We start from the raw sequence: 115343 nt of genomic DNA on the forward strand, positions 1-115343 counted from the left end.
TCATCATCTCCGCTAAAGTAATTTCCTGTCCGCCGTATGGATGGTTTCTCGGGACGATGAACCAGAGCTCATCCTCCAGAAGTTCTTCCCATTCAATGCCCGGTTGCTCCTCCCAACCGCCTCCGTATACGGCTACCTCAGCATCGTACTGTAGCAGCCCCTCCACCGCTTCCCGAGAATTTGCAGTATTCAAGACCACCTCTACTGAAGGATGCTCTTGCTTGTAGAGGGCCAGCCATTCCGGCAGCAGCAGATTAGCGGGCAGATAGGTTGCTACAATCCGCAAGATGCCGCTGAACCCGGCCTTGTATTCACGCACTGCCTCATCCAGCTCACGCTCCAATGCAAACAATCGTTTGGCATGGCTGGCCAGCATCTGACCCGCATCGGTCACTAAGATACCACGCCCCTTGGGGGCTAACAGCTGTATGCCTAATTCCTTTTCCAGATTACGGACCTGAGCCGTAACCGCAGGCTGACTGATCCGCAATTCCTCCGCAGCGCGGGTGACTCCGCCTTTTTCAGAAATGGTGTGAAATATTTTAAGGGCATGAAGATTCATAAGATGACCTGCCTCCTACATCAAAATTGATGAAGAACGAAATTATATATATTTTTCTGATGAATCGTTATGCTTTATTGTAAGGATAAGGGAAAATTTTCACAAGGTTAAATAATTTATCAATGAAGGAGAGAATTCCATGAGTAAAACTAAAATCGTCTGTACCATCGGGCCCTCCAGCGAAAGCCCCGAAATGCTCCGGAAGCTGATCCAAGCCGGTATGAATATCGCCCGCCTGAACTTAGCTCACGGTGAGCTGGAGGAGCACGCAGAGCGCATCCGCCACATCCGGGAAGCAGCCAAGGAACTAAACCAATATGTGGCCGTCCTGCTCGACATCAAAGGTCCGGAAATTCGTATCGGAAAAATGGCTTCGGACTATGCTGAATTGGTACCAGGTGAAGCCGTGGTTCTGACCACAGAGGAAGTGCTCGGAACGAAGGATCGCATCCAAGTCACCTACAAGCAGTTGCCCCAAGATGTGCAGCCCGGTAGCAGTATCCTGATCGATGACGGTCTAGTTCGTTTGGAGGTCGTAAAGTCTGAAGGCACCGAGATCACCTGCCTCGTCAAGAACGGCGGCAAGCTAAAGCCGCGAAAGGGTGTCAACGTTCCCGGCATCAAAACCAGTCTTCCAGGCGTAACTGAGAAGGACATCCTGCACATTAAGTTCGGCGTTGAGCAGAATATCGACATCATCGCTCAATCCTTCGTCCGCAAAGCTGAAGATATTCTCGAGATTAAACATATTCTGAGTCAACACAAGGCCGACCATATCCAAATCATCGCCAAAATTGAAAATGACGAGGGCTTGGAGAACCTGGACGCCATCCTGAGCGTAGCCGACGGACTAATGGTTGCGCGCGGCGATCTGGGCGTGGACTTGCCAGTAGAAGATGTGCCGCTGGTTCAAAAAGACATGATCAAGAAGTGTAATCTGGCCGGAAAACCGGTTATCACCGCCACTCACATGCTGGAGTCCATGCAGATGAACCCGCGTCCGACCCGTGCAGAAGCAAGTGACGTCGCCAACGCTATCTTCGATGGCACCGATTCCGTTATGCTGTCTGGTGAATCTGCCGCAGGTAAGTACCCGCTGGAGTCCGTCGAGACCATGGCCCGCATCGCCGCCCGCGCTGAGTCCGTCCTGGGGAGCTACGGCCGTTCCAACTGCAAGAGTAACGAGACTGGCACCAACGTGACCAGCGCCATTGGCGAATCCGTTGTCCGCACTGCCCTCGCGCTCTCCGCCAAGGCTATTCTCGCCCTGACCGAAAGCGGCTTTACCGCCCGGATGATCGCCAAGCACAAGCCCGCTGCACCGATAATCGCCGTATCCACTAAGGAGAGCGTGCTGCATGCCCTCTCCTTGACTTGGGGTGTAATTCCTATGCTCCGCGACGAGTCTGCTTCCAGCACTGATGCAGCCATAGCAACCGCTGTTGAACTGGCGAGGTCTGCCGGATACGTGCAAAATGGCGACTTGGTGCTCATCACCGCCGGAGTCCCTGTAGGCTGTACAGGAACCACTAACCTGCTGCGGGTTCACCGAGTTGGGGAAGGGATTTAAATAAAAACGGAGTTCGCATTTTACTCCAGCCTATTAGAAACGCAGATTGCCCCCGATCAAATCTTTGGTCATTGGATCAAAAAACATTGTAATCGGTCCCAGTTGGCCGTTCATTTCCGTATCAAATTGAACGGATACAACAACATCTAACTTTCTGTCATCCATCCAATAGCCAACGTTTTTTCCAGACTCTAGGATCACTATGGCTTTCTCTTTCGGCGTGGTTAAAGTGCTTCTTTCCTTTTCTGAGATTTGGGCCCAAGCTAGATTCCGAAATTCATCTTCATTTTTAAGTTTGTCATAGTGAAAGACATAATAGTACCAGCCGTCGCCCAGATTCTTATAGTCATTCACATAGCTGAATTTCGAAGGATCCCCTTTGGCCATCTCTGGTAGGCTGAGGTAGGTTATGCCTTGTTGATACAAGTTGTCTTCGGCATCAAACAAAAAGTCAATACTTTTACTAGGGGCATCATTTAAGGAGGATATCCTCTTTACAATACCTTCTTGAAACAATGTTTGAGCGATTTGTTGAATTTCAGGGTCCTGGATGTTCTCGATGGAATAATCTTGTTGAAGTATGACAGGCCGAGTCTGGAACACTTTTTCATTCTCTAACAGATAACGGCCTAGAATTTCAAAATCTTCACGACGGTTTTGAAAATATTTAATAACCCCAGTCTCTGGACGCTTCAACACTTCGCTAACGTTCAAGGGAATAATGAAATCACTTGCCGTAACATGCTCCGTGCCCTTGCTTTTCAAGCCAGCACATCCGCATACCGTCAATGCAAAACAGATTAGAACTGAAATGAATTTTATCGGCCTAAGATTCATATTGCGGACCCCCATTAAGACAAGAGTTGTGAATTCATGTCACGAAATGGCTTCTCGGTATTGTTGTAACATTGATGCTCACCTTAGGTATGACGGTTGCAGGGAGCGGGTTTCCTGTATATGCAGGCAACGGAACTTCCGGGCTGGCTTCTGCCAGCGGCCTCACTGGCTCCAGTTCTGTGTTGGGGAATGATGTTTTTGACGGTTTTCCCGATCTCCGAGAAGGAGCGGAAGCAGTTCCCGGATAAATCGATCTGAAGCTTACGCTGTATGCATTAGTGCCGATGTGGCATTAGGTATGTTGTACAGGCAGCTTATACATTGATCCTGAAGTTTTTCTTAAAATTATTTCAATAATTTCTTCAGTTTCTCTATGGTCAGTATCTATGTGTTCTTGAAATCTACTCTCATTAAATGTAGTTATACCTGCTTTTGTATGCTGCTGGTACCAAGCATCATAAGTGTTCCCGCGTTTTTCAATACGTTTTTTAATTGTGTTTTCGGATGCTAAGAGACAAAAATGAAAAACTTCTCGATCCATACTTTTAAATCCGTTGTAAATGTACTCGAAATTCACAGCTTTGTATATTGTCATAGGAACAATAAGATGTTTCTTGTACTTCTTCAATAATTCTTGAGCTGTCTTTACAGCAAGTATTCTCCATAATTCTATATCCTGAAAATCATCAGTTAGTTCCTCTTCAAAGTAGACGTCTTCTGTAATGATTTTTCTTAACATATATCCAACTTCCTCAGGATCATAAATCATGCTATTTGGAATTAAGGGTTGAAGCATTTGAGCAGTCGTGGTCTTACCAGAGCCAAACGATCCGTTAATCATAATAATCAAGTGATCACTCCTGGATTCATAAATAAGTTGATTATTTACTCCTCAACCTCAAATATCGAATCAATAATGATGGGAAGATTGTCTCTAACCGAAACAGCTCCAAAGACTGAACGAGCATGGATACCTTTTTCTCCGAAAACATCCAGCATCAGATCAGAACAACCATTAAGCACTTTATGATGTTCTTCAAAACTGGTGACCGCATTAACAAAGCCCTGAATTTTAACCACGCGTTTTACTTTATCCAGTGTATCTAAAGCTGTTTGTAGTACAGCCAAAATTTCAATCCCCGTTTGTCGTGCAAACTGATATCCTTCTGCGGTTGTATACTCCTGACCTAACTTACCTTTAGGCGTACCAGCAGGTCCTTTGCCTGAAACGAACAACACCCCGTTCACTTTTACGTAATTTGCGTATTTGGCTGCCGGTTCGCTTGCATGGGGGAGAACGATTCCTAATGTTGCTAATCTACTAGCCACTGTTTGATCAGTCATTTTTCAATCTCCTCACTCATTAGATATGTAAGAATTATAGCAAGGTATCAAGGTATGGCCTACTTCTCTGTAAACTCTTTGATTAATTCATCCCTTTTATCTTTTCCAACTAAAGAATAAGCTCGGAAATATGTCTCGGTTTGCCCAGACGAATGGTGGTTTGGGAGTTGTTTTTGTATGCTGAAATATCATAAAACTCCCAGGAGGTGTGACGATTCTCTTCAGGTGGAGTGACTGCGAAAATGAGCGTGATTTTTGTGGTTTTATCTTCCTTGGGCGAAATATTTAACGTGAGGCGGGAACCGCCCACATGCCAGTATACAAAAGGCCGGTCTTGGACGGTTAGCTGTCTGATCTGAGTTTTTACCGTAGGACAATCCCCCTCATTATATCATTGTTGTATCTTAACATATTAAGGAATCACCGTCGTCCCAATCCCATTAGTAAATAGGGTATCTATCAGCTTGACCAACTCTTCCGACGATAGATCTTTGTCATTCCGTATCCATAGGCGAAACATCGACATTAGTGTGGATATGTAAAACTCAATGATATAGGGTGCTAAAGCTTCATTTGCCGGAAGGTCGACAATTAATCGCTCAAAAGGAATTTCTCTTTTCAGATGTTCGATAAAATGAACAGAACCATAGTCGCCCAAGAGGGCTTTCAGGATTGAAATTTCCTCTGCATTCTCCAGGCATTGAAGTGCATCTTGGAAGGTATGTGTGGAGAACTCTCTGCTTGCCATTTCCTCTTTAATGGATCTAAAAACACGCTCTTCCACGTAATCCAACAACTCATAGATATCCGTAAAATATTGATAAAAGGTACTGCGGTTATATCCTGATCGCTTAGCGATCTCTTGGATGGTTATTTTTTCAATGGGTTTCTGGCTATATAAATCGCAGAATACATTGATGAAGGTTTGTCTTGTTTTATCCGTAATTTCAGGTTGCTTATTCATTATTGGCCTCCAGGTTCTGTACACCGATTACACGACAGATTTTAAAAATCTGATGGTTGATGCCCGTATAGCGGACCTATACAATGACATTATACAACACGCTGTCGGATTATCAACCAGGATTAATATATAGGCTCAGGAGGCTAATATGCGAATTTTATTTTTCGGCAGAGGTGTCATATCAACCCAATATGCTTGGGCTTTTGAACAGGCAGGACATACAGTGGAGTTCTACGTTAGACAAGGGAGAAAAGAAACCTTCGGCAGCAGCATCGGGCTTGAAATGTGGGACGCACGAAAAGGGAAACAGCTCATAAAAGAACACTGGAACGTCAAACTGCATGAGGAGATTCGACCTGATTATGACCTCATTATTGTAAGTGTCAACACGGAGCAGCTTCCGGCAGCAGCACAACTATTATCGACTACTGCTGGGAACACGCCTGTCCTCATCTTTAATAACCTTTGGCAGGATTTGAAATCATCGATCTCACCCTTGTCTATGAACAATGTGGTCTTTGGATTCCCGGGAGGCGGCGGTGGCATTGAGGACAACAGGCTTAGAGGCGGCTTTTTAAAAATGCTGTTTCTGGAACAGCCACGGGTAGGCACTGAAACTATTAATAACAAGGTCAAAGAGCTATTGGAAAGTGCCCATTTTAAAATTCGTTGGATCAAGGATATGCAAAACTGGCTATGGAATCACTTTGCCATGAATGCGGCGATGGAGACCGAGGTGTTGAGACGGGGAAGTTTTCCGGCAATCTTGGATCATAGCGACTCCTTCGCAAATGTTGGCAGGAATATGAGGGAGATTATCCCGGTAATAAAAGCCAGAGGCGGAAAAGCTGATGCGACTTCTCTGCTGCTGACTAAGATCCCGCCGGTACTGCTCGGCACGCTGTTTAACAAGCTGGTTTTTGCAAAGGGCAGCTTGCCGCGCCTTTTCATGGAATACAACAATAGCAAAGCAGGCTTTGCGATACATGAAGTTGTGCGGGAAGCGAAAAAATTAGGTATAGCTTTGCCTCGGCTTGCTGCGGCTTTGGAAAACAGTGGACAACACAAAGTAGAGGTATCAGGATAGGAGTGGTTTAAGCTATGTATTGAAACAGAGTAATTCTGAGTTCAATCCACGCACTCTACACACGTAGAGTGCGACTGCATCCAAATTAACAAATACATAAACACAAAACACTGCAAATAAGCCGGACCGCATACTTATGAATGCAGGCCGGCTATCTCTGTTACTTTAACTTCACTAGGGCCTCGGTATGGTGCTCTCTCTCACTCTCCCAAGTGGACTCAGAGGGCCTTATTTCGCGAAAAATCCAACTTTCCCAGCATTCGCGGACTACAGGGCTGTTATTGATGGATATGCCGCCTGAAAACGCCTCACAGGGAGACAATAAGCGCACCACAGTCCGCAAACCGGTAAAGAAGTAACCATTCTTTGAAAATAACGTTCCTCAGGTCCGCGAAGGAGCATGGAGCAGCAGAGTTGGGTAACCAGACGGGTTCGCTCCCTCAACAAGCGTATTTCTCAGGAGCCTTACGCCGCCGCCCCTCCAATCCCCCACGAAGCGCCTCATCCCGCCCCCGCTCCCCCATCAAGCATTCATCAACACCTGAATGCGCTCCACATCCTGGCTGAATTTCTTCGCCAGGCGGGCTTTGCCGAGGTTGGACTTCACGATCTTCTGCATCCGCTTGTCATCAGTTACTGCGAACTTGGCGAGCATGCGGAAGCCTTGCTCGGGGGCGCGTTCCACAAAAACGCTGAGTGCGTACTCCAGACCTTTGGAGAGGACACGGAATTCTTCAGCGCCGTAGCGGGTCTGTCCGGCGGCAATCTGGTCCAGGATCTGCTCAGACAGCTCCAGCGCATACAGGACATTGGCCTGTTCCTTCAACATCGGCGGGTGGGCCAGGGCAGCGACGAAGGCCCGCTGCTCCAGCGCGTTAGCCGTGCCTTTCATGCCATCGAACAAGGCGCGGAGCACGCCGAAGTCCTGCTCCCCGATGCGCTGCAGCGCCATCGCTGCCGACTCGCGCATCCGCCAGCGGGCGTCATTCATCGCCGCCCGGCAGCGCTCCAGAATAGTCTCCTGGCGGGCAGGCTCCGCATAACGGTAATAGCTGCCCATCGCCTGGAGCGCGCAGAACGGCAGGAACTCGCGGGGATCGTCCGTCGGCGCTTCCGCCTCCGTCTTGCCGGTCCACTCCACAAGCAGCTCCCAGGCTTCGCTGGCCACCCAATCCGACGCGAAAGCATCCGCGAAGGTGGAAGCCGCCCCCAGATTCGCCCGCGGCCCCGGCAGATTCGACTCGCCGAGCAGACGCTGCTCCAGCTCCGCATACTTTCCGGCCTCCTGAAGATCCTCATAGAAGACGTTTTTGGTTACTTTACTATTCATCTCAGTACCCCTCCATCATTTTGGAAAAGCCATCTTGATCTGCTCCTCGCAGAACTCCTTACATACATTGTTGCCCCAGAACAACCCGTGGAAACGCGTGAGCGCAATCGTGTCCTCGCGGATCTCCACCAGCCCTTCCTTCACGAACTTGTCGAACAGCTCGGGGAAATGCTCCTCCGGGTAAACGCCGAATTTGCGGCGGAACTGCTGGCGGTCAACCGCTGTACGGCGTAGGCCCATCGCCAGGAACTGGTTAGGCAGATCCTCTGCCTTCACTTCGTAGCCTAAAGCAATAGGGAGGTCGCCGGATGTAATCTTTTTCACATATTCAGGGAGTAATTTCACATTTTGGTATGCGTACCCCCCCACATCACCGAACGCCCCCAGTCCCACAGAGAGCAAGTCCAGGTAATCGTCAAAATGCTTGCGGCTATACACATGATGGCCTCCCGGCCGGACGAAATCATACGTGGATTCCACCGAATAGCCCTGCGACTCCAGATAACGGCAAGCCTCTATATACATCTGCTGCTCCAGCTCAAGTCCGCCGCAGGCCGGAAGCTCGCCGCTGGCAATGCGCTTCGCCAGACCGAAGCCGGGAATGATCTTAAGCGGAAACAGCGTGACATGACCGATATCCAGCTCCACTACCTTCGCCAGATCCTCAAGCCATTCCTGCATCGTCTGGCCCGGCAGATTGTACATCAGATCCAGGCTGACGTTCGCGATGCCCGCCTCTCTGGAATCCTGAATCGCCCGCAGGGAATCCTCACCGGTCTGAAGCAGCCCGAGGCGTCTGCCCAGCTCATCGTTGAACGTCTGCACCCCGAGACTGATCCGGTTCACCCCAAGCGCCTGAAGCAACTTTAGCTTGGCAGCCGTGAACGAGGCGGGATTGCCCTCGAATGTGATCTCTTCAATATTATGCATAGGAAGTGTAGCCTGTAGCTGCTCGAATAACGCTGTGATCTCTTCCTCGTCCAGCACGCTTGGCGTCCCGCCGCCGATATATAGCGCCTCCACTGAGCAATTGCGGATCTGCGGCGTCATCCCGTACATCTCCAGCTCGCGGAACAGCGCAGCCAGATAATCCTTGCGGGCTCCCTGCTCGTTGAACGCCTTGGGGTACGGGCAGAACGGGCAGATCGAGTCACAGAAGGGAATATGTACATAGACCAGCTTGGAGCTTGCCGCGGCTTGATTCAAGTTCATCAGAGACGGCAGCCGTTTGCTGTCCTCTGGCGACACCGGAGCGTTCCCCATGGGATAGTGCCCTATCCCGATCTCCCGGAACGGGTACACAGGCTTGTTCATTCTATCAAGTCCTTCCTCCAATTGAATTCATAAGCATATCCTTATAGATGTGGCGTGATGCAGACAGAGCATCGGTGAGCAAGTCAGCGCTGTAGTCCTTAGACTGGTAATAGGCCGGAAAAAGCAAGTTATCCTCAGCCTGGATCACCTGCTCCTGTAGAGCGATATTGTAGAGTGCGGTGTGAGGGTAGACACGGATGCCTTGGCTGGCCAGAATATAGACCGGATTCATCTGATTGACCAGCTGCACCGTCTCCTGCACCGTCTCCGCATTCTCTCCCGGCCCGCCGAACAGCAGCGATACTGAATAGGGAAGCTGATAGTGCTCCAGCAGGTGTCCCAGCTCAACAAGCTGCTCCGGGGTGAATTGCTTGCCCATCCGCCGGAGCATCTGCCGTGAACCCGAGTCGGCCCCGATGTCCACGAAGCGGCAGCCGTTCTCCTTCAGCGAGCGGATCAATTCCTCCGTAACTTGAGCCGGGGTCAAGGCGCAGCTCCATTCCAGCGAGGGGCTTGTGCAGCCGATCAGCTTACAGAACTCCACCGTCTCCTCCACCTCATGATTGAACACACCATCTACAAAAGTAATATTATGCACCTGATAGTCATTCTCCAGGATCTTCATGTCTTCGCTGAATTGCTCCGCAGGAATCCGGCAGGCGCCGGCATTCATATAGCCCTCCGAGCAATAGATGCAGTGCCGGCTGCAGCCTCTGGAGGCCTGGTAGCCCATCGAGGCTTTTTTGATGCGGGGGTTCGGGATAAAATACTGCGGAGCGAACAGCGGCTTCGGCGGAATACGGCTGTACACTGGATGATAAGCGGGATCTGCATTACGAACCGTACCTGTCTCCGGGGCCTGCCCCCGCTCGATCTCACGGGCCAGCCGCACCGCTTCCGCTTCGCCCCCGCTCCCCTTGATGCCGTAATCCGCCCCCAGCTCCTTCACCAGTTCGCCCGGCATTACCAGCATTGCAGCCCCGCCAAGCAGTACCTTAGCTGAACTGCAGGTACGGCATACCTGCATGACTTGCTGTAAGAAAGAGAGATAGCTCTCCGGCTGCTGGATCACCTGATTATCGATGTTGCGCACCGAAAGGCAGATCAGATCCGCTCCGGTGACCCGCAGCTCCTCGCGGAGCGCCTCCAGCGGCTCAGCCACAAAAGCCAGATCCAGAAAGCGTGCCTTAAATCCGGCAGCCGTGAGGGCCGAGTAGACCATCCCCGCCCCGACAGGCAGGACCGGCAGCGGCTTCAGCAGCGTATTCGTAGACACCACCAGTATTCTCATGCTTCACTCCACCCGCTCTTCCTCATTCAAATGAACATCCAGTCCGGGTTGCGCTCCCGGTACGGCGCACAGATACTGTTCGCCTGCTCCAGGCTCAGCTGCGGGGACATGAAGAATTTCGGATGAAGCAGCTCATCCGGCTCCGGCGAACCTGCATAGCTGTACATATCGGTGGACGGCAGAATACGGATGCCGAACAAGCCGAAGATGCGCTGCACCGATAGCTCCTCCATCAGATCCAGCGTCTCGTGCAGGGTCTCCGGCGTCTCCTCCGGTCCCCCGATCAGCAGGCAGAAGCTGAAGTCCAGCTCCTGGTCGCGGCAGAGTTGGACCACTGTCCGGATCTCGGCCTGCCGGAAGTTCTTCTTGAACGACCTGAGGCAGATATCGCTGCCTGAATCAATGCCGAACTCCACCTCTGTACACCCGGCCTGCTTAAGCAGACCGGCGAACTCTGCCGTGAAGAACCTCGGATTCAGGAAGCAGCCCCAGGACAACGGAAGCGTCCGCCCGATCAGCTCCCGGCAGATCTCTTCGGCATGCTCCAGCGGATAGTTGAACACACTGTCCACGAAATCAAAAGAGCCGATATCATACTGAACCACCATCTGCTCAATTTCATCAGCCACCCCCTTAGGCGACCGCAGGCGGACGGCCCGGCCCTCCAGTGACGGGTAAGCACAATAGGTACAGCTTAGCGCACAGCCCCTTTTGGTCAATACATTATGACGGACCCTACGATCCACATCATAGCTGTGCAGAAACCCGCTGCGGCTGGGAAAATACTCCTGATCCAGCTGCTCAGGCGCATACGGCGACCAGTAATTCCATTCCCCGGCCCTTGTCCTGAACATGAGCCCGCTTACTGCGGATGGCACCTGCCCCGCTTCCAGCTGGCTAAGCAGCTCCACGATACTGTCACAGCCGTCACCGACAATGCCGTAATCGGCTCCCGTCTCCTGCAGCCACTGCCGGGGCAGGAGCGAGAAGCCCGCCCCGCCCAGAATGATTCCGGCCCTGCTATTCCATTCCCGTACCCAATCCACCATCAAGCAGACCTGATCCACGAAGCTCCGGGGATACTGCATGCAGCAATTATCCAGGTTACGGATCGACAAGCCGATGTAATCGGGCGCATAGGCGTTAAGGTAATTCGTAACGGCCTCCCGGGTGTACTCCAGCTGAGTCATGTCCAGCATGCCTGCCTCCCAGCCGGAAGCGACAAGACTGGCGTGAATATAGCTAAGACCCAGCGGGAATACAGGGGGCCGCTTCTCCGTATTCGCCGAGATCAGCAGCACTCTGCCCATACTCACTCCCCCTTAAGAAAAGTGAGTGCGGCAGCAGCTACGTCCTCGCCCGCCTCAAGAAACATAAAGTGTCCAGCGCCTGGAACCGAATGCATCCGGGAGTCCGGCAAATACCGGTTCAGCTCCAGGGCCTTGTGCAGCGGCGTAATCCGGTCCGCCTCCCCGGTAATAATCAGCGATCTCTGCCGGATGCCCTGAAGGATCGGCCGGAGATCGGGATGCTTGATCTGAATCATCAGACGGTGGGTCGCGGCAGGCAACCGGGACCAGCCCTCCAGAATCTGATGCTGAACCTCCTCATGGCCCTCGGTGAAAAAATACGGAACCGCCGCCGCATTCGTCTGCCGCACAGCCTCCGGCGTAATCTCTTCCCCGTGCTCCGGCCGCTTGAACGGAACCGCGAAGGTGGCGGCGGCCCCCATCAGCACCAGCTTCTTCACCCGGTCCGGCTCACGGGCGGATAGCAGCAGTGCAAGCGTGCTGCCCAGGGAATGCCCGATGATCGAGACCTGCTTCAGTCCCTGCTCATCTAGCAGCCTGAGAATATCATCAACCATGTCCTCCAGGGTGAAGGCCGGACCGGCGTATTCCGATTGGCCGTGTCCGCGCAGGTCCGCGCGGAGCACCTGGTAATGAGGCTCCAGTGCCCGGGCCAGGTCCCCGAAGACGAGCGAAGAGTCCCGGTTGCCGTGCAGACACAGCACGGCCTCCCCGGCGCCCTGCCGGCTATAAAATAAAGGTATCCCCTTAGTCTTCAGCATATAGTGTGTATCCTCCCTTGAACTTCCCGGCCGGGCCGCTCATACGACAGCTTCCTCCAAATAGTCCACGACCCGGTCTATATCCCGGCCGTCTGCTTCATCGACTGCAAACAACCGCCACTCCCCGGGGCTTCTGCCTACCAGGATAGCCGGCTGTCCAGGCGCCAGGGTGCAGCGTGAGGCCAGCTTATCCTCCCAGTCATAGTAGAGCGTGAAACCGGGAACGGTCTGGCTTGTCTTCTCCTTCACGAATTCATGCGTGATGAAGTGGGGCAGCTGCCCCACTCTTGCAATCAGCGCACAGTCTGCGCTCCCGCCGAACTGCTGCTCCAGCTGTTCCAGCAGCGGCCCGCAGCGGAGGCTGGCCTGCTGATCGCCGATAACGAAGATGCGCGGCTGAATCGAAGCCAGTTCACCGAGCGTAACCTCCTCATCCCGGACGTCCTGCACAGTGAAGGCAGACCAGACTTCAGCCTGCACCCCGCGTTCCTGGCTCGGCTCCATAGGGTCCTGGCTCGGCTCCATAGCATCCTGCCCCCCGCTTCCCTGCCCTTGCCCTGCCCCCGACTGCCCGGGAAGGTCGAAGTAAGAGAAGCCCAAGGAGGAGGCCACCCGCATCCCGACCGCCCGGGCCATCATCTTCGCCTCTTCTGCTTCTTCAATCGGCTTGCTCCAGGAGCGCTTGCGGATGCCCGGCTGGCCGTCATATTCAATCAGGCTGATGCCCGCGCTGGCAATCATCGACAGCTTGATCGCCGTGAAGCAGGGCATCAGCGAGGCCAGCGCCCATTCATGCCCCGGTCCCGCTGCGACAACAATCTGTCCGGCGACCTTGCCCTTGAACGCTTTGCCCTTCACTCCGGCTACCCGGTCATAATTGTAGTACTCGAAGTCCAGATCCTCGTCGCTGCACGGCTCGCAGCGGTCGATCCAGTTCTTCCAGACGGCCGGAAGCGAAAGCGCATAGACCGGGGAGGCGAAGACGAACCCGTCCGCCTCCTTCAGCTTGTCGTACAGCTCTGTCAATTGATCCTCCGGGTCCTTCAGCAGGTGGCAGTGCTTGCCGTTCATGCAGTTGCCGCAGCCGTCACAGGGCAGAATGTTGTAATCATTCAGCCGCAGCAGCTCCGTCTGCACCCCCTGCTCCGCTGCGGCTTCAAGCGCAACGGAGAGCAGATATTCGCTGGAGCTGTGATGCTTCTTCATGGACCCGGCAAGCCCGATGATCTTCTTCATCCGGCTGCCTCCTCTAAGTCCAGCTCAGCCGTATCGAAGCCCAGCGCCCGCAGATCGCTAAGCGCGAACATCCGGAAGTCTGCCGGGGTGCACAGTACATTGGCCTTGGCGACATCCTGCCGTAAGACCTGGGCACTTCCCCGGGCAGCCGCCAGCTCCTCGGCCTTCTTCCGGATCTCAGGCCCGGCCATATCGCGGATGAACTCAGGCTTACGCCCAATGACCGCACCCAGAAGACTCTCGCCCTCCGCGCTCCAGACCGCCTTCGCCCCGGCCGCTGACTCGAAGAAGCTTCCCGATGCGAGCGCCGTGAACAACTGCTCGAATTCCTTCAGTGCCTCATCCCCGGGTTTTGCCATGGACACGGTCCGGCTGGCCCATTCAGCACAGTAGCCGCACTTGTCACAGTCCATCCGGTCGCAGCGCTTCGAGCGGAAGCCCTCCAGGAAGCCTTCCATACTCTTGTTGTCGATACTGGCCTGGAAGCTGAACAGCAGGCGGTAGACCTGTCTCATTTTGTCGGACGGTGCGAAATCCTCCTTGATGTTCTTCGAGAAGTTCGGCATTTCGAAATCGGCCTCGGCCATCCGCGAATTAAGCAGGCTAAGCAGGTTCCCCTCATACTTCCGCTCGGAGTAGGACTGCGCAGTCGCGGCAATCTTCTCCGTGGTCTTCATCCGCTCGGTCAGCTTGAACTTGTGGTAGCCCAGCTCTTCATAGATATACATGTCCTCCGGGCGAATCCACTGCGACTTCAGCAGCTCCTCCGGGTGCTGGAGCTTACGCTCCGTACAGCGCAGCATATAGTAATCCAGCGCGAAGCCGTCCGTCACATGGTTACACTGCGAGGCATGGCTCTGAAAGTTCGCATGATTCTGGCGCATCGGGCAATCCAGCATACAGTCATTAGTCGCAATGAGCTGATAGTCGAGGCGGGTATTCTTGCTCAGGCTCTCCAGGAAAGCGAAGTCACGGTTCCGGCTCTCGGGCAGGGTAATCTCACTGACGCCCTTTTCCTCGAAATACCGGGCCTGTCTGAGCGTATTCACATTGGCAAAGGTAGACAGGCTGATCTTCACATCCGGCAGCGCGGTACGCACCATATCAATCAGCATCGGGAGCGATACCGTCACATATTCCGGCTGCAGCGTGCCGATCCATTCCAGCAGCTCGCGCAGGCGGTAATGGAAATCCTTCGTGGTCTCCAGGTTATCCAGGCAGGTAGCGTTCAGCAGATAATTGAACTTGAACCCGTAGGCATGCAGCAGCTTCACATGCTCCTCCACCCTCGCCCGGTCTATGGTTGGCAGTGCAAAGGTTGGTCTTCCGCCGCCCACCAGATCAGAGGACAGCTTGCCATAGAAAACATCCACATGCGAATCCTTCAGCAGGATGGGCAACCGGTCATCAAAGTTCGTGCCGACAGACAGCTTCATCCCTTCAGCTCCTCTCCGGCAGCCTCAGCCGGCTTTTGTCCGCGTGCCAGCTTCACACGGCTCTCGAAGGTCTGCTGGTTCGCTTCCGAGAAGAATTCCTTGCAGACGTTGTTGCCCCAGACAATACCTCTCGCGGACAGGCGGATCTCATGCTCATCCGTTTCCAGCAGGCCTTTGGCTACCAGCTCATCGATCGTCGTACCGAAGACCTCCTCCGGCTGGAATCCGAACATGCCGGTGAAATCCTTCCGCTTCACGGACAGCATCCGCAGGCCCTTGGCCATCATCCCGTGCATCGCTTCCAGATCATCCGCCTGGCTGGCGATGAAGACGGACAGGAGCTGCTGCTGGAGCCGGTCGCTGTACTCCTGAATATCCCCCTGGTTGATATACATCAGCTTGTTGACATAACCGAAGGCGGCCGGGCCGTGCGCGAACAGATCCTTCTGCTGGGTATAGTACAAGAGGACATGCCGGTCCTCGAAGCCCGGCTTGGCGAAATCCCACACGCTGTACTGGACATAACCCTCTTCCTGCAGCAGCCGCTTGGCTTCCAGGTACATATCCACTTCCAGCTCGACACTGCCGGTTGGCGGAATCTTGCCTTCCTTGATCATTTTGAACAGTGCCGTGAAGGGTACTACACACAGAGAGAAGACCGTGATATGGTCGATGCCGAGCCGCACCGCTGTTCGCACATCCTCCAGCCACTCCTCCATGGTCTGCTCAGGCAGGTTATACATCAGATCAATTCCGATGTTCTCGAAGCCCGCCTCCTTCGCTTCCTCCAGCACCTCGAAGGCCCGCCGGGAATCATGGCTCATCCGCAGATGATGCCCCATCTTGTCATTGAAGGTCTGGATGCCGATGCTGATCCGGTTCGCCCCCTGGGCGCGGATGGCCTGCATTTTCTCCAGCGTCAAGGTTGCCGGACTGCCCTCGAATGAGATCTGCGCATCCGGTGTCACCCGGTAATTCGCCTGGACACTCTTCAGCATCTCCACCATCCGTTCAGCCGACAGAGCCGAAGGCGTCCCTCCCCCGAACGTCACCGCGCTGATCGTGGACTGCGAACCGTACGGGGAAGAGGCATAGATGCCGATTTCGGCTTTGACGGCCTCCATGTACTGCTCCACCTGCTTTTCCTGATAGGCCATCTTGTTGAAGGGGCAGAAGATGCAGACCGAGGCGCAGAAGGGAACATGGACATAGACTGCGCCGACATTATGCGCCGGTGGCTGGTCACCAAGGCCCATTGTTCCGTAAATATCAGCCGGGGTAACCTCGGTCACAGGATTGGGATAGTGGGACACACAGATTGGATCTCTATGGGGATAGACGTTGTAGAAGGATTCGTTGGTTGTGGTCTTAACTGGCATGATGAACACCCCGCTTGGCTTCCACAGCCGACAATGCCGCAGCGAGACCGGAGGAGACAGCCTCAATCCCTGCCACCGGCAGACAATTCATCACGGTCTCTGTCACTTCCTCCGCGCTCGCACCCAGCTCATAAGCCTTCAGCGCATGCAGCCGGATGCCGTAGGTAGAACGGTCTGTAACTACGCAAGCCAGCCGGATCAATTCCCGCACCTTAGGCTCAAGCGTCCCCGTATCCTCAATCGACTTGCACATGCTATCAAAAGCGTTCCCCACCTGCGGATTAACTCTCATCAACATATCGCTCATCAGCTATACCCTCCTTATGATTGAACCGATTGTACCGATTGCACCGGGCGTCCCTTAGCCAGCTTCATCCGGTGCTGCAGCCCGTAATCCGCATATTTCGCGGAGAAAAATTGCTTGCTCACATTGTTGCCCCATATAATGCCGTCCTCAGTCAGCCGAATCCCTTCCGCATCCTGAATCAGCAGCCCATCCTGCACCAGACGTTCGATCGTCTCCGGGAACAGCTCCTCCGGCTCTTGCCCGAACATCTTCACGAACCCGGCACGGTTCACGGACAGCATCCGCAGCCCCTTGGCCATGGCCCCGTGCGCCAGTTCCCGCTCGTCGGCCTTCTCCCCGCAATTGACCGGCAGCAGCCCATCCTGCACGCGGGTCATATATTCATTCAGATTGCCGCTGTTGATATACATGTAGCCGTTAATGATGCCAAAAGCAGCTGCGCCGATCCCGATCATATGCGCCTGCTCCGAGAAGTACAGGGTGGCGTGCCGGTCCGTCTTGCCCGGCTTGGCGAAATCAATGACGCTGTACTGCTCATACCCGGCTTCCAGCAGCATCTCCTTAGCGATGGTATACAGCTCGATCTCCCGGTAGACATCCCCGATCCCCGGAATCTTCCCTTCCGCTATACGCGAAGCAATCTGCGTATGCGGCACCACACAGAAGGAAATCACACAGATATGGTCAATCTCCTGCTCGATGGAGGTGAGAATATCCGCCCGCCATTGATCTAGCGTCTGACCCGGCAGATTGTACATCAGATCAATGCCGACATTCTCAATACCGCTGTTACGCGCATTCTTCACTAATGCGAACGAATCCTCGACACTGTGATACAGTCCCAGTACCTCGGCAAGCTCCTCCTGGAAGGTCTGCACGCCCACGCTGATCCGGTTCAATCCCTGCAAAGCCAAGGTCTCCAGCTTGTCTGCCGTGAAATTCCGGGGGTTGCCTTCGATGAAGATCATGGCCTCCTCTTCCACGCGGAAGGACTGCTTCATGTATTGCAGGAGTCCGGTCAGCTCCTCTGAGGACAGGCAGGAGGGTGTCCCGCCGCCCAGATTAATGGAGGAGACCGTAATACTGCTGCCAAACGGCGTAGCCGCATAGCTGTCCATCTCCTGCCGGACAGCGGCCAGGTAGCGGTCCACCTGATCCTGCCGCTTCAGATAGCGGTTGAACGGGCAGAACGAGCAGGTCGCATCGCAAAAGGGAATATGCAGATACAGCGCTACCGGCGTATCCTTGGTATTCACCTGATCCAGCTCCATCAGCGACCGGACCTCAGGCTCTGTGTGCTGTGAGACAGGCACCGGATAATGCGAGACGCAGATCGAATCTCTCTCCTTGAACATTTCAACGTATAGCTTCGCATTATTCATATGGAGCGGTCTCCCTTCATTTGGATTGCAGCATCCGGCCTGCATATGGAGAATCTCCGGACGGCTCCACCGGGATGCGGCGGATTTCCATAGTCATCTGGTTGCGCATATCCGGGCAAGCCGAGTGTACAATATTGCCCTCAGGGTCCCACGGCAGCTTGGCATCCATGTTCAGCGCCAGCAGCATCGGGAAGACCGCATGAAAGGCCGTTCCGCAGAGATTGCCTGCGTTCAGCGGGGAGACCTTCATGACATCCCCTTCCTTATGCCCTGCCCGGCAATGCCCTTTAACGCCTGTTACCTTGAGTTCAAATTCATAATTCATCCCTAATTCCTCCTCATCTAATATGTGATTCGTTTCACTTGCACTGAAATGCGCTACTCGATAATCGCTACTGCCCGTACCCAGGCCGCACCGGCCTGCCTGATCTTGATCGGAAAGCAAGCCACCTTGAACCCGTACGGTACCGGAATCTGCTCCAGATTCGCCAGGCGCTCCATGTGGCAATACGTCTGTTCTCTGCCCCAGAAGTGAGCGGGGAACAGATAGGCGTTATCCCCGGTCCGCTTATAATCGCTGATCATATGCTTGAACGGACGGTCGAACCCGTAGCTGTCGATGCCCATCAGTCTGATACCTTGGCCGGTCAGGAACGCCGTAGCCTCCTTGCTCATGCCCGGGTAATCCGTAAGATACCGGGGGGTTCCCCAGTGCCGGTCCGCACCTGTCCGGATCAGTACAATATCCAGCGGCTTCAGCTGGTAACCGATCCGCTCAAGCGCCTGCTCAATATCCCGCTTCTCAATAGCCTCACCCGCCTGGATATGGGTGAAATCCAGTACCACCCCGTCGCCGAAGCACCACTCCAGCGGCACCTCGTCAATGGATGCTGCCGGCTCTCCCTCACTCCTGGAGCCGAAGTGCAGGGGGGCATCGAAATGGGTTCCGGTATGGGTGGACGCGGTGATCATCTCCATGTTCAGGAACTCTTCGCCCGGAAAGTCCTTCCGGCTCCCGTCGAATTGGCGGGCGAAGCGGTCCGCCCCCTCCTGATGGCCGGTCTGCTCGAACCCGTACGGGGCCAGCTCGCCCGGATTCTGCTCCATCGGCACGCTTAAATCAATGAACTGAACTGCCAAAGTTCTCACCTACTTCATAATTCTGAGTGCGTTGCGTCCCAGGATGTTCTGGACATCCTCCCGCTTGATCTCCTTCACCCCCATCATCAGCTTCATGGGCAGCGGGATCACTACCTTTTGCATGTAATTCAGCACCTCGGCGATGTTCGGGGTAACCGTCCAGTCCGAGCCCCAGAGGATCTTGTGGCTGCCGCAGACCGAGATCATCTTGGCCAGCTCCATCCGGAATACCTTCGGGTTATTGTGAATCAGAATATTGGCTACCGCCGTGATCGTCACATACATATTGTCGTGTCGGCCGACCATGTAATAGCACAGGTCATTCCAGGGATGGCCCATATGCTCAACAATCAGGGTCAGGTCGGGAAAATCCACAGCCACATCATCGAGCAGAATCGGGTAATTATGCTTCATCCGAAAAATACTGCCCGGCGTAATCCCGGTATGCACGCTGACCGGAACGCCCAGCTCGCTGCACCGCTCATACAGCGGATACAGCAAATCCCGGTCATTCAGGACGAAGCCGCCGTAATCATTGGGGTTCAGCTTGAAGCCCTGCATGCCCAGCGTCTTAATGGCATAATCCAGCTCCGCCAGCGCTTCCTTCCCCTTATAGGGATTGACGCTGGCGAAGCCGCGCAGCTTGTCGGGGTGGGCGCGGACCGCCTCGGCGATTTTCTCATTGGACAGCACCTCATAGCCGTAGACATCTTCGAAGCTCAGCTGATGGACCCAGCTCATGGCAATCTGGTTCTCGTCCATACAGGCGAGGTAATCCTCCAGCATATTGTTCTCGTCCACGAAGCCGTTTCCGTCAGCGCCCACCATTTTCTTCAAATATTGCAGGTCATCGAAGCCCTTCTGCTTCTTGTAATCCGGGATGGTCCCGGCCGCGGCCAGACTAAGCTCCCGGCTCTTATTCTCCTTGACGGCGAAATGGGCATGGGTATCTACAATCACAAGCTCACTCTTCACGTTTGTCTTCTCACCACTTTGCTTAGAATTGGTATTGCCTAGAAGGGAGGTCAGACCTCTCTGTGCCCAATCTCTGGCCTCGGGGCCAGCGGCGCTGTAGCGAAGACCAGCTCCAGCTCGCCCGGACCCTCATTGACTACCCGGTGCCGCTCACCCCTCCGCGCAATGAACAGGCTATTCTCCCGGATGGCATGCGGAATATCCTCGATGAACGCCGTTCCCCGTCCCCGGACGACATAGACATTCTCTTCGCCGTAATCATGGAGATGCTCCTTAATCTCTTCTCCCGGCTGGAGCAGGACATGGCCCATGATCAGCTGGGTGGACCCGACTGTCGCCGGACTCGCCAGCACGCGCATCTGTCCTCCTCTGGAATGAACCACCGGCACTTCATCCATATGGACCACTGTTTTCGTGTAGACCTGGTTCATACTGCACCCCTTATCCCGCAGATTTATATTCGGTGACGCCAGCTTTTTCCTTCTTGCCAAGGCTCAGTGAGATCAGCAGCGTCAGCACCATCAGCCCGGCGGCCACCAGATAGCTGGGATGCGTTCCGATCCGGCTGTAGAAGAATCCGCCAAGCGTGGACCCCAGCGCAATCCCGACTCCCTGAAGGGTCCGGAAGGTTCCTAAAGCCGCGCCCATCTCCATCGGATTAATCTTGATCACCTTATCCGTAATAATCGTGTTAACCAGGGTAATAATTGGCCCTTCCGTAAGTCCAATCAGGGCATATCCGAAGGTTAGCAGCCAAGGATTGAAGTCAAGTGCATACAGCAGCACAAGCGCTCCTACACAGATCGACTGGGCCCAGATCAGCGGTGCATGTCTGCCTACCTTGTCTGAGATCCAGCCAACGAAGACTGCTCCGAACGAGGCTACTGCTTCATACGGAATGAAGAGCAGACTGAGTAGCACCAGTGAGATATCCTGTTCCTTAGCCGCGAACGGCACCAGGAAGGTGGTGAAGACCCCCACCATGAAGCACAGGGTTCCGACAATGCCCGCCAGCAGGATTTCGCGGACGCCCAGCCATTTGAAGGAGCTTTTGAAGGCTTGCCCAATGCTCCGGCTTGTATTCTTGACTCCGGTCTCCCGCAGCAGCAGTGTGGTAACCAGCGTGGACAGCAGCAGCAGAGAAGCCAGCACCGCGAAGGAAGTATGCCAGCCGAAATAATTGCTCAGCAGCCCGCTCACCACATACCCCAGCACCGACCCGGCGCCAATCGCCCCGGACACAATACCCATCGCTCTGCCCCGTTCCTCGGGCTTGCACACATCCATCACCACCGCGAAGATCGGCGTAGACACGAACCCTCTGGCGAAGCCGAACAGCAGCCATCCAGCCGTGAACAGCAGCACTCCGTGGGATGCAGCCACCATAAATACAGCCACTGCCGATAATGCCATGGAGGCGATAATAATCTTCTTCCGCCCGTACCGGTCTGCGAACACGCCGGACGGAATGGACAGAAAGGTCATCACCAGCGAGGCAATGCCCGCTATGGTTCCAATCTCACCGGAGGTCATGCCGAGATCACTGCTGATCAGGGGTGCGATCGGGAAGATGCTGACCATAATTGAAAATACGAGTAGAATGTTGATGGCCAAAAGTGTGAATATTTTGTTGTTGCTCATGTGATTCGTCCTCCTCACAGTCATTGACTGCTCTCAATAATGATGAATGCAGCAGCATAATCACCGTGATGACTAATGCTTACGTGGATGCTCTCCTGCTGCTGTATATAAGACTCCAGTCTTCGGCTGCGGACCAGATAGGGCTGGCCGCTGGGATGGTTAAGGAACTCCAGCTCATTCCAGTCCAGCTCACAGTTCATTCCGGTGCCGATGGCCTTCAGCAGCGCTTCTTTGGCGGCGAATCTGCCGGCAAGGAAGTGTTCGGCATGTCTTTTTTTACAAGCGAACAGCTCCCTCTCTTCCATTGAATAGTACTGCTGGATGAAGAGTTCACCGCACTTGGCCAGCATCAGCTCCACGAAGCTGATACTGACCAGATCCATGCCGATCCCTCTGATCATGCCTTCAAGGCAACGGCTTCGATCACTTGGGCTACAGAATAAGTCTTAAGCACCCTACTCTCAATGAAGATGCCAAACGCCTTCGCAAGTGCTGTAGAGACCAGCGCCAGCTCTGTTGAATCCAGGGCCAAATCGTCATAGAGCCGCGATGATTCGATAATCTCATCCTCAATGCCAATATCCTCAATGATTGCTTTTACCTTCTCGAATACCATTAGATACACCCTTCCTTTAGAGTTAATGGGCCTTACGCATCTTGCTTTACAATTCACGGTTCACAGCTCTTCCTTGTTCACAACCAGTGCCGAAGAGACACCCCCCCTCCCTCTGGACAGAATCAGCGAAGACTCCACAGCAGTCCGGCGGCTGATCCCCGGCACGAAGTTCAAGCCATTGTCCTGAACCGATTCTGCCAGATACGGAAGGCCGGGCAGCTCCCCGTGATTCATAGCCAGCACGCTCAGTGCGACATCGAACGCCCCTGCCGCTCCAATCGTGTTGCCGAAGACGGTCTTGGGGCAGCCCGCCCACTTGGCTTCTGTACTACTGCCGAACACCTCCTGAATGGCCGAGCATTCAATTCCGTCTTCGCGGGCGGAGGCGGCCCCATCCAGCGACAGATAGCCGATCCGCTCCGGCTGCGTCTCCGAATGCCCGATCGCCAGCCGGATCGCCCTGGCACACTGCGCTATACTCTCCTCAGGCGGAGCGGCAGCCTGGCCGTCATTCGTGAAGCCGAAGCCCTGGATGCTCGCCCGCACCCGGCGGGACGCCTCGCGCTTCTGAAGGCTGCGCTCTGATTCCAGGCAGAGGAACGCGGCTCCTTCAGCCAGGGCCAGCCCGCTGCGTCCCTCCACGAACGGCCGGTATGCCGTCTGCGGGCGGTCCGCACTCAGATTCAGCAGCCCCTCCGTGTTATAGAAGGACAGCGCCCACGGATCGAGCGGCGTCTCGGCTCCGCCCACAATCGCCGCATCGATGATCCCGCTGCGGATGGCTCTGGCCGCATACGCAATGGCGAGCAGCCCGCTGCTCCGGTCGGCGATCACCGTCTTGCTGTAGCCCTTGATGTCGAAGGCCAGGGACATATGCCCTTGTGCCGCCGCCGGGAACCAGTTGCTCGCCAGATTCGGGTCAATGAAGGGCGCCCCTTCGGTATGCAGGACACGCAGACCGTTCCGCGCACTCTCCCAGCCCCCCGAGTTGTTGCCGACGAAGATCCCGATCCGCTCGCGGCTCATCTGATCAAGCTCCCAGTGCGCATCATCCATGGCATCCTTCGCAGCCAGGATCGACATGACAGAGAAGCGGGAGCATTTCTTGAGCAGACGCTTCGAGATGACTTGCTCCGGCTCCATCCCGCTGACTTGTCCAGCGAAGGGGGGCGCGGTACCAGTCGTACCCTCAAGCTGGAGCGGAGTCATATAATTACGGCCGCTCAGGAGGCCCTCCCAGAAGGCCCCGGCACTATTCCCGCACGGCCCCACCATCCCTACTCCGGTTACGAATACTGTATTCTTCATAGGCTGCACATCCATTGTTCAGTCTGAAGCTTGCCTGCCCGATTGCTGTATTCGTTCGCGGCCAGAATCATCGCGGAGTGAATCCCGGAGAATCCGCTGGCATTGGTCAGAATATGGTACAGGTCGCGCTGGATCGCCTCTTTCGGCACATAATTCAAATCACAGGCCGGGTCCGGCTCGTCCAGGTTGGCGGTTGGCGGGATATAGCCCTCGTTCAAGGCCAGCAGGCAATGCACAATTTCAATGGCGCTCGCTGCCGAGAGCGGATGGCCTACCATGGATTTCGTGGAGCTGATCGGGATGGAGTAGGCGAGCTCTCCGAACGTTCTTTTATAAGCGGCGGTCTCAAAAGCATCATTCTGCGGAGTCGAGCTTCCATGTGCGTTGATATATTGAATGTCCTCCGCTGTCAGGCCTGCGTTGCCCAGCGCCTCGTTCATCGTCAGACTGAGCGCATCCCCATCCTGTGGCAGATCGGTCATATGAAAAGCGTTATTCGTACTGGCGAATCCGCTCACCTCGCCATAGATCGGCGCCAGCCGCCGGAGCGCATGCTCCAGCTCCTCCAGCACCACAACAGCACAGCCCTCGCTGAGAACGAAGCCGCTGCGGTTCTTCTCAAAAGGTCTCGAAGCCCGCTGCGGATCATCGTTGAACCTGGAGGTCAACGCACCGATGGCATCGAAGGAGGATATGGTCATGGAGCTGACCGGTGCTTCCGCTGCGCCGCAGATCATGACGTCATGTTCCCCGGCTGTAATCGACTCATAGCCATATCCGACAGCATCAATGCCGCCCGTGCAGCCTGTGGACATGACCAGTGCCTCTCCCTGAAGCCCGAACTCATGCGCCACTTCGAAGGCAATATAAGAGAACATGCCTTTGCGGTACAAATCCTCCTGACAGAGTCCATGACCAATCGGCCCCTGCCCGCCCTCCGTCATCCGCAGGAAGGTCTGCTCCGAGAACGGGGTGTCGGCAATCGCATTGGCGATGCAGACCCCGGAACGCTCCCGCAGCTCCTTCGTGAACGCAAGCCCCGCATCGGCAACCGCCCTTATCGCGGCGTTGACCGCCAGAATACCCGGCCGCCCCATACCTGCCCGCTGCCCTTCATCGGCCGTCCGGCCCAAATGCTCGAACTGCGGTATTGTGCCGGTAACGCGGCTTTTCAACGCCATATGCTCATAGCCCTGCAAGCGGTCATATCCCACCTTGCCCTGCAGGCTGTTCCTCCAGAACTGCTCCAGCGTATTCCCCAGCGGGGTAAGCAGCCCCATGCCAGTGATCACGACTCTTTTTTTTGTCACATTCTCCATATAAGCCCTCAGCTCCGAACCGTTTGCTTCTCGATATTGTGCTTGATCGCCGTCATCTGCTCCTTGGTCGTGCGGTTCAGATGCGCTTCCACCTGCTCCCCGGTCAGCCCGCTTGCCGGATCTACCTCGAATTCCTGAATCCAGGTCATATACGTCCCTTCGTCCTGCTCCTCATAGAGCCATTCGAGATTCATATGCTTGAACGGCAGCAGCGGCGCCAGACGTCTGGCCGTAATCCGGAAGTTCGGCCGGTCCAACCAGCGTTCAGATTCCCACGTGCGCGAAGGCCGGTTCCCCTCGGGATGTGTCGTCAGCTCAAACCGGATGTAGGCGTCCCCCTGCTCCAGCACCCGCGTCTCCTTGTATTCCGTGAATAAATCTGTCCAGTGCGCAATATCATTCGTCCGCTCAAATACGGTGATCCGGTCTGCGTGAATCCAGATACTGTTCTGAATCGTTGCCACTCCATCTGCCTCCCCATTCGTATTAATGACATCGTAACGCCTACGCCCGAAAGGGGACATAACCCGGCTGTTAAACTTGCGTTAATTTACAGTTATTGTTGATTTATGGGAGTTTACGGAAGAGTAGAATCTATGTGTTTCCCGGGCACAAAAAAAAGACCTGACAGAACTCTGTCAGATCAATGGATTCACCGAATATCCGATTCCCCGGCGAAACAGGATAATGTCGCTTCTTCCGGAGATGATCTCGATTTTGTGCCTCAGCTTGTATACGTACTGCCTTACAATCTCAGGGGAAGTATACCTGTCCCATAACTGGTGCAGAATCTGCTCGGTAGGGATGTACTGGCCTTGGCATTCCAGCAGCAGCTCCAGGAGTTCGAACTCTTTACAGGTAAGCTCAATGACGAATTCTCCGACCTTCAGGGATTTGGAGTGCAGATGAAGGGCGATATCCTTGATTTGTCTGGTGTGGTGTGTGTGAGGGGCCAGTCCTTCGTCGAACCAGCAGCGCAACCGGCTGAACAATTCCTCCTGGAAGCCGTTGCGCTCGAAGCCGCTGATGTACATATGATTGGAAGGAAAAGGGACAGGGGTACCCTGCGCGCTGATCTCCTCTACAATGAAGAATATTCTCAGCGTAAGCATCTGTTGCAGGTACTGCATCGTGTGAATGAAGCCCGGGTTGAAGTCAGGGGTGCTGATCACAACACCATCCAGCTGTAGGCCTTCCTTCACAATATCGACCAGCGCCTCAAGCTCCTTGAAATGCAATACCTTACAACCGTACTCCTGTGCAAAAAAAGAATGAACAATTTTAAACCTGCAATCCTCACAAGGCTCTGTGGAATCTGCACAACACACCAGCGCAACACGCATGAACTTCTCTCCAATCCCATTCTTCTCAAACAAGCTTGGTTTCCCAAGATTACATTTTCTATAATATAGTATTTTTTGGGATATAAAAGGAAAAATATCATAGCTTCTTGCTTGAAAAATGAACAAAAAAGGGCCGCGCATTTTCGCTACGGTCCTCTGTTTTACGGACAACCCTCTACCTGCATTACTTCCCCGCTGTTTCTACCCCCTCTGCCTGCTTAGATACAGGGTAGTCGAAGCGTAGACGAAGCGCTACCAAGGCCGCCAGCATCAAAATCAAACCGGATAGCATATAGACAAAGATAAGCGAGCTTTGCGCCACCAGCATACCAGAAAGTCCTGTCCCGATCAGCGTGCACCCGGTAAAAATTGGAGTGATGAGGCCATTAATCCGTCCGATATATTCAGCTCGAACCAAAGTCAGCATATACGTGCCAATTACAGTCTGCGTCAAAGCCAGGAACAGACCGGTAATCAGCCGCATCCCGCCTGTTAGAATGGGCCAGACCGACCATACTTCAATCATCGTCCCCGCCCCGAGCAAAATCAAACCGGCGAAGACCACCCCTTTGCCCTTAAGGCGACCGGACAGGCTGGCGGCGATTATTGCCCCGATCAGGAGGCCCAAGCCGGACAAGGCGGTAAACCACTGCAAGTCTGCTTCTGCCAATCCCAGCCGCTCCGTAACCAGAAAGATGTCAAGCGGAGCGGTCAGACCGGCTCCCAGAGCAAGGACGCCAAACATCACCATCAACACCTTCAAGTTGGCATGTTCCAACAGGTAGAGCAGTCCTCCGCGTAAATCGTTGACCACAGCCTGCACTGACAACCTTTCCATGGAGCGCGGTGAATCCGGCAGGAAGAGCAAAAAACAAGCGGAAAGCGCAAAGATTACCAGCAGGCTGCTCAAGGAAACCATAACTCCGAAGGTGTAGTAAACAAAGGTGCCGAGGATGGGGCCCAGAATGATAAACAGCGAGCTGACCATCTGGGTCATCGCCATGGCAGCCGTCAACTCTTGTTCAGGAACATGGGTTTTAAGCAATTTGGCCGAGGATGGCTGGGAGAACTGCGACACAATCGCGGAGATCATCGTCACAATAAAAACCGCCTGCCAGTATCCCCATGCCACCACAAATAAAATTGGCACAATGGAGAGAAAGCTTAGAACATCGCCCCAGATCATGGTGCGCTTGGGGCGCCAGCGGTCAGCCAGCACACCGCCCACCAGGGAAAATAAGAAAATCGGCGCGTATTCCACCACCGTAAGCAAGGACACTGCCACCGGGTCACCCTGCGTCTGCTGCACCACATAATAGAGCAAAGCCATATTTCGCACCCAAATCCCCACCTGCTGCAGCACATCCGAGGCCATCACCAGCAGAAATACCCGATTTCGCAACAATTCTTTCATCGTATTACCTCCTTTTTCGATAAAACTGACCGTTCGGTTTAATAATTATCAAATGAAGTGTGCCTGCCCGAGAAGTGCGGTTCAACGACTCGAACAGGCTGCGCTCCATTCATTTCTTCTTAATTCCCTCCAATAACACAGCCACCGCTTCTTGCGTATGCTGGTGCATCCCGTCTTTGGGGAACACTTGGGGATACAGCGTCAAGCCGCTTAACATACTGGTGAATAACACAGCCAGCCGGCTCGAGTCCGCCTTAGTAAAAACCTGCTGCTCCATCCCCTCCCGGAAGATCTCGGTAAATACTTCAATCTGCACCATTGAGATCTCAATCAGCCGCTGATGTATCTCCTGGTAACCATCCTGCATATTCATCGAGAACTCTTCAGCCACCTTCGTCAGAGGACTCTGGAAGCTGTTCACAAAATGCAAGCTTGCTCCCATTAGTCTGCTTCCGACCTCCGGAAATTGGCGGCGAATCTCCGACCACTCCTCCACCCATTCGCGGTTGATTTTTTCGACCATACTCACAAACAAATCATCTTTGCTGGAAAAATGGTAATAAATGCTGCCCTTGCTGACCCCGGTGTGCTTGACGATATCCTCCATCGAGGTGGCGGCATATCCCTTCTGCACAAAAAGCTCCAACGCCTGGTCTAGGATCATACTCCGCTTTACCGAACCTTTTGGTGTACTCATTTCACTCCTCCTAAAAAACCGACTGTTCGGTTTAATTATATGGGTTCATATTTGTGAATGCAAGCATGATTATTATACGGAGTGCGACAGCGGAGAAAAGAGCATAACCCATGCTATCTCCGGATTATTTTTTTGCTTTTCTCATAAAAATCCTACGAAGTGCATCCGTCTCGATTTTCTTTCCCAATGATGATTAGTTGCCTTCTTATGCTATAATCGTTGACCAAGAGGGCTGGTTATACGAACTCAAAAGGAAAGGAAGATGCGAAATGGAACATTTCATTTTGAATAACGGAGTCCAGATGCCGAAGGTGGGTCTGGGTGTGTATAACATCAAAGACAATAATGAAGACGCTCTAGTATGGGCGCTTCAAAACGGGTACCGGCATCTGGATACGGCGGCAGCTTACCGCAACGAGGAATTGATAGCCAGGGCTATTCAGAAATCGGGTGTCCCTCGAAGCGAGCTCTTTATTACGACCAAAGTATGGAGTACGGACCTGGGGCGAAAGACCCGTAAAGCTTTTGAAGCCAGCCTTCAGAAACTCCAAACGGATTATGTTGACCTCTACCTGATCCACTGGCCGGCCAAGCACTATCTGGGAAGCTGGCACATCCTGGAGTCTTTATACAAGGAGGGCAAGATCCGGGCGATTGGGGTATCTAATTTTGAGCCGGAGCATCTGGACAAGGTCATGAAGCAGGGGACCATTGTTCCCGCAGTGAATCAAATTCAGACGAACCCGCTGCTCCAGCAAGGGGCGCTTCATGATTATATGAGCAAGCACGGTATCCAGCATGTCGCGTGGAGCCCTTTTGGACACGGTAACCAGGAGATGCTTGCCCACCCTGTACTCACCGAAATGGCAGCCAAATATGATAAAACTGCGGCGCAAGTCATCCTGAGATGGAACCTTGAGCGGGGTATCGCTGTGATTCCGAAGTCCGTTACTCCTGCAAGGCTGAAACAGAACCTGGAGCTGTTTGATTTCTCCCTGTCCGATGAAGAGATGAAGAGAATCGCAGCCCTGGATCAGAATAAAAGAGGATTTACCGATCCGCAAAATAAATTGTACCTGTGGTCCACCCGGTTTATCCCGTTATCCTAAGTTTTTTCGTATTATTTTCCGGACAACTGCAACTTTTCGCGGTAAAGAACCATCTGAGTATATAGAGGTGATGCACAATGAAACCAACTAATCTAACGAAGCACGCAAAAAAAATGAGCATCGCGTGCGGAATCCTGGCTGCCAGCTTATCGTTCGGAGCGTCCGCATTTGCCTTTTCGGACCTCAAGGGAAATTCAGCCGAAACCAAGATTAATACACTGCATAGCGCCGGTGTAATTAACGGAATTACGAGTGACCTGTTTGCCCCCAATGCCAAAGTGACGAATGCGCAAGCCGTACAGTTTCTTGTAAAAGGATTGGCGCTTGCACCGAAAGCCGGTTCCGACAGCAGTACTAAGGCCAGCCAGCTTTTTGACAATGTAAAAGATAATGCCTGGTACGCCTCCTCTTTCGCCCTTGCGAAGCAGAGCGGCCTGACACTGGCAAAGGATATCAACCCGAATGCACCGATGACCCGTGCAGAATTCGCCCATCTATTGACCCAAGCCTTGCAGAGCAAGGGCAATTTCCCGGTAACCAAGATGTTCTTCATGATTGAGGATGGCGATAAACTTACTCCAGAGGTTAATTACAGCCTGCAGGTGCTGCTGAACACGAAGGTACTCACGCTGGATAACGGCAAATTCCGCCCGTCCGATGCGATTACCCGCGCTGAAGCCGCTGTTATGATCCATGATGCCGCTGAATTCGCCGACCGGGTGATTACGCCGAACAATCCGGGCAATGAGCCTTCTGAGCCGGAGCCGGTTCCGGCTAACAATTACGTCTCTGATGTAGTCCTGGACAAAGTCGCTGAAGGCGTCAACAAAGCCACCATCACCGTGGATAACCTGCCGAACCCCGGCTACGGTCTCGCGGTAGAGCGCATAGAGTTCACCAGCGCCACCAAAGCCGTAATCTACTTCAAGGTAACCCTGCCTGACCCGGATAAAATGTATCCGCAAGTGATCACCAAAGGCTCGGTATCCACTTACCTGCCCGCAGGCTACACTGCAACGGCTGAGCCTGTAATGGGTTCGCGCTGGCTTGATCCATCCGCTCCAGCGAAGTAAGCTTCTATATCTATTCTCTATCTGTAGGTAGATAAATTTCTCAAGAACTTTAAACGTTACAAAAGCAGCGATTCTTCCGTTATTGGAGAATCGCTGCTTTCTGCTTTTGAAAGAGAATTTATCTGACATTCTCTTAGGGTTGGGTACTTCGTATACCGCTTAAACAGCGGAGCGGACGGAACGATTGTGTAAAAGCGTCAGCGGTCGCCTTGCTCTCCGGATTTTCACCGATAAGGGGAAGGAAAAAAATCTGGAGAGCACAGCGATTGGAACAACGGTCCGTTTGCGGAGCGTCCACGTAAGTACTCACGTTGATCCTACTCCGCAATAAAGAGCTGTCCCAAGCAGCCTTTTCATGGCTTTTGGCACAGCTTCTTCTTGCTTTGCGCCTATTTACTCTGCCGCAGCCTGTTCCGGTAATCCATCGGGCGGCAGCCGTAGGTTTTCTTGAACATCTCCGTGAACCGGTTCACATTGCTGAAGCCGGTCATGCCGGAGATCTCCATGATCTTCTTATCCGTGGTCTCCAGCAGGCTAACCGCCTCCGAGATCCGGTATTCGTTCAGGAAGTCCATCGGGGACAGATCGAACTGCTTCTTCATGAACCGGCAAAAGTACGACGGGCTCATGTTGACCTGCTGCGCCATATCCGAGAGCGTGATCCGCTTATTGTAGTTCTGCTGGACGTAGGCCAGCGTTTTTTTGGCCAGCATCGAGCTGTTGCCGCCCCGGGACTGCCCGGTCAGTCCTGCCTGCGGATGCTCAGCCGCACACTTTTCCAGCCGGTACAGCACCTCGAACAGCCTGGCCTTAATCAGCATCTCATAGCCGTGCGTCTCTTGCTGATAGAGATCCCGCACCTCCTCCAGCAGTGGAATCAGCCGCAGCTTCTCCTCCAGCTCCCGCCCGATCAGCAGCGGATAACGCCGGTTGTCGAGAAAGAGCGGGAAGACATACTGCTGCTGAATCTGGTCATTCTCCAGGCTCGAGAGGAAATTGAAATGCACCAGCACCGCGCAGAAAATAATCTCCTCCTGATCCACCCGGATCGCCGAATGCAGCATATTGGGCTGAATGAAGACCGCCTCTCCGCTCTGGACGACCAGCTTCTCCTGCCCCACATGGAATTTGGCCGTGCCCTTGATCATGAACAGCAGCTCCAGCTCTTCATGCCAGTGGGAATACAGCACCAGATTATTGAGCGAGGATAGCTTGGTTACATGCACACTCATGCGGAATTGTCTGCTGCCATGAATAAGCTTTTCCTTCATATCTTGAGATACAGGTTCGCCGATGGAATCGAGCAGTTCAAGACTTTTTTTCACTGAGGTTCCCTCCTCCCGGCCCACCGGATGCTGCACGCAGCGTCAGCTATACGCTCAGCCCTTCACCGCACCGATCATTACGCCCTTCTCGAAGTACTTCTGGATAAACGGATAGATAATCAGCACCGGCACCGTCGATACGATAATGACCGCATATTTGATCTGATCCGCGAACTGCTGGGCATAGCTGCCCGCACCGGCCCCGGCACCTGATCCGGCTCCGCCCGCGAACGCCTGATTGGATAACAGAATATTGCGCAGGACGATCTGCAGCGGCTGTAAGCTATCCGTATTGATATAGAGCAAGGCGTTGAAGAAGTCGTTCCAGTGACCCACCACATAATAGAGCGTGATGACGGAGATCACTGCCTTGGACAGCGGAACCACCACCGAAATGAAATAACGGAAGTGCGAGCAGCCATCCAAGGTAGCCGCTTCGTGCAGCTCCTCCGGGATAGCGGTCTCGAAGAAGGTTCTTGTAATAATCAGATTGTATACACTAATGGCACCGTTCACAATCATTACCCAGGGCGTATTCAACAGATTCAGGTCACGGATAAGCAGATAGGTAGGAATCATCCCCCCGCCAAAATACATCGTGATCACAAACAGCGGCATAATGAACCTGCGTGCCCGGAATTTCCGCTGGGACAAGGCATACGCCGCAGGGAGCGTGACCAGCAGATTGAGCAGCGTGCCCAGCACCGTGTAGATAATCGTATTTTTATACCCCTGCCAGATTCGGGAGTCCTTGAATATCTGCTCATAGCCGTACAGGTTAATGTCCTTAGGCCATAGAATAACCTGTCCCTGGTTCACCATGGTGGAGTTGCTGACGGAAGCTATGATGATGAAATACAGCGGGTACGCGACCATGATGAACGCGGCGATGCTTATAACCGCAACCACCAGCGTATACAGCCTGTCTGCGATACCGCCCGAATGCTGTATCTTTTGCGAATGAGCGGCGTGACTGTTTGACATCCCATTTCCTCCCTACATCAGACTGATTTTTGAAGTTTTTTTGGCCAGGGCATTCGCCAGCATCAGGAACGTGAAGTTGATCAGGGTATTGAATAGACCGACCGCTGAACCGAAGCTGAACTGGTTGGATTTCACGCCCACATTGAAGACATACGTGGAGATGACCTCCGAGACGGGCTTGTTAAGACTATTTTGCATAAGAAAAGTCTTCTCGAAGCCTACACTGAGTATGCTGCCCATATTCATAATCAATAAAATAATAATCGTCGGCAGGATGGCCGGAAGCTCCACGTGCCAGACGGTCTGCCAGCGGTTAGCCCCGTCAATCCGGGCGGCGTCATACTGCTGCGCATCCACCGAGGACAGGGCGGCGATGAAGATAATGCTGTTCCAGCCGCAGGCCTGCCAGATGGCAGAGATGACATACACCGGAACGAAGGCGCCAGGGTCACCTATGAGATTCGTATCCGCAGGGATCAGGTGCAAGGCCTTCAGGAAGCCGTCGATCAGTCCGGTGGTAGGAGACAGCATAATCTGCAGCAACGCAACCAGAACAACGGTAGAAATGAAGTAAGGCATATACACCGTAGTCTGCAGGATACGCTTGCGTCGGTTGCTGCGGATCGAGTTAACCACCAGCGCCAGCAGAATCGGCATCGGGAAGCCCAGCAGGATGGAGAAAAACGCAATGATAAACGTATTTCGCAGCGTAGGCCAGAACATCGGGCTGTTGAAATACTGCTCGAAATATTTGAACCCGGCCCATTCCCCGCCCGTCAGTCCTTTACTGAAATCAAATTCACGAAAAGCAAGCTGGATGCCATACATCGGACCATAACAGAAAATAGCGATATATATGACCGCAGGAAGCACCATCAGCCATAGCTGGTAATGCCCGGCCTGCTTACGAAGCCATCCGTTCCCGCGCAGCGTCTGATGCGGCACCGTGGTCTGTGCTGGTTTCATTTGGGAGCGCCCCTTCCATTCAAGTCCACTATTTCAAGGTCGAGAGGTATTCGTCATAAGCCTTTTGGCGGATTTGCAGATTCTGCTCCAGGCCGGAGCTATTGACGGAGGCGACATACGCAGCCCACTCCTTCTCAATATCAACCTTGGTGGTCAGCCAGTTGGCCCACTTTTGATCCGTGATATTATTGACGTTCGCCTGATTCATTGCCAGGGTGTTGGTGTCCTCTGTACTGTACTTCATGAAGTTCTGCGGATAGACATTGCTCTTCTCGTCCGCCTTGTTCAGCAGCTCATCATAGACGGCCTTCTCCTTCAGCACATTCTGCATATCCGAGCCAAGCGTCACCTTGTCCTTCAGCGCATCGGCAATGTACATCGGACCGTTATCCGCGAACGAATTCGTCCATTTCCACGAGCCCGGGTCGAGGGATGCATCCGCCGGAGGAAGAATCGTATACGTGCCGTCCCCGTTATCCTTGATTCCCTTATCTGTGTCATTCATCCCGCCGAACAGGACCTGCAGACTCACCACCGGCTCATAAAAAGCATCGATGAACCGCATCGCGGCTTCCTTGTTCTTAGAGCGGGCACTGACCGACACCGCATTGGAGCCGTAATTCTGGTAGTAGTAGTCATTGCTCCAGTACAGCTCATTCGTAGAATCTGCATGCTGCTTCAGCTGCGGCAGGGTCACATATTGATCCTTCAGCTCATTGCCGAAGCGGTCTCCTGTCTCCCAGCCCCAGGTGAATCCGACCTTGGCTGTAGTTCCATTCCCGCGGGCAACGGACTGGTATTTGGAGTAATCCTGCGTGACCACTTCCTTGCTGATCAGGTTCTGGCTGTACAGCTTCTGCAGGAATTGCATGAGTGTCTTGAACCGCTCATCTACATAGAAATTCTTAACCTGGGCCCCTTCGGTGAAGTAGCCGTCGCTCGCCCCGTTGGACAGAGGCAGCCCAAGACTGCCCAGCAGCAGCTTCGGTGTGAAATCCCAGCCGATCGGGTTGAAGTCCATCGGAATCTCATCCGTCTTGTCCCCGTTCTGATTCGGGTCTCCCTCGCGGAAGGCAAGCAGCACAGTCTCTAGCTCATCCCAAGTCGTAGGCACCTGAAGGCCGAGATTGTCGAGCCAGGTTTTGTTAATGAACATTGAGGCGGTGGAGCCGGGCCAGATCCCCTTATAACGCGGAGTACCGTAGAGCTTCCCGTCAATTTGAGTAGCAAGCGTTTTCAATTCCGGGTGCTCGCTGAACATCTTTTGAATATTAGGAGCGTCCTTCTCAATCAGCGGGCCCAGATCCTCGAACAACCCGTTGAATTGTACAAAATCGGAGTTTGCGGTCGCATTGAACAGCAAATCCGGAATTTCACCGCTGGCAAACAGGGCACTTTTCTTCTGATCCCAGTCCGCAGAGATTTGCTGCCATTCAATTTCGACATTCGCCTTCTCTTCTATTTCAGCGAGCCATTTCATTTGCGTGACATCTTTGGTCAGTGAATGCTTCACGATAATCGCCTTCAGCTTCGTCTTCCCCTCCGGCGTGTTGCTGCCGTCGTTCCCCGCATCCGGGCTGTTTCCCTTACTGCTGCAGCCTGTGAGTGATAGTCCTGCCAAAGCGCCTGCCAGCATCAAGGCAAGAATACTCTTTTTTCTCATTTGACTTACCCCCCTCTTTTTCACGAAAGCGTTATCATTATTATAATTTTTCTTCCGCACCCTGTCTCACCGTATATTACCTTTTAATCATCGTATATTGACCTTTTCGGCTGCAAAAGTAGCTGAATTCAGGCGAAGATTCGACTTTCGGTAGGTGAAAATTGACACATGATGAATTGTTTGGACCTCCGGCGAATCACCGCTGCGGGGTTAGAGAATAATAATTCCATCTATGGAGTGATGGGCTGCAACCTTTTGCTCCTGAAACCCATCTAAGAGGATACGAGGTGATGTACAATGAAGAATACATTAACCCGGATGCGCACGGCCAAAATCTCGCTGGCCTGTAGCATTCTGGCGGCAACCTTAGCGATCGGGGCACCGGCTTCCGCTTTCTCAGATCTGAAGGGCCACGCGGCGGAAGCCAAAATCAATGCACTTCATCAGGAGGGCATCCTTAACGGAGTGACCAGCGACAAGTTCGCGCCGAAGTCCAGCCTTACGTATGCGCAAGGCGTGCAGTTCATGGTGAGCGGCCTGAAGCTTGCTCCGCAGCAACCCTCTGGCAAGAAGGCCAGCGATTATTTTGACAACGTAAAAAATACCGCCTGGTATGCCTCCGCATTCCTGAAGGCCAAAGAAAGCGGCTTAATGCTGGAGCGGTCTATTGACCCTAATGCTGTGATGACACGTGTCCAGTTCGCACACTTGCTGCTTCAGGCGCTACAGAACAAAGGAGATTTCGCGTATACGGAGATGTATGCCAACATTACGGACGGCGGCAAGCTGTCCGCCTCAGAGATGAACAGCCTGCAGATTCTGATTAACACCGGACTGGTCACGCTGGAGAAGAACAACACCTTCCGTCCGGACGAGGCGGTTACCCGTGCAGAAGCTGCCGTCCTGGTCTACGATGCGGCCAAATTCGTGAAGGAAGTGATTATGATGGATGAGAACATTGCGGCTCCGTCCGACACATACGATGCCGCTGTTACACTGGATAAAGCCGCCGCCGGTGTCAACAAAGCTACGGTGACCGTATCCAATCTGCCGAACCCGGGATATGGCCTGGTCATTGAACGGATTGAGTTCGGCGCTGACAAAACCGCAGTGATCTACTTCAAGGTAACCTCACCGAAGCCCGGGTCCATGAACCCGCAGGTCATCTCGGCAGGCACCGCCGTCACCTATCTGCCGGAAGGCTATACGGCAGTAGCCCAAGCTACACCAGGCTCGGCGGCTTCAGCTTCTTCCGGAGTCATAAAGTAACAGCCTCCACCTAACTAGATCACCACAAAGAGCGCACCGCCGGATATTTGGCTGGTGCGCTATTCGTAATGCTTGATTTCACAATATCCATGAACCAGTAAGTCCACCCGTTGCGGACTGAAGATCTCACACTCTGGATCGGCTGGTTAGCGCGGCCTGCGGCTGACTGGTTAGCGCTTAGTCCAGCTCCTTATAGTACCGGATCTCCTGACGCCCGGTCTGGAACCCAGCTGACCGGTACAGAGACAGCGCGGAATCATTCGTGGTCAGTGCGACCAGCTGCGCCTGCTCCAGACCCTTCTCTTGAAGATACATTAACGCACGACTCAGCAGCGCCTTGGCAATGCCTCTTCTTCTCCAGGGCTTACAGACAAATACATCCTCGATGATGCCAAGCTCCTCTTCCTGCCAGACCATCAGACTGCCCGCCACCCGGCCTGCATCCCGCACAACCATCGATGTCCAGAGCGGATGCTCCTGATATTCCAGCAGACGCTCCATTCCGAGCGGGGTCTCCGGCCAGATCTTCGCCTCCAGCTCCAGATAAGCCGCCCGCTGCTCCGGTGAATCCATAGGCGAACTAGTTAATTCAAGACCTTCCTCCAGCTCCACCGCATGGACGGGTTCACGAAGGTCGCGCTGGAGCGTATACAAGCAGCTATCCGGCAGGTAACCAAGATGCTTTGCGAAATAAGCACGGCAGCTCTCCTCCGCCGCATAATTGCCTGTGCACAGGAGGGTTCCATATTCCGGGGGCAGCGTACGCTTCATCACCTGGGCCCGTTCCAGCAGAAGGGCGTAGACGCTGTCACGCAGCTCCAGATCCTTTTCCCGTCCGGGCAATGTCTTCAGATTCACGAAAATCTTGTGTTTACTCTCCGCTGCGCGTCCCGGTGGCACCACGTTAAATATCTGCAGCTGGCCCTTGGCCACCATCTGCTCCCCTTCAAAAGCGCAGAAGACATTCTCCCAGTTGCTCTCATCCCCGACCCACCAGAACAGCACATCCTCCTGCGCCGACACCTGCTCGTACATCACGCCAAGCGCCGCCATATCGTCCTGCGTAAACTGCCGGATGATTCTGTTATTCAATCAACGTTCGCCACCTTCTGTTTTTGTCTATCATAACACTGCCTGGCAGGGGGCTTCCGTTCCTGAATAACTATAGTTGTTTTATACTGGTGAGCTGGTGGCGCCTAGCGTCCTCGTTACAAAAACACAGCTGCGGATTTCACAAGGGTAACTACACCGAATACAAACAGTACTCCCCCGGACATTTTGTTAAATAGGGAGAGCTTAAAGGGTCCCTCCAGTACCTTATTCCGAAGCAGCGCAGCCGCTCCTGAGAGGAGGACCCACCATAGTGCCGAGCCCAGGAACACGCCTGTAACCAGAAACACCATATCTGTGAGCTTATGCGACAGTAGAACACCAGAAGCTCCGAATACGCCCAGAAAAAACATAATCGTCATCGGGTTAGACAGCGTCAGCAGAAATGTCATCGCATAAGAGCCCAGTAGACCTGGGCTGGCAGGGGACTGCGGTTCTTCCCTGGATGGAACCCGCAGTAACGATCTTATGCCAAAGCAGCAAATAAACAATCCGCCAAGCACCTGCAATATAATGTTGTAATTCATTAGAGCTGCGGTCAAAGCTGTCAATCCCAATCCTGCCAGTATGCCGTAGACGGCATCTGCGGTTGCCGCACCCAGCCCGCTGTACAGCCCTGTTCTGAATCCTCTGGTAATTGTCGTTCGGATGCACAAAATACTGATAGGCCCTACGGGAGCCGCGATGGACAGGCCCAGCAGCATACCCTTCGATATCCATTCCCATGGCATAGATAACCGCTCCTTCGCTTCTATTCCTCTTTCAGGGCAGATAGACTGAAAATGGTGTTCGACCGGACAATGCTGTAACGGGCTTTAAGCGTATGCGTAATGAAGGTCTCAACACCGGATAGATCTGCTAATGCCACTTTCAGAAGATAATCATATTCACCAGAAATATGATGACACTCCAGTACTTCATCGGATTGGATGATGCCCTCACGGAAGCCTTGAGTTTCCACCGAGTTGCTAAGCTGCAGGAAAATATAGACTACACAGTTCTTGCCCATAGCCTTACGGTCCAGCTTAACCGTGAACTGCGCTATGACCCCGTTTCGTTCCAGCTTCCGGATTCGCTCCGCAATGGATGGAACCGACAGATGAATCAGTTTAGAGATATCGGAGCTGGTCATCCGGCTATTCCTCTTTAGCAGCTCCAGGATTTGCAGGTCAATATCATCCATTTGCATCCCCTCCATTTTAAGTAAATTATACAATATGTATTAAATAAGAAAATACTCCCTGCCAAATACGTAATTTTTTTAATCTAATTTGATTTCGTATTAAAAAGTTTAATAATTTCCAGATTCCAACGCAGGCAAACTTAAATAGTTAAAGTCTCCCATTACAGAACAAATCATCTTAGCGGATGAATAAGATTATCTTCGCGCGAACACATTATATGCTGTTTTCCACATACATTCGGGCCATGCGCCTGTGTGCAAACACATTACTGTTTTTCATATACATTTTGGTCCATATGCCGCTGTACCAGCCAATTGTATACGGGTTCAAGCAATTTACACTCACCTTTTCCATAGCAGCAGGATACTATAGTTTCCTATACAATAAAAAAACTGTGCAATCCTGTTGAAGGAAAGCACAGCTTATTTGCATTCTCCGGTTGTTTGCGGACCAGGAGGCCGTTATTTGCAATAAAATGCCTCTTTCGTCACCCTAAACGGACTCAGAAGACGCTAATGAGGCTGTCAGGCCTAATTACAGGCTCCGAAGCCTGTATTAACGGCTCCTGAGTCCGCAAACGATCCACAAAACGCCGATTTCAGCAAAATAAGGTCCTCTGAGTCCGTAACGTCCTCTACTTCTACTCCCCGCTGCTCCCCGCCTCGCGCGGCTGGCGCATCGTCAGGCTGACGCGGCCCTTCTTCACATCCACGCCGAGTACCCATACGGTGACATTGTCGCCGACGGAGACCACGTCCATCGGGTGCTTCACATAGCTGCCGCTAAGCTGGGAGATATGGACCAGCCCGTCGTTCTTGATCCCGATGTCGACGAAGGCGCCGAAGTCGATCACGTTGCGCACCGTGCCCTGCATTTCCATACCGGGCAGCAGGTCTTCCATCTTCAGCACATCCTTGCGGAAGATGGGCAGCGGCAGCTCCTCGCGCGGGTCGCGCCCCGGGCGCTGAAGACTCTCCAGGATATCGCGCAGCGTAGGCACGCCCACCGCAAGCTTCACCGCCAGCTCCTCCGCATCCTGAGCGCTTAGCTGCTCTGCAACCTCCTTGCTGCCGAGCTGCTTCACATCCAGCCCCAGCTCGCGGAACAACTTGTCGACCACCGCGTAGGATTCCGGGTGGATCGGCGTGCGGTCCAGCGTATTGTCGCCTCCGGGGATACGCAGGAACCCGATGCACTGCTCGTAGGATTTCGCGCCCAGGCGCGGTACCTTCTGCAGTGCCTTGCGCGTAGTGAACTTGCCGTTCTCCTCGCGGAACTTCACAATATTCTTGGCAATCGTCGTATTCACTCCTGCCACATAGGAGAGCAGCGAGGCCGAAGCGGTATTCACGTCTACGCCGACATGGTTAACCGCCGACTCCACGACGCCCCTCAGGCTCTCTTCCAGATGCTTCTGCGACACATCATGCTGATACTGCCCGACACCGATGGCCTTCGGGTCGATCTTGACCAGCTCCGCGAGCGGGTCCTGCACGCGGCGGGCGATGGAGGCGGCGCTGCGCTCCGCCACATCCAGATCCGGGAACTCCTCCTGCGCCAGCTTGGAGGCCGAATACACACTGGCCCCTGCCTCGTTAACGATCAGGTAGGCCAGCTCAGGATCGCCGACCTCGGCAATGACCTCGGCCGTGAACTGCTCCGTCTCCCGCGAGCCGGTGCCGTTGCCGATCACGATGAGCTGGATGCCATATTTGGCGATCAGCTCCTTGAACTTGGCCGCCGCTTCCCGCTTCTTATTGTTCGGCGGCGTCGGATACGTGACCGCTACCTCCAGCAGCTTGCCGGTATCGTCCACGACGGCCAGCTTGCAGCCGGTGCGGTAGGCCGGGTCGACGCCCAGAACATGCCGTCCCTTCACCGGCGGCTGCAGCAGCAGGCTGCGCAGATTGCCCGAGAAGATGGAGATCGCCTGCGTCTCCCCCTTCTCTGTCATCTCTCCGCGCACCTCGCGCTCAACAGAAGGGGCAATCAGCCGCTTGTAGGCATCCTCGGTCACCGCTTCCAGCAGCTCCTTGACCGGAGAAGGCCCCTTCACCAGCTTGCGGATGATGAACGCATGGATCTTGTCCGGCACCACCTCGATGCCGACCTTGAGGATATTCTCCCGCTCCCCGCGGTTGATCGCGAGAATACGATGCGGCGGGATCCGGTGCACAGGCTCCCGGTACGCATAATAATTCTCGTATACACTTTCCTGCTGGGCATCCTTGGCTTCGGAGACCAGAATCCCCTGACTCGCTGTATACTGGCGTACCCAGGAACGGATGGCCGGGTCATCGGCAATATTCTCGGCAATGATATCCATCGCCCCTTGCAGCGCCAGCTCGGCACTCTCCACACCCCGGTCCGCATCGACATACTTCGCAGCCTCTTCCAACGGAACTCCTTGGCGTCTCTGCTCCATCACCCAATCCGCCAGCGGTTCAAGTCCCCGTTCCTTGGCTACACTGGCCCGTGTCTTGCGCTTCTGCTTGAACGGACGGTACAGATCCTCCACTTCCTGCAGCTTCACCGCCTTCATGATGCTCGCCTGCAGCTCAGGAGTAAGCTTGCCCTGCTCCTCGATGCTGCGGATCACATCCTTCTTGCGGTCACCGAGGTTACGCAGATATCCGAGCCGTTCTTCGACATCGCGGAGGACATTCTCGTCCAGCTCCCCGGTCATTTCCTTGCGGTATCTGGCGATGAACGGAATGGTGTTGCCCTCATCTAGCAGTCCCACCGTTGTTCTTACCTGCTTCAGACTGATGCCCAGCTCCTTCGCGATAGCTGCAAGTATCAGTTCCTGCTCCTGACGGTCAGCGGCATCTTCCGCCGCCTTCGCCGCCTGATTCGTATCAACGCTCAAGTAGATCCCTCTTTCTATACACAGTCTGAGTTCATAACTCTCTACTGAAATACTATCACAGTTTGCCGCAGGACCAAAGTTTGTCCCTTACACAAGAAGAAGCGGCTGCACCGTCCCCACCGGGATAGCGCAGCCGCAATCATAAGTCCGTTATTCTATTCATGCCCCGGATACTAGCGCACCGCAGTAACCTGCTTGCTTCTTCTCCGCCGGGCATAGCCAACCGACAACATGAAGCTGATGAACAAGACCAGCGCAGCCACCGCATAAGGGAAATTGATATCCAGATCGAACAGAACCCCCGCCACAATCGGGCCGGCAATGTTGCCAAGGCTCGTATACGCGGAATTCATTCCCATTACCAGGCCCTGCTGCGAATCATCTGCCATCTTGGAGAGCTGGGTGCCGACCGCCGGGCGAAGAATATCCATAGCCAGAAAAACAACAAAGGTCACAGAAACAATCGCTACGAAGCCATGCACGAACAGGGTCAGGAGAATCGACAGGCCCGCGATCAGCAGACAGGCGGAAATGACCCGGCTCTCCCCGAATTTGTTCAGAATCCAGCTGAAGGCGGTAATCTGCACCACCGCCCCGGCAATGGAGCCGAAGGTCAGAACAAACGCAATATCCTTAGGGGTGAACGCGAATTTATGATCTACGAACAGTCCGAATACCGTCTCATAATTGGCCAGTCCGAAGGACAGCACGAATACAATAATTAATCCGAAAAAATAAGGCTCACGATACGAGCGCATGAGCTGCATGATTAGACTATCCTTATTGCCTTCCATCGTTCTTGATTCTTCGCGCAGCTCCGCTGAACGCGATTCCGGCAGGACTAACAGGGTGATAACCGCAACAATGGCGGCTGCCCCAGCAGCGACGAAGAAGGGGACGCGAATGCCCAGCTCCGCAAGATAGCCGCCGATTCCCGGCCCGATGATGAAGCCGGTGGTAATGGCTGCGTTGATAAAGCCCATGCCCTTGGCCCGCTCCTCCGAGGTAGTGGTGTCTGCCACATAAGCCATAACCGCAGGCATAATCATCGCGGCACCGATACCGCCAAGCATTCTGGATACGAACAGCACCCAGGAGGCATTGGCCAGACCGAACAGAAGCTCCGAGAAGGCGAATACAGCCAGCCCGCCGACAATGATTTTTTTGCGGCCCATCTTATCCGACAGTCTTCCGGCGAAGGGCGAGACCAGCAGCTGCGTCAGCGAAAAGGCTGCCACCAGCAGTCCGACCACACTCCCGCCAATGCCCAGCTCGTTCATATAGGTAGGCATAATAGGGACAACTAGACCAATCCCCGTGAACGCCAAAAAGATATTCAACATCAGGAGCAGCATCGCTCCCCGGTTTTTTAACAGTAATGACATGGTGTTTCCCTCCGTATATCCCAGAGCCTTACTATATGCTCTAGTTGCAATTCATCAGTTATCTCTATTCATTGCTCCATCTTCCCGGACCCAATCCCCTGAAGCAGGATCTGAATTCCCGCACGGTAGTATGCCCTGATCGTCTCCGGGGTATCGGTCTTACCTGTGATCTCATGGACCCGGCTGATTCCCTCCAGCATAGCGCTAAGCGTGATCACATAGTTATCCAGGTCACCACGGATCAAGTAACCGGAATCCATCCCCTCCTGCAGCAGCACACGGCAGGCCTCTGTTACCGATTCGAAAATATGTGAAAGGCGCTCGCTGATCTCCTTCGACAGTGTATGGGATCTGCCGTATTCCTCCAGGGCATGAATCAGCGGATTCTGGATATCCTTTGCATAGTGATCCCCCAGCGCGTATAGACGGGCCTCCGTTCCGCTAATCCCGCTCCGCAGCTCCTCCCACTCATTCAGCCAATTCTGGGTATCCACCTCCACCACGTACAGGAACAATTCATCCTTGCCCGGAAAATGGTGATACAGACTGCCCTTGCTGACCTTCGCGGCTGTGCATACCTCGTTCATGCTTACAGCGCCGTAGCCCTTTTGCGCAAATAAACTGGAGGCATGCTCCAGAATCCGGCTCTTCGTTTCTTCTCCATCTGAACGTCCCTTAATGGTTATCCCTCCTCTAGACCGACCGATCGGTACAATTATATCACCCGGTCGTGCCCATGCACAACCCTCGCCGCCACTACTCATCTATCCTCGGGTATATCAATAAGTATATATGGACGAACGCCAAAAAAGGCAGCACCGGAATCAATCCAGCCTGCCTTTTATTACGATGGTTGATGTTATATCCCCGTAGGGTTCAGAAATCAATCAGCCCCAGGCTGATTTGCAGCGAATCATCCACCAGCTTCATGGTCTCATCGTCCAAGTGGGTGATTTTATCCGTTAAGCGTTGCTTGTCAATGGTACGAACCTGCTCCAGCAGAATCACGGAATCCCGGTCAAAGCCATGTGCAGCCGCATCAATCTCCACGTGAGTCGGCAGCTTGGCCTTCTGGATCTGGGCAGTGATAGCTGCCACAATCACAGTCGGGCTGAAACGATTGCCAATATCGTTCTGAATAATCAGTACCGGCCTTACTCCACCTTGCTCAGAACCCACAACCGGTGAAAGGTCGGCAAAAAAAACATCGCCGCGTTTAACAATCAATAGTTACACCCCGCTTACTAAGCGGCCAAGAGTACTGTCTGCATCTTCCTCAGCGAGAAAGGCCTCGCATGCCATGGTCAAATTAATCTTAGCCATTTCCATATAGCCCCGCTGCATGGACTCGCGGATGGTGCGTTTCCTCCGATCGCTCAAGTACAGCTTCATGGCCTGCCTGATCAATTCACTACGGTTAGAGTTCTCCAGTTGAACGATCCCATCTACTTCCTGCAAGAGATGATCGGGCAAGCTGATCATGATTCTTTTGGTGTTCTGCAAATTGGCCACCTTCTCTTCCACCCCCACAAACCTTCTGCCCTTGTGTTCCAGTGTTACAATATACAAGGAATTTTATACAAGGAATATATGCCGCCAGTATATCAAGTATGCTGCATCCCATTATAAACTAGAAATGGCGGTTCGTATAGACTATAAGTCACAAGCTCTATACGGTACGTTCCTTATATTCAGTTCCTGTACTAGGTATCTGGTCAGGGTATTAGGCTTGCAGCAAGGGATTAACGAGGTTGGGTAGCATACCATGGCGTACATACACGCGCGGTACCCGGTGAGCCAGCATACAGATTACTTCGTAGTGGATCGTCCCTAAATGGAGCGCCAGTTCATCTGCCGTGATCGACTCGGTGCCCTGGCGGCCGATGAGTACAACCTCTTCGCCTGCTTTGATTTGTTCCGCTTCTAGAGCGAAAGATTTCAGTGATACCATACACTGGTCCATGCAGATCGTTCCGACGACAGGAACGCGGCGTCCGCGTATTAGCACCTCCGCTTTGCCTGTTAGCATGCGGGAATATCCGTCAGCGTACCCCACGGGGAGCGTAGCGATAACCTCATCGCCTGCCGTGAAGTACCGGGTGCCGTAGCTGATGCCTGAGTCAGGCGGCAGGGTTTTGACATATACAGCCTGCGTCTTCAGCGTCATTACCGGGTGCAAGGCCACCAGCTCACGGTTCACCTCAGCCGAGGGGTAGAATCCGTACAAGCTTATGCCTACACGCACCATGTTAATGGATAGTAGAGGTGTATCAATGGCCGTAGCGCTATTGCCCGTATGTATGATCGGGATGGTAATGTTCATGTCCCGAAGCGCTTCCGCCACGCTCATGAAACGTCGGTGCTGCATTAGTGTATAGCTTTTGTTGTGTTCGTCTGCTCTGGCAAAATGGGTGAACATGCCCTCCAGCTCCGCCTGTTCCACCGCATGCACCTCAGCGATGAATGCGGGCGCATCCTCCGGCAATAATCCCAGTCTGCCCATTCCGCTGTCAATCTTGATGTGTACCTTCAGCCGGTGCTCCTTCTCTATAGGAAGGGCGCTAACCGCTTCCAGTACCTCCGGTGTGAACAGTGTAACGGTAATATTGTTCTCCCAGGCTACGGCAATGCCTTCCGGTGAAGTATAGCCCAGCACCAGGATAGGAAGTAGTATTCCCGCCTGACGCAGCTCCAATGCCTCATCGAGAAAAGCAACACTGACGTAGTCCGCTCCAAGCCGCTCCAGCTCCCGCGTCACTTCCACTGCTCCATGTCCATACGCATTTCCTTTGACGCATCCCATGAACTTGGTCTCCTGCGGCAATACGCCGCGAAAAGCTTCGTAGTTGGCACGCAAATCATCCAGGTTAATCTCGGCTGCTGTCGGCCGATAGCTTGCCTTCACTTCAGGTCACCTTCTTACATTGTAGTAAAACATCTCTGCCTTATTCGCACAGATCAGAAGTCTTACTGCCAATGGTAATGCTCGTGAAGGCCGCTGTCAATGTGAGCAGATGTAGACAAAAAACGGATACCGCGGGTAGAGGAATGATTCCCACCTTGCGCAGTATCCGCCCACTGTTTTTTATTTACCCGATTGTTCCTCCATAGAAGCGGCTATTTGCATCATTTCCGTAACTGGCAGATTTGCGCTTGTAATCCGGTACTCTACACCCTCGCTCATCCAGGTCAGCGTCTGCTGCTCATCCCCGCTAAGCAGGCCTGCCGTGAAGCCCAGATCGACCAATGTTCCGGGAGCCAGCGACACCGCACGGTCCAGCGGACGGGCTTCCATAATCGTATACTGGTAGACACCGTCATAGCGGATCAGCACCGCATGGTCCTTGCTGCCTTCAATTTTGTTCGTGTCCTTCAGCTTCACACCGGCCGGAATGTAAGCCGGCTCAATGATTCCGAAGTCGCCCAGCTCGGCCGTAACCGGCTCACCGGCCTGTTCACCATCTTCAGAGACCACCGGATTACCTTCTTGGTCCACTTCCGCCATCGTGTTCTCGGAAGGGCTGCCGGCCGCCATATTCTTCTGCATATCGAAGGAATCTGCTGTGAATTCCGGATCGAACTTGAAGCTGTCGAAGGTCACATTCACCACAACCTTGGCTTCGGAATCCGATACCTGCACCTGCTTCGGCTCATAGGTCTTTTTGTTCAGCCAGATCTTCTGGCGGACCAGCGCACTGCTCTGATAGTTCGCAGCGACCTCGAACACATAATTATCCCCGTCCTCCACGAACTGCCGGTTGTTGTCGGAGACAATTCCCTTCAGCAGCGTCTGGTACAGATACACCTGACCCTGGCTGTCCGGCCAGTCGCTCTGGAAGCGGAAGCTTTTGCCCAGGCTTGGGGTAAGGACGAATACGCCCTCATCATTGCGCAGCACAATCTGCTTCACATCCTTCTGGACGTTCGACAGGCTGATCCGGTAATACGAAGGATTCTTATACCATACCTCCACCTTGTAATCCTGCGGCTGCTCCCCGGTGTACAAGGTCATCGTGCCTGAGCCCTGATAAGCTCCCTGCTTGCTCTCCAGCTTGTCAGACACTTGATTCAGATCCTTGACCACAGAGGCGGCATCCTTCTTCCCGCACCCCGCCAATACTAAGGCCACGCTCATAATGATCGCGAGTACCCATGTTATCCGGCGCATGACATCATCCCCTTAACCTGTTTTGAATGCATTGATTAGTACATGTCTATGAAGGACTTGGCCTCAATATGCAGACGGGCATGACAAGCATGAAGAGAAGTGTTATTCCAGCCGCGAATCCGCTCCCTCCACCCGGGAATCTAACAATCTATGTATGGTTCCTCTTATTTCCTTCTATATAGTAGAAACACTATTGCAAAAAGCACCAGCCCGCGATCCCGGCCACGCTCCGGGGTTGCAGTCTGGTGCTCTGATTCATCCCATGCCTCGTACCTGTTCTCTTATCCGCTCCTCAGCGGCTTACCAGTTAATCGACTCTGCGATCTTCAGAACCTCAGCCCGGTCAAGGCCGCGGGTGCTGAGGCCGTACATCACGCCGTTCGCTTCCCAGTCCAGGCTTCTGTCACTGACCAGAACCGCATCCGTCCCCTTAAGCTTCACCTGCTCCACCTTGTCGTCAGTTGCCATTGAAAAGGCATTCTCCTCATTGGCCAAGCGCAGCTGCATCCAGATTCGCTTATCCTTATCTTTGCTAGCGAAGAACAATTCAACAATCTGCCCGCTTACACCCGCCTCGTCCTTATAGAACTCCCCGTGGTCAAAGGCAAAGCCCTCTGGCAGGTATTCCGGCAGCTTCACCTTGAAGAGAGCGTATTGATCCAGCTTAACTGCCTCCTTGACGGTAAACTTCTGCTCTGAAGCTTCCTTGTCAAGCTGCTCCTGCTCGCTCAGGGTAATCAGCTTATCCCCGTCGAAATTGACGATGGCCTCCCCGGCAGCATTGAAGATGGCTTCCGGCATGGGGTTAAACGAGGTGACGGGATTCCCCTCCTGGTCAAATATCTTGCCCTTCCAGGCATCCGGGAACTCCTTAGGGTGACTCCCGTCCATCTGAGCGACCTCAATATGTCCCAGATGGACTGAATTCAGCACACGCTCCAGCATTTCCTGTGCGAACGAGGGTCTGACGAAAGACACGCTCACCACGGCTGCCACCAGCAGAGAAGCTGCAATCATCACCGGACGTCTGATTCGTTGTTTGTTCTTCATTCTATCATCCTCCTGTTGTTTCTGAATGGAGCGGCTCCTCACCTGGCGGAGAACCTCCGCCGGATCGGATTCCCGTGAGAAGTCCTGGCGGGCCAGATAGTCCCCCAGCTCCTGAAGCTCAAGCTCATCTGCCTGTGCAGCGCTCTTCTTGTTATTCATAGCTCTTCCACACTCCCTATTTCAGATTTCAGTTTTCGCATGCTGCGATAGAGAATGACTCCGACATTGCTCTCCGAGATTCCGGTAATCCGGGCAATCTCCGTATTCTTCAGATCCGCCCCGAATTTCAGAGCGATGAGGTTACGTTCCTTCGGGCTGAGCGTGTCCAGCGCATCCTGTAGCCTATCGCTGCGCTCTCTGCCGAGGATGAGCGTCTCCGGCTCTTTTTTGCCCGACACCAGCTCCCGGATACTGTCCAGGGAGAAGAAGCGCTGCCGCGCGCGGCTCCGGTAATAATCATTCACTACGTTGCGGGCAATGGCGAACAGCCATACTTCCAGCGGCGCTTTCTCCGGGGAGTAGGCGGGCAGCTTGGATAGCGTCTTCTCGAACACCTGGCTGGCCAGATCCTCAGCGGTGTAACGGCAGCTCACCCGGTAGGCGATATAGTTGAATATCCGTTTATAATAGACTTCGAAAACGGCTGAAAACTCCAGCTCTGTCTCTATATGGGATGAAACCCTGTCATGTATCAAAGGCAGCAATGCGCGCTCTTGCATTCCTTAAGCCCTCCCTTCCAGGCTGAATTTACTTGGCCAAGTAATTTACATGAGCTAATACGCTCTATCTATCAAATCCATTACATATGCAGGCAAGTGGAAACGGCTTTGCCGTCCTTTTATAGGACGGTACCGTTTCGGCGAGAAATAGAAGGATAATGTATAGCGTGAAACCTATACATTCTTATATTTCGAAAAAAAGACAGAGGCTCTAAGCTCCCCTGCCTACTGTAGTTTTTTTAGGAATTACTGGCTATGCGGATTATTGCTGAACGCCATGTCTGCTTTTCTTAAGCGTGCTCCTTCTTCTCGGTCAAAAAGTAGATCAGCGCCAGCACTGGCAGTGCCAGCCCGATCAGGGTGGTCAGACTCCAGCCGCCGTAAGCATACGCCCAGCCCCCGAGTGATGATCCCACGGCGCCTCCAATGAAGAAAATCGCCATGAACAAGCCGTTCAGCCGCCCCCGGGTCTCATTGCCCAGTGAATAGATCGCCCGCTGCCCCAGCACCAGATTACCGGACACGCTCATATCGAGCAGAATGGCCGTCAGCACCAGCAGGCCTAGTGTAAGATTGGAGGTATCCCGCAGCAGATAGGCCAGGATAAAGGAGAGAACGGCCAGTGAAATGCCTAAACCGGTCAATAACCGGGTCCAGCCTTTGTCAGCCAATCTGCCCGCAATCGGCGCGGCTACGGCTCCGCCCACACCAGCCAGGGCAAACAGGGCGATTCCTTGCTGGGACAGGTGATACTCGCTGGACAGATACAAGGGAACTGTCGTCCAGAACAGACTGAAGGCACCGAACAGGCTGGCCTGGTATAAGGCGCGGCGCCGCAGCACCGGCGTATGCATGAGCAATGTGCCCAGAGAGCGGAGCAATTGTCCGTATCTCAAGCCGGGAGCGGGCTTCCGGGCGGGCAGGACACGGGCTAGCAGCAGCGTCAGCAGCGCAGTTACGACAGCCGAGACGATGAAGATGGACTGCCAGCCCCAGAGTCCGGCCATGAAGCTGGCAACCGGGCGGGCGAACATAATGCCCAGCAAGAGGCCGCTCATCACATTGCCGACGACGCGGCCTCGATCTTCCTCTGTGGCCAGATAGGAGGCATACGGCACCAGGACCTGCGCTGCTACCGAGCCCAGCCCGATCAGCAAGGAGGCAGCCAGGAACAGAGGTGCATTCGGTGCCAGGACGGATAGCGCCAGGGCGGCCACAACCAGAATCAGAGACATCACAGTCAGCCGGCGGTTCTCGATAATATCACTGAGCGGGACAATGAACAGCAGTCCGGCTACGTAACCGATCTGCGTAAGGGTAACGATTAGCCCTGTCGCTCCAGCGGACAGATGAATGGCCTGCCCGATGGGCCCAACCAGCGTCTGGGTATAATAGAGATTCGCCACGATCAGTCCGCAGGATACGGCGAGCAGAAATGTGATCCAGCCGGGAACAGCCTTTTGAGTAACAGGGGATACTGATTGTTGTTGCGCAGGAATTCCAGCTTTCATTTGAAGCGCCACCTTCCAGTTTTTAAATACTGAACGCTAAGTACACTAATTAGTTATGAGCAAATAATATACTAAACGTTCAGTATTGTAAATAGGCAATTTTATGCTATACTCCAAATATAGTTGAATCAGCACAGTCAGGAGGAATCACCATGGAGAAAAAAAGAGGCCGCCCGCGCAATACCGAGGCCAAGAACGCTATTCTGAACGCTTCATATGAATTATTGCTGGAGACCGGCTTCGGCGCAGTTACCGTGGAGAAGATTGCGGAGCAGGCCCAGGTCAGTAAGGCAACGATCTATAAATGGTGGCCGAATAAAGCGGCGGTGGTGATGGACGGATATCTGTACGCTGCTAACGCCAGACTGCCGATCCCGGATACCGGTTCCGCCAAGGAGGACATTCTGATTCATGCGGGGACGCTCGCGCAGTTTCTCACCAGCCGGGAAGGTAAAGTCATCACCGAGCTGATCGGTGAAGGGCAATCCGATGCCGGGCTGGCGGAGGCGTACCGGAGCAGATATTTCGGCCCGCGCCGCGAGGAAGCCCGGAAGCTGTTTGAACGGGGGATTGCCCAGGGGGAACTGAAGCAGGGACTCGATATCGGGAGTTGTACTGATCTCGTCTATGGCCCCATCTTCTACCGTCTGCTGCTGACCGGGGGAGAGCTGAGCGAAGACTCTGTCAGAGCCCTTGTGTTACTTGCCCTTCAGGCGCTGGAGGCTTGAGGTTTCTGCAAGTCTTCTATTAGGATATGGCAAATTGCATTTGTCCAAGCACAATGCAGTATGGGCAGTATAAGCTAGGGCTGTAACAGGCTTGTCTTATCTTTGTTAACAGAACGTGACCCGCAGGCGGAGTTTTTCATTTATAATACAAGAGATTGGAATTTCCAGACTCCGGAGGTTATCTTATGAAAAAAATTCTCGCTGCTACTGCCCTTGCCCTGCTCCTCGCTGGCGCTGCTGCGGCATCACCTATAGATACAGCCCTTTCTGCTCCTGCACCGCTATCTCTTATTGTAGATGGACAAGCCGTCCTGCCCTATGCTGCGCCCTTCCATTCCGGCGGCATCTTGTATGTTCCGGCCCGCACGCTGCTGGAGTTCTATCCGATGCAGCTGCAATGGAACAACACCCTCAAGCAGCTTACTCTGTCCACAAGCTGGGACAAGACGATTCTTACGCCCGGCAGCGCTTCCATGCAAGTAACCTATACGCAAACGGATGGAGGATATCAAGATGATCTGGACGCCCCTGTGCTGCTGAAGGCAGGCCGTGTATACATCGCGGCAGCTACTTTGGACTCCCTTACGGGAGCTGTTACAGAGCTGAATCCGGGAGGAAGCCGGGTTAACATTACCCCGGGCAGTCTTAGCACAACCGTCAGAGTACCTGCAGCCCCACTAGCCATTGCAGAGAATAATCCCAAGGTGAAGCTGTACGCTGCGCTCAAGGACGGCAATACCTACAAGGGATTCATTCTTGAAGTGAACGGGAAAAAGCAGCACTTCAACTGGACCGTATCCAGAGACTACTCGCATCCGCCTCAGCTCTTCTATGCCGATGTAGATTCGGACGGCAAACCGGAGGCGATAGTAGTATTTACACTCGGTACCGGAACCTCGCTGGTCGCGCAGGAGGTTCATGTGGTTAAACCGGAACAGTGGAAGGAAGTTTCGGTGCCTGCTGCGGACAAAGCGGCTGCTGCTGTAGTATCCTCCAGTATTTCGCTGGATAAGGACGATGTCCTGCTGAAGCTTGAGCTTACAGGATCCGCGCCCTCCAAACTGACGCTGAGACTCCCGGACCGTGCTGAGGACGGCCTGAAGTATTTCGGCAGCAAAGCGGCTATTGGCGCAGTGACCTACTACTCAGTAGAGAATAACAAACTGCTCGCAGATACCAGCTTAATGGTAGGCATGACCGAGAGTGTCGGTACCCTGAAGCTGGAATATAAGGCAGGTAAGTCGGGGATGGAGCTTGGCTCTATTGCCTTTGAGCCGCATGAACGCAGTGAAGCCATTGTGGAGAAATAAGGTTGCCGGGGAAGGAGCTTAGCCATGATTGATGCCCATATTCATCTAGATCAATATGAGGATCACATAGTGTCCTCGCTGCTGGAGGGACTGCCAGAGCAGCGCATTGAGGCCCTGATCGCGGTCTCCATGAACCTCGCCTCCAGCAAGCGTACCCGGGAGCTCGCAGCCGGATATCCCGGCCTGGTGAAGCCGGCTTACGGCTTCCATCCCGAGCAGCCGCTGCCTGCGGAGGAAGAGCTGAATACGCTGCTGAAATGGATTACAGACCATGCGGACAATATGGCCGCTATTGGTGAAATCGGCCTTCCCTACTACTCCCGGGCCGAGGCTGTGGAGCGTGGCGAAGCTTGGGATATGGCACCCTATATTCAGCTTCTGGACAGACTTCTTGGACTGGCTGCACGTTTGGGAAAGCCTGTAGTACTACATGCCGTCTATGAGGATGCGTGGACCGTATGCAATCTGCTGGAGCAGCATGGCCTTACGCAGGCCCATTTCCACTGGTTCAAGGGTCCCGCCGCTACCGTTGACCGGATGATTAGCCGCGGTTACTACATTTCCTTCACTCCCGACATCCTCTACGAACCGGAGATTCAGGAGCTGGCACGCCGCTATCCGCCGGAGCTGGTCATGGCAGAGACGGACGGCCCGTGGCCGTTTGAAGGACCGTTCGCCGGGCGCACCACCCATCCGGCTATGGTCCATGACGTTGCTGCCGCCTGGGGAGCACTGCATGGATATTCCGTTCCAGAGGCCCAGGCCCTGCTGACGGCCAACACAAAACGATTCTATGGGCTATAGGGCTAGCCACTCTACTTAAGTACAGCATCAGACCTAAATCTGTTAAGGTACAAACTAAGCTATATACTTAAGTGCATTCCGTACAACTAAAACGTTTGATTCACTGCCAAATATAAGTTTAGTTGTATTTCATACATATAAAATGTCTCATTATCCGGGATCTCGCCCACTCGGACAAATTTAGTTGTACAAACTACAGCTAGAAGAGCAAATCCTTCCTTTTGACTGTTTTTAAATGTACATAATACAACTAGCCCTGAATGTCCGCCTCTAACCCGGTCTTTAAAGAGGCAGCCGGTCACATTGGTCGGCTGCCTCTTGGATTTATTGAGTTATTGTTGCCTTTTAGCGTACTGACTATCACTTTTTAGTAGTAACTATTCTCAAAAATCTCCAAGTAAAGTAAACCATTATTCCAAGTAGCATTAAACCAGAGCATTCAATTACTCTCCCTAATGGACTATATTCATACCCGAATGTGATTTTGTGTTGCAAATAATCCACCGTCGTATACCTACCTGCAATGTCTGGAACATAGTTCTTTGTTAGATACATCCCACGGATAATCTGAATGGCATAATAAACACATGCAAATATTAGTCCAACAATTAAGCTTCGAAATAATGGATTTTTCATACTAACCTCCTTGTACTCCTCACCTCATTTTACCATTTTATTGTAATAGCGATAACTATTCTACCCCTTAGTTTAAAAAGGCATTCGCCGGACCAGTACCTCATCTTCTTCGAACTCCATGACATAGATATCCGGCTTGGTCGTCTGTAGTAAGAAGTCCAGACCGTATCCCGGGGCAAAATAGCCCATCATCAAGGACATCACCATGCCGTGGGTTCCGATGGCCACTCTTTTCCCTTCATGGGTCCGCAGAATATTCTGCAGCGCCTTCACTGCCCGTGCCTGGCACTCCCGGTTCGATTCCCCGCCCGACAGGGCATAATCGGGATCGGTGTACATCTTCTGGAGTTCATCGTATAAGCCTTCGTCGGATAGCTGCTGGTTGCCCTCCATCCAGACCTTTTCTCTAAGATCATCGATCAGAATGATTTCCTGCTCCAGTTGATCCGCCAAATCCGCAATCGTATCGACCGCCCGGATATACGGGCTGCTGTACAACACATCTATCCCTTCATCCTTCAGGCATTCCGTGACCTGCAGGGCATCCTCCTCCCCCTTGGGCGAAAGGCCGCGTGTCCATTCATCCACCCCGGTACGGAGCGAGTCTCCGTGCCTTACCATGTAGATATAAGTTGTCATAAGCTCCTCCTAATCGTCCATACAGAAATTAGTGATCCGTTAACCTTCTTAGCTACTCTCTACCGCTGGCTGAGCGGCTTCCGCTGTAGACCTCGCCACCGGCCAGAGCTGCCGTCTGAACGTCACACCCATCAGACCCAGGAGCAGCTGCAGTAAGCCAATGTTAACAAAAATGCGGGCCGGACCTGCATATTGCACAAGCACGCCGCCCAGCAAAGGTGCCACAATGAGTACCGTGCTGAGGACGGTGTTCTGAATGCCGAAGATGCGGCCGGTCATGTGCGGCGGGGTTTCTTTTTGCAGACAGTAATTGAAAGTAATCATGAATACCCCGTTGCCGATCCCCAGTACAAACCCGATCAGCAGCACCCAAATCAGAGATGCTCCTGGTTGAAGCAGACCCAGCGCCGCAATTGATCCGCCGATCAGGACATACCCAGAACCCAGCTTCCAGCCATAACCGGCTGCTAGTTTCAGCTTGTTCAGGATTAGGATGATTAACACAGCTCCCGCTCCGGTAGCGGCTACCATCCAGCCAAGCAGTGATTCCCGGTCTGGTGCGAACACCCGGAACAGGCTGGTGAATTGAAAGTCGACGACCTGAATGACCAGCGACCCGGCAAGTCCGAACAGCATCGTATTCAGCAGCAGCCGGCTGCGGAGCATGAAGCTCCAGCCTTCCCGCCACATGGTACGGAGCGAAATTTTGTTGTCCGGCGCTTCCGGCTGTTTGCTGTCTTCTTCCTCCGTATGGATGTTTTTTACGGACAGCAGCAGCAGATAAGAACAGCCGCGCAGTAAGGCATTGAGCAGGATGCACCACTGCGGCGTAAGGAAGGCGAGCGCCAGACCGCCGAGTAAGGGGCCGGCGATCTTGGAGCCCTGGTTGACCAGACCGTTGAGCGATGAGGCTTGCAGCAGCTGATCCTCCCTGACCAGACTGCGGGTCAATGACTGCTGGGCCGGCATATTCAGCGTGGACAGCGCGGAGCGCAGGGCCAGCAGCGGCAGCAGCCAGACCATGCTCGGTGCGAACAGCACCAGCAGGGTCAAGAGCGCTGTCAGCAGGTCGCAGGTACGCATCAGCTTCAGCTTGTTCATCCGGTCGGCGGCTACCCCGGCAATCGAGCCGAGCAGAATACTCGGCAGCGCCAGCGCTACCGGAATGAGGGCCAGCATCAGCGGCCCGGCCTGCCAGCGGTAACCGACCAGCACCTGAATCGCCAGTGCATCGAACCAGTCGCCGAAGCTCGCTGTGGCAAAAGCGCTGTACACCCGCATATACGTTTTGTTATGAAGCAGACTGTTTCCCTGCTTGGTTGATCGTTCCATCTGACACTCCTCCAGGTTACCTAAGATCGTAGATGAAGCTCCATCTATGATTCTAAAGTAACGGAGAATTGTCAGAGAATTATCATGGGGTCTCCAGCAGCGGCAGCAGGATGCGCTCCAGAGTGTGTTCTAGTCTGTCCAGGCCACAAGCTTCAAGCTCGGCCGCAAACAGGCTACTATACTTTCGGTCCAAGGTACTTCCGGTCAGGAACATCCGGCAAAAATGATGAATCTTGTACAGTGCATAGAAGCGCAGCGGCACGAATCCCGACATATCCAGCACCTGCAATCCCTCATTGATGAGCCGCTCCCCCTCTGCCCACTGTTCACGGCGCAGCTTCCAGAGTCCCTTCACTACCTTGTAGTTGCCAATCTCCCGCAAAAAGGGTTTGTCCTGCAAAATCCGGCTGACGGCTTCATCCATCCGTTCCAGCTCTTCATCTCCAGCTCCCGCTGAGAGATGGATGAACAGCTCTGTAATTACCGTGACCGGGATGAAATTCTCGAAGCCGGGTCCGGCGATCACCTGGTAGGAACGCTTCAGACGTTCCAGTGCTTTTTCCGGCTGACCTGCAAGGGTGTACATGTCCAGCATCGTCAGAATCTCAAGCTCGGTTTGTTCTGGCGGGTTCAGCAGATTCCGCGCAATCAGGCGCTCGGCGTACGCCACCTTTTCCCTGGGATCACCAATGAAGAAGTAGAACAGATTGAGGTAAAAGAGCCGGTCCTTCAGCGGAATCTCGTCCGTGTGGACCAACCAATCCAAATCTCCCTGCACAAAATGAACAACCATAGAATAATGCGGGTCCAGCTCGTAGCCGAGGATGTCCTGCTGGCGGGCAAGAGTGAGCATGGAGTTCCCCTGACCATAGACATGGAACTTCATGAACACCTCACGCATCGTGTCGCGCAGCTCCGGGTCATTCGTTGCCGGATTTACCGCTACGCCCGCAAGGCCGCCCGGAATTGCCAGACTGTACCCGAACCCGCGAATCGTCTTAATGTCAATCCCGCCCAGTAACCGCAGCTTCTTGCGCAGCCGGTAGATATGATCGTCAACGGTCCGTTCCACCGGATATTCCATCGGCCACACTTTATCCAGCAGCTGCTCCCGGCTGAAGGTCCGCCCGCGGTTACGGTACAGAAACTGTAGCAGCGCAAACTCCTTGGGCAGCAGCTCTACCGTTAATCCTCCGGCGGATACCTTATATTCATTTCCGTTCAACTCCAGATGCATGGCGGTGCCTCTTTTCTTCTTCTGCTAATGAATCCACAAGTCGATTATATCAGCTTGCACTTGCTTGCACGATATCCCACTCACCCTCTCACTGGCCTATTGTATTCGATTCACAAAAAATCCCCTTGCAGTTGCCGCTGTAAGGGGACTTTCTCATTACAATATTGATGTGACTACGGTCGCTCTATTCTGGCCACCTGTTGACCCAATTCTAGCCTGCCATATTATTAATAGAATCCTGCTCCGAAAACACGGAGATATGATCTACCGTTCCTGTTGATTCCGGGATGATGAATTTGAGCTGATACTGCTTGTTGACCTGATAAATATAGATGTTATGCTCGCCATTCACAGTAGTATCATCCGGCTTGCCGAGTACTTCTTCAATCTGCTCCAGTGTCAGGTTACGCAGGTCCGGGGCGCTGGAGCGCACATCGAAAATCTTGCTGCCCTTATTGAAGCCGATTACCACCTGCTTGCCTGAATATGTGGAATAGATCCCTTTGCCTGCCGATTCCTTGAGGTCCGGCTCTCCCCACGCGGCTTCCACCTCATCAATAAGTCCGGTATGTGCAGCATATTCGACGCCGGGCACCTTGCCCTGCTTAGCAAGCTCAAGCAGCTCCTTCAGCTGCTTGCTCCGTTCCTGCGGGGTGGCGGGAGCTACGGTATCTGCTTCAGCCCCTGCGGCTTCAGTGACCGTAGACTCTGATGCGGCTCCGGCAGCGGCTTCAGGGTCAGCAGTTACAGGCTCTGCACCCGCAGCAGCGCCGTCATCTTTACTAGATCCGCTTACCTGCGCACCTTCTGCTGCAGATGAAGCATTATCCCCTGTCTGCACAGTTGCTGTAGCCGCAGCCGTATTGCTTGACGATGTATTCGTTTTGCCGGAATTACAGGCTGTAAGACTTAGCATCGCACCAATGATAAGAATACCTGTGATTGTTCTAATTGATGTAGTCATGCTGCCATCTCCTTCGTTGTTGGAAACATCCTCTTGTGTCTAAACTGTACCCTATGACGCAGGGGCTGTAACAAAGGTTGCAGGTGCAGGCCTCCTGATCCAGGTATTATACACATTGCCTTATGCTATGAATTTTCCTGTCTGATCACGGTCCAGCGCTGTTTTGTTCACCACATAAGTTCGGGCCATCAGATCATGCAGCGCCCGTTTGCGCTGGGTGAATGCGACGAACAGGCAATCCACGATCACTACCCAGCCAAAAAACACATTTATATCGGCCGCAAGCGGACTCCAGTTCACCAGACTGCTTGGTATGGCGGATAACGCCTCGGTATTCAGACTCACAACCACTGCCAGGAAGCTGTTAACAATAATAAAACTATCCCTGATCAAAGCCTGCTTGAGCACAGGATATCTTCCATTCTCATCAACGATTCTTGCCCCCAGAAGCAGCCTGCCCGGCGTGCCTCCGTATTGGACGACCATAAATATATTGAACGCCATAAGCAGTACAAACTGTATAAAAAGCGGAAAAGCTGACCCTGCAGACTCTGCCGCCGGCACTGAAATCCTGGTCAGTAAATAGGTCGGTAGGATAAGAATAAGTGAGTCAATGATATTAATCAGCACTCTTTTCCAAAAGCCTACAAAATCGTATAAATTAAGTTCTTCCTCGACCCACGGCTCCATACTTTCACCCCTCACGCAGAAGTAGTCTCATCATTCATGTCCATGTCCATAACCCCGGCAGCACAATCAGCAGCAGCGCAACGGCAATGAGACTCGGGCCTCCCATATAATCGAATTAATCACTCGTTTCCCGCACACTCTTCCCCTGCACGTACCTGCCCACATACTGCAAAATCTCACGATTCTCCTGCACGATGATCCGCTTAGCCTGATACTGTTCGGTTAATGCCATTATCGCAGGAATACTCTCCCTCCTGAAGCCGCGGTTCCATTCCAGCAGCATCACCCGGAGATACTTGAACGACTGCTTATAATTCCCTTGCTCCAGCCCTAGCCTAGTCTTCATGAACCTGCGGATGACCCGGGCATCCTGTACATAAGCCTTAGGCTGAATCAGAAAAATCAGATCGGCTTGCCGGAAGCTTTCGGTTCCCCATTGGTAATGTACGCCCTCTATGATCCACGACTCGGCATCCATAGCTTCCGCGAGCTTGGCATCCCGTACCTCCGGGGAGTTCTTGGTATTGTCCCTGCGATCCCAGACAAAATTATCCGTTTCATAGCACGGGATTCCGTAACTTTGAGCTAATTTCCGGGCGATATACGTCTTCCCGCTCCCGCAGCCGCCTATAATACGTACTCTAATCTTCAGTCCCTCCCCTGGAAAATCAAGAATATAACAAATCTCTCTCATATTACTATTCTCTATGTATCCTGTCACCCTACTCCACCTGGTGAAACAGTGAAGCCAGCCCATCAATAATTGACCGGCTGGCTTCTGGGGCCGCAGTGTATGGCGGCATGTTGGTTGGATAATCTGGCCTTACGCAGAGCCCTGCTACTTTACAGCTTCACTACTCCATCTTTAGCATTCCAGGTGAACGGCAGGCCGAACAGCGGCGTTAAGCTGCCCAGCGGAATGTACAGGCGGCCGTCTATACTTTTGGAGGCTAGCATCTCCACTGTTTTCCCGTTCACTTTTGCCTTCGTGCTAAGCGGTTTGTGAACTGCTGTATTCTTGCCTACTGTGATGATGAGCGCTCCGGTTCCCGCCTCCTGCATCAGGCTTCCGCCCAGCAGCTTCACGGATTCACTCAGTGGAATGTATACCCGCGAATCCTCCAGCAGGAAGGAATTCTTCACCGGCAGCTTCTCCCCGCCCTTGACAAAAGCTCCCGCAATCATCGTAGATCCCAGACGGTAGCCGTTCTTCTCGGCAATGCCCGCCATCTCAAGCCCGGAGGTTGTAATGATGACCCGGGTATTCTTCTTAATCTTCGGATACAGCCAGTGAATATCGTCATTGTGCATGCGGATGCATCCGGCGCTGACATATTTACCGATGGAGGATTCATTGTTGTTGCCGTGAATGGCATAGGTGGTGCCGTAAGTGTCATTGACCTCCAGCCCCAGCCAGCGGTCCCCCAGCGGATTGGCCGGATCGCCTCCGGGAATCTTATCCTTGTAGTAGGGTCTGTTTTTGATTTTGACCACCATCTTGAAGCTGCCTTCAGGCGTCAGGCTTTTCGTTTTGCCGGTAGCGACTGGAAAAATCTTCACCAGCTTGCCATCGCTGTAATACGCCAGTTTGTTCGTTTTTTTGTTCACAATGATCAGATCTGAGGAAGACGATGCCGCAGCAGCCGACCCTGTGAAGCATGCGGTCAAAAGCATTACAAATACCAGTATTAGTGCGATGCTTTTGGGAAAATACGTTTGAATCCGGCTTACCTGTTCACGCTGACTCATAGTTGCCCCACCTCCGGGTAATGGATGATCCTGGATTGTCTTTTCTACATAGACGTTCATTTGCCGCAATAGTTGCAGAGCAGCCTGTACCTATTCTTATCAACTCGTCCTGCCCGGAGTGACGCAACGTTTGCAATATTGTAACCGTTCTGGGCGGAAGCGCCTCCCTTGCACGCCGAAGCATGAATATTCGCCAGCGCCATCAGAGATAATAAGCCCGCATGACCATAACACCCATCTCAAGGAGGTCAACTATTTTGAATACCAACTCATCTGCACAGATCCGGGAATGCGAGCAAATCGTTCAGCAGCTGATGGCACAGACCCAGCAGGGAACGCAGAATTACCAGCAGCTTCTCCAGCAGGAGCAGCAGGATGCCGCCAAGCTCCAGGAGCTTAGCCAGCATAACAGCAAGGCCATTCAGATGATCCAGCAGGCGCTGCAGGGCCATCAGACCGCGATGCAGCAGCTACAGCAGATCTCGCAGTCGGTCAGATCGATGGAGCAGTTCCCGCAGACTTCCGGCTTCAATACCCATACAAGCATTCCAAGCTTTAATTCCGGGAACCAGATTGGACTAATGCATTCTATGGGACAGAACCAGCCAATGGGCCAGAGCCACAATACAGGAATGGGAGGGTATAACTCCTCCTTCAGCCCATCCTTCACTTCAAACAGCCAGCCGGTGAACTCACTGCATAGCCCGATCAACGCGGGGATTAACCACCAACCGATGCATACGCCAATGCAGGCACCGATGTCCGCAGGCTCCTCCTATAACGCTCCAATGAACCAGGGACGAAGCTTCCAGTAGGAAGAGCGGGGAGCATAGGCAGCTTCGCTTGAACAGCTGTTTTGTATGCTAAAAAAGGGTTCTCTCAGACCGCAGCAGCGGAAGCTGAGAGAACCCTTTTGGCGTACCCGCCCCGCCATGAACGGCCCGCGCCTCGTCTAGACTACCAGCCTGCCGGTCTTCTCCGCGAGCCCAACCGTCGCTTCCACCCCGGAGTTGAACTCCAGATAATCGCTCTCCACTCCATCGCTGAAGATCACGCCATCCTCTGGCATCTGCGACGTAATGCGCAGCGGCAGACTGCTGCTAATTCTCCCGAATACCAGCTCTGCTGAAGTTGTCCGGCTTGGAAAAGGCTCCCGCACAGTGAAATACAGCTCCGGATGATTCCAGGCCAGCCCGCTGCCCGCACTGACTGCGGCAACCTCCGCAGACACCCGGGCTGTCCGTTCAGCAGCTGCATCCTGCATTTGTGCGGCACGGCTGACGATACCTGCGGCTCCGGCGAGCACACTCTTGAGCCAGCCCGTGGAGCCCAGGCCGGTCGAGACAATGATGCCGCTGGAGGACTGCTGCTCCAGCTGGCCGTTCAGCTCCAGCTGATACCGGGCCGAGACATGGGTCCGGCGGCCGATGAACAGGTCGTTCACCCCGTACAGACTCTGCCCGTCATTCAGCTCCACCTTGGCAAGGGTAACCTCACGGACCTGGCGCTGGGCGCGCAGCACCTCACTCACCACTTGCCGCACCTCCTTGACTCTGAAGGGCAGCAGCACGCCATCCCAGCGCAGCGGGTCAGGATTCACTCCGATCAGCGGCTGCTCCTGAAGGTATTTCAGCGTATTGGCAACCAGACCGTCCTGGCCCAGGACCACTACGGTATCCTCAGCCCCGAAGATGAAATTCGGCACATGCTGCCGCTCCAGCACCTGGAGCCGGCCGATGGCGCTGAGCTCGGTCACTGCGGTCTCCACCGCCTTGCGGTATTGGAAATCCTCGCTTAAGTAGTCGCTGAAATCGGCTCCCAGCCGTTCAATATAGAACTGGGCCTGCTGGATTGTGTTGTAGCGGACCACCAGCTCCTCCAGGCGTGTCTTGCGCTTGATCAGTATGATTTTGTTCTCCGAACCCCGGCTGCTCATCGTCCGTTACCTCCTCTTTCTCCTCCGGCTCCACCTCCTGCCGAGCCGGCCATGATTCCTTGCAGCAGATCCGGTGTAATGTTAAGCTGGCCGATCTTCCCGGCATTCACCGCCAGCTCCTGGAAGGCGATGGCGATCAGCTTATCCGGGTTCATGCCGACATTCGTCAGCGCCTGCAGGACGTTAGGCGATACATTTTGCAGCGAATTCATTACCGCCGTCAGCTCGTAAGCCTTGGCATCCGCTTCGGCTCTCTTATTCGCTATGGCCAGCTCAATCAGCGCCTGCTTCTTCTCCTCCAGCTCCGTATCAAAAATCAGCTGCTCTTCCTTCATCTCATTCTGCTTCTGCTTCGCTGACCGGTCAGAATCAAGCAGCGCCTCACGCATCTGTCTCTTCTTCGTCTGAACGGCGATCTCCGTATTCAGCTCATTCTCCTTCACCCGCCGCTCCTGCTCAATCGAAGCATTGCGCCGCTCATATAGCGCGTTATCCGCATTACGGAGCATCTCCTCTCTGGCCTGCGCTTCCAGGGCCCGTAGCGTCTCCTTATTCGGTACAATCGCCAGAATGGACAGGCCCATCAGCTCAATACCCAGCTTCTCAATCTCAGCACTCTGGCCGATTTCATGGGTAATCATCTTGGCAAGACGTTCACTCGACTGGATTGCCTCCTTCAGCGGGAGCTGCCCGAGCTGCTTCTTGGTCAGGACCTTGGCGATATTAATCACCCGCTGGGCCAGCTTGTGCGGATCGTCGGAGAGATAGGTGTTCTTTTTGAGATTATAGGTGTAGTTGAGGATCTGGGTGGTCTTGCGGTAATCGACAATCCGGTAGGTCAGCTGCCCCTGGACGGTTACCGTCTGATAGTCCGCCGTAATTTCCTCGAACATGAATGGAACATCGATTGAGGAGACAGGCACGACAACCACCGAAGTTGTCGGCGCATAATAATGAAAAGAAAGCCCGACCCCTTCACGCACTACCTTGCCATTCTTCACCTTGAGCACATAATCACTAGGCTGAAATTTCACGAACCGGAATCCAAACATGATCATTACCTCCTAGGGGGTGTATTCTGAGTCATCTGTTGAGCAAAGGTGAACTCAGTTATTAATTAATTGTTATTATTAATTTGTTATTAACAACATCATAGCAGACCTCATTGATATTATCAATATGTTATTAACAAAACAGGTAAAAAAATATTGTACATATTCAAATCCTGCCTCGTGTTTTGTCCATTGAGTAACAACTGGCTATAATTTATGATGGTCTAAACGATAATGATTATCATTATTGGTAATCACAATACCTTTGGGAGGCATACATACAATGTACAAGACTCGACAACCCTTCGCTATCCTGGGCATGCTCTTCCTGATGGGCACTTTACTGCTCGCCTGCAGCAGCAATAAGAATAATCAGGGGAGTAGTGCAGCAACCACCGCACCTGACGCGCAAGCCACTGCTGAAGCTGCAGCTACCACCCGTTCACACACGGATTACAAAGGCCATACGGCGGAGATTCCAGTGAATCCGCAGCGGATTATCTATTCCGGAGAAACGTATGGCGATCTGCTGGCACTTGGTGTACAAGCCATCGGCTATCCGCTCTCCATGGGGGAGGGCCAGGTCTTCGAGGACAAGCTGACCGGAATTGCAGATGTCGGGTTCCCGATCAATCTGGAGAAGACGCTGGAGCTTCAGCCCGATCTGATTATCTACGCCGGTATTGATGAAGCTGATTACGACGCTCTCTCCAAAATCGCTCCAACGATTATCTTCGATACCTTCGCCCCCCTGAAGGAGCGGATGCTGGATATTGGAGATATTTTAGGCAAGAAGCAGGAAGCGGAGACTTGGCTGGCCCAGTATCAGGCGAAGGAGGATGCGATGTGGGCCCAGCTTAAGGCTTCGGGGATGAAGGACGGTGAGACCGCTTCGGTCTTCACTTATTATCCGGGGGACCGGCTGTTCGTAATGGCAACGACGGGCCTCTCGCAGGTACTGTACGGAGAGCAAGGCTTCAAGCCTACCCCGGCTATTCAAAAGGTGCTGGATGCCGATATGGGCTTCCAGGAAATCTCACTGGAAGTGCTCCGGGAATACGCCGGAGATCGTATCTTCCTGCTGACTCCGGTAGCAGACGAAGCCAAGCAATCGACCGGCAATCTGCCGAAGAGCGCGGTGTGGAACAGCCTGCCTGCCGTTAAGAACGGCTACGTCTACACGCAGGACATCACGAAGACCTCCAGTGATGCTACCACCAGAGAGTGGCTGCTCGGCGAGATTCCTACCATGCTGGGCAAGCAATAATTCCGGGGCAGACAGACTGAAAAGCAGCTTATCAACGCCTGTTGATAAGTTGCTTTATTTTATATACAATATTGTTTATTGATAATCGTTCTCAATATAATTCAATTCTAAGCTGCCTGAAAGGAGTGCCTGCCTTGCGCGAGCCTGACCACGACCACCTGTCTGCACTCCCGTCCGCCCCTCTCCGTTCCCTGCTGTTTCAATTCAGAAGCATTGAACTGGTGATGCAGAGCGCTGACACTATATCGGGTGTGCAGACAGCGGAGCAGCATACGCTCCTGCTGTTTACGGGCGGGCGCGGTGAACTCGGAATCACTGAGCAGACCTCACTCTCTGTGCATGCGGACAAGTGCTGTCTGCTGCCTCCCGGAACCTCATACAGTCTGGATAACCAGGAGCTGACGCTTTATTTTTATGTGTTGACTTTCGCCGCTTTGACTACAGGGGATTCCCCTGCGTTCTACGTAGATGAACTGCTCCCGGGGCAAAAAGAGCTGATTGTCCACCCCTTCACCAGAGTGATCCGGCTGGCGGAAGAGCTGCTTGCGCATCATAACGGCAGGGATGAGCTCCAGCATGTCAGACAACAGCTCCAATTCCAAGAGCTGCTGCTCCTGCTGCTTGAACAGAACTACTCCACCCGCCAGCTGCCAAGTCCGGCGCAATCGGTGGAGAGTACGATACACTTCATGCAGCAGCATTATAGGGAGAGTATCACGGTGAAGCAGCTCGCGGAGATGGCTGGTGTCTCCCCCTGGCAATACACTCCGATCTTCCAGAAACTGACCGGCCAGCGCCCGCTCGATTATCTGACCGATGTGCGCATTGGGCACTCGAAGACTTATCTGCTTGAAGCCGCCGAGCCGCTGCGCGAGATTGCCCTGCGGGTAGGCTTCTCCGACGAATACTACTTCAGCCGCCGCTTCCGGCAGAAGACGGGAATGACTCCCGGGCAATATGCCCGGTCACAGCAGCGCCGGATTACGGTCACGGACTGGACCGGACATTCGGTGGACATCCCGGAGCGTCCGAAGCGTGTTGTCTACCACGGGGAGACACTGGGCGATATGCTGGCGCTGGGGGTGAAGCCTGTCGGCGGTGACGAAGCGTTCGCCCGGGGCAGCGTCTATAGCCACCGGATCAAGCGTTTAGCTAATGTCGGATTTCCGCTGGACCCGCAGCTGACCCGGTCCATCCGGCCTGACCTGATTATCCTCGCAAGCCCGGATGAACAGATCTACCGGGGTGTATCCGGCATCGCCCCAACACTCACCTTCGACTCCTTCGCACCGCTGGAGCAGCGGCTGCGGATTCTTGGAGAGTGGCTCGGGAAGCAGCGCGAAGCTGAGGTCTGGCTGCAGGCCTATCATGCCAAGAACGCAGCCATGTGGCAGCATCTGTACGCCGGGGGACTCTTGAAGGGTGAAACAGCTTCGGCGCTGTTCTATGACCATGGCAACCATCTATACGCCATGGGAATGACCGGCTTGTCCACGGCCTTGTATGCCCCTGGCGGCCTGCAGCCGACAGCGGAGATCAAGGACATTCTGGACAAGGATCTGGGGTTCCGCGAAGTGGACCCGGCGATGCTGCACAGCTACGCAGGGGACCGTGTGTTCATGCTGATTCCAGAGCGGGAGGACTCCCGGGAGGCCATGGAGCAGCTGCTCCAGACGGAGCTCTGGAGCAGTCTGCCTGCCGTGGAGCAGGGCCATGCCTATATGCTGGATGGAGCCAAATGGAATTCCGGCGATGCGCTGACCCGGGAGCGGCTGCTGACGTTGCTGCCCAGACTGCTGGGCCTCTAATAGGGCTTGAGAAGCGCACGGATGGCTTCAAGCCGCTCCGGGTCAATGGGCTTCAGCGGATCGCCCTCCTCCCTGACCGCCGATCCGAAGTGTACCCGGCGGACTCCGGTCCTTGTAACGAAATCCTTCAGATCTGCGGCGTTCAGACCGCTGCCTGCCAGGATGGAGAGCGAAGAATCGGCAGACAGCCGTTCCAATACGGCGAGCCTTACCATACCGCCGGGTGTATTGGCCGCAGCAGTCCCGCCGGAGGTCAGGATATCGGTAATCTGCGGATACCGCTTCAAGACCTCAAGGGCTTCAAGCTGGTCCTGCACCTCGTCGAACGCACGGTGGAAGGTAACCTCCATCCCCCCTGCCCGCTCCAGCAGCCGATTCAGCAGTTCTTCATCTATTGTCCGGTCCTGGCGGAGCATGCCCATAACCAAAGACAGCCCGCCTACCCCGGCTATATGGCGGATATCGCGCAGCATGGTCTCCACATCGGATGCGTCATACACGAAGGAGCGTGCATGCGGCCTGACCATCACTCTCACAGGAATACTGACCTTCTCCCGGACCGCTTCGATCAGTCCCAGACTGGGCGTTAATCCGCCCTCCCGGATACCCGTGACCAGTTCAATCCGGTCAGCACCATAACGCTCCGCTATGACCGCATCATTTACTGTAGTTGCTATAACCTCTAACAGCATAAATTGCTGCACTCCCCTTCTTAGTCGTAATCCTTATAAACCGCTCTACCCTTAGTATAAAGATAAACATTGTAAATAGCAGGAAGATTCTTGGCTATGTCAGTACTAGACCTGCGACCAGGATTTTTCCCGCCTTTTGGAGAGTGTGTTCTCTGGATGAAGCCTCTATACTGAAGAAGTTGAAAATTGGAAATCCGGAATGGAGCGCCCTGAATGATAAGACAAAGTATACACGCGTGGAAAATGCTGATCCTCTCTCTGCCCAAAGGAATCATCGCCTTCGTAATTGCTGTTACAGGTCTATGTGCAAGCCTGCCCTTGATTATTGTATGGGTGGGGCTGCCGCTGCTGGCCCTGACCTTGGCCTGGTGCCGCAGCATGATGTCCAGTGAACACAAAACAGTTGAAGCCTGGTCCAGCGGCAACAGCCGACGTGGAACAGGGCTGCCTGCTGCCGCAGATCATGCTCCCGCCTTCCGCTGGGAGGGGCTGCGGACATTAGGACACCAGCTCCGCGAAAGAGAGTCATACCGGGGAATCCTGTACAGTCTCCTCCAGCTGCCCGCAGGTATTCTGGGGTTCACACTAGCACTGGTTCTGCCTGCGGTGGCCTTCAGTGCTCTTATGTCACCTGTGGCCCAGCGAATCAGTTCATCGGTATTCTCCTATGATCTGAATATGCTGGACCCGGAGTTCTTCTTCTTCCTGTCCGGCACAACCTCAGATGAACGCTCGTGGATTCTATGCGGAACCGGATTTGTACTGCTGCTGATTCTGCCGCTGCTGCTTGTGGGTCTTGGACGTCTGTACGCGGCCTGGATCAACGCAGTTTCAGGAACACCTGTGAATTCCACCAGTACCCCGCTTGAAGTCATACATACCTGATCTCTTCCCGCATATCTATTAATAGTTCACTTGCCAAAGCTTACGAAGCGGGTTGTGCCCAAAGTGATTGCAGGAAGGGCAGCCCGCACAACCTTGTGAGGAGGCGGTTCAGTGCTCATGATCCTGGTGTATCTGTTTGCTGTGCTTGGCGTGTCTCTCCTGCTGTTGGCTGCGGTTCTTCAGTACAGACTCTCCCGTCCCAGGGCTGCGGGCCATAGCGGGGCTACCCATGCCCTGTCCGCCTTCAGCCTGAAATTCCCCCAGCGGTTCATAACTCCAGACGAATCCCATCTGATTGCCCTGGACGAAGAAGGCCAGGCGCTCGCCATCGGGCTGCTGCATCCGGGGAAGCCGGAGCCGGCGACAGCCACCCTGTATACGTTCGATGCCATCCTTGGAGCAGAGATTGTCGAGAATGCTCTTACTCTCAGCAAGGTAAGCAAGACCAGCCGGATTACCACCAGTGCACCGAGAATACGGGCAGGTGCCGCCGCAAGCTATGAATTCACAGAGCCTGTCCAGGGCGGCAGTCCTGCCGAAGAGATCCGCGAGCTGACGCTCAGAATCTATTTTAGCAGCGCAGATACGCCTGTGGTATCCATTCCTTTTCTCCCGGCGCGCCTGCCGGCCCGCAAAACAGATCTTCAATATTCCGCAGCCTTCCTGGAGGCGCAGCAGGTACATGAGAGAATCCGCGACATCGTCTCTGCATAAGGGTAGCCTTAGCCTTCAGAATTCCCAATTACCGGACAACCGCTGTAAAATCCTCCAGAGCCCTCCCCTGTCTCAGCTTATCAATAATTGTAAGCAGGAAGCTCTCCGCGAGGCTGCCTGGTAATATGGCGTCCGCAGCTTCATCCAGTGTGAACCAGGCTGCGTGGTCCAGCTCGTCGCTCATGGCACTCAGGTCCTCCGTGTCAGCCACACTAATGTAATTGAGCATTAATGTATTAGACGGGGCGAAATACTGGCTGCGCATATATTCATAAGCAATCACCTCAAGCCCCGCTTCTTCCTTCACTTCACGGATCAGGGCCGCTTCGGCGTTCTCTCCCTTATTCACATACCCGGCGAGCAGAATGTAATCCTTGCGCTTATACTGCTGGATGAGCAGGATTCTATCGAGTCCCCGGTTCAGTACGGCTGTACTCATCGCTGTGCTGAACACAGGGAATCTGAAGACGGCGCATGAATCACAGTAGGGTACCTCACCTTCTCCATTGCATTCCTTCATTACCAAGCGGCTTCCGCATTCCAGACAAAACTTCAAGCTTTATCGCTTCTTTCTGTAGGTAGTATAGTTGTTGTCTATTCTAAGCGATTGCTTCCGAACGTACCACGGTAAAATTCAAGAAACCCGTCCTTTATAGAACAGGGGACAGGGTTTCTTGACGTGATGTGGAATATACTATAAGAGGCCTGGACACTACGGGCTGCATTACATCTAGAGATGGAGGGAACTACTCGACATGAACATCATTAATTTCGCGCATCGCGGCGCATCCGCAGCCGCACCGGAGAACACAATGGCGGCCTTCCGCAAGGGTCTGGAGCTTGGTGCAACCGGCATTGAGACCGACGTACAAATGACCAGTGACGGAGCAGTAGTAGTGATCCATGATGAGAGTCTTAACCGCACCACTTCAGGCAGCGGTTATGTGAAGGATAAGACGCTTCGTGAGGTGCTGGAGGTGGACGCAGGCTCCTGGTTCAGCCCTGAGTTCGCAGGAGAACGGATTCCGACACTGGACGAGCTGCTGGATCTGCTGCAGGGCCGGGAGACGATTCTGAATATAGAGCTGAAGAACGGGACCTTCCTCTATCCCGGCATGGAAGAGAAGGTCATCGCCGCTGTCCGGGAGCAGGGTATGAGTGAGCGGGTGGTAATCTCCAGCTTCAATCATTATTCCCTGGCCTACTGCAAGTCACTGGCACCGGAGATCCGTACGGGTATTCTCTACGGCGAGGGGCTGTACCGTCCTTGGAATTACGCGGCTACCCTGCAGGCGGATGCCCTGCATGCCCATCATTCCTCGGTACTGCCGGAGTTCGTGAATGCCGCAGCGGAGAAAGGCATTGTCTATCATCCGTGGACGGTTAATGATCCCGAGCGGATGCAGGCTCTAATCGATGCTGAGGTGGCGGGGATCATTACCGATCATCCGGATGTTCTGGCCGGGCTGCTGGCTGCCAGAAGCGTCTGACTGATATAACGCGGCTGCGCTGTCCATAGGATGGCGCAGCCCAGCGGATGAACGAAGTGGAATTTGTACATCTAATTTGGCGTCACAGGAGCTAAACGTAAAAACAGTTGGAAAAACAACACTTAACCGGCCCGATTCCCTCAAAATCCGGCGAATTTGGCAGATTAAGTGTACATCCTCCAACTGCTTACTTATTAACACTTTCGTTGCGGCACAATAAGTGCCTTTTATCCAACCAAACCTTATTGTGCCCTTGAGCTGCTGACCAGCTTCACGGAAGGAATACGGCTCTCCTGCTTGTATACGGCATAACGCCCGCTTCCCAGCTGCTTGGCACTGTACATAGCCGAATCCGCCTCCTGAAGCAGCTGCTTCGGGTCAATCCGGCCCTGGCTAATCGTCACGCCTACACTGGCGGACACGAATAATTCATGGCTCTCCAGCTTATAGGTACGGGTGATGCGCTCCAGAACCTTAAGGGCAAGCTGCTCTGACTCCTTACGGCTGCAGCGTTTGGCGATAATGACGAATTCATCTCCGCCCACCCGGAAAATATGCCGCTTGCCTTTGCAGGTAAATTGCTGCAGGCTGGTTCCTACAGCCTCCAGTAAAAGATCCCCTGTATGATGGCCGAGGGTATCGTTAATCGATTTGAACCGGTTCAGGTCGAGATATAATACCGCAAGCTGCTCGCTCAATTTGCAGTGATCCCAAAAATGATCCATTCCGTTCTTGTTCAGCAGGCCGGTCAGCGTATCCCGGTATGCCAACTCCTTGAGCTGGTCACGCTCCCCAAGGATCATGCGCACCCGCAGGAACAGATATAGTATACCGGCAAGTGTCAGCATGTACAGGAACAAAGAGATCAGCAGGCTTCTGCCTTCTGTAGTGAAGCCGGTTAAGGCTCTTCTGCCCAGCAGATGCATGCCGCCAAGCCCGACACTAATTACCAGCACCACAAGACTCGAGCGGACCGCCCGGGTTCTTTGCGGTTGTCTGGAGAAATCCTTTGTCAATCTGAGCGTGCTATATACGGTCAGGACCCCTATAAGTATGGATAGAATCGTCAGCATATAATTGCGAGCCTCTTCCACTAGTCTTACGCCCTCCTTCAGCCTATCAATGAATTTATGGTTTTATCGCTTTCAAGCGCTACTGTACAGGATCCGACTGAACATATTCTGAACAACTCCCGCAGGGGATGCTGGACATTAATACCCTCACCGGATCAGCACTAAGCATATTATCGGCAGGACCGGCGCTTTATTGTAATGAAATGCTCGGAAATATCCCGTCCTATCCGTCCATATGCTCCGCGCTGTTGTACAATTCACAGCTCCAGCTGTCATTCTCATTGACCAGGCAGGTGATAGAGGTGTTCTTCAGCAGCACGCTCACATCCAGGGAAGGCACAAGTCCGGCCAGCGTACTCCGCAGAATAGCCCCGTGGCTGACTACCAGCACATTGCTGCCGGGATGGCGGGCAGCAAGCTCTTCAATCGCCCGGACTCCCCGTTCGCGGGCCAGTTCCTGGCTCTCCAGCTTCAGATCCATCGTCTTCCACTGGCTGCCGAAGCGCTCGATCCGCTCGCTCTCTGTGGTTCCTTCAATCAATCCGCCGTTCATCTCCCGGATGTCCGGAAGGAGACCGGCCAGCGGGATGCCCAGCCTCCCGGCGATAGTCTCCGCCGTCTGTCTGGCCCGCAGCAGGTCGCTTGAATAGATATAATCCCACGCTTCGCCGCTAAGCCGCTCCGCAAGCACGCCGGCCTGCCGGAAGCCTTCCTCGTCCAGAGGATTATCCGTGTGGCCCTGGACCCGGCCCTCCTGATTCCAGCGAGTGCTGCCGTGCCGGATTAAGCCTATTCTTGTCATGATCGCTACCACCCTTATATGCAGATATTCTAATGTGTTCCCATTATAAACTAACCCGCTGCTGGATGCATGCTCCATTGACGGTAACGGAAGACGATTATATGATGGTAGCTCAAGTGCTGCATTCTGGGGCCTGTTCCAGAATCATCCTAACCTGCAGATCAACCTGCTATAAGCAAAGGAGATTTTGTGTATCATGAAAAAACTGCTCACCCTCTTTACCGCCTTCTGTCTGCTGGCTGTCCTTCTTCCAGCACTGCAATCCGGTGCCGCTGCGGCGCCGCAGGCCAAGCTTGCCGTATATGTGGACAAGGAGAATCACTCCTTCATCCCGGTCCGCTTCCTGAACGGCTTCGCCGGTATCCAGTCTGTGCTTACCGCTTCCGGCGGCCAGATTGAGATATCACGCGGCGAGAATTCCATTAGCTTCACTCCAGGCAAGCCCGGGGCTTCCGTCAACGGCAAGCCCGTTACCGCAAGTGTGCGGCCTTTCAGTGAGAACGGGACCACCTATGTCCCCTTGTCTCTTGTAAGCCAGACACTTGGCATACAGCTCCAGTGGAACAAGGAGGCCGGTTCGCTTACGCTGACAAGCGGGGCTGAAACAGGCACCGCTGAGACAGCCACCCTGCCTGTACAGAACGGCAGCCTGATCAAAAGCGGATCGCCCGCTATAGTCAGCGGACATCATACCTACAAGGTCGGCGGCCGCTCCTTCAGCGTCCAGACCGTCACGGTCTCCCTACTGCATCCTTCGGTGAACCTGGATGCCGTTCTGGCCGGGAATACCGTCGGCAAGACAGAAGCTCTTGCCAGCATCGCCAAGCGCAGCAATGCCGCCGCCGCGATCAACGGCACGTTCTTCGCTGCCTATACTGACGGCGCCTTCAAGGTTCCTTACGGCTACATCATCAGCGGCGGGAAGATGCTGAAGAACAGCTCCGGAGATAAACGGGCTGTCTTCGCTTACGACAGTAATATGCTGGCTGAGCTGATTCCGGGCAGTGAATTCAAGGCCCGCTTCGATTCCGGTTCCGTTCTCGGCGCACTCCAGGCGGGACCACGGCTGTTGGTCAACGGGAAAGTCGCGCTGAATGTGGCGGCCGAAGGCTTCCGGGACCCCAAAATCCTGACTGGCGGTGGCGCCCGCAGCGCATTGGGCATCACCCGCGATCATAAGCTGATTCTGCTCACCTCCGGAGGGGCAACTATTCCCCAGCTGGCGGAAATTATGAAGCAGGCCGGAGCCTACCAGGCGATGAACCTGGATGGCGGCGCCTCGAGCGGCCTGTACTATAACGGCAAGTACTTGACGACTCCGGGACGCCTGATCAGCAACGCTCTGGTCGTACAGACAAAATAATGCACCAAGCTTAGAATGTAAATCTTAAGTGTGTTGATGAAACTGCCTTTATGGAATGCTGCGAAGCTGCCATTCCTAAGGGGCAGTTTCTTTTTTTGATTCCAGCGGCTCCTCAAGCGGGCTCAGTTCAGTCTGTAATCAGGCAGAATAAGGAATACGCCTATGGGGGATAATACACCAACACATCCAGATTTCAGCAGAAGGGAGCCCCCGAGATGCCTCAAGAGCCGAAGAAGAGCCGCCAGACTACCAAAGATCCTGTAGAAACCTCCGTGCCTGCACCGCTTCCGCTGAAGCTCTCCCTTGAGGATAATTTACAGGAGTTCAGCCGCCGGATCGGCAGCAGCTCGGATATTGTCATCCGCCATTATAAGAGTGAAGCCAAGCCTCCACTTACCCTTGCCTTCATTTATATTGACGGTCTGGTCAACGCCGATACCGTCAATCAGGCGGTCCTCCAGTCCTTGATGGAGAACAGCACACTGAACGGAGACCGGATGACCACAGAAGCTGCCTTCGAACTGATAAAGGAGCACATTCTGCCGGTTGGGGGAGTAAAGGAGGCCCGGAACCTGGAGGTGCTGCTGCCCTTGCTTTTTGACGGCTATACCCTGATTCTGTTCGAGGGGCTTCAGGTCGCACTGGCTGCCGACACCTCCGGCTGGGAGAAAAGAAGCATTAATGAGCCGACCTCCCAGGGGGTTATCCGCGGGCCCAAGGAAGGCTTCACCGAGAGCCTGCGCACCGGGACCGCCATGCTGCGCCGCCGCCTGAAAACTGCTGATCTGCGGATTGAGGAATATACCATCGGCCAGCGTACCGGAACCGGAATTGCCCTCGTCTATCTGAAGGGCCTTGCCAGTGAACAGGTGCTGACCGAAATCCGCCGCCGGCTGAACGCCATCAATACCGACGCCATTCTGGAGAGCAATTATATTGAAGAATTCATACAGGACGGCGGACTGACGCCTTTTCCCACCATTCAGAATACCGAACGTCCCGACGCCATGGCCGGGGGCATTCTGGAAGGCCAGGTGGGGATTGTCATTGACGGCACCCCCTTTGCCCTGCTGGCCCCGTCCACCTTCTTCAACTTTTTTCAATCCAGCGAGGATTACTACCAGCGGTATGATATTTCCTCCTTTCTGCGGCTGATCCGCTACGGTGCGTTCTTCGTCTCTATGCTGCTGCCTGCACTTTATATTGCCGTTACTACCTTTCACCAGGAGATGCTGCCGACCACGCTGCTGATCAGTCTGGCTGCCCAGCGGGAAGGCGTTCCGCTCCCCGCCTTCGCAGAGGCACTGCTGATGGAGCTGACCTTCGACGTCCTGCGTGAAGCGGGGGTACGTATGCCGCGGACCATCGGACCGGCTATCTCTATCGTCGGTGCGCTGGTGCTGGGGCAGGCTGCCGTTCAGGCCGGGCTGGTCTCGGCGGCGATGGTCATTGTGGTTTCTTTTACCGCCATCTCGAACTTCGTGATTCCGTCACTGGCCATCGCCAACTCCATCCGGCTGATCCGCTTCGTGATGATGTTCATCGCTGCCTCGCTCGGCCTGTTCGGCATTATGTCCTTCCTGATGGTGCTGCTGATTCATATGGCAGGCCTGCGCTCCTTCGGAATTCCCTATCTGTCTCCGGTAGCGCCGATGATTCCGCGTTATCTGAAGGATATCTTCATCCGCGTTCCGCTATGGGGCATGAATATGCGTCCCAAGACCAATCTGGGCAAGGAGACCCGCAGACAATCACCGCACCAGAAGCCGCAGCCGGCTGAAGACGCAGCCAAGCCATCACCGGCACAGTCTAAGCCGCAGGGAGAGGGTCCAGCATGAATGGAAAAATCGGCACCACCCAAGCCGTCATGCTTGTCGTCAATACCATACTGCCGACAGCTACCGTCGTGCTTCCTATCATTATCAGCTCCTATGCAGAGCAGGACGCTCCGCTAGCGATTATCATGTCTACCGTGGCGGGGCTGTTAATTGCGTGGATTGTCGGGGCGGTAATTCAGAGCAGCAACGGTGCTCCTTTTCTGGACTGGGTCGGGGAGAAAAGCTCTCCGGTAGTGTCCGTGATCCTCGGTCTGCTGATGCTCCAGTTCTACCTGGACACCACGGCAACCATTCTGCGAGAATTCGTTAATTTCCTTAAAGACAACGTCCTGATCAACACTCCGATCACGGTGCTCGTCATTCTGATTCTCTTCATCACCATCTATATGGTAAGGCAGGGCATTGAAGCTATCGCCAGAGTGAACAGTCTGGTGATTCTGCTCTATCTGTTCTTCGTACCGCTGTATCTGCTAGGGCTGTACAACGACCTGAATGTGCATCATCTGCTGCCCATGTTCGACCATAGTCTGGCTGAGATCACCCTGGCGAGCCTGACACCGACTGCATGGATGTCTGAAGTGGCGGTGCTGCTGTTCCTGGCTCCTTATCTGCAATATCCGCAGAGAGCCAAGATTATCGGCTGGACAGGCCTGCTGTTCGTTGCAATCCTGATGATGTTCATTCTGATCACCGCCCTGATGGTATTCGGCCCGGAATTCATTAAGCTGAGTGCCTACCCCGGCTTCGCTACCATCAGCATCCTCCGGGTCGGCCGGTTCATAGAGAAGCTGGATATTCTCTTCATCTCTTACTGGGTGCTGTCGATCTATCTGAAATTTGCCATCTTCCTGTTCGTGACAGTGGAGTGCTTCAAGCAGACGTTCCGGGTCAGCAGCAGCCGGCCCTTCATTGGAGCTCTAGGTCTGATTATTGCCCTGGAATGCCTGTTCTCCTGGCAAAGCTCAGCCAAGCTGAACAACTACAATCAGGAAGGGCGGTTCGTGGTCTTCTTCCTGTTCAACGTCCTGGTGCCGCTGGGCGCGGTCTTGCTGAATAAGGTGCAGAAATCGCGCTCCAAGCGGAAAGGATGGGACACATGAACAAACCAGGCACCCTGCTGCGCCTTCTGCTCTGCCTCCCGCTTCTATCCGTTCTGCTCTCCGGCTGCTGGGATGACCGGGAGCTTAACGAACTGGGCATTACCTCCGGCTCAGCCTATGACTGGGAGGACAATCAGTGGAAGGCCACGTACCAGGTCATTAACCCCTCCTCAGGCGCCAGCGGGATGGGTGGCAGCGGAGGAGGCAGCACAAGCTCGCCGCCTTTCCTCACCTTCACCGTCAAGGGGCGGACGATCATGGAAGCCATTGAACGAACGAATCTGACCAGTACGCGGGAGATGTTCTTCTCCCACTCCAGAATCACCGTCATCGGCGAGAGCCTGGCCAGACACGGGATCAATCAGCTGATTGATATGTTCCTGCGCAAGCAGGATGCCAGAGAAACGGTCTTTGTGTTCATCTCCCATGGAGATGCCGGGATGATTCTGGATCAGCTGATGCAGATGACCAAGAATCAGGGCGCCGGCATCCAGCTTATGATCGAACAGGAATCAAGGCTCTTGTCCTACTATCCGGGAATTCGGCTGTATGAGCTGGCGATGGCGCTGTCCTCCGAGTCCAAAAGCGCGGTGTTGCCGGAGATACTGCTGACCGGCCCCCGGACGATGGATGAGACCAGTGAGACCGCAGTTACCGACCTGCCCTCGCGGCTGGCGCTGGGAAGGCTGGGCGTCATTAAAGGAGATACGTTCGCGGGCTGGCTCAGCCAGAAGCAGGCGTTTGGGCTTTCTTTTCTGACCGATAACATTGATTCTGCCACCATCGCCTTCCCCTCCCGGCCGGGGGCAAGCGACAAGCTGGATGCTTCCTTCATCCTGCAGAATTCGGCCACCACCGTCCACCCGGTCTGGGACAAGGATCATTATGTGATGGAGGTTAACGTCAAGGGCAGCGGTGTGCTGACGGAGCTTGGCAGTGTCATGGATCTGAACGACCGCAAAGCGATCAGTGAAATGGAGGCCTCGCTGGAGCAGCGGGTGCTGGAGCTAATGAATAACGCCTGGGCGGAGGTCAAGCGGCTGGGGGCAGACGTCACCGGATTTGCTGTGAGGGTACACCGGAGCGATCCGAAGCGCTGGAAGCAGATTGAGAAGGAGAAGAGCTGGGACAGCGTCTTTCAGGAGATTGAGCTCCGCCCGCAGGTCTCCATCGAGATAGAACGGACCGGACTCAGTAATAAATCATTCAAGTCTGTCCAGCAGAAGTAAGGGAGCATATCTATGAAAATAGCTATTACTCTTCTACTCTATGCGCTTGCCTATGGTTGGGGGTGGACGAAGCTGCGCGGAGAAGAGCGCCGCCGGCGACGGCTCTTACTTGGCTGCATTATGGGGTACGGGGCGTATCTTAATCTATGCGGAATTACCAATACCCCTCATGTATCGCTGGGCAGCCTGTATACGGCGTTCTTCCAGCCTGTCGGCAGAGCCATTATCTATTGGTTAGGAGGCTAAAGATGCAATCATGGTGAACAAAGAACAGGTCTCTTCCCTGCAGATTGCGTTCATGATTATGCTGTTTGAAATCGGCAGCACGCCGCTGTTCCTGCTTGGGGGCACCGCTAAACAGGATTCCTGGCTGGCGATGTGTGCAGGTTCAGCGGCGGGCTTCGTCCTTCTCCTTGTGCTGATGTGGATTCAGCACCGGTCTCCGGGCACCGACCTGATTGGTATGCTCAAAGCTCATTTCGGCACAGCTCCAGGGGCGTTCATCGGCGCGGTCTACAGCCTGTATTTCGCCTATCAGTCCATGCGCAATGTCCGCGACCTCGGCGAGCTGACGGCGATGACCATGCTGCCGAGAACCCCGATGGCCATTACGATGCTGGTGTTCGTGCTGCTGGCCCTATATGCGATCTGGAAGGGGGCAGAGGTTGTCTTCAGGCTGCCTGAGGTGCTGCTGCCGGTCATGCTGTTCTTCTATTTCCTGCTTATTGTGATGCTGAGCATCATGGGGGCGATTGATCTCAGCCGTCTGGCGCCGGTGATGGAGGGCGGGCTGATGCCGGTCCTGCAAGCGGCACTGCCGGAGATCGTCTCATTTCCCTTCGGGCAGATGATTGTTTTTCTGATGCTGTGGACGCTATGGGAGAAGCCCGGTGTGCCTGTAAAATACACAGTGAACGCCTATCTGCTCATCAGCGCATTCCTGATCTTCATGAACGCGCTGAATGTGGCCGTCCTCGGCCCGGCGATAGCGGGAGTGAGCCAGCTGCCTTTTCTCAAAACCGTCCGGGTGCTGTCCAATCTCAAATTTGTCGAGCGGCTTGATATTCTGGTCACGATCCAGCTCTTCCTGGGGCTGCTGATCAAGATGATGCTCTTCTACTTCTGTTCCGTAAAAGCTCTTGCAGAGCTGACCGGCAAACCGGCCAAATGGTGGGTCTTCCCTGTGGGGGCAGTCATCTACGGCTCCTCATTCCTGGAACGGGATTACACCCAGCATATCGCCGTCGGCCTGGGGCCGAGCCTGAAGCTTGACCCGCTATTCCAGGTCGCCATTCCGCTGCTGCTGGCCCTGTCGATCTGGGTGCGGGGCCGGTTACAGCGTTCAGCTTGAAGCAGTGTGCTCCGGCTGCTGGTCGAACTTCAGATTCTGCGGCCCGGACGGAAGGTTCTCCGCACCTGTAGAGCCATCCGTTACGGGAACATCCTTGCCTACTTCCTCGAATTCACATTCCCCCAGCCATACCTGTCCGCTTCCGCTCAGCAGAATTCCGATATTGATCACATCGGCTTCGGACGGAATATCCATGACGCAAGCATAGTGGTTCCATTCCGTGGTTCCTTGTATGCTCCGGTTCTGCATGTTGTCAAATGCCAGCATATTCTGCTGATGATCATCCACCCTCATCCACAGGCCGCTCCAGCCGGTGACCTCCTCCGTTCTAACGAACCCGGAGAAACGCATCCGTCTCCCCCGATACTCTCTTGCCTGAAACTGCTGCATCAAGGTTCCAAAACTATTGTCGTCCTGCGCAGCCTCTTCTTTGGAGTGAAGATGCATCGAGGGACTTGTCTTATAGCAGACGCGGGGATCAATCTCGACCTTATATTTCTCCTGGTGGGTACCTGTAATATACCAGCCTGTAATCTCTGACATTGTAAATACCTCTCTTTCTTGAATCAATAGTCTCACCTGCGATCTGTACTGAGCAGGCGGCAAATCATAAATTTCCTTGAAAGCTCTTGTAAAAGCCTCCTGGCTCTCAAAGCCGCACTGCAGCGCAATCTCAAGAATACGTGTCTCGGAGTACAGCAGGAGATTGGCTGCTTGGCTGAGACGGCGGGCCCGGATATATTCATGGACATTTTTATTCACATATTTACGAAAAATCCGGTGAAAATGATATTTGGATAAACCCGCTGCCTTAGCCACCTTCTCCAAATCCAAATCCTCTTCCAAATGCTGCTCAATAAATTCGATGCTCTTGTGAATCAACTGATAGTGCATGACTCTCACCCCCTCCACAACTCAAAGTATATAGCAGACACCGGAAATACTTTTGATAAATCTTGCTGTATTCATCTTTCCCTAGGGAAACATTATTGTTGCAAGGACAAATTTATTTACGTATACTAATCTTGTGGCAGGATGCAATATTCTGTGCCCTGCACAATATACTATACAAGTGCATATTTCATACTTAAGGATAACTATAACTATTCATTCATTATTCATACGAAAGTGGGAGAGCTTATGGCCGGAGCCGTAATTCCATTGTCTGAAGCTACGAACGGCAGCACGCTGCGGATCAGCGGCATCGAGGTCCAGGGTGTGCTGCGGAGAAGACTGCTTGATCTCGGATTTGTTGCCGGGAACCGCGTAGAAGTGCTGCGGCGCAGCCCGCTTGGAGACCCTACGGCTTACCGGATCAGCAATACGACCATTGCCCTGCGGCGGGAAGAGAGTTCCCTCATTTATGGCGAACTGATTGGAGGCGGAGAAGGATGAGTGAGTATACCGTAGCTTTTGCCGGCAACCCCAATACAGGCAAGAGCACGCTGTTCAACCTGCTGACCGGTATGCGCCAGCATACCGGCAACTGGGCCGGCAAAACCGTAGTCACCGCCGAAGGGCGTTTCACCCACAAGGAGCATACTTACCGGGCCGTTGACCTTCCCGGCACCTATTCGCTCTACTCCAATTCCGCCGATGAAGAGGCGGCCCGGGACTATATTATTTTCGAGGAGCCGGATGTCACGCTGGTGGTTCTGGATGCAACGTCGCTGGAGCGCAACCTCAATCTGGCCCTGCAGGTGCTGGAGATAACGGGACGCGCCGTAGTCTGCATCAATCTGATCGATGAAGCCAAGCGGCTGGGCATTGATATTAATCTGAAGCGGATTGCGGAGCGGCTCGGGGTGCCTGTCACGGCCATTTCGGCCCGCAACGGGATCGGTATTGAAGCGCTGCTGGATCAGATCGCACGCGTAGCGACCGGTGAATTCAAGGCAGAGCCGCTGAAGATCACCTACAACGAGGAGATTGAGCAAGGCATTGCCGAGCTGATCCCGATGGTAGAGCAGACAGTCGGTGCCAGATATCCGGCACGCTGGATTGCCCTGCGCCTGCTGGACGGTGACCACAGTCTGCTGGCTTCCCTCAAAGCCCATATGGGACGCAAGGGTATATCTGTAGCGAAGGAGGTGGCCCGCCATGGAGTCACCGCATGCCATTAACGGCCAAGACCCGCTCGATTCCCTGCTCGCTACTGCGAAGAAGCTGGCAGACAAAGGGGCGGTCCGCGACGAGATCGTCAGCGGAATCTACGGCGTATCGGCCGGAATCTGCAGCGATGCCGTTACTTATCACGACAAGAAGAAGCTGGGCAGCACCTACAAGCTGGATAATATCGTCACCTCGAAGATCTGGGGCTTCCCTATTATGCTCGCCGGTCTTGGTCTGGTATTCTGGATTACCATTGCCGGAGCCAACTATCCTTCCGGCTGGATTGCCTCCCTCTTCAGCTGGATCGAAGGCTATCTGACCGCCGGCTTCGAGGCTGTTCATGCCCCGGCCTGGCTGCACGGCGTCCTTGTGCTGGGACTGTACCGTGGAACCTCATGGGTCATCAGCGTTATGCTGCCGCCTATGATGATTTTCTTCCCGGTGTTCGCGCTGCTGGAGAATTTCGGCTATCTGCCCCGGGTGGCTTTTAATATGGACCGCTTGTTCAAGAAATCCGGGGGGCATGGCAAGCAGGCCTTGACGATGTCGATGGGCTTCGGCTGCAATGCTGCCGCTATTCTGTCCACCCGCATTATTGAATCGCCCCGTGAACGGATGCTGGCCATTCTGACCAACAACTTCGTTCCTTGCAACGGCCGCTGGCCTACGCTTATTCTGCTCTCCTCCATGTTCATGGTCGGGGCGGCAACCACCGGAGCACTGCGCACCTTCGCGACTGCGCTGGTGTTAATGGGCATCGTACTGGTCGGAATTATCGTCACCCTGAGCGTATCGTGGATCATGTCCAAAACCGCGCTGCGCGGTGTGCCTACCCACTACACTCTGGAGCTGCCACCCTACCGCCGCCCGCAGATCTGGAAGACCATTGTCCGTTCCTCCAAGGAAAAGTCGCTCAATGTGCTGACCCGCGCCATCATCGTGGCCGCTCCGGCAGGGATCATCACCTGGATTCTCGGGAATGTATTTGTCGGCGGTGAGAGTGTGCTGAATCATATGGCGGCCTGGTTCGATCCGTTCGCGCAGCTGCTCGGCATGGACGGCTTCATTATTATGGCCTTCATCCTCGGCCTGCCCGCTAACGAGATTGTGCTGCCTATCCTGCTGATGGGCTACATGTCCTCCGGGGCCATGGTCGATATCGAAGGTCTCGGCAGCATTAAGGACATCTTCCTGAGCCACGGCTGGACGTGGCTGACGGCGCTGAATATGATGCTCTTCTCCCTGCTCCACTATCCTTGCGGCACCACACTCGTGAACATCTACAAGGAGACCAAAAGCCTGAAATGGGCCGTGCTCTCCGCTGTAATCCCGCTCGCTATCGCTATCGGCGTGACCTTCGCGGTGGCTTCGGCAGCCCGGCTGTTCGGCTGGGTGTAAATCATTCAGAGCACTATTCCCCCGGACGGGCGGATAGTGCTTTTTTGCGCTCTGGGCGCATCCTTCGCGGAAACCACCGCCACGCCCAATGTGGTCACTTTTTCGACCACATTGGGGCCGCGCGCCTCCGCCAGGCCCAATGTGGTCGGTTTTTCGACTACATTCGGACCACACGCCACCGCCACGCTAAATGTGATCGGTTTTTCGATTACATTGGGACCGCGCGCCTCCGCCGTGCCAAATGTGGTCGGTTTTTCGATTACATTCGGACCACACGCCACCGCCAGGCCCAATGTGGTCGGTTTTCCGATTACATTCGGACCACACGCCACCGCCGTGCCAAATGTGGTCGGTTTTTCGATTACATTGGGGCCACACGCCACCGCCAGGCCCAATGTGGTCGGTTTTTCGATTACATTGGGGCCGCGCGCCTCCGCCGTGCCAAATGTGATCGGTTTTTCGATTACATTCGGACCACACGCCACCGCCAGGCCCAATGTGGTCGGTTTTTCGATTACATTGGGACCACACGCCACCGCCACTCCAAATGTGATCGGTTTTCCGATTACATTCGGACCACGCGCCTCCGCCAGGCCCAATGTGGTCGGTTTTTCGATTACATTCGGACCACACGCCACCGCCACTCCAAATGTGGTCGGTTTTTCGACCACATTGGGGCCGCGCGCCTCCGCCGTGCCAAATGTGGTCGGTTTTTCGATTACATTCGGACCACACGCCACCGCCAGGCCCAATGTGGTCGGTTTTTCGATTACATTGGGACCACACGCCACCGCCACTCCAAATGGAGGCCACTGAAAAAGTCCATAAAGAACTGAAAGAGACATTCGACACAAAGAATGTCTCTTTTTTTCGATACAATTAAAGAATTAAATCAAAGGCTGGTGGTCTTCATGCTTCCTAAGCAGCAAAGTTTTATCTTGAGCCCGTATTTACAATATACTCATTCCAAAAGATAACTTGTTGCGGCGCATGGACGAGTTGGTGGACTTCAGCTTTGTTTATGAGGAACTAAACGAAAGGTATTGCCAAGATAATGGACGAACCGCGGTAGACCCGGTCCGAATGTTTAAATATCTACTGCTTAAATCCATTTATGACTTGTCTGACGGCGATCTTGTGGAACGCACCAAAACCGATTTGTCGTTCAAGTTTTTTCTACATATGGCGCCAGAGGAAGAGGTTATTGATTCTAGTTTACTGAGCAAATTTCGTAAGTTGCGGCTGAAAGATATGAAGTTGCTCGATATACTCATTGGTAAAACGGTGGAGATTGCCATTCAGCAAGGAATCATTCGCAGCAAATCCATTATTGTTGATGCTACCCACACCAAAGCCCGCTATACCCAAAAAAGTCCGCAAGAGTTGCTGCGAGAACGTTCCAAAAAGGTACGAAAAGCAATCTATGCCTTAGATGAATCTATGAAAAGTTCCTTTCCAGTGAAGCCCGTTACGAATGTACTGGAAGATGAAATTCAATATTGCCAAGATCTTATTGAGGTCATTGAAAAGGACGGACGTTTTACCGGACTCCCCAAGGTCAAAGAACCCTTCAATCTATTGAAAGAAACCGTCGCTGACGATGTTGAACAGTTGCAGACTTCTACTGATCCAGATGCCAAAGTAGGCCACAAAAGCGCAGATTCCTCATTTTTCGGGTACAAGACCCATATCGCGATGAGTGAAGAGCGAATCATTACGGCAGCGACCATTACCACGGGAGAACGAAACGACGGGAAGGAATTGCAAACTCTTATTGAAAAGAGCAAAGCTGCGGGCATGAGCGTAGAGACAGTCATTGGAGACAAGGCCTATTCAGAAAAAGACAATATTGCTTACAGTACGGAGCAGGGCATTGAACTTGTGGCCAAATTACATCCACAGATTACGCAAGGAAACCGAAGAAAAGAAGACGAATTCGATTTTAATAAAGATGCGGGTATGTATGTCTGCAGAGCCGGGCATCTGGCCATTCGAAGAGCACGGCAAGGCAAAAAGGGACAGGGCAAAAACCAAAAGGATACCTACTTTTATGATATTGAAAAGTGTAAGCGATGTCCTTTAAAGGAAGGGCGCTACACAGAAGGCGCTCGGAGTAAGACCTACTCGGTAAGTATAAAGAGCAACGAACATGCCAAGCAAGCTGTGTTTCAGGAAAGTGAACCCTTTAAGGTCAAAGCGAAAGAGCGCTACAAAATAGAAGCCAAGAATAGCGAACTCAAACACAGACACGGGTACGATGTTGCATCTTCCACGGGTTTAGTTGGCATGGAGATTCAAGGAGCCATGGCGATATTCACTGTTAATTTAAAACGAATATTGAAACTCATGGAGTAACCAAAGTTGAAGAAATAGGTAAGAAAAAGACGACGTCCATTCGGAGAAACCGAATAACGTCGTCTTTTAAATACGTTTTTTTACTTTTTCTAAGAAAGGCTAGTTTTTCAGTGGCCTCCTCCAAATGTGATCGGTTTTTCGATTACATTGGACCCGTACAACCCCGTGGTTACGGGCGTTAACGGGGAAATAGGTGCACCTGTTCCTCTGCTATTTGACTCTCCCTCTCACTACATGTTAGGGTGATTTGGAAGCTACTATTTTCCGGGAGGGATTGTTCATGACAGCAGTGAAGCTCAGTATTGATTATGATGCATTTGAAGAAGGCAAGCGGATGGAGACGGAGATTGAACACTTAAGCGGAAGTCCTGAAGCCGCCGGCCTGACCAGCCTTACAATTGGCGACTGGGGTCAAGCCTACGAGAACAGCTCGGAGGAAGCCGTCCAGGCCCTGGTGAAGCACAGCGCCAGCTTCCCGGCACTGCGTAAGCTGTTCATCGGGGATATGAGCTACGAGGAATGTGAAATCTCGTGGATTAACCAGACCGATCTCTCGCCGCTGCTGTCCGCTTATCCTGAGCTGCAATCCCTGACTGCACAAGGCGGTACCGATCTGCGTCTGAGCCAGCTGCAGCATGACAAGCTCGAAGAACTCATTATTATTACTGGCGGACTCAGTAAGGCCGTGCTGGCGGACATTGCCGCTTCTCGCCTGCCGAATCTGCGCAAGCTGGAATTATATCTTGGTGTAGACAATTACGGCTTCGACGGCGGGCTGGAGGACCTCCTGCCGCTGATCGAGCCCGGGAAATTCCCTAATCTAACTTATCTCGGACTCAAAAACAGTGAGATTCAGGACGAAATTGCCGCAGCCCTGGCGGATGCGCCCATTCTGGACCAGCTCCATACCCTGGACATGTCACTGGGAACGCTTAGCGATACCGGCGCAGAGGCGCTGCTCGCCAGCGAGCGGGTGAAGGGACTGAAGCTGCTCAACCTGAGCCATCACTACATGTCTGACGAGATGATGCAGCGCCTAAAGGACAGCGGCTTGCCGGTGGATGTCAGCGACCAGCAGCAGGCCGATGACGATGATGACTGGCGTTATCCGTCGATCACAGAATAATGCAGCCCGCAGCTCCGCTGATTGTCTTCTGCCAGCCCGGCGACCGGCGCTCAGCCGGTATCCAGCAGGCGCGCTCGCGTCTCGGAATGCCACCGGCGCTGCTGATTCCCTACGCCGGGCTGCTGGAGGGCCAGCCGCTGGCTGATCTGCTTACGCTGGCTGTGCAGCAGCAGATTCGGGACGGAGGCCCGGGGCAACCGCTGCTGGAACAGTGGGAATCCCTGCGCGATCACAGCAGCGGGCCCTCCGAGCGGGAGTCCGCTAGCGGCAGCTCCAGCGGGCATCCCACGCTAGAGTCCGCTGGCGGCAGCTTCAGCGGGCATCCCACGCTAGAGTCCGCTGGCGGCAGCTTCAGCGGATCCTCCGCAGCGGAAGCGCAGCACCTGCTGACGGATTCTCCGGGCGGCAGCTTCAGCAGGCACGCTGCGCCGGAATCCGCAGTGTGCCCGCCACTGCTGCGGCTTGAGTCCCCCGGCGGCAGCTTCGCGCTGGAGCGGGCGCTTATCGCGCTAGGCGCACCGGATGCGCCGGACCAAGACGACTCGCTGCACCCGTTCGGGCAGCAGCCGGACCTGAGGCCGCTCAGCTTCAAAGCGGCCTCAGCCCTGAAGGACCTGCCCGGCGTGCTGCATCACCCGTCCCAGTGGTTCCGCGGCTACTGCCGCCTGCTGGCGCGGCTCCGGCAGGAGGCCGGGCAGCTCCTGCCCGCCTCACGCTGGACCAACGATCCGGCGGAGATCGCAGCCATGACGGACAAGCGCCGGACCCAGCAGATTCTCGCCGAGTCCGGCGTCCCTGTTCCCCGGCCGCTTCGCGGCAGCGGCGGACAAGTCCCCGTGGATTACGCATCCCTGCGCCAGTTGATGCTGTCGGAGCGGATGCACCGCGTGTTCATCAAGCTGGCCAGCGGCTCCGCTGCTTCCGGCGTGATTGCTTATCAGCTGAACCCGGCAACAGGAGCTGAGTCGGCGGTTACCACCATCGGAGTCGAGAGCTATATCACCCGTCCCCCGGTGTATTATAATTCCGGCAAGCTGCAGCGTTATACCGATTCTGCCCGCCTTGCCGGAATCATTAACTGGCTCTACCGCCACGGTGCCTATGCCGAGCAGTGGATTCCGAAGCCCGGCAAGGACGGACATTCCTTCGACATCCGTCAGCTGGTTGTCGCTGGTGAAGCCTGCCATGCAGTCGCCAGAGTCAGCACCACACCGATTACGAATCTGCATCTGCGCAGCCGGCGGATGACTCCGGCGGAGGCCGGGCTGAGCGAAGCGCAGCAGGCAGAAGTACGCCGGACAGCGGAGGCTTCGCTGGCCGCTTTTCCGCGCTGCTCTATCGCGGGGATTGATGTGCTGCCAGGAAGCTCCGGGCAGATGTATACGGCGGATGTGAATCCTTTTGGCGACTTGTTGTACGATGTTGAATACCAAGGCTGCAGCACCTACGAATGGGAAATGAAGCAGCTGTCTTAGGAGGAATCCGGCCCCATGACCGATATGAACGCCATTGTCGGCACCCACGATATCTTAATGATCACACTCGATACTCTGCGCTACGATGCGGCTGTGCTGGAGGAGGCGAATTGCCCCAACCTGTGCGGCAGCGGCTCCTGGGAGCAGCGGCATACCCCCGGCAGCTTCACTTATGCGGCCCATCATGCTTTCTTCGGCGGCTTCCTGCCCACTCCGGCTAACACGAATAAGGCTGAGCATGTGCGCCTGTTCCACTCCAGGAATACCGGGCTGAAGACCCACCCCCATACCTGGCTGTTCGATACACCGGATATGGTGTCGGGGCTGGCAGCGGCGGGTTATCAGACGGTGTGTATCGGGGGCGTAATCTTTTTCAGCAAAAAAGTGCCCCTCGCCCGCGTCCTCCCCGGTTATTTCCAGCAGAGCTACTGGCGGATGACCTTCGGGGTCACGAACCCGCGTTCGACGGAGCATCAGGTGAACCATGCGCTCAAGCTGCTCGGCAACACCCCGCAGGACCAGCGGCTGTTCCTGTTCATGAATGTCTCGGCGATCCATGGCCCGAACCATATGTTCCTGCCGGGTGCGCGCAAGGATTCGGTGGACAGCCAGCGGGCTGCGCTGCGTTATGCCGACGGGGAGCTGGGGCGTCTGTTCGATGCGTTCCGTAAGCGGGGCAATCCGGTGTTCTGTCTGGCTTTTTCCGATCACGGTACGGCTTACGGAGAGGACGGCTATCAAGGCCACCGGCTCGCGCATGACACGGTATGGAATGTTCCGTACCGGGAATTTATTTTATAAGCATGGAACTGAAATTCGATCCCGCACAAGGAAGGAGAACGTATGACGTCCATCCGGCAATCTCTGCATCACATGAACCAAGACGGACACCCTCCCTTCTCCGCTGGGGAGCTTCAGCAATGGACGGAGCAGATCACGGCCCATCCTTACCGTAATTATCTCTATTCCTATCCGCACAAAACCGCTTACCGCGAGTTCGCGTCCCCCCTTCCTTTAGAGGAGCTATGGCGGAATGAGCCTGCGGAGAGTTTGTTCTTATATATGCATATTCCGTTCTGCGGCGCGCGCTGCGGCTTCTGCAATCTGTTCACGCTGCCTGATAAAAGAGCGAATGTGCACGCCGAATACGTTGACGCACTGGAGCGGCAGGCGAGGGAGTGGGCGGTCTTCACGGGACATAAGCCTTACGCGCGCTTCGCCATCGGCGGCGGGACTCCCAGCCTTCTGGCTCCCGCACAGCTGAACCGGCTGTTCAGGATTGCAACGGATATCATGGGGGTTGATCTTAGAACCACCTCTATCTCCGTGGAGACCTCACCCGAAACGCTGACGGAGGAGAAGCTGACGATTCTGAAGGATCATACCGTGGACCGCGTCAGTATGGGCATCCAGAGCTTCGTAGCCGACGAGTCGGCTGCGATCTACCGCCCGCAGGACCCCGAGGTGGTCTACCGTGCGCTGGAGCTGCTGGGGCAGTTTGATTTTCCCATTCTCAATCTGGATCTGATCTACGGACTCCCGGGGCAGACGGTGGACTCCTGGCTCTACTCGCTGAACCAGGCGCTATTGCACGAACCGGAGGAAATCTTCCTCTATCCGCTCTACACCCGTGAACATACGATTGTGAAGCCGGGCGACCTGGTGAACCAGCTGGATATCCGTCACGAATGCTATGAAGCGGCACGTGCAGTGCTGGCAGAGCGTGGCTACCGCCAATACTCGATGCGCAGATTCGCCAAGGAGGATGCCGGAACTGGCAAGGTTATTCTCGACTACAGCTGCCAGGAGGAAGGGATGGTCGGCCTCGGCTGCGGCGCGCGTTCCTATACCCGGAATGTTCATTATGCCTCCCGCTATGGCGTCAGCCGCAAGGCCACGGAGAGCATTATCGCGGATTATGTTGCAGCCGAGCGTTATGATACGGCCGATTACGGCATCGTGCTGAGCCTGGACGAGCAGAAACGGCGGTTCATTCTAAAAGCAATCCTGCACAGCGAAGGACTGACAATTGCGGACTATAACCAGCGGTTCGGGACTACCCTATGGGAGGATCACCCCGAGCTTGGCCTCTTGGTACAGAGCGGGTTCGCCACGGATGATGAGGGTATTCTGCGGCTGACTCCAGATGGGCTGGGCTACTCCGACTCCATCGGTGACTGGTTCATCTCCGGTGAGATCCGCGAGCAGATGAAGGAGTTCGTCCTGCCATGAAGGCAGTCCTCTACTACCGGGGTTCCCTCTCCTCCTGTAATTATGACTGCCCATACTGCCCCTTCGGCAAAACCAAAGACAGCGCCGCCACCCTCGCCAAAGACCGCGCAGGTCTTGAGACCTTCGTCCGCTGGGTGGCGGAGCAGGGGGCTGCAGGCCACCGCCTGTCTATTTTTTTCAATCCGTATGGCGAGGGCTTGACGCACCGCTGGTACCGGGATGCGCTGATCACGCTGTCCCATATGGAGCATGTGGACAAGGTCGCCATCCAGACCAATCTGTCTGCCCGGCTTGATTTCACCGCTGAACTGAACCCGGCCAAGGCAGCCTTCTGGGCAACCTATCATCCGGGTCAGGTCAGTGAGGAGCGGTTCCTGGCGCAGTGTATGAGCGTATACCGCCGGGGGATTCCTTTTAGCGTAGGCAGTGTGGGCGTGCATAGTGCCTTCCCGGCTATCTCCTCGCTGCGTGCGGCCTTGCCGGAGGACGTGTATCTGTGGGTTAACGCCTACAAGGACAAGCGGGATTATTATACGGCGGAGGATATAAGCTTCCTGAGCGGGATAGACCCGCATTTCCAGATTAATGCCATGGACTACGACAGCCTGGGCGCCAGCTGTAATGCCGGCAGCAGCGTATTCTACGTGCAAGGCCCCGGCCTGGTGAAGCGCTGCTACAAGGACCGCGCGGTCATCGGCAACCTCTATCGTGACGGACTGGAAGGGCTGGCGGCCCAGCGTAGCTGCCGCATGAAGGTCTGTGACTGCTATATCGGCTATATTCATATGCCGGAGCTGGGCCTGGAGCAGATCTACGGCTCCGGCCTGCTGGAGCGGATTCCTTACGGCGCAGGGAGGACAGAGTAATGACTACTGCTAAGCTACAGGCACACAAGACCTCTGCCGGGTTAACGATTTGGCTTACCGGTCTGTCGGGAGCGGGCAAGTCTACGCTTGCCGCGCTGCTGACAGACCGGCTCCGGGAGCAGGGGCAGGCGGTGGAATGGCTGGACGGCGATGAACTGCGACGCAGCTTGGGCCGTGGACTCGGCTTCAGTCGCGAGGACCGGTTCGAGAACATCCGCAGGGCGGTCTACATCGCCGGGATGCTGAACCGGCATGGCGTGATTACCGTGGTCTCGGTGATCAGCCCTTATGCTGAGATGCGCAGCTATGCCCGGCAGGAATTGCCGGGCTTCGTCGAGGTCTATGTGGACTGCCCGCTTCCCGTCTGTGAAGCAAGGGATGTGAAAGGGCTGTACGCCAAGGCCCGCTCCGGTGAGCTTCCGGCCTTCACCGGGATCTCAGACCCTTATGAAGCTCCGGCTGACCCAGAGTTGACGCTGCACACAGCGGAGCGTACACCGGAACAGTGCATGGAAGAGCTGATCGGCTGGCTCACAGAGCATCGGCTTTATCGGCTGTGATGGAATAGGAGCATACCGAATAAGGAGGGGCATTAATGCCCCTCCTTTGTTTATTTAGCGTGTATCCGGGAAATTCAAGCGCACTAGTGCACCTCATTCGCTCGTTTAGTGCGCATCTGGGGAATTCAGGTGCACTTCAGTCCTTCCTATGCACGTCACTCCCCATCCGCTGCATTCTGGAGTTACGGATACTGCCGGTACTCCAGATTATTTGCGCGAGTTAGATTGGCGGCGCAGGAGAATCACTGCGGCGGCTCCAAGGACTACGATTCCGGCACCTGCTCCAGCGTAAATCAGCCAAGCTGCAGAGTTTGTTTCAGGCACGGTCGTTGGATTATTTTCAGTTGTTGAGTTATTTTCAGAAACTGGAGGGTTTGCTGAGTTTGGGTTGTTACCAGAGACCGCCCCTGGATCATCAGCGATCCCGGGCGGCTCCGTGGGCGAGCCCCCTGACATTCCAGCGCCTAGCTCATTCAGGTCTTCCTCGGCACCAGAGAACAATGCGGTCCGGCTGCACAAGCTGACTGTAAGCTTAGCAGTTCCTCCCTCACCCGCTGCTTCCTCTCCGCCTGCATATACGATGTAGCGTTCACCCTTAGTGAACTCGAAGCCGCAGCTTGCCCCCGACAATGCAGTAGTTACAGTCACCTTCTCCCCCACTTCGCCCTTCCACCGCGCTCCCACTTGAAAGGTTACCTGCACCGGATCAGCGCTGGACTGCATAATTTTAAATTTCTCTTTAATCGAAACTACTGTTCCCTCAAAAACAGCTGCACTCTGCTCCATTGCTTCCAGCGGTGAAGCAGGCACTGCGCAAGAACAGGCATAGGTCACCTGCGGGCGTACAGTCAGCAGTGTCATGAAGACAATCAGCGCACAGAGAACCATTAACCAGGCGCTCCACATTTTCCTTTTCATTACCATCATCACGCTCCTCATAACCCTCAGACGGAAGCTTCCAGAGAAAGGTTACTCTACGGACCAAAAAGTCCCGTCCGGCAAAACAGCCGCAGCTAATCCCCGGCAAGACCACCAGGCACTATGCTGCGGCTGTAACCTGTATCTTCACTCCATCATCTACTCCCCCGCTTCAAGCTCCCGCGCAATGGCAGTGAGCCGCTGCATTCCCTCGCGCAGCAAGGCTTCACTGGCAAATGAGTAACTCAGGCGCAGCCAGGACTTCGTCTCCCCCAGCGGATCACAGAGCTCACCGGGAACGAAAGAGAGAGACTGCTCCAGGCAACGGGCAAGCAGCTTAGTGACCGGAATACGGTCCGGCAGCTTAACCCACAGATTGAGCCCGCCCTGCGGGGTGATCCATTCCCAGCCGGTGGCCGCGAGCTCCTCCTCCATAATCTCCTTGTGCACCTGCAGGGCAATCCGCAGCTTGCCGAGATGCTGCTGCAGGCGCGGTGAGGTGTAATAATGCAGAAAAATCTTCTGATTCAGCAGCGGAGTCCCGTTGTCCGCCAAGGACTTAGCGGCGATTAGCCGTTCCATGAACGGGTAACGGCAGGCCACTGCGCAGATCCGCAGGCCGGGAGCCACGTATTTGCTGAAGCTGCTGATATAAATGACCCAGCCCTCCGTATCATAGGCGAAGAACGGCGGGGGCGGCTCTTCCCCGAAGTACATGTCACGGAACGGATCATCCTCCACGATCAGGCAACGGTAGCGCTCTGCAAGCTCCACCAGCAGCTTGCGCTGCTTCGCCGGAATCGTATACCCCGTCGGGTTATGATGGGTCGGGTTGATGTAGAACATCCGCGGCTTATACCTGCGCATTACTTCCTCCACGGCCGCCAGATCATAGCCCTGCGGCGAGATATCCACAGCTACCAGCCGCGCTCCTGCCCGCCGAAAAATATCCAGCGCCACACTATACGTAGGCCGCTCCACCAGCACAGCATCCATCGGGCCAAGCATGATTCCGGCAATCAGATTGATGGCCTGTTGTGCGCCTGAAGTAATCAGCAGCTCACGGGCCGACAACTGGAGCTTATACCGCTCCTCGAAATGGCTGCTCAGCGTAACACGCAGCTCTTCATCCCCTTCCACGGAGGAGTAGGTGCCCATGACCTTCGGGTAGAGATCGAACACTTTTTTGACATAATCGGACAGGAACAGGTTCGGCAGCAGCCCCGGATCAATCAAGGCCTGAGAGAACTGGTACGTGACCGGCATCCGCTGAATATCCGACATCGGGCTCCTGACCATATACCCCGGTACTGCCGCCCCTTCGTCCACCGTAGGGTCCAACCTGCTGCCCAGGGCCACATAATAACCGGATTTGTCTTTGACATACAGCTTGCCGCTCTCGGTCAGCGCACGGTAGGCCTTGAACACTGTCAGCCGGTGAACCCCCAGCTCCTCCGCCAGCAGCCGGATCGACGGCAGCTTATCACCGGCCTTCCACTCCCCGCGCTCCATCCGGTTCAGCATGAACTCATAGACTTGGCGGAATAAGGGATTATTCTGCTCGGCACCCGCTATTTTTTTCATCAACCTGCCGCCTTTCTGCAACATATACCGGGGTCGCCCCCGCTCCATCGCTCAATCTTCACTCGACACAGCTCCCTCTGACGCTTGCTGACTTCTACATATCCGCGCACGTCCAGCGGCTAACTTCTCTTTGCCCTATTGTACAGCATTCCCTCCCGCAACTGTTCTACTATCTCCAATCTGTTCTGTGCCTATGAGGCTATGATTAACTGAAATCTTGTACGAGGGTGGCACATTACCACCGCAAAGGGGAACTGAACCATGATTCTGTTAGCTTATTCACTTGTCTGTCTGATCTTCGGCACTACCTTCCTGGCCATCAAAATCGGCGTAGACGCCGGAGCGCCGCCATTCTTCTCTGCGGGTCTGCGTTTTTTCGTGGCGGGTGCGGTGCTGTTCCTGTTCATGGTTCTGCGGGGCAAAGCCCGCTTCTCCCTGCTGCTGCGCAAGGAAATGCTGCTCACGGGAGCAGCCCTGACCTTCGGCACCTTCGCCGCGCTCTATTGGGCGGAACAATATGTATCCTCCGGGCTTGCTGCCGTATTGTCAGCCACCGGTCCGATGATGATTCTGCTGATGCAGACGGCTGTTCTGCGGCAAAAAGCACCTGCCTATTCGCTCATCGGCTGTATTATCGGGTTCACCGGAGTCCTGCTGCTGGTGCTGCCCAGCCTGGCGGCTGATGTTACTCCGCTCTGGCTGATCGGCTGTGTGGTGGTGCTGATTGGGGAACTCTGCTACGCGGCGGGGGCGATCTATTCCAAAAAAGTAATCACCACCTTCTCCGCCGAGTCCCCCGTGGCTCTGAACGCTGCCCAGATGATGTACGGCGGGGCGCTGCTGTTCATCATCTCCCTGTTCACAGAGCCGCTGCACCCGTCCTTCCTGTTGTCATTCAAGACTGCAGGTTCCCTGCTCTACCTGACTGTTGTCGGCTCCATGGTCGGACATACCCTGTTCTACTGGCTCGTCTCCAAGACGAATCCGGTTTTTCCATCCACCTGGCTGTATATCTCTCCGCCGATTGCCGTCGGGGTAGGCTTCCTGTTCTATAACGAGACCGTGACCTGGGTAACGCTGCTTGGCGTGTTCACGATTATATTGGGAACCATCCTTGTGAATGCCGGCGCACTGAAGCAGCTGTTCTTCAAGCCTAAACCGGTAATACCCGTTCTTCCAAAAGCAAGCGTTGAACCCCTGGCTCAGGAGTAACTGCTGCGCTTCCCCCGAACACAAACAGCCTGCCCCCCGACTTAAAGGGATACAGGCTGTTCTGTTATCTTCACGGGCTTCACGTCATCACTCAAGCTTTATAACTCTACTGCATTTTTCAGTAACATATTGATCATGGGTAACGATTATAATCGTTTTTCCTTCGTCATTAAGCTCTTTTAGAATCCTCATGATCTCATTCCTATTCTCCGCATCCAACGAGCCTGTAGGTTCATCAGCTAATATCATTTCAGAAGGTTTTAATAGAATTCTTGCGATAGCAACCCTTTGCTGCTCTCCACCCGAAAGTTCATGTATTTTTTGTTTAAGTGAAATTTCTAGACCCATCCGCTCCAGTACAGCCATTTTCATTTTTCGCTTTTCTTTCTTTCCTACATTAGAATACATAAGTGGTATTTCCAAGTTATACTCAACGGTTTCATTATCAATTAATGCATAATTTTGAAACAGATACGAAATCTTTGTCCGGAGAAGCCTGTTTCTACGGAGGGGACCGATTCTCTGATCTTTCTCGTCAAACAATTTAACCCTACCGCTATCAGGCTTTTCAAGTAATCCGAGGATATTCAATAGGGTTGTCTTACCCGAACCGCTTCTCCCTGTAATAGCAACCATCTCTCCTTTTGAGACGGTCATATTTATATTATCTATGACTGTATGATTGTTATACTTTTTACATATATCAACAAGTTCACATATAGTGTTCATAAATTTAATTCCCCCCCTTTAAAACCTTCACTTTGTTTTTCTTTTCTATGAACAAAATTGCTATGGAGGAAGCTATAAAATCGAACAATAGCAAAATAGCTGCTACTATTAGCATTGCAGGCTCAATTCCTCTATTCATAACACCACAGATCACTATTTGAACTAACCATACGAGTGAAAATAAAATTGCGTATTCCTTATAAGTTCTGAAAAAACCTGTACCAAATAATCTTCGGACGATAAGCTTATGTTGGTTTTTGTTAAAATAAATGATAATATTCTGAGTTGTAAGCAATATGAAGCCTGACGCTAGTCCCAACATAGTAAGGAGGCTTTCCTTCATCGCATTTTGCTTTTGGTAAATTTCCTCCAAAATATATTGATCAATCGTAACCAAGTGTTTTAAATTATCGTCCACTTTCAATTCTTTAAATTTAGGCTCCAGCATTTTATACGTTAACAGCGGATCTCTGTTCATCAGCTTTATTTTTAACGGATCTCCCGGTCCCCGCCCTAATATGGAATCTCTGTCTGTGAGCACACTGTTGGACTCGGTTACAACCTCAATAATGGGATCAACTATCACATTGTTCTCAGAAGGAAATACTTTCGGATTAAAACTAAATATCCTTTGATTATTACTAATCCACTTGATGTCAATTTTTTGATTTTGGATCTGATCAGGAATCACCTTTTTGTAAAACTCCTGATCATTTCCCATATTATTTTTTCTCATTTGTAGAAAGAAACTTACAATCTCTTCTTCCTTGTCCCGATATTTTTCAGGCACCAACAACACCCAGTCGCTAATATCCTCAGAGATTTGCACAGCCTCATTATTGATATCAAAAACTGGAAACTCTTGCAGGTAGTTATTGTTTGTCTTTATAGAGCGTATTCCTTTCCAATTCCGGTCTAAAAGAAGTTGATCTTCCTCATAACTTTGTGTTTCTATTAATATTGCCCCCATCTTATTCAACATAAAATAAAGCTCATCATGCGAAGTTAATTCAAATAAGGAATCACTTCCAAATATTCTATCTCCGTCATAGCCATTGTTTACAGGATAAAGTACACCGTAGTCCTTACTATGCTCCCAATTCTTTAATTCGTGCTGCTTATCATTAATAGATGTATATTCCGCCCATGTTGAAAGTCCTATCAAGACCAAAAGGATGGAGCAACCAACCTTAATAAGCATATTCAACACAAATATATGATTCGTGTATTTGTAATGTTTAATAATACTAATTATCTTAATTCTCATAATATACAAATAGGAAATTAGTGAAAGGATTATCAGTAGAACAAAAACTTTAAACTGGTTAAAAAGTACTGTGTATATAAATATGTAAGTAGTATTTTTTACTAGTAGGGCTAGAAGTAGCGAAATTGCAGCAGAAAATATAAACACAAACGTTATAAGTTTCCCCACCAAAATATACCATAAACGAACATTTGAGACGCCATGCATTTTCAGTATTCCTATTCTTCTGGACTCATTGAACAAGTAGTAGATAAGTAAAACCACTGCAAATCCATAAATTGCATAGCTTAAATAGGTTAAAATTGTAATCCAGGGAAAGGTAACAATGCGTATTTCATCACCATTTGAATCTTTTACAAAATCCTCAGCAGTAAAAATACTATCATTTTTGTTATAATATTTATTCGCCTTATCCACAAATAGGTTTATAAAATCATTAAAAGCTTTGTCGTCAGCTGCTTCTGCATAGTATGTTCCTTGAACAGGAAAAATCTCATAAGATGATTGTAACGGCTTTATGCTGATTCTGTTGTTATCTCCGAAATCTCTAATTTCACCAATCTGATGACTATCTTCTAAATGCACTGTGGATAAATAGAAATTAGTTTGTTTGGTGTCTGCTATTGTTAGATATCTTCCCTGGGTAAGCTTAAAATGATTAAAAAGATCTGTGCTGGCTGTCAGCAATATATATTTAAAAATCTCTACTTCATCGTTCTCTTTATAATTAATACCGGCCCGTAAAATATTCACTTTGGAAGCTTCTGCTGCTGAAGCTAATATCGGGTAAACCTCTTCAGGACTTGCAAATCCGGGTAAATTCGGAATTACAAATTCTTTGCCCACGGTTTGTTCTATATTTTTAACCTTCTCAAATTCTTCATAATCCGTTTGAAGATATGCAGTATAATAAGAAAACAAAAAAGCTGCTACTAGAAATAGTAAGGATATTTTTTTCAAGTTCAACAATCTCCTTATAAGAAAAAGGTGTGATACTCCACTTCAAAAGTGGAATATCACATCATTTTAATGATGACTTTTATTATTTTTTATAGACATCCCAGTATGCATATCCTGTGCTGCTTTTGTTACCATAGATCTCGGATTTAGCTGTGGTTTTTGCATATTTCCAACCACTTGTATGAGATTCACTTCCTAATTTGGTCGAAGCTTTATGCGACAACTCTGAATGATCATAGAGTGACCATACATGTTTTTGATTTCCTACTTTTTCAGTTCCGTAGTTCCAGGTTCCGCCACCCACACTTGTACTTGCAAACGGAGTAATCATTGCATTGGTTAATTTTACAGAACCGCTTGTTGCTCCATTGGCACTGGCAGCCATGGCTGGTGTTAATGATGATAAGGTAAGTACTCCTGCTATTACTATTGAACTTAATGTATGTTTTTTGAACATTTATGAACCTCTCCTTATAAATTTTTGAGTTTACACAGATAAAGTTAAAATGTAAAATGCTACATAGGTTCTTAGATACCCACCCAATCAAAAACTTTCTCAGGGTCAAGATATGGGGGTATATAGGAACCCTTTTACCTCATTCGGCGGCCTAATATTTAACATAATTCTTCTCACCTCCTTTCTTTAATATTAATCAATAAATATCAAATACAAATTTATGAAATAAAAGGAAATATATTAACGATATGTTCTATCATTCCATATATTCCCTAACAAAAGCTTAACATACCAGATATTGTCATTCAATACTTTGGTGTCTAATTATGGGTGAAAACATCATTCCATGTTATATTCTTCTCGCTCATTTTTGATTTTCCAATCATTAGCCTACTCCTTTTTCATGCACAAGATTAAGTTCTTTACGGTTTAAGATGTATTTAGATAATAGTAAATTCCCTGATTCAGTTACGAATCACATCACAAAACAAGGGTCTCCCTAAAGTCCGGCAGGACTTCGGGAAACCCTTGTCTTTTATTATCCTATGCCCATGCGTCACCCGCTGCTCATTCGCCGCTTAACGGGTGCGCCCGTGGTTTCTGAGCAGCTCGCTCTTATCCTTCGCCTTCTCATCAACAAGGCTGCCGGGCCGGGCTCCTTCCTGTCTTGCGGCTTCCTGAGCCAGCCGATCCTCCTCATCCTGGAGCCTGCGTTCCGCGGTATGATCCGGCATCTTGTCGATGCCGTTACGCGTGCCGGAATACAGATCTCCTGTCATGCCCGGCCGTTTCCTATCCTCCACTGCGCTTCGCTCCGGGAGATCATGCTCCGTGGCTGAATTCATCGTGTCCAGCCCGGTATCATGTCTGCCTTCCAGACCTGAGCCATTGAACGCCGCATCCACCGCATCTGTTACGGAGTCCCGAGGAGCATTCATTTCTGCAGCTGTTCCGGCAGTCCCCGCATCCCTCATATAGCGGTCAGCATTCGCCGAATTATGGTTGCGGAATACAGTGTAGACATCCTTTTCGCGCGCAATATCTGCATCTACCATAACCAGAATGCGGCCTTCGTCAACATAGTTGTCATAGCTCGCAGCTTCATCCTCCGGAATGCCCAGCCCGATCAGACCGCCGACCAGACCGCCCGTTCCTGCTCCTACCGCAACGCCTGTTAAGGTGGCTGCAATCGGCCCCGCTGCGATAATCGGCCCGATTCCCGGAATCGCCAGAGCGCCGATGCCTGCCAGCAGTCCGGTCACACCACCAAGGATTCCGCCGGTCGCTGCCCCGGTAGCCAAGCCCTCCGGCACTTTGGTCCCCGTCTCATCATTGATCGCTTCCACATCGCGTTTATTTCTTGCTATCACTGAGATATCCTCTGTCAGAAAGCCGTGCGCCTTCAAGTCTTCAATGGCCTGTGACGCTTCATGCTCGGTATGGAACACACCTACAATTTTCTTATTCATAACGATTCCCTCCTGGTAGCTGATTTAGGTAGTTGATGGTTTAACTCTCGCTTTACTTTCACATCCCTTACTTAACCAAACCCTTCTCCGCGAAACTGGTAACTTTCGATCTTGAGCCGGGTTCCGCAAAAAAATTTATGAAACAGGAATTTGCCCACCGGACACATTTTCCACAAATTCAGTGGTTTGAGGTCAGCTTAGATTACACTGAATTCTCCGGTTCATGGCAGTTATTAAGCCTTTGGGAACAATGCTCTAATCTCCTTACAGCGCTGCCAAAAGAGACTATACTCCTCGTATAACAAGTAAGCTACTCTTATAGAATTCAGGGGGAAACCGCGATGAATATGCGTCTAAAGGTGCTTAAGAAGCATCTGCTCTTCTGCTGCAGTGAGCACTGCAATAACCAGGATGTAGAGGATGTCATGCAGGAATTCAAGGAGCAGCTGGTGGAGCAGGGGATCAACAAGACGGTCAAAATCAACAAAACCAGCTGTCTCGGCCTATGCGGCAACGGCCCTTTTGTCATCGTGTATCCTGACGGGGTCTGGTATTACAATGTAACAACGGAGGATGTGGCCCGTATCGTGGAGGAGCATCTGGTGAACGGACAGCCGGTAGAAGAGCTGGTTATGCTCAAAATGGAAGCCTGATTCCCAGCAGCCCCAGCCAGTCTGCCTTCAGCCTAATACTCTCAGTCCCTCCCCTCCCTGGGCTGGGACTATTTGCGGTTGTCCGGTCCTCCTCCTTCTGAGGTATACTAGAGGTATATGTTCATTAGGAGTGCCATCATCCTTTTAGGAAATGAGGCTGCAAGCATGACTGTATTCAAATATAACGCCCATCGCCCTCACCGGGCCAATCCTGACTTATATCTGCATTACTGGGGCCAGGAGCAATGCGCACCCGGTCATTCATTCGGACCCGGAGTACGCAACCTGTACAAAGTCCACTTCATTCACGCCGGAACCGGCAAGGTAACCGTCGGTGAAGCCACCCATACATTGAACGCAGGGCAGGCCTTCCTCACTTATCCGCATGTGGTCACGCATTATGCTGCAGATCAGGCTGACCCGTGGCTGTATTCCTGGATTGCTTTTACCGGGGAGGAGGCAAGTTATCTGCTGGGACGGACTTCGCTAACCCCGGAGCAGCCGGTGTTCCCGATGGACCAGGTGCTGATGCCCTCGCTGTCTGCCAGGTTATCGGAGACGGGAAGCAGCGGGGAGCTGCTGGACCTGCCGCTGAAGGTGATGCTCTATGAGTTCTTCGCCCTGCTGCTGCGCACGGTCCCGGCTGCCGACAGCCCGGCTCCTCGCAGCAGAAGTGTCTATGTGGAGCAGTGCCTCCATTACCTTCAAGCCCACTACGCCGAGAATGTGACGATGGAGAGTCTGTCCGCTTCCCTGAAGCTGGACCGCAAATATATGTCGGCGCTGTTCAAGCGGACGGTGGGCTTGCCGCCGCAGCAATATCTGCTCCAATTCCGTATGTCCAAAGCCTGCGAGCTGCTGACAGAGACAGGCTGCACCATCGGGGAGATCTCGCAATCCGTGGGGTATCAGGATGCTTTGCTCTTTTCCCGGATGTTCAAGAAGGTGAAGGGCTGCTCGCCCAAAGAATACCGGCTCCGCCATGCAGATACGGACATTGTGCTATAAAAATCATCCTTGCTGACATACGATTGAAAGCGTTTATCCGCTACAATTAGGGAGGTATGAAGTCCCGTACAACTTAAATTTAGGAGGAATCCAATATGTATATCGCCAATCCTGAACGCTATGACACGATGAAATATAACCGCACCGGACGCAGCGGCCTGCTGCTGCCGGCCATCTCCCTCGGGCTGTGGCATAATTTCGGGGGCAATGATGTCTTCGAGAACGGCCGCGCTATGGTCCGCCGGGCGTTTGACTTAGGAATCACCCACTTCGACCTCGCTAATAACTACGGTCCGCCCGCCGGCTCTGCCGAAGAGAGCTTCGGGCAGATGCTGAAGAAGGATCTTGCCCCTTACCGCGATGAGCTGATCATCTCCAGCAAAGCAGGATACTATATGTGGCCCGGCCCTTACGGTGAATGGGGCTCCAAGAAGTATCTCGTCTCCAGTCTGGATCAGAGCCTGAAGCGGATGGGGCTGGATTATGTAGACATCTACTACCACCACCGTCCAGACCCGAATACGCCGCTGGAAGAAACCATGTCCGCCCTCGACCTGCTGGTACGCCAGGGCAAGGCGCTGTATGTGGGCCTCTCGAACTATAGACCGGAGGAAGCGCGTGAAGCCGCGCAGATTCTCCGCCGCCTGGGCACGCCTTGCCTGATCCATCAGCCGAACTATTCGATGATGTCGCGCTGGATCGAGGACGGCCTGCAGGATGTGCTGGAGGAAGAGGGCATCGGCACCATCGCCTTCTCCCCGCTGCAAAAGGGGATTCTGACCGACCGCTACCTGAACGGCATCGCAGCCGATTCCCGCGCAGCCGGACCGAGTGTCTTCCTCTCGGAGAAGGAGCTCACGCCTGAGGTGCTTGCCAAGGTTGGCAAGCTGAACGAGATTGCGGCTGCACGCGGACAGAAGATGTCCCAGCTCGCCTTATCGTGGGTACTGCGCGGCGGCAAGGTGACCTCTGCACTGATCGGGGCGAGCAAGATCAGCCAGATCGAGGATGCCGTAGCTTCACTGAATGCGCCTGAGCTAAGCGCGGAAGAGCTGGAGCAGATTGAGACAATTCTGCGCGGATAAGCCGGGGCGGATACTGCACCTGCCGAACCTACAGATCACAGATACCAGATCACAGATTATAGATTACAGATCCTAGATCACAGATATGACGGCAACCCTGCCCACCGCTCGCGGTGGTGCAGGGTTCTTTTTTTGTACAGATCTCCCTAACTAGTACATCATCAGAGCTAATCTTGTGAATATGACAATGATCAGACCTTATCACGCGAATGCTTCATTCCTGTAGCTAAACATCTGATGCTGTACTAGCTAGAACAATAGCAATTGCGTTTTTTACCATAGAATGCTGTAAAAACGGCTATTACCTAGGCTCAATTGTATTCTGTACAGTTGAATCTAGAGCAATGGCTATTTTTCACCTGAAATGCAACTTTCTGCTGTACGAAATACAGTAGAATCCCATTTCACAGCAAAATATAAGGTTTCCATTGCAGGAAATACAATCAGTTGGTTATTTGGTGCAATAGAGCATTGGGTTGGCGGGAGAGCTTCAACTAATCAGTGCTTTATGGCGTGTAGTTCCAAGTAGACATTCAGGGATAGTTGCAGAATGTACACTTAAAAACAGCGTAAAAGAAGGCTTGCCCCTTATAGCTGTAATCTGTACAACTAAATCTGCCCCAACGGGTGGAAACTCGGGAAAGCGGGGATTTTAAGTGTACGAAATACAGCTAAACGTATACTGGGGAGCAAACCAGGCGTTTTAGTTGTACAAAATACAATTAAGCCTATCGCCTATGAGTGGGTATGGTACTCGGGGCGCTGCAACAAACGGTTTTCACTAATTTAAACCTGATGCTGTACCCGTTGAACCTTGAAGCAGTCCCTCCCGAGTGCTTACGGTGTGCCTGAATGCTATAATGAACTCATTCATAACCATCAAAACCCATCACTGCGTAATGAAAGGACATCCGATGAAGACTAACCGATTGGGGCAATCCGATTTACATGTAAGTGCCCTGGGACTTGGCTGCATGTCGCTGGGGACAGAGGAAGCGCAGGCCACCGCCATTATCCACGAAGCGCTCGAACGCGGAATCAACTTCCTGGATACCGCCGACCTCTACGATGAGGGCCGCAATGAGGAGATTGTCGGTCAGGCCATCCGGCACCGCCGCGCCGATGTGATCCTGGCGACCAAAGTGGGCAACCGCAGAATTCCCGGCAAGGAAGGCTGGAGCTGGGATGCCTCCAAGGGCTATATCCGCTCAGCTGTGAAGGAGAGCCTGCGCAGGCTGCAGACCGATTATATTGACCTGTATCAGCTGCACGGAGGAACGCTGGAGGATGATATCGATGAGACGATTGAAGCCTTCGAGGAGCTGAAGCGGGAAGGGGTTATCCGCCATTACGGCATCTCCTCTATCCGGCCGAATGTGATCCGGGAATATGTGCAGCGCTCTGGTATCGTCAGCGTGATGAGCCAGTATAGCATTCTCGACAGACGCCCGGAGGAGAGCATTCTTCCGCTGCTGGGCCGCGCGGGCATCAGCCTGATTGCACGGGGGCCGCTGGCTAGCGGCATTCTGACCGATCATGGCCGCAGCAAGGCACAGCGGGCATACCTGGACTATACGGAGGACGAGCTCACGTCCCTGCATGAGCAGCTGATGAGCCAGACCACCCTTACCCGGACGCTGACGCAGACCGCGCTGCAATATCCGCTGGCCGATCCGGCGGTAGCCGCCGTGATCCCGGGAGCCAGCAGCCTGGAGCAGCTGCGGCAGAATATGGCGGCTGCCCGCTCGCAGCCGCTCTCTACACTGGAGCTTGAAGCTGTAAGGGATTCCAGCAAGGCAGGACGGTATACCCTGCACGTATAGAGCGTGCTTACGGCCAAGTGGAAACGGCTTCGCCGTCCTTTTAAAGGACGGTACCGTTTCAGCGAGAAATAGAAGGATAATTTATAGCGTAAAATATATAAATTCTTATATTTTAACAGAAGAAGCTGTCCGGAAACTGTAGGCATTACAGTCTCTGGACAGCTTCTTATTTTTTGCTTAGCTTCTTATTTTCTACCTACGCACGCGATTCCTTGCCTTAACTATCCACGTAATTAATGCAGCCACAAATACCACTGCAGTAATGAGCCAGGTTAGCAGAAACGCCATGCCCAGCCCGATATTGGCATCCAGCGCTTCCCTTCTGCTCTCCAGAATCAGCATCACTGCGAGCGGCGCTCCGCTGGCTATCAGGAGAACCGTCATGCTGTAGCGGGCGAAATTCGTCCGCTTCTGAATAGCCGCGTATAAGCACAGGTATGAAGCAATCAATAATACGAAGGATAATACAGCTTCCCATTCCAGTCTAACCATCCTGTCATCACTCCTTCTCCATAGGAACCGGGGATTGCGTTATAGTATAGCGGCTGCGGCAGGCAGATGCAAATGACACTGCCGCTGAAGCACCCTAGCCAAAAAACTGCGTAATATAGACCATCGCCAGCAGCCCGAAGATAAACGAATACGTCGAGGGCCGTTCAAATCCGTGGCCGTGGCTCTCCGGGATCAGCTCCTTATACACGATGAAGAGCATTGCCCCGGCAGCAAATGCCAGCCCGTATCCAACCACATTCTGTACATAGCTGGCTGTAAAATACCCGATCACAGCCGACACCATCTCCATCAGACCGGTCAACGCTGCTATCGTCAACGCCTTACGCCGGCTGGCGCGGGCATTCATGAGGAAAATCGCCAGAATCAGCCCTTCCGGCATATTCTGCGCGCCAATCGCAATCGCCACCATCGGGCCGAGGCTTGTCTGCTCGCTGGCATAGCTGAAGCCTGTGCTAAGCCCTTCGGGGATGTTATGAATGAACAGCGCAATCATGACGAGCAGCGCTTTGGAGTCCAGATTGCTGAGGCCGGGCTTATTCTCCACATCGATATGCGGAATATGGCTCTCGATCAGATCGAGCAGCAATACGCCGGTAATCAGCCCCAGAGTCAGCGCGGTAATACCCGATTCCTTAATGGCTTGCGGCATCAGCCCGAAGGTGCTTGCAGAGACCATGATCCCGGCGGTGAAGGCCACCAGCACATCCTTCCACAGCTCGGACAGCCGCCTTACGAACAGAATAGGAATAACGCCCAGCACCGTTGCCATTGCAGACAAAAAGCTGCCTAAAAGTGCACCCGCCAAATCTTCAACCCCTTTTGTGGACAGGACTATAGATCAAGCATATGCTCAAGGCAGCTATAAATAGACCCAAGCTTCAGAGTCTCACATACCGTCCCAGCCCCCGGTCTTCAAGCTCTGCCTTCGGGACGAACAGAAGGGCGGCAGAATAGATATGATAATGCTGCTTCGCCGGCTCCGGTCCGTCAAAGGTTAGATACCCCAGATAAGCTCCGCTTAACCTGCTGCGCAGCACGGTCCGCACCTGTCCGCCGCTATAATCGGCTTCCCGCCGGATTATCCCCTCTTCCACCGGACCCGTGAAGCTGGGCCGGCCTGTGCCGGAATCGAATTTGGCTGCCGAGCTGAACAGCGGATCACCGCTGATCACATCCGTGTAGAGGCCCTCCTCGAAGTGGTCCCAATACGCATTCTGGTAGGCAGGCTCCGCGCCTTTGTTCTGGGTGACCTCATATTGCAGCTCTGTAAGCTTCCCCCGCAGCCGCTTCTTATCCTCACGGCTGTTCCAGTGCAGCGCTGTGAAGTCGTCACGGCCCGAGCCCTTCTGATATAGCTTATAATCCAGCGGATGGGTCCGGTAATAGTGCTGATGCTCCGCTTCCGCCGGATAGAACGGCGCAGCCGGCAGGATGGGCGTCACAATCGGCGCCTTGAAGCGCTTGCTGGCCTTCAGCCTCTCCTTCGACAGCTCCGCCTGCTTCCGCTGCTCTTCATTATGAATGAAGATTGCCGGAGAGTAAGAATGCCCCCGGTCCATGAACTGCCCGCCGTCATCCGTCGGATCGATCAGCTGCCAATAGATGTCCAGCAGCCGTTCATACGGGAATAGCTCCGGATCATAGACAATCTGCACTGCCTCCCGGTGTCCGGTAGTTTCCGATCCTACCTCTTCATAGGTCGGATTCTCCGTATGCCCTCCTGTATAACCCGACACCACCGAGACGATGCCCGGCAGCTCGTCGAACGGCTTGACCATACACCAGAAGCAGCCGCCGGCGAAGGTCGCCAGCTGCAGCGTATCATTCGAAGTCAAACAGACCGCCTCCCTGCATGCTTTTCCCCTATTATATCTGAATATCCCGCTTCTCCAAAACGGTCAGGGTGATGCTTAGAGACAGCAAGATCCAAGCTGCAGGAATCCACAACGCGCGTATATAATCCCCCGTCCCCGAGAGCAGAATCAGCTGTGAGTTCTCCACGTATATCCCCGAGAATTTGAAAATCTGCGTCATCAGGGAATGCTCAGAAATTGCGCGAAGAACCGCAGAGGAGGCGTCCTTGAGATACCCGCTGAGCAGCAGGTTACCGAAGATGAAGAAGAATGCGGCCACCACCGCAGAAGCCGGTTTGCGGATCAGCATCCCCAGCATCATGATTGCTGCACAATAAGCTGCCAGATAGAGCAGATTCAGTCCCAAGGCTGTCAGACCAGCCGCCAGATCCTCTGTATATCCGGCATGTCCTACCGGCGCTCCTGTGATCAGCGCTGCCGCAAGAGAGAACAGATAGAATAAACCGTAGAACTCCAGCAGCCATCCCAGAACGGCAAGCAGCTCCAGCACATATTTACCGGTGAAGTATTTCGCCTTGCTATGCCCGGCAGCAATAATATTCTGCACCGAGCCATGCTCGAAGCCCTCCGTTGCGAAGAAGCAGGCATGCAGCGGAATAACCAGATAGAACATAATGGAGAACGAAGCAGCCGTCTGGAGCGGCTCTGCATAACTGCTTAAGGAATAACCGCCTTTGCTGCCCAGAATTAGAACAAGTGCGAGGCTGGCGAGGGCGAAGATTGCGGTGATGCTTTTGAAGGCCGGATCCTTACGCAAATAATAGATTTCAGCCTGCCAGAAGTTTCTCATCTTCCGCTGCCCCCGATCAAGTCCATATAATACTGCTCCAGATTAGGCGCCGACTGCTGGAGTTCAGCAGCCGAAATCTCCTGAATCAACCAGCCTTGATGAATGAAGCCGTATTTGCCGGCCAGCAGCTCCAGCTCACTCAGAATATGGCTGGAGATTAGAAGGGTCACGCCTTGTTCATGGGACAGATGCTCCAGGATATGCCTAACCTCCACAATTCCCGCAGGGTCCAGTCCATTTACCGGCTCATCCAGCACCAGGAACTCCGGCCGGTTCAGCAGGGCGACGGCAATGCCCAGCCGCTGGCGCATGCCAAGCGAATATTCGCCCGTCTTCTTCGGACCCGCCTCATCCAGACCTACAAGCTTCAGCACTTCAGCGCCCCTGCCCCTATCCCTGATTCCGAAGATCCGGCAGTAAAAGCCCAGATTCTCCATCGCATTCATATGCGGATAGAGCGAAGGCCGTTCGATCAGGAAGCCGATACGGCGTCTGGCGCTGGCCAGCCTCTCCTTGCTCTGTTCTCCGAACAAGGCCATCCTTCCGGCTGTCGGATGCACCAGACCGCCGATGATTCTCATCAGCGTTGTTTTGCCCGCCCCGTTCTCCCCTACGAATCCGTACACATCCCCAGCCTCAATGCTCATGCAGAGCTGATCCAGCGCAACCCCTGAAGGGTACTCCTTGGATAAGCCCTCAGCCTCAAATACTGTTGCCGTCAAAGCAAACACTCCTTTTCCCTCTCAAATCTGTTGATGGCATAACGATACCATCCGGTGTCCCCTCCGCTAACGCAGGTGTCATATTCACGCGAAATCATGTCGTTTTTGAGGATGAAAATGTATAATGTAGGGATTAATGCAAAGGTGGAGAAGCCGATGATTCATATTGCTGTGTGTGACGATGAGCCCCGCGCAGCCGGAGAGGCCGAGCGCCTGATTCTGGAAACCGGAGAAGACTTGAACGAACCTATTGAAATTTCCCTATATTATTCCGGTGAAAGCTTCGCCCGGGCCCTCCGGTACGGAAGCCAGTTCGATATTATCTTGATGGACATTGAGCTGGGCGGTCTGGACGGCATTGCGGCGGGACAGCTCCTGAGGGAGGATGACGGCAATGATCCGGTGCAGCTTATCTATATTTCCAGCCATGAAGAATACCATATGCAGCTGTTTGACCTGCGTCCGTCAGGGTTCATTAAGAAACCTGTGGTGCCGGAGAGCTTCAAGCAGAAGCTGGCCGGAGCTATACAAAAGGCCACCCGCCTCCGGCAGCAGGGCCGGACGAACTTCCTTGCGGTACAGCTGAAGAACCAGGAATTAAGGATTCCCTACCTGGAGATTCATTATCTGGAGAGCAGCATCAGGCAGATTACACTGGTTACTCAGGATAGGACACTACAATACTACGGGAAGCTGGTAGAGGAGGAGCAGAAGCTGACGGCCAGCCATTTCGTACGGATTCACCAGTCCTATATTGTGAACTTCTATTCAATCCAGGCCATTAGCGCCAAAAAAATCATTCTTATCACCGGCTGTGAACTGCCGGTCAGCAGCAAATATAGCCCCGCTGTGCGCAGGGCCTATCTTCATTTCAGGGGGGAGCTGGTATGAATTCCGTACTCCTCGATGAAATCATTTATCTCGCTGTACTACCGCTCCTGTCAGTCATACTGCATCTCTTCTTCAGCCGCTTCTTCCCCTGTCGTGTGGAATCACGGCTGCGGCTGACCGCATTTTACATTCTGTACATAGGTGTTCATGCTCTGCTCCATCACAGCTCCCTGTCCGCTCTCCCGCTGATGGCTGGCAATATCGGACTGATCCTGGGTCTGTCCCTGCTCTACAAGGGCAGCCTTGCCTCACGGTTATACGCTGCGGTGTTTATCTCTGCTGTGATTATCCTCAGCGATGCGGCGGTTCCACTGCCACATACTGACTTCGGTTACAGGCTCGGCCTGCTGCTCTCGAAGCTGCTGATGCTATTGCTCGTTCTGCTGCTGCGCAGGCTGGTGAAAGACGAGGGCCGGGGCCAGCCAACCGGATGGTTAGGGTCTGTTGTCTTGCTCTGTCCTTGTCTTAGCATTGCGGTATTACTGCAGTTATCCGGCAGTCCCTTCTTCCAGCTATATCCGCAGTTATTCCCTGTCGTTCCTGCCTTGCTGCTCGCTATTAATCTTCTGGTATTCCTGCTGATTGACCGTGTGCTGAGCGCACAGTCTGAACGCAGCCAGCGCCTGCTGCTGGAGCAGCAGAACAGCTATTATGTGAACCAGTACCACCGGAACCGGGAATTTCAGGAGGAAGCCCTCCGGTTCCGTCATGACTTCAACCATATTCTGCTGGGCCTGCGCTCCAGAATTCTCAGCGGAGAAGAAGCCGCCTCTACAGCCGAGCTGGACGCTCTGCTTGGCTCGACTGGACAAGCCCAAGCCTACTGCAACACGGGCAACCCGGTTATTGACTCCATCCTGGATTACAAACGGCAGGAGGCATCCGCAGCAGAGATTGATCTCCGTCTGGAGCTGAGCCTTCCACCCCGGATGATGCTGGATACCGCTGTCATCAGCGTTATTCTGGGCAATGCCCTTGATAACGCCCTGGAAGCAGTCAGCCTGATTCCCAAGGAACAGGGAACAGAACGATACATCGCGGTACATATGCATTACCTGAATGCCAGCTTATTCATCCGGATTCAGAATCCCTACTCCGGTTCTGTCCTCCAAGGCCCAGGCGGCGAGCTGCTGACCACCAAAAGCGATAAGCGCTCCCACGGGATCGGACTGCGGAATATCCGCCAGACGATGGAGCGGGCCGGCGGGCTGTTTCAGCTTGCTTACAGCGGCCAGCTGTTTCAGCTGGAGCTGGTGCTTTTTCATATTGAGAGAGATGAACGTGGCGGAGGACGGGTGTCCGAGGGGGAATGATGGGGAATGGGGCCTGCTATTTCAGTTTCTTGCGCTCATGGCGGGTCTTGTGCCTATGGTTGCTGTCCCATAACTCCTTGTGCATCAAGCCTGCGAATACAAGCATGACAAGCGTCAGCACCAGCACATACTCCCGCAGGATATCGGATAAGCTGCCGGACAGGTTCAGCCCGAGAATAATGTTCAGCCTTCCCCACAGCAGATTGAGACACAGAAGCGCTACTGCCCCATAAGTTACCCACACACTGCGGAGGTACAAATTATAGGTACGCATAGGCCCCCGTCCGATGAAATATTTGCTGTAACGGATAACATACGCGGTAAAAGCGATTAAGGCTATCATTTCCAGTGTAATCAGGATCAAGTCAATAATGTCCATGCAGATCATCTCCCCTTCTGCCTAAGCCGGTACGGTGCAGATCAATAAGCCTCTCTAGATCATTGGATTCATACGCCTCCTGAATTTGGCCCAGGGTCTCAATTTCCCGTTTGACCCGGCTGGGCTTCAGCTCGTGCTTGCGAAAGATATCGAGGAGCTTCACTTGTTGACGACCTCCTCATCATTAGGTTTTCTCTCTGCGGTTCCTCTCTCAATCAGCAGTTTCACGAGCGTACGGTTATATTCGCTAAGCTGCTTCTCATTCTCCTCATCGCGTTTCTGATAATTCTGGATTACTTTCTCTTTATTCGCAATTTGCTTCACACTCCAGATCAAGGCAGTAGATAACAGAACATTCAGCACGACTGAACCGTTGTTATCTACGAAAAGGCCAGTCAATGCACTGAAATCCATCTGTATCCCCCCATTTCCTAATGTAATCGGAACGGCTTCGCGCCTTTACCCCTGTCCACATTTTTGGTGTAGTCCATTGCCGCCACTCTAACAGAATCACCCTCAAGCTAATCTACTCTAGCAATTGCCATTCTGATTGGGTTGAGCAGCAAAAAAAACCGGAGGACCCGTAATCCGGGCCCTCCGGAGAAGGCTGAAACAGAGATTATTTGAGTTCCGAGATCCGCCGGACCAGGGAATCATACAGATAGATCAGGTCGCCGGAGGGCTTGATGCCAAGCTCGCGGCTTAGCAGCCGCACGTAGTCTGTGTAGACGGCATTGAGGCCTTTTTTGTCTCCGGCCAGCTCGTGCACGGCCATCAGCTGGCGGATCACCGATTCATCGAGCGGATTCCGCTTGTTCAGCTTCAGCAGCAGCTTGGAGGCCGCAGCGGAATCCCGGCTGGCAATGAGCGCTGCGGCCAGCCGTTTGACGAAGGAGGCATACAATTCCGCATAACGCTCCGTCTCATGGATGGCCCACACATAAGCCTTGTCGCCGAACAGTTCCCCTGTATAGAGCTGCTCGATACGCATAGCCCGCTCTATATCCGGGGGTTCTATGGTGTGCAAGGCGGCTGCCTCCTGTTCAAATTCCAGATAGTCGATAACCGGCGCCTGAAGCTCAAGCGCATACCCGTCGTTCTCCGAACGGATCGCTTCACGCAGTCCCAGCGGCTCCAGAGATTTGCGCAGTTGATAGACGGTAGTGTTAAGATAGCTCTCCGCATTGGCCTTATGCATGCCGCCGAAGATATCCGCAACCAGCCTGGAACGGGGGACGCGCTTTCCCCGGAGCAGCAGCAGATAGGCAAACAGCTCAGCACATTTACGGGAGGTCCATTTGACCCGGCCTGCCCCGCTGCTCACGGCAACATCCCCGAGCATCGTGAGCCTTACCCGGCCGGAACCGGCCGGAGCCTGCACCTCCGGCAGAGGGGAGAGCCGTGCCGGAGCAGCCCGCCGCTGGGTAAGCACCCGGTTCACCGTACGCGCAAGCCGCTCCTGGGAGACCGGCTTGACCAGATAGTCCAGCACGGACAAGTCGTAAGCCTCCAGGGCAAATTCCTTATGTGAGGTCACGAACACAATTTGCACTGGAGAACCGGCAGCCGCCAGCCTGGCTGCAAAGGCCATGCCGCCCTCTCCCGGCATAGAGAGGTCCACGAAGGCAAGCTCCACATCCGGGTGCTCCTCCAGAAAGGCAGCAGCCGGCTTCGTATCTGTGAACGAACCCGCAAGCTCGACTTCAGGCAGCTTAAGCAGCATGGTGCTAAGAATCAGATGCATCATCCGTTCATCATCGACCAGTATAACCTTCATTTATATATCCTCCCTCCCGCTGCCCGTTACTCCATCCGTTCTCCTCCTGCCGATCCCGGCAACGTGAAGTAGAAGATCGTTCCACTTCCCGACTTGCTCTCAAACCACAGGCTCCCGCCATGGATGCGCACGAATTCACGCGCGAGCGCCAGGCCGAAGCGGGCATCTCCTGCCTCCTCCCCCAGCGGCGCCTTCAGAATCGGCTCCTCTAGGCGCAGCATGTCTGCGGTCGCTTCATCAATACCAATCCCGTCATCGCGCACAGATAAGATAACCCGGTCGTCTTCAAGCACGGCTTCAACCTCAATAGAGCCGCCTATTCCCGTGAATTTGATTGCGTTAGAGAGCAGATTACGCAGGATCAGATCCAGCATCTCTTTATCCGCCCGGACGGTTAATTCGCTGCCGATGCGCTCCGTCAGGCGGATCTGCTTCATCCCGGCCTTGGTACCCGCAAGCATCAGGGCCTGCCGGACCACCTGCTGTACACTCCAGGCCTGCGGATGGAAGGAGACCTTTCCCTTCTGGCTGCGGTACCAGTCCAGCAGATTATCAACGAGCTGGAATGTATTACGGACCTGCCCTTTGATCTCACGCACCACCTCCGCGTGCTCAGCATCCGCAGCCGTCAGCTCGTCGCCCAGCAGCTCTGTCAGGCTGACCAGCAGTGCTACCGGATCACGAATATCATGGGCCACAATGGTGAACAGCTTGTCCTTGAAGGCATTCAGCTCGGATAGCTGCCGGGCATTCTCGCGCAGCCGGACCTCGCTCTCCTTCAGCTCCGTAATGTCGCTGAACAAGAGGATTTTGCCGATAGGGGTGCTTCCTGTATCATGAATGAAGGACAGACTGCAATTATAGTACAGACGCCTGCCAGCCTGGAGCCGCTCGTAGGCAAACCGCTCGTCCTCATCGCTTAAGCCCCTGAGACGTTCAAGCAGCTCCCCGCTGCCGGCAAGCACCTCCGTCATATCCGCCGGGTAGCGCCTCCTGCTCCCAAGCTCGGGAAACATCTTCTCTGCGGCACGGTTGTAGCTGACGATCTGATTCTCATAATCGAACAGAAGGACACCGTCGCGGATCGTCTCGAACACCTGCGCCATCGCCAGCGGAGTCAGGCGGAGCAGGTTGAATCTGAGGATACCCCAGGCGTAGGCGATGCCCGACACTGCAAATCCGAATGGTGTGAGATCAATCCGGGTTCCGGTCCACAGGAACAGATTAAGCAGCATAGGCGCAACCGCACCCAGAAGCAGAACAGCAATCTGTTTGCGTACAATCGGCAGCGCCCGCACAAACATGGATATGAACAGCGCAATCCCGCCAAGCAGCACCAGATAATTATACGCAGCATGGATGTTATACCACAGCCCCTTGACGGTGTAATACAAGGAGACCGAAGGGTCCGTATTCATCAGAAAATCCCGGTAGATTAGATGATGCCAGTCATTGGTGAGCTGCAGGATGAAGATGACGGCGGGGATCAGGAACAGCAGGGCGATCAGTCGCTTGCGGAAGCGCGCAGCGGCTCCGGTGAATTGAATCGCTTGTACCAGCCATAAGGTGGAGACAAAAGGAATACCCAGATATTGAATGTGCAGCGCCAGCTTCACCTGACTTAAGTTCCCGCTAAGCAGCTCAAGACCATAGCCGAAGGCGTAGAAGGCTGCTGTCAGCATAATCAGAATCATCGTTCTGGCAACAGGAAGATGTCTTTTCTGGTACGACAGGAATGACACAAACAGCATCAGTGCTGCTGCAATAAAAAGCATAATCGACATCCAGTGCCTACTTTCCACGGCTGCGTCTCCCTTAATAACAAATTCTATTAAGTTAGGATAGCACCTTCCGGGTCGGGGTGTCCACGCCTTGATTTTCCATTACAGGTTACCGGTAAAGGCCGGTCCTTATGCGGACCGGCCTTTGCTGCAGCCTCATTTCTTACTTGGATAATTTATAAATAATCTTGGATAATGTCATGACCAGCTTGTAGTAATTTTTGAAGTCACTAATATACTGGCCTGCCGCCTTTTCGAACATCTTCAGGACAATCTTCGCCCCGATATAATCGCGGTAGACATCCCATACGGCTCCTGCCGAATCCAGCACGTTGGCTCCGGATACAATCAGCACCTTCAGTGCATCCTCCGGTTCA

Annotated in this window: 114 protein-coding genes and 1 pseudogene (2 of these 115 running past the window's edge); 37 read left to right on the plus strand and 78 right to left on the minus strand. The window is 53.5% G+C overall.

Annotated elements, in window-relative coordinates; all coding sequences use genetic code 11:
* On the minus strand, window positions 1-562 hold the 5' portion of the coding sequence (locus MHH78_RS30475; protein ID WP_341169876.1) for a LysR family transcriptional regulator. 341 nt of this gene lie to the left of the window's left edge; 562 of the gene's 903 nt are visible here — the first part of the coding sequence; it begins with the start codon at window positions 560-562; its stop codon lies off the left edge, out of view.
* A 139-nt stretch (window positions 563-701) separates the two neighbouring features.
* Between MHH78_RS30475 and pyk the strand changes: the two genes are divergently transcribed.
* A complete protein-coding gene (gene pyk, locus MHH78_RS30480) occupies window positions 702-2132 on the plus strand; it encodes a pyruvate kinase (protein ID WP_341169877.1) in 1431 nt (476 codons plus the stop codon).
* 33 nt (window positions 2133-2165) lie between these two features.
* Here the strand turns inward: pyk and MHH78_RS30485 are convergent, their stop codons facing one another.
* The 4 genes from MHH78_RS30485 to MHH78_RS30500 all read right to left on the minus strand — a co-directional run bounded on the left by MHH78_RS30485 (window position 2166) and on the right by MHH78_RS30500 (window position 5277).
* The gene (locus tag MHH78_RS30485; RefSeq protein ID WP_341169878.1) at window positions 2166-2969 is read right to left on the minus strand and encodes a hypothetical protein; all 804 of its coding nucleotides are present in this window, start codon (window positions 2967-2969) and stop codon (window positions 2166-2168) included.
* A gap of 292 nt (window positions 2970-3261) precedes the next feature.
* On the minus strand, window positions 3262-3810 hold the full coding sequence (locus MHH78_RS30490) for an AAA family ATPase (protein WP_341170414.1): 549 nt from the start codon (window positions 3808-3810) through the stop codon (window positions 3262-3264).
* A gap of 44 nt (window positions 3811-3854) precedes the next feature.
* Window positions 3855-4313 carry a RidA family protein gene (locus MHH78_RS30495; RefSeq protein WP_341169879.1) on the minus strand — a complete coding sequence of 153 codons (459 nt, stop codon included), beginning with the start codon at window positions 4311-4313 and terminating at the stop codon, window positions 3855-3857.
* 412 nt (window positions 4314-4725) lie between these two features.
* Entirely contained in the window at window positions 4726-5277 is a 552-nt protein-coding gene (locus tag MHH78_RS30500; protein WP_036723305.1) for a TetR/AcrR family transcriptional regulator, read from the minus strand.
* Between the two features lie 148 nt (window positions 5278-5425).
* Here MHH78_RS30500 and MHH78_RS30505 point away from each other — a divergent pair, with 148 nt between their 5' ends.
* Window positions 5426-6364 (plus strand): ketopantoate reductase family protein, encoded by a 939-nt coding sequence (locus tag MHH78_RS30505; RefSeq protein WP_341169880.1) that lies wholly within the window; start codon window positions 5426-5428, stop codon window positions 6362-6364.
* Window positions 6365-6887: 523 nt separating this feature from the next.
* On the opposite strand, the gene MHH78_RS30510 is transcribed toward MHH78_RS30505, so the two are convergent.
* The 23 genes from MHH78_RS30510 to MHH78_RS30620 form a co-directional block, all read right to left on the minus strand.
* Window positions 6888-7694, minus strand: a complete 807-nt coding sequence (locus MHH78_RS30510) for a hypothetical protein (RefSeq protein WP_341169881.1) — start codon at window positions 7692-7694, stop codon at window positions 6888-6890.
* A 15-nt stretch (window positions 7695-7709) separates the two neighbouring features.
* On the minus strand, window positions 7710-9008 hold the full coding sequence (gene hemW / locus MHH78_RS30515; RefSeq protein WP_341169882.1) for a radical SAM family heme chaperone HemW: 1299 nt from the start codon (window positions 9006-9008) through the stop codon (window positions 7710-7712).
* Between the two features lie 4 nt (window positions 9009-9012).
* Window positions 9013-10299, minus strand: a complete 1287-nt coding sequence (locus MHH78_RS30520; RefSeq protein WP_341169883.1) for a B12-binding domain-containing radical SAM protein — start codon at window positions 10297-10299, stop codon at window positions 9013-9015.
* Window positions 10300-10325: 26 nt separating this feature from the next.
* Window positions 10326-11609 carry a B12-binding domain-containing radical SAM protein gene (locus tag MHH78_RS30525; protein WP_341169884.1) on the minus strand — a complete coding sequence of 428 codons (1284 nt, stop codon included), beginning with the start codon at window positions 11607-11609 and terminating at the stop codon, window positions 10326-10328.
* A 2-nt stretch (window positions 11610-11611) separates the two neighbouring features.
* Window positions 11612-12370, minus strand: a complete 759-nt coding sequence (locus MHH78_RS30530) for an alpha/beta fold hydrolase (RefSeq protein ID WP_076079600.1) — start codon at window positions 12368-12370, stop codon at window positions 11612-11614.
* Window positions 12371-12409: 39 nt separating this feature from the next.
* Entirely contained in the window at window positions 12410-13606 is a 1197-nt protein-coding gene (locus tag MHH78_RS30535) for a flavodoxin family protein (protein WP_341169885.1), read from the minus strand.
* Window positions 13603-15042, minus strand: coding sequence for a U32 family peptidase (locus tag MHH78_RS30540; protein ID WP_341169886.1), 1440 nt, complete (start codon window positions 15040-15042; stop codon window positions 13603-13605). Before MHH78_RS30540 ends, MHH78_RS30535 begins: the two co-directional genes overlap by 4 nt.
* Window positions 15039-16421, minus strand: coding sequence for a radical SAM family heme chaperone HemW (gene hemW / locus MHH78_RS30545; protein WP_341169887.1), 1383 nt, complete (start codon window positions 16419-16421; stop codon window positions 15039-15041). The genes MHH78_RS30540 and hemW (MHH78_RS30545) overlap by 4 nt, the downstream gene beginning before the upstream one ends.
* Entirely contained in the window at window positions 16411-16728 is a 318-nt protein-coding gene (locus tag MHH78_RS30550) for a carboxymuconolactone decarboxylase family protein (RefSeq protein WP_341169888.1), read from the minus strand. Before MHH78_RS30550 ends, hemW (MHH78_RS30545) begins: the two co-directional genes overlap by 11 nt.
* A gap of 14 nt (window positions 16729-16742) precedes the next feature.
* The gene (hemW, locus tag MHH78_RS30555; protein ID WP_341169889.1) at window positions 16743-18110 is read right to left on the minus strand and encodes a radical SAM family heme chaperone HemW; all 1368 of its coding nucleotides are present in this window, start codon (window positions 18108-18110) and stop codon (window positions 16743-16745) included.
* A gap of 16 nt (window positions 18111-18126) precedes the next feature.
* Window positions 18127-18435, minus strand: coding sequence for a TIGR04076 family protein (locus MHH78_RS30560; RefSeq protein ID WP_341169890.1), 309 nt, complete (start codon window positions 18433-18435; stop codon window positions 18127-18129).
* A 53-nt stretch (window positions 18436-18488) separates the two neighbouring features.
* Window positions 18489-19250, minus strand: a complete 762-nt coding sequence (locus MHH78_RS30565; RefSeq protein ID WP_341169891.1) for a cyclase family protein — start codon at window positions 19248-19250, stop codon at window positions 18489-18491.
* 9 nt (window positions 19251-19259) lie between these two features.
* Window positions 19260-20225 carry an amidohydrolase family protein gene (locus MHH78_RS30570; RefSeq protein ID WP_340943561.1) on the minus strand — a complete coding sequence of 322 codons (966 nt, stop codon included), beginning with the start codon at window positions 20223-20225 and terminating at the stop codon, window positions 19260-19262.
* 50 nt (window positions 20226-20275) lie between these two features.
* Window positions 20276-20656 carry a cupin domain-containing protein gene (locus MHH78_RS30575; RefSeq protein WP_036723287.1) on the minus strand — a complete coding sequence of 127 codons (381 nt, stop codon included), beginning with the start codon at window positions 20654-20656 and terminating at the stop codon, window positions 20276-20278.
* A gap of 10 nt (window positions 20657-20666) precedes the next feature.
* A complete protein-coding gene (locus tag MHH78_RS30580) occupies window positions 20667-21866 on the minus strand; it encodes an MFS transporter (protein ID WP_341169892.1) in 1200 nt (399 codons plus the stop codon).
* 20 nt (window positions 21867-21886) lie between these two features.
* The gene (gene acpS / locus MHH78_RS30585) at window positions 21887-22249 is read right to left on the minus strand and encodes a holo-ACP synthase (protein ID WP_445668073.1); all 363 of its coding nucleotides are present in this window, start codon (window positions 22247-22249) and stop codon (window positions 21887-21889) included.
* Window positions 22250-22263: 14 nt separating this feature from the next.
* Entirely contained in the window at window positions 22264-22482 is a 219-nt protein-coding gene (locus MHH78_RS30590; protein ID WP_036723283.1) for a phosphopantetheine-binding protein, read from the minus strand.
* A 60-nt stretch (window positions 22483-22542) separates the two neighbouring features.
* On the minus strand, window positions 22543-23790 hold the full coding sequence (locus MHH78_RS30595) for a beta-ketoacyl-[acyl-carrier-protein] synthase family protein (RefSeq protein WP_341169894.1): 1248 nt from the start codon (window positions 23788-23790) through the stop codon (window positions 22543-22545).
* Window positions 23787-25109 carry a beta-ketoacyl-[acyl-carrier-protein] synthase family protein gene (locus MHH78_RS30600; RefSeq protein ID WP_341169895.1) on the minus strand — a complete coding sequence of 441 codons (1323 nt, stop codon included), beginning with the start codon at window positions 25107-25109 and terminating at the stop codon, window positions 23787-23789. Before MHH78_RS30600 ends, MHH78_RS30595 begins: the two co-directional genes overlap by 4 nt.
* A gap of 8 nt (window positions 25110-25117) precedes the next feature.
* Window positions 25118-25573 (minus strand): SRPBCC family protein, encoded by a 456-nt coding sequence (locus tag MHH78_RS30605; RefSeq protein WP_076079587.1) that lies wholly within the window; start codon window positions 25571-25573, stop codon window positions 25118-25120.
* A gap of 174 nt (window positions 25574-25747) precedes the next feature.
* Window positions 25748-26347: a winged helix-turn-helix domain-containing protein gene (locus MHH78_RS30610; protein ID WP_076079586.1), complete on the minus strand. Its 600-nt coding sequence runs from the start codon at window positions 26345-26347 to the stop codon at window positions 25748-25750.
* A gap of 289 nt (window positions 26348-26636) precedes the next feature.
* A complete protein-coding gene (locus MHH78_RS30615) occupies window positions 26637-27866 on the minus strand; it encodes an MFS transporter (protein WP_341169896.1) in 1230 nt (409 codons plus the stop codon).
* Window positions 27867-27975: 109 nt separating this feature from the next.
* Window positions 27976-28563 (minus strand): TetR/AcrR family transcriptional regulator, encoded by a 588-nt coding sequence (locus MHH78_RS30620; protein WP_036723275.1) that lies wholly within the window; start codon window positions 28561-28563, stop codon window positions 27976-27978.
* A gap of 269 nt (window positions 28564-28832) precedes the next feature.
* Between MHH78_RS30620 and MHH78_RS30625 the strand changes: the two genes are divergently transcribed.
* Window positions 28833-29672, plus strand: a complete 840-nt coding sequence (locus tag MHH78_RS30625; RefSeq protein ID WP_341169897.1) for an aldo/keto reductase — start codon at window positions 28833-28835, stop codon at window positions 29670-29672.
* A 77-nt stretch (window positions 29673-29749) separates the two neighbouring features.
* Window positions 29750-30745, plus strand: coding sequence for an S-layer homology domain-containing protein (locus MHH78_RS30630; protein ID WP_341169898.1), 996 nt, complete (start codon window positions 29750-29752; stop codon window positions 30743-30745).
* Between the two features lie 389 nt (window positions 30746-31134).
* Here MHH78_RS30630 and MHH78_RS30635 read toward each other — a convergent pair whose 3' ends face one another.
* The 4 genes from MHH78_RS30635 to MHH78_RS30650 are packed head-to-tail and all read right to left on the minus strand — an operon-like array spanning window position 31135 to window position 35683.
* On the minus strand, window positions 31135-32070 hold the full coding sequence (locus tag MHH78_RS30635) for an AraC family transcriptional regulator (protein WP_341169899.1): 936 nt from the start codon (window positions 32068-32070) through the stop codon (window positions 31135-31137).
* A 54-nt stretch (window positions 32071-32124) separates the two neighbouring features.
* Window positions 32125-33054 (minus strand): carbohydrate ABC transporter permease, encoded by a 930-nt coding sequence (locus tag MHH78_RS30640; RefSeq protein WP_341169900.1) that lies wholly within the window; start codon window positions 33052-33054, stop codon window positions 32125-32127.
* Between the two features lie 12 nt (window positions 33055-33066).
* Entirely contained in the window at window positions 33067-34020 is a 954-nt protein-coding gene (locus MHH78_RS30645; protein WP_339254090.1) for an ABC transporter permease, read from the minus strand.
* Window positions 34021-34048: 28 nt separating this feature from the next.
* Window positions 34049-35683, minus strand: a complete 1635-nt coding sequence (locus MHH78_RS30650) for an ABC transporter substrate-binding protein (protein WP_341169901.1) — start codon at window positions 35681-35683, stop codon at window positions 34049-34051.
* A gap of 297 nt (window positions 35684-35980) precedes the next feature.
* On the opposite strand from MHH78_RS30650, the gene MHH78_RS30655 reads away from it, so the two are divergent.
* Window positions 35981-36952, plus strand: a complete 972-nt coding sequence (locus MHH78_RS30655) for an S-layer homology domain-containing protein (RefSeq protein ID WP_341169902.1) — start codon at window positions 35981-35983, stop codon at window positions 36950-36952.
* Between the two features lie 177 nt (window positions 36953-37129).
* Here the strand turns inward: MHH78_RS30655 and MHH78_RS30660 are convergent, their stop codons facing one another.
* The 13 genes from MHH78_RS30660 to MHH78_RS30720 form a co-directional block, all read right to left on the minus strand.
* A complete protein-coding gene (locus MHH78_RS30660; RefSeq protein ID WP_341169903.1) occupies window positions 37130-38044 on the minus strand; it encodes a GNAT family N-acetyltransferase in 915 nt (304 codons plus the stop codon).
* Between the two features lie 116 nt (window positions 38045-38160).
* Window positions 38161-38793, minus strand: a complete 633-nt coding sequence (locus MHH78_RS30665) for a LysE family translocator (RefSeq protein ID WP_341169904.1) — start codon at window positions 38791-38793, stop codon at window positions 38161-38163.
* Between the two features lie 20 nt (window positions 38794-38813).
* Entirely contained in the window at window positions 38814-39245 is a 432-nt protein-coding gene (locus MHH78_RS30670) for an Lrp/AsnC family transcriptional regulator (RefSeq protein ID WP_341169905.1), read from the minus strand.
* Window positions 39246-39886: 641 nt separating this feature from the next.
* Window positions 39887-42049: a Tex family protein gene (locus MHH78_RS30675; protein WP_445668109.1), complete on the minus strand. Its 2163-nt coding sequence runs from the start codon at window positions 42047-42049 to the stop codon at window positions 39887-39889.
* 239 nt (window positions 42050-42288) lie between these two features.
* Window positions 42289-43500 (minus strand): MFS transporter, encoded by a 1212-nt coding sequence (locus MHH78_RS30680; protein WP_076079574.1) that lies wholly within the window; start codon window positions 43498-43500, stop codon window positions 42289-42291.
* A gap of 68 nt (window positions 43501-43568) precedes the next feature.
* Entirely contained in the window at window positions 43569-44264 is a 696-nt protein-coding gene (locus MHH78_RS30685; RefSeq protein WP_341169907.1) for a TetR/AcrR family transcriptional regulator, read from the minus strand.
* Between the two features lie 112 nt (window positions 44265-44376).
* A complete protein-coding gene (locus tag MHH78_RS30690; RefSeq protein WP_036697332.1) occupies window positions 44377-44727 on the minus strand; it encodes a type II toxin-antitoxin system PemK/MazF family toxin in 351 nt (116 codons plus the stop codon).
* Window positions 44728-44730: 3 nt separating this feature from the next.
* Window positions 44731-45012, minus strand: coding sequence for a CopG family ribbon-helix-helix protein (locus tag MHH78_RS30695; protein WP_036697455.1), 282 nt, complete (start codon window positions 45010-45012; stop codon window positions 44731-44733).
* A 211-nt stretch (window positions 45013-45223) separates the two neighbouring features.
* A complete protein-coding gene (gene alr / locus MHH78_RS30700; RefSeq protein ID WP_341169908.1) occupies window positions 45224-46405 on the minus strand; it encodes an alanine racemase in 1182 nt (393 codons plus the stop codon).
* Window positions 46406-46585: 180 nt separating this feature from the next.
* Window positions 46586-47668 (minus strand): LolA family protein, encoded by a 1083-nt coding sequence (locus tag MHH78_RS30705; protein ID WP_076079571.1) that lies wholly within the window; start codon window positions 47666-47668, stop codon window positions 46586-46588.
* 300 nt (window positions 47669-47968) lie between these two features.
* Entirely contained in the window at window positions 47969-48877 is a 909-nt protein-coding gene (locus MHH78_RS30710) for a DUF4367 domain-containing protein (protein WP_341169909.1), read from the minus strand.
* The gene (locus tag MHH78_RS30715; protein ID WP_076079569.1) at window positions 48874-49437 is read right to left on the minus strand and encodes a sigma-70 family RNA polymerase sigma factor; all 564 of its coding nucleotides are present in this window, start codon (window positions 49435-49437) and stop codon (window positions 48874-48876) included. The genes MHH78_RS30710 and MHH78_RS30715 overlap by 4 nt, the downstream gene beginning before the upstream one ends.
* 290 nt (window positions 49438-49727) lie before the next feature.
* On the minus strand, window positions 49728-50948 hold the full coding sequence (locus MHH78_RS30720) for an MFS transporter (protein WP_341169910.1): 1221 nt from the start codon (window positions 50946-50948) through the stop codon (window positions 49728-49730).
* A 152-nt stretch (window positions 50949-51100) separates the two neighbouring features.
* Here MHH78_RS30720 and MHH78_RS30725 point away from each other — a divergent pair, with 152 nt between their 5' ends.
* From MHH78_RS30725 to MHH78_RS30735, 3 genes are all read left to right on the plus strand, one after another.
* A complete protein-coding gene (locus MHH78_RS30725; protein ID WP_341169911.1) occupies window positions 51101-51676 on the plus strand; it encodes a TetR/AcrR family transcriptional regulator in 576 nt (191 codons plus the stop codon).
* Window positions 51677-51861: 185 nt separating this feature from the next.
* The gene (locus tag MHH78_RS30730; RefSeq protein WP_341169912.1) at window positions 51862-52986 is read left to right on the plus strand and encodes a stalk domain-containing protein; all 1125 of its coding nucleotides are present in this window, start codon (window positions 51862-51864) and stop codon (window positions 52984-52986) included.
* Between the two features lie 24 nt (window positions 52987-53010).
* A complete protein-coding gene (locus MHH78_RS30735; RefSeq protein WP_341169913.1) occupies window positions 53011-53790 on the plus strand; it encodes a TatD family hydrolase in 780 nt (259 codons plus the stop codon).
* Window positions 53791-54150: 360 nt separating this feature from the next.
* On the opposite strand, the gene MHH78_RS30740 is transcribed toward MHH78_RS30735, so the two are convergent.
* From MHH78_RS30740 to MHH78_RS30775, 8 genes are all read right to left on the minus strand, one after another.
* Window positions 54151-54426 (minus strand): hypothetical protein, encoded by a 276-nt coding sequence (locus MHH78_RS30740; protein WP_340943619.1) that lies wholly within the window; start codon window positions 54424-54426, stop codon window positions 54151-54153.
* Window positions 54427-54498: 72 nt separating this feature from the next.
* Window positions 54499-55065 (minus strand): histidine phosphatase family protein, encoded by a 567-nt coding sequence (locus tag MHH78_RS30745; RefSeq protein WP_341169914.1) that lies wholly within the window; start codon window positions 55063-55065, stop codon window positions 54499-54501.
* 48 nt (window positions 55066-55113) lie between these two features.
* On the minus strand, window positions 55114-56397 hold the full coding sequence (locus MHH78_RS30750) for an MFS transporter (protein ID WP_341169915.1): 1284 nt from the start codon (window positions 56395-56397) through the stop codon (window positions 55114-55116).
* A gap of 82 nt (window positions 56398-56479) precedes the next feature.
* Window positions 56480-57634, minus strand: a complete 1155-nt coding sequence (locus MHH78_RS30755; RefSeq protein WP_341169916.1) for a winged helix-turn-helix domain-containing protein — start codon at window positions 57632-57634, stop codon at window positions 56480-56482.
* Window positions 57635-57845: 211 nt separating this feature from the next.
* Window positions 57846-58598 (minus strand): YjgB family protein, encoded by a 753-nt coding sequence (locus MHH78_RS30760; protein ID WP_341169917.1) that lies wholly within the window; start codon window positions 58596-58598, stop codon window positions 57846-57848.
* A 120-nt stretch (window positions 58599-58718) separates the two neighbouring features.
* Window positions 58719-59288: an RDD family protein gene (locus MHH78_RS30765; protein WP_341169918.1), complete on the minus strand. Its 570-nt coding sequence runs from the start codon at window positions 59286-59288 to the stop codon at window positions 58719-58721.
* Window positions 59289-59403: 115 nt separating this feature from the next.
* Complete coding sequence (locus tag MHH78_RS30770) at window positions 59404-60009, minus strand: cytidylate kinase family protein (RefSeq protein WP_341169919.1); 606 nt, start codon at window positions 60007-60009, stop codon at window positions 59404-59406.
* A 122-nt stretch (window positions 60010-60131) separates the two neighbouring features.
* Window positions 60132-61037, minus strand: a complete 906-nt coding sequence (locus MHH78_RS30775) for a L,D-transpeptidase family protein (protein ID WP_341169920.1) — start codon at window positions 61035-61037, stop codon at window positions 60132-60134.
* Window positions 61038-61294: 257 nt separating this feature from the next.
* On the opposite strand from MHH78_RS30775, the gene MHH78_RS30780 reads away from it, so the two are divergent.
* Window positions 61295-61852 carry a hypothetical protein gene (locus tag MHH78_RS30780; RefSeq protein WP_341169921.1) on the plus strand — a complete coding sequence of 186 codons (558 nt, stop codon included), beginning with the start codon at window positions 61295-61297 and terminating at the stop codon, window positions 61850-61852.
* 137 nt (window positions 61853-61989) lie between these two features.
* Here the strand turns inward: MHH78_RS30780 and MHH78_RS30785 are convergent, their stop codons facing one another.
* Window positions 61990-62973 carry a sugar kinase gene (locus tag MHH78_RS30785; RefSeq protein WP_341169922.1) on the minus strand — a complete coding sequence of 328 codons (984 nt, stop codon included), beginning with the start codon at window positions 62971-62973 and terminating at the stop codon, window positions 61990-61992.
* The gene (locus MHH78_RS30790) at window positions 62970-64025 is read right to left on the minus strand and encodes an SPFH domain-containing protein (RefSeq protein WP_341169923.1); all 1056 of its coding nucleotides are present in this window, start codon (window positions 64023-64025) and stop codon (window positions 62970-62972) included. The genes MHH78_RS30785 and MHH78_RS30790 overlap by 4 nt, the downstream gene beginning before the upstream one ends.
* Window positions 64026-64308: 283 nt before the next feature.
* Between MHH78_RS30790 and MHH78_RS30795 the strand changes: the two genes are divergently transcribed.
* On the plus strand, window positions 64309-65292 hold the full coding sequence (locus tag MHH78_RS30795) for an ABC transporter substrate-binding protein (RefSeq protein WP_341169924.1): 984 nt from the start codon (window positions 64309-64311) through the stop codon (window positions 65290-65292).
* Between the two features lie 134 nt (window positions 65293-65426).
* The gene (locus MHH78_RS30800; RefSeq protein ID WP_341169925.1) at window positions 65427-67100 is read left to right on the plus strand and encodes a helix-turn-helix domain-containing protein; all 1674 of its coding nucleotides are present in this window, start codon (window positions 65427-65429) and stop codon (window positions 67098-67100) included.
* Here the strand turns inward: MHH78_RS30800 and MHH78_RS30805 are convergent.
* Window positions 67097-67792: a copper homeostasis protein CutC gene (locus tag MHH78_RS30805; RefSeq protein WP_341169926.1), complete on the minus strand. Its 696-nt coding sequence runs from the start codon at window positions 67790-67792 to the stop codon at window positions 67097-67099. The two genes, MHH78_RS30800 and MHH78_RS30805, sit on opposite strands and share 4 nt — an antisense overlap.
* A 213-nt stretch (window positions 67793-68005) precedes the next feature.
* Here MHH78_RS30805 and MHH78_RS30810 point away from each other — a divergent pair, with 213 nt between their 5' ends.
* Together MHH78_RS30810 and MHH78_RS30815 are read left to right on the plus strand one after the other, a co-directional pair.
* Window positions 68006-68677, plus strand: coding sequence for a sensor domain-containing protein (locus MHH78_RS30810; RefSeq protein WP_341169927.1), 672 nt, complete (start codon window positions 68006-68008; stop codon window positions 68675-68677).
* A gap of 111 nt (window positions 68678-68788) precedes the next feature.
* On the plus strand, window positions 68789-69391 hold the full coding sequence (locus MHH78_RS30815) for a hypothetical protein (RefSeq protein ID WP_076079548.1): 603 nt from the start codon (window positions 68789-68791) through the stop codon (window positions 69389-69391).
* Between the two features lie 28 nt (window positions 69392-69419).
* Here the strand turns inward: MHH78_RS30815 and MHH78_RS30820 are convergent, their stop codons facing one another.
* Window positions 69420-69911 carry an NAD(+) diphosphatase gene (locus MHH78_RS30820; protein WP_063830883.1) on the minus strand — a complete coding sequence of 164 codons (492 nt, stop codon included), beginning with the start codon at window positions 69909-69911 and terminating at the stop codon, window positions 69420-69422.
* Between the two features lie 235 nt (window positions 69912-70146).
* Here MHH78_RS30820 and MHH78_RS30825 point away from each other — a divergent pair, with 235 nt between their 5' ends.
* On the plus strand, window positions 70147-70881 hold the full coding sequence (locus MHH78_RS30825; protein ID WP_036723244.1) for a glycerophosphodiester phosphodiesterase: 735 nt from the start codon (window positions 70147-70149) through the stop codon (window positions 70879-70881).
* 242 nt (window positions 70882-71123) lie between these two features.
* Here MHH78_RS30825 and MHH78_RS30830 read toward each other — a convergent pair whose 3' ends face one another.
* Together MHH78_RS30830 and MHH78_RS30835 are read right to left on the minus strand one after the other, a co-directional pair.
* On the minus strand, window positions 71124-71975 hold the full coding sequence (locus tag MHH78_RS30830) for a GGDEF domain-containing protein (RefSeq protein WP_341169928.1): 852 nt from the start codon (window positions 71973-71975) through the stop codon (window positions 71124-71126).
* 202 nt (window positions 71976-72177) lie between these two features.
* Entirely contained in the window at window positions 72178-72756 is a 579-nt protein-coding gene (locus tag MHH78_RS30835; RefSeq protein ID WP_076079535.1) for a histidine phosphatase family protein, read from the minus strand.
* 196 nt (window positions 72757-72952) lie between these two features.
* Between MHH78_RS30835 and MHH78_RS30840 the strand changes: the two genes are divergently transcribed.
* From MHH78_RS30840 to MHH78_RS30865, 6 genes are all read left to right on the plus strand, one after another.
* On the plus strand, window positions 72953-74119 hold the full coding sequence (locus MHH78_RS30840) for a phosphodiester glycosidase family protein (protein ID WP_341169929.1): 1167 nt from the start codon (window positions 72953-72955) through the stop codon (window positions 74117-74119).
* 215 nt (window positions 74120-74334) lie between these two features.
* Window positions 74335-75957 carry a spore germination protein gene (locus MHH78_RS30845; protein ID WP_341169930.1) on the plus strand — a complete coding sequence of 541 codons (1623 nt, stop codon included), beginning with the start codon at window positions 74335-74337 and terminating at the stop codon, window positions 75955-75957.
* A complete protein-coding gene (locus tag MHH78_RS30850; protein ID WP_341169931.1) occupies window positions 75954-77057 on the plus strand; it encodes a GerAB/ArcD/ProY family transporter in 1104 nt (367 codons plus the stop codon). Before MHH78_RS30845 ends, MHH78_RS30850 begins: the two co-directional genes overlap by 4 nt.
* The gene (locus MHH78_RS30855; RefSeq protein WP_341169932.1) at window positions 77054-78286 is read left to right on the plus strand and encodes a Ger(x)C family spore germination protein; all 1233 of its coding nucleotides are present in this window, start codon (window positions 77054-77056) and stop codon (window positions 78284-78286) included. The genes MHH78_RS30850 and MHH78_RS30855 overlap by 4 nt, the downstream gene beginning before the upstream one ends.
* Window positions 78287-78298: 12 nt before the next feature.
* Window positions 78299-78532: a hypothetical protein gene (locus MHH78_RS30860; RefSeq protein ID WP_076079529.1), complete on the plus strand. Its 234-nt coding sequence runs from the start codon at window positions 78299-78301 to the stop codon at window positions 78530-78532.
* Window positions 78533-78542: 10 nt separating this feature from the next.
* Window positions 78543-79637: a GerAB/ArcD/ProY family transporter gene (locus MHH78_RS30865; protein WP_076079527.1), complete on the plus strand. Its 1095-nt coding sequence runs from the start codon at window positions 78543-78545 to the stop codon at window positions 79635-79637.
* On the opposite strand, the gene MHH78_RS30870 is transcribed toward MHH78_RS30865, so the two are convergent.
* Entirely contained in the window at window positions 79629-80531 is a 903-nt protein-coding gene (locus tag MHH78_RS30870; protein WP_341169933.1) for an AraC family transcriptional regulator, read from the minus strand. The genes MHH78_RS30865 and MHH78_RS30870 overlap by 9 nt on opposite strands.
* Window positions 80532-80777: 246 nt before the next feature.
* Between MHH78_RS30870 and MHH78_RS30875 the strand changes: the two genes are divergently transcribed.
* Genes MHH78_RS30875 through MHH78_RS30885 form a run of 3 tightly spaced genes read left to right on the plus strand, consistent with a single transcriptional unit; the run spans window position 80778 to window position 83147 of the window.
* Window positions 80778-81032 carry a FeoA family protein gene (locus tag MHH78_RS30875; RefSeq protein ID WP_036723378.1) on the plus strand — a complete coding sequence of 85 codons (255 nt, stop codon included), beginning with the start codon at window positions 80778-80780 and terminating at the stop codon, window positions 81030-81032.
* Window positions 81029-81760 carry a FeoB small GTPase domain-containing protein gene (locus MHH78_RS30880; protein ID WP_340978718.1) on the plus strand — a complete coding sequence of 244 codons (732 nt, stop codon included), beginning with the start codon at window positions 81029-81031 and terminating at the stop codon, window positions 81758-81760. Before MHH78_RS30875 ends, MHH78_RS30880 begins: the two co-directional genes overlap by 4 nt.
* Window positions 81738-83147 carry a nucleoside recognition domain-containing protein gene (locus tag MHH78_RS30885; protein WP_036723236.1) on the plus strand — a complete coding sequence of 470 codons (1410 nt, stop codon included), beginning with the start codon at window positions 81738-81740 and terminating at the stop codon, window positions 83145-83147. The genes MHH78_RS30880 and MHH78_RS30885 overlap by 23 nt, the downstream gene beginning before the upstream one ends.
* A 5-nt stretch (window positions 83148-83152) precedes the next feature.
* Here MHH78_RS30885 and MHH78_RS30890 read toward each other — a convergent pair whose 3' ends face one another.
* Complete coding sequence (locus MHH78_RS30890) at window positions 83153-84001, minus strand: hypothetical protein (RefSeq protein ID WP_341169934.1); 849 nt, start codon at window positions 83999-84001, stop codon at window positions 83153-83155.
* 57 nt (window positions 84002-84058) lie between these two features.
* Here MHH78_RS30890 and MHH78_RS30895 point away from each other — a divergent pair.
* The 7 genes and pseudogenes from MHH78_RS30895 (at window position 84059) to cysC (ending at window position 91761) form a co-directional block, all read left to right on the plus strand.
* Window positions 84059-85502, plus strand: a pseudogene (locus MHH78_RS30895) (IS1182 family transposase).
* Window positions 85503-85782: 280 nt separating this feature from the next.
* Window positions 85783-86628 carry an STM4015 family protein gene (locus MHH78_RS30900; RefSeq protein WP_341169935.1) on the plus strand — a complete coding sequence of 282 codons (846 nt, stop codon included), beginning with the start codon at window positions 85783-85785 and terminating at the stop codon, window positions 86626-86628.
* Complete coding sequence (locus tag MHH78_RS30905; protein WP_341169936.1) at window positions 86628-88103, plus strand: STM4014 family protein; 1476 nt, start codon at window positions 86628-86630, stop codon at window positions 88101-88103. The genes MHH78_RS30900 and MHH78_RS30905 overlap by 1 nt, the downstream gene beginning before the upstream one ends.
* A 15-nt stretch (window positions 88104-88118) precedes the next feature.
* Window positions 88119-88904, plus strand: a complete 786-nt coding sequence (locus tag MHH78_RS30910; RefSeq protein ID WP_341169937.1) for an STM4013/SEN3800 family hydrolase — start codon at window positions 88119-88121, stop codon at window positions 88902-88904.
* Between the two features lie 72 nt (window positions 88905-88976).
* Window positions 88977-90335, plus strand: a complete 1359-nt coding sequence (locus tag MHH78_RS30915) for an STM4012 family radical SAM protein (RefSeq protein WP_341170415.1) — start codon at window positions 88977-88979, stop codon at window positions 90333-90335.
* On the plus strand, window positions 90332-91201 hold the full coding sequence (locus MHH78_RS30920) for an STM4011 family radical SAM protein (protein WP_341169938.1): 870 nt from the start codon (window positions 90332-90334) through the stop codon (window positions 91199-91201). Before MHH78_RS30915 ends, MHH78_RS30920 begins: the two co-directional genes overlap by 4 nt.
* Window positions 91201-91761: an adenylyl-sulfate kinase gene (gene cysC / locus MHH78_RS30925; RefSeq protein WP_341169939.1), complete on the plus strand. Its 561-nt coding sequence runs from the start codon at window positions 91201-91203 to the stop codon at window positions 91759-91761. The genes MHH78_RS30920 and cysC overlap by 1 nt, the downstream gene beginning before the upstream one ends.
* 207 nt (window positions 91762-91968) lie before the next feature.
* Here the strand turns inward: cysC and MHH78_RS30930 are convergent, their stop codons facing one another.
* Together MHH78_RS30930 and MHH78_RS30935 are read right to left on the minus strand one after the other, a co-directional pair.
* Window positions 91969-92679, minus strand: coding sequence for a hypothetical protein (locus tag MHH78_RS30930; RefSeq protein ID WP_341169940.1), 711 nt, complete (start codon window positions 92677-92679; stop codon window positions 91969-91971).
* A gap of 159 nt (window positions 92680-92838) precedes the next feature.
* Window positions 92839-94263, minus strand: coding sequence for an aminotransferase-like domain-containing protein (locus tag MHH78_RS30935; RefSeq protein ID WP_341169941.1), 1425 nt, complete (start codon window positions 94261-94263; stop codon window positions 92839-92841).
* 261 nt (window positions 94264-94524) lie between these two features.
* Here MHH78_RS30935 and MHH78_RS30940 point away from each other — a divergent pair, with 261 nt between their 5' ends.
* Window positions 94525-95475, plus strand: a complete 951-nt coding sequence (locus tag MHH78_RS30940; protein ID WP_340955675.1) for a DMT family transporter — start codon at window positions 94525-94527, stop codon at window positions 95473-95475.
* Between the two features lie 87 nt (window positions 95476-95562).
* Here the strand turns inward: MHH78_RS30940 and MHH78_RS30945 are convergent, their stop codons facing one another.
* From MHH78_RS30945 to MHH78_RS34000, 4 genes are all read right to left on the minus strand, one after another.
* Entirely contained in the window at window positions 95563-96204 is a 642-nt protein-coding gene (locus tag MHH78_RS30945; RefSeq protein ID WP_341169942.1) for an ABC transporter ATP-binding protein, read from the minus strand.
* A gap of 4 nt (window positions 96205-96208) precedes the next feature.
* Complete coding sequence (locus tag MHH78_RS30950) at window positions 96209-98431, minus strand: DUF1430 domain-containing protein (protein WP_341169943.1); 2223 nt, start codon at window positions 98429-98431, stop codon at window positions 96209-96211.
* 82 nt (window positions 98432-98513) lie between these two features.
* The gene (locus MHH78_RS30955; protein WP_341169944.1) at window positions 98514-98888 is read right to left on the minus strand and encodes a lactococcin 972 family bacteriocin; all 375 of its coding nucleotides are present in this window, start codon (window positions 98886-98888) and stop codon (window positions 98514-98516) included.
* 578 nt (window positions 98889-99466) lie between these two features.
* Window positions 99467-100357 carry a general stress protein gene (locus MHH78_RS34000; protein ID WP_445668074.1) on the minus strand — a complete coding sequence of 297 codons (891 nt, stop codon included), beginning with the start codon at window positions 100355-100357 and terminating at the stop codon, window positions 99467-99469.
* Window positions 100358-100698: 341 nt separating this feature from the next.
* On the opposite strand from MHH78_RS34000, the gene MHH78_RS30965 reads away from it, so the two are divergent.
* The 4 genes from MHH78_RS30965 (at window position 100699) to MHH78_RS30980 (ending at window position 104926) form a co-directional block, all read left to right on the plus strand.
* Complete coding sequence (locus tag MHH78_RS30965; RefSeq protein WP_051493345.1) at window positions 100699-101010, plus strand: (2Fe-2S) ferredoxin domain-containing protein; 312 nt, start codon at window positions 100699-100701, stop codon at window positions 101008-101010.
* Window positions 101011-101175: 165 nt separating this feature from the next.
* Entirely contained in the window at window positions 101176-102018 is an 843-nt protein-coding gene (locus MHH78_RS30970) for an AraC family transcriptional regulator (protein ID WP_339253990.1), read from the plus strand.
* A 95-nt stretch (window positions 102019-102113) separates the two neighbouring features.
* Window positions 102114-103103: an aldo/keto reductase gene (locus MHH78_RS30975; RefSeq protein ID WP_036723221.1), complete on the plus strand. Its 990-nt coding sequence runs from the start codon at window positions 102114-102116 to the stop codon at window positions 103101-103103.
* 914 nt (window positions 103104-104017) lie between these two features.
* A complete protein-coding gene (locus MHH78_RS30980) occupies window positions 104018-104926 on the plus strand; it encodes an aldo/keto reductase (RefSeq protein ID WP_341169945.1) in 909 nt (302 codons plus the stop codon).
* 192 nt (window positions 104927-105118) lie between these two features.
* On the opposite strand, the gene MHH78_RS30985 is transcribed toward MHH78_RS30980, so the two are convergent.
* The 5 genes from MHH78_RS30985 to MHH78_RS31005 all read right to left on the minus strand — a co-directional run bounded on the left by MHH78_RS30985 (window position 105119) and on the right by MHH78_RS31005 (window position 108825).
* Window positions 105119-105418, minus strand: a complete 300-nt coding sequence (locus tag MHH78_RS30985; protein WP_340978705.1) for a hypothetical protein — start codon at window positions 105416-105418, stop codon at window positions 105119-105121.
* 94 nt (window positions 105419-105512) lie between these two features.
* Window positions 105513-106244 (minus strand): ZIP family metal transporter, encoded by a 732-nt coding sequence (locus tag MHH78_RS30990; protein WP_341169946.1) that lies wholly within the window; start codon window positions 106242-106244, stop codon window positions 105513-105515.
* A 73-nt stretch (window positions 106245-106317) separates the two neighbouring features.
* The gene (gene msrA / locus MHH78_RS30995) at window positions 106318-107274 is read right to left on the minus strand and encodes a peptide-methionine (S)-S-oxide reductase MsrA (RefSeq protein ID WP_341169947.1); all 957 of its coding nucleotides are present in this window, start codon (window positions 107272-107274) and stop codon (window positions 106318-106320) included.
* 31 nt (window positions 107275-107305) lie between these two features.
* Window positions 107306-108103 (minus strand): hypothetical protein, encoded by a 798-nt coding sequence (locus MHH78_RS31000; RefSeq protein ID WP_341169948.1) that lies wholly within the window; start codon window positions 108101-108103, stop codon window positions 107306-107308.
* Complete coding sequence (locus MHH78_RS31005) at window positions 108100-108825, minus strand: ABC transporter ATP-binding protein (protein WP_341169949.1); 726 nt, start codon at window positions 108823-108825, stop codon at window positions 108100-108102. Before MHH78_RS31005 ends, MHH78_RS31000 begins: the two co-directional genes overlap by 4 nt.
* Window positions 108826-108981: 156 nt before the next feature.
* Between MHH78_RS31005 and MHH78_RS31010 the strand changes: the two genes are divergently transcribed.
* Window positions 108982-109716 carry a LytR/AlgR family response regulator transcription factor gene (locus MHH78_RS31010; RefSeq protein ID WP_341169950.1) on the plus strand — a complete coding sequence of 245 codons (735 nt, stop codon included), beginning with the start codon at window positions 108982-108984 and terminating at the stop codon, window positions 109714-109716.
* Window positions 109713-111029 (plus strand): ATP-binding protein, encoded by a 1317-nt coding sequence (locus MHH78_RS31015; RefSeq protein WP_341169951.1) that lies wholly within the window; start codon window positions 109713-109715, stop codon window positions 111027-111029. Before MHH78_RS31010 ends, MHH78_RS31015 begins: the two co-directional genes overlap by 4 nt.
* Before the next feature lie 16 nt (window positions 111030-111045).
* Here MHH78_RS31015 and MHH78_RS31020 read toward each other — a convergent pair whose 3' ends face one another.
* From MHH78_RS31020 to MHH78_RS31045, 6 genes are all read right to left on the minus strand, one after another.
* Window positions 111046-111408 carry a hypothetical protein gene (locus MHH78_RS31020; protein WP_341169952.1) on the minus strand — a complete coding sequence of 121 codons (363 nt, stop codon included), beginning with the start codon at window positions 111406-111408 and terminating at the stop codon, window positions 111046-111048.
* Complete coding sequence (locus MHH78_RS31025; protein WP_155991288.1) at window positions 111395-111571, minus strand: hypothetical protein; 177 nt, start codon at window positions 111569-111571, stop codon at window positions 111395-111397. Before MHH78_RS31025 ends, MHH78_RS31020 begins: the two co-directional genes overlap by 14 nt.
* Window positions 111568-111822, minus strand: coding sequence for a hypothetical protein (locus tag MHH78_RS31030; protein ID WP_036723207.1), 255 nt, complete (start codon window positions 111820-111822; stop codon window positions 111568-111570). The genes MHH78_RS31025 and MHH78_RS31030 overlap by 4 nt, the downstream gene beginning before the upstream one ends.
* 205 nt (window positions 111823-112027) lie before the next feature.
* On the minus strand, window positions 112028-113185 hold the full coding sequence (locus MHH78_RS31035) for a response regulator (RefSeq protein ID WP_341169953.1): 1158 nt from the start codon (window positions 113183-113185) through the stop codon (window positions 112028-112030).
* Window positions 113186-113211: 26 nt separating this feature from the next.
* Window positions 113212-114987, minus strand: a complete 1776-nt coding sequence (locus MHH78_RS31040) for a sensor histidine kinase (RefSeq protein WP_341169954.1) — start codon at window positions 114985-114987, stop codon at window positions 113212-113214.
* 142 nt (window positions 114988-115129) lie between these two features.
* Window positions 115130-115343, minus strand: partial view of an S-layer homology domain-containing protein gene (locus tag MHH78_RS31045; RefSeq protein WP_341169955.1) — the final stretch only. 13862 nt of this gene lie beyond the right edge of the window; the window shows 214 of its 14076 coding nt (coding positions 13863-14076); the start codon falls outside the window, past its right edge; it ends in the stop codon at window positions 115130-115132.

The organism is Paenibacillus sp. FSL H3-0333, from assembly GCF_038002805.1.
GTDB classification, from domain to species: domain Bacteria; phylum Bacillota; class Bacilli; order Paenibacillales; family Paenibacillaceae; genus Paenibacillus_AQ; species Paenibacillus_AQ silagei.

Excerpts from the sequence above, each read along its gene's own strand:
- MHH78_RS30595 (WP_341169894.1), bottom strand. The coding sequence starts at position 23,790 with ATGAAGAATACAGTATTCGTAACCGGAGTAGGGATGGTGGGGCCGTGC.
- MHH78_RS30755 (WP_341169916.1), bottom strand. The coding sequence starts at position 57,634 with ATGCATCTGGAGTTGAACGGAAATGAATATAAGGTATCCGCCGGAGGA.
- MHH78_RS30680 (WP_076079574.1), bottom strand. The coding sequence starts at position 43,500 with ATGTCATTACTGTTAAAAAACCGGGGAGCGATGCTGCTCCTGATGTTG.
- MHH78_RS30535 (WP_341169885.1), bottom strand. The coding sequence starts at position 13,606 with ATGAAGAAGATCATCGGGCTTGCCGGGTCCATGAAGAAGCATCACAGC.
- MHH78_RS30905 (WP_341169936.1), top strand. The coding sequence starts at position 86,628 with ATGCAGCCCGCAGCTCCGCTGATTGTCTTCTGCCAGCCCGGCGACCGG.
- MHH78_RS30880 (WP_340978718.1), top strand. The coding sequence starts at position 81,029 with ATGAGTGAGTATACCGTAGCTTTTGCCGGCAACCCCAATACAGGCAAG.
- MHH78_RS30980 (WP_341169945.1), top strand. The coding sequence starts at position 104,018 with ATGAAGACTAACCGATTGGGGCAATCCGATTTACATGTAAGTGCCCTG.
- MHH78_RS30855 (WP_341169932.1), top strand. The coding sequence starts at position 77,054 with ATGAACAAACCAGGCACCCTGCTGCGCCTTCTGCTCTGCCTCCCGCTT.
- MHH78_RS30885 (WP_036723236.1), top strand. The coding sequence starts at position 81,738 with ATGGAGTCACCGCATGCCATTAACGGCCAAGACCCGCTCGATTCCCTG.
- MHH78_RS31030 (WP_036723207.1), bottom strand. The coding sequence starts at position 111,822 with ATGGATTTCAGTGCATTGACTGGCCTTTTCGTAGATAACAACGGTTCA.
- MHH78_RS30525 (WP_341169884.1), bottom strand. The coding sequence starts at position 11,609 with ATGGGCAGAGTGCTGCTGATCTCGGCGAATACGGAGAAGCGGCCCCCT.
- MHH78_RS30640 (WP_341169900.1), bottom strand. The coding sequence starts at position 33,054 with ATGTCAAACAGTCACGCCGCTCATTCGCAAAAGATACAGCATTCGGGC.
- hemW (WP_341169882.1), bottom strand. The coding sequence starts at position 9,008 with ATGAACAAGCCTGTGTACCCGTTCCGGGAGATCGGGATAGGGCACTAT.
- MHH78_RS30705 (WP_076079571.1), bottom strand. The coding sequence starts at position 47,668 with ATGCGCCGGATAACATGGGTACTCGCGATCATTATGAGCGTGGCCTTA.
- MHH78_RS30715 (WP_076079569.1), bottom strand. The coding sequence starts at position 49,437 with ATGCAAGAGCGCGCATTGCTGCCTTTGATACATGACAGGGTTTCATCC.
- acpS (WP_445668073.1), bottom strand. The coding sequence starts at position 22,249 with ATGGATCTGGTCAGTATCAGCTTCGTGGAGCTGATGCTGGCCAAGTGC.
- MHH78_RS30915 (WP_341170415.1), top strand. The coding sequence starts at position 88,977 with ATGAACCAAGACGGACACCCTCCCTTCTCCGCTGGGGAGCTTCAGCAA.
- hemW (WP_341169887.1), bottom strand. The coding sequence starts at position 16,421 with ATGCCAGTTAAGACCACAACCAACGAATCCTTCTACAACGTCTATCCC.
- MHH78_RS30845 (WP_341169930.1), top strand. The coding sequence starts at position 74,335 with ATGCCTCAAGAGCCGAAGAAGAGCCGCCAGACTACCAAAGATCCTGTA.
- MHH78_RS30945 (WP_341169942.1), bottom strand. The coding sequence starts at position 96,204 with ATGAACACTATATGTGAACTTGTTGATATATGTAAAAAGTATAACAAT.
- MHH78_RS34000 (WP_445668074.1), bottom strand. The coding sequence starts at position 100,357 with ATGAATAAGAAAATTGTAGGTGTGTTCCATACCGAGCATGAAGCGTCA.
- MHH78_RS30860 (WP_076079529.1), top strand. The coding sequence starts at position 78,299 with ATGAAAATAGCTATTACTCTTCTACTCTATGCGCTTGCCTATGGTTGG.
- MHH78_RS30935 (WP_341169941.1), bottom strand. The coding sequence starts at position 94,263 with ATGAAAAAAATAGCGGGTGCCGAGCAGAATAATCCCTTATTCCGCCAA.
- MHH78_RS30720 (WP_341169910.1), bottom strand. The coding sequence starts at position 50,948 with ATGAAAGCTGGAATTCCTGCGCAACAACAATCAGTATCCCCTGTTACT.
- MHH78_RS30740 (WP_340943619.1), bottom strand. The coding sequence starts at position 54,426 with ATGAAAAATCCATTATTTCGAAGCTTAATTGTTGGACTAATATTTGCA.
- MHH78_RS30790 (WP_341169923.1), bottom strand. The coding sequence starts at position 64,025 with ATGTTTGGATTCCGGTTCGTGAAATTTCAGCCTAGTGATTATGTGCTC.
- MHH78_RS30875 (WP_036723378.1), top strand. The coding sequence starts at position 80,778 with ATGGCCGGAGCCGTAATTCCATTGTCTGAAGCTACGAACGGCAGCACG.
- MHH78_RS30490 (WP_341170414.1), bottom strand. The coding sequence starts at position 3,810 with ATGATTAACGGATCGTTTGGCTCTGGTAAGACCACGACTGCTCAAATG.
- hemW (WP_341169889.1), bottom strand. The coding sequence starts at position 18,110 with ATGAATAATGCGAAGCTATACGTTGAAATGTTCAAGGAGAGAGATTCG.
- MHH78_RS30765 (WP_341169918.1), bottom strand. The coding sequence starts at position 59,288 with ATGGAGCCGTGGGTCGAGGAAGAACTTAATTTATACGATTTTGTAGGC.
- MHH78_RS30825 (WP_036723244.1), top strand. The coding sequence starts at position 70,147 with ATGAACATCATTAATTTCGCGCATCGCGGCGCATCCGCAGCCGCACCG.
- MHH78_RS31010 (WP_341169950.1), top strand. The coding sequence starts at position 108,982 with ATGATTCATATTGCTGTGTGTGACGATGAGCCCCGCGCAGCCGGAGAG.
- MHH78_RS30870 (WP_341169933.1), bottom strand. The coding sequence starts at position 80,531 with ATGCACTATCAGTTGATTCACAAGAGCATCGAATTTATTGAGCAGCAT.
- cysC (WP_341169939.1), top strand. The coding sequence starts at position 91,201 with ATGACTACTGCTAAGCTACAGGCACACAAGACCTCTGCCGGGTTAACG.
- MHH78_RS30650 (WP_341169901.1), bottom strand. The coding sequence starts at position 35,683 with ATGAGAAAAAAGAGTATTCTTGCCTTGATGCTGGCAGGCGCTTTGGCA.
- MHH78_RS30655 (WP_341169902.1), top strand. The coding sequence starts at position 35,981 with ATGAAGAATACATTAACCCGGATGCGCACGGCCAAAATCTCGCTGGCC.
- MHH78_RS30685 (WP_341169907.1), bottom strand. The coding sequence starts at position 44,264 with ATGAGTAGTGGCGGCGAGGGTTGTGCATGGGCACGACCGGGTGATATA.
- MHH78_RS30615 (WP_341169896.1), bottom strand. The coding sequence starts at position 27,866 with ATGAAAGAATTGTTGCGAAATCGGGTATTTCTGCTGGTGATGGCCTCG.
- MHH78_RS30955 (WP_341169944.1), bottom strand. The coding sequence starts at position 98,888 with ATGTTCAAAAAACATACATTAAGTTCAATAGTAATAGCAGGAGTACTT.
- MHH78_RS30665 (WP_341169904.1), bottom strand. The coding sequence starts at position 38,793 with ATGCCATGGGAATGGATATCGAAGGGTATGCTGCTGGGCCTGTCCATC.
- MHH78_RS30775 (WP_341169920.1), bottom strand. The coding sequence starts at position 61,037 with ATGAGTCAGCGTGAACAGGTAAGCCGGATTCAAACGTATTTTCCCAAA.
- MHH78_RS30835 (WP_076079535.1), bottom strand. The coding sequence starts at position 72,756 with ATGACAAGAATAGGCTTAATCCGGCACGGCAGCACTCGCTGGAATCAG.
- MHH78_RS30760 (WP_341169917.1), bottom strand. The coding sequence starts at position 58,598 with ATGACTACATCAATTAGAACAATCACAGGTATTCTTATCATTGGTGCG.
- MHH78_RS30865 (WP_076079527.1), top strand. The coding sequence starts at position 78,543 with ATGGTGAACAAAGAACAGGTCTCTTCCCTGCAGATTGCGTTCATGATT.
- MHH78_RS30805 (WP_341169926.1), bottom strand. The coding sequence starts at position 67,792 with ATGCTGTTAGAGGTTATAGCAACTACAGTAAATGATGCGGTCATAGCG.
- MHH78_RS30670 (WP_341169905.1), bottom strand. The coding sequence starts at position 39,245 with ATGGATGATATTGACCTGCAAATCCTGGAGCTGCTAAAGAGGAATAGC.
- MHH78_RS30750 (WP_341169915.1), bottom strand. The coding sequence starts at position 56,397 with ATGGAACGATCAACCAAGCAGGGAAACAGTCTGCTTCATAACAAAACG.
- MHH78_RS30485 (WP_341169878.1), bottom strand. The coding sequence starts at position 2,969 with ATGAATCTTAGGCCGATAAAATTCATTTCAGTTCTAATCTGTTTTGCA.
- MHH78_RS30745 (WP_341169914.1), bottom strand. The coding sequence starts at position 55,065 with ATGACAACTTATATCTACATGGTAAGGCACGGAGACTCGCTCCGTACC.
- MHH78_RS30510 (WP_341169881.1), bottom strand. The coding sequence starts at position 7,694 with ATGAATAGTAAAGTAACCAAAAACGTCTTCTATGAGGATCTTCAGGAG.
- MHH78_RS30965 (WP_051493345.1), top strand. The coding sequence starts at position 100,699 with ATGAATATGCGTCTAAAGGTGCTTAAGAAGCATCTGCTCTTCTGCTGC.
- MHH78_RS30560 (WP_341169890.1), bottom strand. The coding sequence starts at position 18,435 with ATGAATTATGAATTTGAACTCAAGGTAACAGGCGTTAAAGGGCATTGC.
- MHH78_RS31020 (WP_341169952.1), bottom strand. The coding sequence starts at position 111,408 with ATGGACATTATTGACTTGATCCTGATTACACTGGAAATGATAGCCTTA.
- MHH78_RS30910 (WP_341169937.1), top strand. The coding sequence starts at position 88,119 with ATGACCGATATGAACGCCATTGTCGGCACCCACGATATCTTAATGATC.
- MHH78_RS30550 (WP_341169888.1), bottom strand. The coding sequence starts at position 16,728 with ATGAGCGATATGTTGATGAGAGTTAATCCGCAGGTGGGGAACGCTTTT.
- MHH78_RS30590 (WP_036723283.1), bottom strand. The coding sequence starts at position 22,482 with ATGGTATTCGAGAAGGTAAAAGCAATCATTGAGGATATTGGCATTGAG.
- MHH78_RS30985 (WP_340978705.1), bottom strand. The coding sequence starts at position 105,418 with ATGGTTAGACTGGAATGGGAAGCTGTATTATCCTTCGTATTATTGATT.
- MHH78_RS30725 (WP_341169911.1), top strand. The coding sequence starts at position 51,101 with ATGGAGAAAAAAAGAGGCCGCCCGCGCAATACCGAGGCCAAGAACGCT.
- MHH78_RS30820 (WP_063830883.1), bottom strand. The coding sequence starts at position 69,911 with ATGAAGGAATGCAATGGAGAAGGTGAGGTACCCTACTGTGATTCATGC.
- MHH78_RS30795 (WP_341169924.1), top strand. The coding sequence starts at position 64,309 with ATGTACAAGACTCGACAACCCTTCGCTATCCTGGGCATGCTCTTCCTG.
- MHH78_RS30840 (WP_341169929.1), top strand. The coding sequence starts at position 72,953 with ATGAAAAAACTGCTCACCCTCTTTACCGCCTTCTGTCTGCTGGCTGTC.
- MHH78_RS30735 (WP_341169913.1), top strand. The coding sequence starts at position 53,011 with ATGATTGATGCCCATATTCATCTAGATCAATATGAGGATCACATAGTG.
- MHH78_RS30500 (WP_036723305.1), bottom strand. The coding sequence starts at position 5,277 with ATGAATAAGCAACCTGAAATTACGGATAAAACAAGACAAACCTTCATC.
- MHH78_RS30540 (WP_341169886.1), bottom strand. The coding sequence starts at position 15,042 with ATGAAGCTGTCTGTCGGCACGAACTTTGATGACCGGTTGCCCATCCTG.
- MHH78_RS30930 (WP_341169940.1), bottom strand. The coding sequence starts at position 92,679 with ATGAAAAGGAAAATGTGGAGCGCCTGGTTAATGGTTCTCTGTGCGCTG.
- MHH78_RS30575 (WP_036723287.1), bottom strand. The coding sequence starts at position 20,656 with ATGAACCAGGTCTACACGAAAACAGTGGTCCATATGGATGAAGTGCCG.
- MHH78_RS30900 (WP_341169935.1), top strand. The coding sequence starts at position 85,783 with ATGACAGCAGTGAAGCTCAGTATTGATTATGATGCATTTGAAGAAGGC.
- MHH78_RS31000 (WP_341169948.1), bottom strand. The coding sequence starts at position 108,103 with ATGAGAAACTTCTGGCAGGCTGAAATCTATTATTTGCGTAAGGATCCG.
- MHH78_RS30940 (WP_340955675.1), top strand. The coding sequence starts at position 94,525 with ATGATTCTGTTAGCTTATTCACTTGTCTGTCTGATCTTCGGCACTACC.
- MHH78_RS30850 (WP_341169931.1), top strand. The coding sequence starts at position 75,954 with ATGAATGGAAAAATCGGCACCACCCAAGCCGTCATGCTTGTCGTCAAT.
- MHH78_RS30505 (WP_341169880.1), top strand. The coding sequence starts at position 5,426 with ATGCGAATTTTATTTTTCGGCAGAGGTGTCATATCAACCCAATATGCT.
- MHH78_RS30785 (WP_341169922.1), bottom strand. The coding sequence starts at position 62,973 with ATGAGCAGCCGGGGTTCGGAGAACAAAATCATACTGATCAAGCGCAAG.
- MHH78_RS30495 (WP_341169879.1), bottom strand. The coding sequence starts at position 4,313 with ATGACTGATCAAACAGTGGCTAGTAGATTAGCAACATTAGGAATCGTT.
- MHH78_RS30975 (WP_036723221.1), top strand. The coding sequence starts at position 102,114 with ATGTATATCGCCAATCCTGAACGCTATGACACGATGAAATATAACCGC.
- MHH78_RS30970 (WP_339253990.1), top strand. The coding sequence starts at position 101,176 with ATGACTGTATTCAAATATAACGCCCATCGCCCTCACCGGGCCAATCCT.
- MHH78_RS30625 (WP_341169897.1), top strand. The coding sequence starts at position 28,833 with ATGGAACATTTCATTTTGAATAACGGAGTCCAGATGCCGAAGGTGGGT.
- MHH78_RS30630 (WP_341169898.1), top strand. The coding sequence starts at position 29,750 with ATGAAACCAACTAATCTAACGAAGCACGCAAAAAAAATGAGCATCGCG.
- MHH78_RS30530 (WP_076079600.1), bottom strand. The coding sequence starts at position 12,370 with ATGCTGAAGACTAAGGGGATACCTTTATTTTATAGCCGGCAGGGCGCC.
- MHH78_RS30645 (WP_339254090.1), bottom strand. The coding sequence starts at position 34,020 with ATGAAACCAGCACAGACCACGGTGCCGCATCAGACGCTGCGCGGGAAC.
- MHH78_RS30520 (WP_341169883.1), bottom strand. The coding sequence starts at position 10,299 with ATGAGAATACTGGTGGTGTCTACGAATACGCTGCTGAAGCCGCTGCCG.
- MHH78_RS30600 (WP_341169895.1), bottom strand. The coding sequence starts at position 25,109 with ATGGAGAATGTGACAAAAAAAAGAGTCGTGATCACTGGCATGGGGCTG.
- MHH78_RS30710 (WP_341169909.1), bottom strand. The coding sequence starts at position 48,877 with ATGAATAACAAGAAGAGCGCTGCACAGGCAGATGAGCTTGAGCTTCAG.
- MHH78_RS31035 (WP_341169953.1), bottom strand. The coding sequence starts at position 113,185 with ATGAAGGTTATACTGGTCGATGATGAACGGATGATGCATCTGATTCTT.
- MHH78_RS31015 (WP_341169951.1), top strand. The coding sequence starts at position 109,713 with ATGAATTCCGTACTCCTCGATGAAATCATTTATCTCGCTGTACTACCG.
- MHH78_RS30810 (WP_341169927.1), top strand. The coding sequence starts at position 68,006 with ATGATAAGACAAAGTATACACGCGTGGAAAATGCTGATCCTCTCTCTG.
- MHH78_RS30620 (WP_036723275.1), bottom strand. The coding sequence starts at position 28,563 with ATGAGTACACCAAAAGGTTCGGTAAAGCGGAGTATGATCCTAGACCAG.
- MHH78_RS30730 (WP_341169912.1), top strand. The coding sequence starts at position 51,862 with ATGAAAAAAATTCTCGCTGCTACTGCCCTTGCCCTGCTCCTCGCTGGC.
- MHH78_RS30920 (WP_341169938.1), top strand. The coding sequence starts at position 90,332 with ATGAAGGCAGTCCTCTACTACCGGGGTTCCCTCTCCTCCTGTAATTAT.
- pyk (WP_341169877.1), top strand. The coding sequence starts at position 702 with ATGAGTAAAACTAAAATCGTCTGTACCATCGGGCCCTCCAGCGAAAGC.
- MHH78_RS30580 (WP_341169892.1), bottom strand. The coding sequence starts at position 21,866 with ATGAGCAACAACAAAATATTCACACTTTTGGCCATCAACATTCTACTC.